The sequence below is a fragment of the Corynebacterium parakroppenstedtii genome (assembly GCF_019754935.1).
GTDB lineage: Bacteria > Actinomycetota > Actinomycetes > Mycobacteriales > Mycobacteriaceae > Corynebacterium > Corynebacterium parakroppenstedtii.
Genome location: NZ_JAGSOA010000002.1, coordinates 1 through 115343, shown reverse-complemented (window position 1 = coordinate 115343; position 115343 = coordinate 1). Strand labels below are relative to the sequence as shown.

101 protein-coding genes, 2 tRNA genes and 1 pseudogene (1 of these 104 running past the window's edge) are annotated in these 115343 nt (G+C 57.4%); 47 read left to right on the top strand and 57 right to left on the bottom strand.

Going from position 1 to position 115343, the window contains the following annotated elements:
- The 8 genes from KCQ76_RS07035 to KCQ76_RS07000 form a co-directional block, all read right to left on the bottom strand.
- Positions 1-738, bottom strand: partial view of an L-serine ammonia-lyase gene (locus KCQ76_RS07035; RefSeq protein WP_060941936.1) — the 5' portion only. Its footprint begins 726 nt before the window's first position; only the first 738 of its 1464 coding nucleotides appear in the window; it begins with the start codon at positions 736-738; the stop codon falls past the left edge of the window.
- 63 nt (positions 739-801) lie between these two features.
- Complete coding sequence (locus tag KCQ76_RS07030) at positions 802-1137, bottom strand: putative quinol monooxygenase (protein ID WP_046203348.1); 336 nt, start codon at positions 1135-1137, stop codon at positions 802-804.
- 69 nt (positions 1138-1206) lie between these two features.
- Positions 1207-3252, bottom strand: coding sequence for an alpha/beta hydrolase (locus tag KCQ76_RS07025; protein ID WP_052722358.1), 2046 nt, complete (start codon positions 3250-3252; stop codon positions 1207-1209).
- 71 nt (positions 3253-3323) lie between these two features.
- Entirely contained in the window at positions 3324-5144 is a 1821-nt protein-coding gene (locus KCQ76_RS07020) for an ABC-F family ATP-binding cassette domain-containing protein (RefSeq protein ID WP_221914832.1), read from the bottom strand.
- A gap of 84 nt (positions 5145-5228) precedes the next feature.
- Positions 5229-6554, bottom strand: a complete 1326-nt coding sequence (locus tag KCQ76_RS07015) for a GHMP family kinase ATP-binding protein (protein ID WP_046203346.1) — start codon at positions 6552-6554, stop codon at positions 5229-5231.
- Between the two features lie 23 nt (positions 6555-6577).
- Positions 6578-7513, bottom strand: coding sequence for a 16S rRNA (adenine(1518)-N(6)/adenine(1519)-N(6))-dimethyltransferase RsmA (gene rsmA, locus KCQ76_RS07010; RefSeq protein WP_046203345.1), 936 nt, complete (start codon positions 7511-7513; stop codon positions 6578-6580).
- A 9-nt stretch (positions 7514-7522) separates the two neighbouring features.
- Positions 7523-8689: a resuscitation-promoting factor gene (locus tag KCQ76_RS11010; RefSeq protein WP_046203344.1), complete on the bottom strand. Its 1167-nt coding sequence runs from the start codon at positions 8687-8689 to the stop codon at positions 7523-7525.
- A gap of 249 nt (positions 8690-8938) precedes the next feature.
- Entirely contained in the window at positions 8939-9790 is an 852-nt protein-coding gene (locus KCQ76_RS07000; protein ID WP_060941935.1) for a TatD family hydrolase, read from the bottom strand.
- Between the two features lie 189 nt (positions 9791-9979).
- Here KCQ76_RS07000 and KCQ76_RS06995 point away from each other — a divergent pair, with 189 nt between their 5' ends.
- The 3 genes from KCQ76_RS06995 to KCQ76_RS06985 are packed head-to-tail and all read left to right on the top strand — an operon-like array spanning position 9980 to position 13565.
- Positions 9980-11410 (top strand): C1 family peptidase, encoded by a 1431-nt coding sequence (locus tag KCQ76_RS06995; protein WP_046203343.1) that lies wholly within the window; start codon positions 9980-9982, stop codon positions 11408-11410.
- A 57-nt stretch (positions 11411-11467) separates the two neighbouring features.
- Positions 11468-12922, top strand: a complete 1455-nt coding sequence (locus KCQ76_RS06990) for a C1 family peptidase (RefSeq protein ID WP_231725374.1) — start codon at positions 11468-11470, stop codon at positions 12920-12922.
- 43 nt (positions 12923-12965) lie between these two features.
- Positions 12966-13565 (top strand): class I SAM-dependent DNA methyltransferase, encoded by a 600-nt coding sequence (locus KCQ76_RS06985; protein ID WP_046203342.1) that lies wholly within the window; start codon positions 12966-12968, stop codon positions 13563-13565.
- Here the strand turns inward: KCQ76_RS06985 and KCQ76_RS06980 are convergent.
- Positions 13562-14584 carry a quinone oxidoreductase family protein gene (locus KCQ76_RS06980; RefSeq protein ID WP_236881217.1) on the bottom strand — a complete coding sequence of 341 codons (1023 nt, stop codon included), beginning with the start codon at positions 14582-14584 and terminating at the stop codon, positions 13562-13564. The two genes, KCQ76_RS06985 and KCQ76_RS06980, sit on opposite strands and share 4 nt — an antisense overlap.
- Positions 14585-14655: 71 nt before the next feature.
- Positions 14656-16494 carry a methionine--tRNA ligase gene (gene metG / locus KCQ76_RS06975; RefSeq protein ID WP_046203340.1) on the bottom strand — a complete coding sequence of 613 codons (1839 nt, stop codon included), beginning with the start codon at positions 16492-16494 and terminating at the stop codon, positions 14656-14658.
- 127 nt (positions 16495-16621) lie between these two features.
- On the opposite strand from metG, the gene KCQ76_RS06970 reads away from it, so the two are divergent.
- Positions 16622-17887 (top strand): aminodeoxychorismate synthase component I, encoded by a 1266-nt coding sequence (locus KCQ76_RS06970; RefSeq protein WP_082089933.1) that lies wholly within the window; start codon positions 16622-16624, stop codon positions 17885-17887.
- 132 nt (positions 17888-18019) lie between these two features.
- On the top strand, positions 18020-18439 hold the full coding sequence (locus KCQ76_RS06965) for an RrF2 family transcriptional regulator (protein ID WP_046203339.1): 420 nt from the start codon (positions 18020-18022) through the stop codon (positions 18437-18439).
- A 68-nt stretch (positions 18440-18507) separates the two neighbouring features.
- On the opposite strand, the gene KCQ76_RS06960 is transcribed toward KCQ76_RS06965, so the two are convergent.
- Both KCQ76_RS06960 and rsmI read right to left on the bottom strand, forming a co-directional pair.
- Positions 18508-20289, bottom strand: coding sequence for a BCCT family transporter (locus tag KCQ76_RS06960; RefSeq protein ID WP_046203338.1), 1782 nt, complete (start codon positions 20287-20289; stop codon positions 18508-18510).
- Positions 20290-20359: 70 nt separating this feature from the next.
- Positions 20360-21229 carry a 16S rRNA (cytidine(1402)-2'-O)-methyltransferase gene (gene rsmI / locus KCQ76_RS06955; RefSeq protein ID WP_046203337.1) on the bottom strand — a complete coding sequence of 290 codons (870 nt, stop codon included), beginning with the start codon at positions 21227-21229 and terminating at the stop codon, positions 20360-20362.
- Between the two features lie 37 nt (positions 21230-21266).
- On the opposite strand from rsmI, the gene KCQ76_RS06950 reads away from it, so the two are divergent.
- Positions 21267-22967 carry a dolichyl-phosphate-mannose--protein mannosyltransferase gene (locus KCQ76_RS06950; RefSeq protein WP_046205247.1) on the top strand — a complete coding sequence of 567 codons (1701 nt, stop codon included), beginning with the start codon at positions 21267-21269 and terminating at the stop codon, positions 22965-22967.
- Positions 22968-23043: 76 nt separating this feature from the next.
- Here the strand turns inward: KCQ76_RS06950 and KCQ76_RS06945 are convergent, their stop codons facing one another.
- The 3 genes from KCQ76_RS06945 to KCQ76_RS06935 all read right to left on the bottom strand — a co-directional run bounded on the left by KCQ76_RS06945 (position 23044) and on the right by KCQ76_RS06935 (position 24957).
- Entirely contained in the window at positions 23044-23838 is a 795-nt protein-coding gene (locus KCQ76_RS06945; RefSeq protein ID WP_160296137.1) for a zf-HC2 domain-containing protein, read from the bottom strand.
- Between the two features lie 100 nt (positions 23839-23938).
- Positions 23939-24349, bottom strand: a complete 411-nt coding sequence (locus KCQ76_RS06940; protein ID WP_046203464.1) for a DoxX family protein — start codon at positions 24347-24349, stop codon at positions 23939-23941.
- Positions 24350-24456: 107 nt separating this feature from the next.
- Positions 24457-24957: a DoxX family protein gene (locus KCQ76_RS06935; RefSeq protein WP_046203419.1), complete on the bottom strand. Its 501-nt coding sequence runs from the start codon at positions 24955-24957 to the stop codon at positions 24457-24459.
- Positions 24958-25070: 113 nt separating this feature from the next.
- Here KCQ76_RS06935 and KCQ76_RS06930 point away from each other — a divergent pair, with 113 nt between their 5' ends.
- On the top strand, positions 25071-26177 hold the full coding sequence (locus tag KCQ76_RS06930) for a lipoate-protein ligase small subunit (protein ID WP_046203420.1): 1107 nt from the start codon (positions 25071-25073) through the stop codon (positions 26175-26177).
- Positions 26178-26233: 56 nt separating this feature from the next.
- On the opposite strand, the gene KCQ76_RS06925 is transcribed toward KCQ76_RS06930, so the two are convergent.
- Positions 26234-27625, bottom strand: coding sequence for an FtsX-like permease family protein (locus KCQ76_RS06925; protein ID WP_046203421.1), 1392 nt, complete (start codon positions 27623-27625; stop codon positions 26234-26236).
- Positions 27626-28354, bottom strand: a complete 729-nt coding sequence (locus KCQ76_RS06920) for an ABC transporter ATP-binding protein (RefSeq protein WP_046203422.1) — start codon at positions 28352-28354, stop codon at positions 27626-27628.
- Between the two features lie 140 nt (positions 28355-28494).
- Between KCQ76_RS06920 and KCQ76_RS06915 the strand changes: the two genes are divergently transcribed.
- The 5 genes from KCQ76_RS06915 (at position 28495) to KCQ76_RS06895 (ending at position 34282) form a co-directional block, all read left to right on the top strand.
- Positions 28495-29349: a sensor histidine kinase gene (locus KCQ76_RS06915; protein ID WP_373369111.1), complete on the top strand. Its 855-nt coding sequence runs from the start codon at positions 28495-28497 to the stop codon at positions 29347-29349.
- Complete coding sequence (locus tag KCQ76_RS06910; RefSeq protein WP_046203424.1) at positions 29349-30023, top strand: response regulator transcription factor; 675 nt, start codon at positions 29349-29351, stop codon at positions 30021-30023. The genes KCQ76_RS06915 and KCQ76_RS06910 overlap by 1 nt, the downstream gene beginning before the upstream one ends.
- A gap of 147 nt (positions 30024-30170) precedes the next feature.
- Complete coding sequence (fepB, locus tag KCQ76_RS06905) at positions 30171-31235, top strand: Fe2+-enterobactin ABC transporter substrate-binding protein (protein ID WP_052723092.1); 1065 nt, start codon at positions 30171-30173, stop codon at positions 31233-31235.
- Positions 31236-31305: 70 nt separating this feature from the next.
- Positions 31306-32559 carry an alpha/beta hydrolase-fold protein gene (locus tag KCQ76_RS06900; protein WP_046203425.1) on the top strand — a complete coding sequence of 418 codons (1254 nt, stop codon included), beginning with the start codon at positions 31306-31308 and terminating at the stop codon, positions 32557-32559.
- A gap of 301 nt (positions 32560-32860) precedes the next feature.
- A complete protein-coding gene (locus KCQ76_RS06895) occupies positions 32861-34282 on the top strand; it encodes an MFS transporter (protein WP_046203426.1) in 1422 nt (473 codons plus the stop codon).
- A gap of 119 nt (positions 34283-34401) precedes the next feature.
- Here KCQ76_RS06895 and KCQ76_RS06890 read toward each other — a convergent pair whose 3' ends face one another.
- Positions 34402-34929 (bottom strand): DUF805 domain-containing protein, encoded by a 528-nt coding sequence (locus tag KCQ76_RS06890; protein ID WP_052722362.1) that lies wholly within the window; start codon positions 34927-34929, stop codon positions 34402-34404.
- Positions 34930-35209: 280 nt separating this feature from the next.
- Between KCQ76_RS06890 and KCQ76_RS06885 the strand changes: the two genes are divergently transcribed.
- Positions 35210-35749: a type 1 glutamine amidotransferase domain-containing protein gene (locus tag KCQ76_RS06885; protein WP_046203427.1), complete on the top strand. Its 540-nt coding sequence runs from the start codon at positions 35210-35212 to the stop codon at positions 35747-35749.
- Between the two features lie 95 nt (positions 35750-35844).
- Positions 35845-35917, top strand: a tRNA-Ala gene (locus KCQ76_RS06880).
- 275 nt (positions 35918-36192) lie between these two features.
- On the opposite strand, the gene KCQ76_RS06875 is transcribed toward KCQ76_RS06880, so the two are convergent.
- The 7 genes from KCQ76_RS06875 to KCQ76_RS06845 all read right to left on the bottom strand — a co-directional run bounded on the left by KCQ76_RS06875 (position 36193) and on the right by KCQ76_RS06845 (position 43429).
- Positions 36193-37344 carry an MFS transporter gene (locus tag KCQ76_RS06875; RefSeq protein WP_046203428.1) on the bottom strand — a complete coding sequence of 384 codons (1152 nt, stop codon included), beginning with the start codon at positions 37342-37344 and terminating at the stop codon, positions 36193-36195.
- Between the two features lie 167 nt (positions 37345-37511).
- The gene (locus KCQ76_RS06870) at positions 37512-37697 is read right to left on the bottom strand and encodes a hypothetical protein (RefSeq protein ID WP_046203429.1); all 186 of its coding nucleotides are present in this window, start codon (positions 37695-37697) and stop codon (positions 37512-37514) included.
- Positions 37698-37789: 92 nt separating this feature from the next.
- Positions 37790-38428: a Rossmann-fold NAD(P)-binding domain-containing protein gene (locus tag KCQ76_RS06865; RefSeq protein WP_221914831.1), complete on the bottom strand. Its 639-nt coding sequence runs from the start codon at positions 38426-38428 to the stop codon at positions 37790-37792.
- Between the two features lie 83 nt (positions 38429-38511).
- Entirely contained in the window at positions 38512-40161 is a 1650-nt protein-coding gene (locus KCQ76_RS06860) for a SepX/GlpR family protein (protein ID WP_046203430.1), read from the bottom strand.
- 182 nt (positions 40162-40343) lie between these two features.
- Positions 40344-41069, bottom strand: a complete 726-nt coding sequence (locus KCQ76_RS06855; protein ID WP_082089911.1) for a GNAT family N-acetyltransferase — start codon at positions 41067-41069, stop codon at positions 40344-40346.
- A gap of 15 nt (positions 41070-41084) precedes the next feature.
- Positions 41085-42419, bottom strand: coding sequence for a molybdotransferase-like divisome protein Glp (gene glp, locus KCQ76_RS06850; protein WP_046203431.1), 1335 nt, complete (start codon positions 42417-42419; stop codon positions 41085-41087).
- An 86-nt stretch (positions 42420-42505) separates the two neighbouring features.
- The gene (locus KCQ76_RS06845; protein ID WP_082089912.1) at positions 42506-43429 is read right to left on the bottom strand and encodes a UTP--glucose-1-phosphate uridylyltransferase; all 924 of its coding nucleotides are present in this window, start codon (positions 43427-43429) and stop codon (positions 42506-42508) included.
- Positions 43430-43685: 256 nt separating this feature from the next.
- Here KCQ76_RS06845 and KCQ76_RS06840 point away from each other — a divergent pair, with 256 nt between their 5' ends.
- The gene (locus KCQ76_RS06840; protein WP_052722364.1) at positions 43686-44405 is read left to right on the top strand and encodes a 5-formyltetrahydrofolate cyclo-ligase; all 720 of its coding nucleotides are present in this window, start codon (positions 43686-43688) and stop codon (positions 44403-44405) included.
- A 350-nt stretch (positions 44406-44755) separates the two neighbouring features.
- Positions 44756-45148, top strand: a pseudogene (gene mscL, locus KCQ76_RS06835) (large conductance mechanosensitive channel protein MscL); the annotation flags it as partial.
- Between the two features lie 206 nt (positions 45149-45354).
- Here mscL and KCQ76_RS06830 read toward each other — a convergent pair.
- The 5 genes from KCQ76_RS06830 to KCQ76_RS06810 all read right to left on the bottom strand — a co-directional run bounded on the left by KCQ76_RS06830 (position 45355) and on the right by KCQ76_RS06810 (position 48716).
- On the bottom strand, positions 45355-45699 hold the full coding sequence (locus KCQ76_RS06830; protein ID WP_102215030.1) for a hypothetical protein: 345 nt from the start codon (positions 45697-45699) through the stop codon (positions 45355-45357).
- Between the two features lie 9 nt (positions 45700-45708).
- The gene (locus tag KCQ76_RS06825; RefSeq protein WP_046205265.1) at positions 45709-46335 is read right to left on the bottom strand and encodes a MogA/MoaB family molybdenum cofactor biosynthesis protein; all 627 of its coding nucleotides are present in this window, start codon (positions 46333-46335) and stop codon (positions 45709-45711) included.
- 312 nt (positions 46336-46647) lie between these two features.
- Complete coding sequence (locus KCQ76_RS06820) at positions 46648-48060, bottom strand: S1C family serine protease (protein ID WP_046203433.1); 1413 nt, start codon at positions 48058-48060, stop codon at positions 46648-46650.
- Positions 48061-48195: 135 nt separating this feature from the next.
- A complete protein-coding gene (gene rpmF, locus KCQ76_RS06815; RefSeq protein ID WP_012731147.1) occupies positions 48196-48363 on the bottom strand; it encodes a 50S ribosomal protein L32 in 168 nt (55 codons plus the stop codon).
- A gap of 89 nt (positions 48364-48452) precedes the next feature.
- Positions 48453-48716: a type B 50S ribosomal protein L31 gene (locus KCQ76_RS06810; protein WP_012731146.1), complete on the bottom strand. Its 264-nt coding sequence runs from the start codon at positions 48714-48716 to the stop codon at positions 48453-48455.
- Between the two features lie 576 nt (positions 48717-49292).
- On the opposite strand from KCQ76_RS06810, the gene rpmB reads away from it, so the two are divergent.
- From rpmB to KCQ76_RS11095, 5 genes are all read left to right on the top strand, one after another.
- Entirely contained in the window at positions 49293-49529 is a 237-nt protein-coding gene (gene rpmB / locus KCQ76_RS06805) for a 50S ribosomal protein L28 (protein WP_012731145.1), read from the top strand.
- Entirely contained in the window at positions 49529-49693 is a 165-nt protein-coding gene (gene rpmG / locus KCQ76_RS06800; RefSeq protein WP_005279910.1) for a 50S ribosomal protein L33, read from the top strand. Before rpmB ends, rpmG begins: the two co-directional genes overlap by 1 nt.
- A 2-nt stretch (positions 49694-49695) precedes the next feature.
- Positions 49696-50001, top strand: a complete 306-nt coding sequence (gene rpsN / locus KCQ76_RS06795; protein ID WP_012731144.1) for a 30S ribosomal protein S14 — start codon at positions 49696-49698, stop codon at positions 49999-50001.
- 11 nt (positions 50002-50012) lie between these two features.
- The gene (gene rpsR, locus KCQ76_RS06790; RefSeq protein ID WP_012731143.1) at positions 50013-50261 is read left to right on the top strand and encodes a 30S ribosomal protein S18; all 249 of its coding nucleotides are present in this window, start codon (positions 50013-50015) and stop codon (positions 50259-50261) included.
- A gap of 207 nt (positions 50262-50468) precedes the next feature.
- Positions 50469-51431: an AEC family transporter gene (locus tag KCQ76_RS11095; protein ID WP_046203434.1), complete on the top strand. Its 963-nt coding sequence runs from the start codon at positions 50469-50471 to the stop codon at positions 51429-51431.
- 59 nt (positions 51432-51490) lie between these two features.
- Here the strand turns inward: KCQ76_RS11095 and KCQ76_RS06780 are convergent, their stop codons facing one another.
- Positions 51491-52411 (bottom strand): HpcH/HpaI aldolase/citrate lyase family protein, encoded by a 921-nt coding sequence (locus KCQ76_RS06780; protein ID WP_231725372.1) that lies wholly within the window; start codon positions 52409-52411, stop codon positions 51491-51493.
- 161 nt (positions 52412-52572) lie between these two features.
- Here KCQ76_RS06780 and KCQ76_RS06775 point away from each other — a divergent pair, with 161 nt between their 5' ends.
- Positions 52573-53112: an RDD family protein gene (locus tag KCQ76_RS06775; protein WP_046203435.1), complete on the top strand. Its 540-nt coding sequence runs from the start codon at positions 52573-52575 to the stop codon at positions 53110-53112.
- Positions 53113-53125: 13 nt separating this feature from the next.
- On the opposite strand, the gene KCQ76_RS06770 is transcribed toward KCQ76_RS06775, so the two are convergent.
- From KCQ76_RS06770 to KCQ76_RS11000, 4 genes are all read right to left on the bottom strand, one after another.
- Positions 53126-54340, bottom strand: a complete 1215-nt coding sequence (locus tag KCQ76_RS06770; protein ID WP_046203436.1) for an acetyl-CoA C-acetyltransferase — start codon at positions 54338-54340, stop codon at positions 53126-53128.
- Between the two features lie 135 nt (positions 54341-54475).
- Positions 54476-56149, bottom strand: coding sequence for a bifunctional phosphoribosylaminoimidazolecarboxamide formyltransferase/IMP cyclohydrolase (gene purH, locus KCQ76_RS06765; protein WP_046203437.1), 1674 nt, complete (start codon positions 56147-56149; stop codon positions 54476-54478).
- Positions 56146-56835 (bottom strand): phosphoribosylglycinamide formyltransferase, encoded by a 690-nt coding sequence (gene purN / locus KCQ76_RS06760; protein WP_052722365.1) that lies wholly within the window; start codon positions 56833-56835, stop codon positions 56146-56148. The genes purH and purN overlap by 4 nt, the downstream gene beginning before the upstream one ends.
- On the bottom strand, positions 56822-59083 hold the full coding sequence (locus KCQ76_RS11000; protein ID WP_221914830.1) for a cell division protein PerM: 2262 nt from the start codon (positions 59081-59083) through the stop codon (positions 56822-56824). Before KCQ76_RS11000 ends, purN begins: the two co-directional genes overlap by 14 nt.
- A gap of 376 nt (positions 59084-59459) precedes the next feature.
- Here KCQ76_RS11000 and KCQ76_RS06750 point away from each other — a divergent pair, with 376 nt between their 5' ends.
- On the top strand, positions 59460-60254 hold the full coding sequence (locus KCQ76_RS06750; RefSeq protein ID WP_046203439.1) for a M23 family metallopeptidase: 795 nt from the start codon (positions 59460-59462) through the stop codon (positions 60252-60254).
- A gap of 461 nt (positions 60255-60715) precedes the next feature.
- Here the strand turns inward: KCQ76_RS06750 and KCQ76_RS06745 are convergent, their stop codons facing one another.
- Positions 60716-63328, bottom strand: a complete 2613-nt coding sequence (locus KCQ76_RS06745; protein WP_046203440.1) for a UvrD-helicase domain-containing protein — start codon at positions 63326-63328, stop codon at positions 60716-60718.
- Between the two features lie 126 nt (positions 63329-63454).
- Between KCQ76_RS06745 and KCQ76_RS06740 the strand changes: the two genes are divergently transcribed.
- From KCQ76_RS06740 to KCQ76_RS06720, 5 genes are all read left to right on the top strand, one after another.
- On the top strand, positions 63455-63766 hold the full coding sequence (locus KCQ76_RS06740; RefSeq protein ID WP_046203441.1) for a chorismate mutase: 312 nt from the start codon (positions 63455-63457) through the stop codon (positions 63764-63766).
- 171 nt (positions 63767-63937) lie between these two features.
- Positions 63938-65608 carry a glucose-6-phosphate isomerase gene (pgi, locus tag KCQ76_RS06735; RefSeq protein WP_046203442.1) on the top strand — a complete coding sequence of 557 codons (1671 nt, stop codon included), beginning with the start codon at positions 63938-63940 and terminating at the stop codon, positions 65606-65608.
- 144 nt (positions 65609-65752) lie between these two features.
- Entirely contained in the window at positions 65753-66862 is a 1110-nt protein-coding gene (locus KCQ76_RS06730) for a FecCD family ABC transporter permease (protein WP_231725371.1), read from the top strand.
- On the top strand, positions 66859-67950 hold the full coding sequence (locus tag KCQ76_RS06725) for a FecCD family ABC transporter permease (RefSeq protein WP_046203443.1): 1092 nt from the start codon (positions 66859-66861) through the stop codon (positions 67948-67950). Before KCQ76_RS06730 ends, KCQ76_RS06725 begins: the two co-directional genes overlap by 4 nt.
- The gene (locus tag KCQ76_RS06720; protein WP_231725370.1) at positions 67947-68858 is read left to right on the top strand and encodes an ABC transporter ATP-binding protein; all 912 of its coding nucleotides are present in this window, start codon (positions 67947-67949) and stop codon (positions 68856-68858) included. Before KCQ76_RS06725 ends, KCQ76_RS06720 begins: the two co-directional genes overlap by 4 nt.
- Positions 68859-68914: 56 nt before the next feature.
- Here the strand turns inward: KCQ76_RS06720 and KCQ76_RS06715 are convergent, their stop codons facing one another.
- Both KCQ76_RS06715 and KCQ76_RS06710 read right to left on the bottom strand, forming a co-directional pair.
- Positions 68915-70048 (bottom strand): ABC transporter substrate-binding protein, encoded by a 1134-nt coding sequence (locus KCQ76_RS06715; protein WP_235428823.1) that lies wholly within the window; start codon positions 70046-70048, stop codon positions 68915-68917.
- A gap of 14 nt (positions 70049-70062) precedes the next feature.
- Positions 70063-71676 carry a PepSY-associated TM helix domain-containing protein gene (locus KCQ76_RS06710; RefSeq protein WP_060941929.1) on the bottom strand — a complete coding sequence of 538 codons (1614 nt, stop codon included), beginning with the start codon at positions 71674-71676 and terminating at the stop codon, positions 70063-70065.
- A 276-nt stretch (positions 71677-71952) separates the two neighbouring features.
- Between KCQ76_RS06710 and KCQ76_RS06705 the strand changes: the two genes are divergently transcribed.
- The 4 genes from KCQ76_RS06705 to KCQ76_RS06690 all read left to right on the top strand — a co-directional run bounded on the left by KCQ76_RS06705 (position 71953) and on the right by KCQ76_RS06690 (position 74659).
- The gene (locus tag KCQ76_RS06705; RefSeq protein WP_046203478.1) at positions 71953-72711 is read left to right on the top strand and encodes a 3'(2'),5'-bisphosphate nucleotidase CysQ; all 759 of its coding nucleotides are present in this window, start codon (positions 71953-71955) and stop codon (positions 72709-72711) included.
- A gap of 94 nt (positions 72712-72805) precedes the next feature.
- Entirely contained in the window at positions 72806-73633 is an 828-nt protein-coding gene (locus tag KCQ76_RS06700; protein WP_373369110.1) for a thymidylate synthase, read from the top strand.
- Positions 73634-73663: 30 nt separating this feature from the next.
- Complete coding sequence (locus KCQ76_RS06695) at positions 73664-74329, top strand: dihydrofolate reductase (RefSeq protein WP_052722370.1); 666 nt, start codon at positions 73664-73666, stop codon at positions 74327-74329.
- 42 nt (positions 74330-74371) lie between these two features.
- Positions 74372-74659 carry a mycoredoxin gene (locus KCQ76_RS06690; protein ID WP_046203445.1) on the top strand — a complete coding sequence of 96 codons (288 nt, stop codon included), beginning with the start codon at positions 74372-74374 and terminating at the stop codon, positions 74657-74659.
- A gap of 80 nt (positions 74660-74739) precedes the next feature.
- Here KCQ76_RS06690 and cobF read toward each other — a convergent pair whose 3' ends face one another.
- Both cobF and KCQ76_RS06680 read right to left on the bottom strand, forming a co-directional pair.
- Complete coding sequence (cobF, locus tag KCQ76_RS06685; protein WP_221914829.1) at positions 74740-75564, bottom strand: precorrin-6A synthase (deacetylating); 825 nt, start codon at positions 75562-75564, stop codon at positions 74740-74742.
- A 52-nt stretch (positions 75565-75616) separates the two neighbouring features.
- Positions 75617-75937, bottom strand: a complete 321-nt coding sequence (locus KCQ76_RS06680) for a cg0963 family protein (RefSeq protein ID WP_046203447.1) — start codon at positions 75935-75937, stop codon at positions 75617-75619.
- Between the two features lie 269 nt (positions 75938-76206).
- Between KCQ76_RS06680 and KCQ76_RS06675 the strand changes: the two genes are divergently transcribed.
- Together KCQ76_RS06675 and KCQ76_RS06670 are read left to right on the top strand one after the other, a co-directional pair.
- Entirely contained in the window at positions 76207-76773 is a 567-nt protein-coding gene (locus KCQ76_RS06675) for an SRPBCC family protein (protein ID WP_082089915.1), read from the top strand.
- Between the two features lie 67 nt (positions 76774-76840).
- A complete protein-coding gene (locus tag KCQ76_RS06670) occupies positions 76841-77593 on the top strand; it encodes a hypothetical protein (protein ID WP_052722371.1) in 753 nt (250 codons plus the stop codon).
- A 60-nt stretch (positions 77594-77653) separates the two neighbouring features.
- Here KCQ76_RS06670 and KCQ76_RS06665 read toward each other — a convergent pair whose 3' ends face one another.
- The 10 genes from KCQ76_RS06665 to KCQ76_RS06620 all read right to left on the bottom strand — a co-directional run bounded on the left by KCQ76_RS06665 (position 77654) and on the right by KCQ76_RS06620 (position 91142).
- Positions 77654-78937: a heparan-alpha-glucosaminide N-acetyltransferase domain-containing protein gene (locus KCQ76_RS06665; protein ID WP_046203448.1), complete on the bottom strand. Its 1284-nt coding sequence runs from the start codon at positions 78935-78937 to the stop codon at positions 77654-77656.
- 120 nt (positions 78938-79057) lie between these two features.
- Complete coding sequence (cydC, locus tag KCQ76_RS06660) at positions 79058-80638, bottom strand: thiol reductant ABC exporter subunit CydC (protein WP_046205252.1); 1581 nt, start codon at positions 80636-80638, stop codon at positions 79058-79060.
- Positions 80628-82166, bottom strand: coding sequence for an ABC transporter ATP-binding protein/permease (locus KCQ76_RS06655; RefSeq protein ID WP_046203450.1), 1539 nt, complete (start codon positions 82164-82166; stop codon positions 80628-80630). The genes cydC and KCQ76_RS06655 overlap by 11 nt, the downstream gene beginning before the upstream one ends.
- Positions 82167-82226: 60 nt before the next feature.
- On the bottom strand, positions 82227-83198 hold the full coding sequence (cydB, locus tag KCQ76_RS06650) for a cytochrome d ubiquinol oxidase subunit II (RefSeq protein ID WP_046203451.1): 972 nt from the start codon (positions 83196-83198) through the stop codon (positions 82227-82229).
- A gap of 7 nt (positions 83199-83205) precedes the next feature.
- Positions 83206-84786, bottom strand: coding sequence for a cytochrome ubiquinol oxidase subunit I (locus KCQ76_RS06645; protein WP_046203452.1), 1581 nt, complete (start codon positions 84784-84786; stop codon positions 83206-83208).
- Between the two features lie 291 nt (positions 84787-85077).
- Positions 85078-85150: transfer RNA gene (locus KCQ76_RS06640), tRNA-Arg, on the bottom strand.
- Between the two features lie 123 nt (positions 85151-85273).
- Positions 85274-86497 carry a cation:proton antiporter gene (locus KCQ76_RS06635; protein ID WP_046205253.1) on the bottom strand — a complete coding sequence of 408 codons (1224 nt, stop codon included), beginning with the start codon at positions 86495-86497 and terminating at the stop codon, positions 85274-85276.
- A gap of 118 nt (positions 86498-86615) precedes the next feature.
- Entirely contained in the window at positions 86616-89183 is a 2568-nt protein-coding gene (locus KCQ76_RS06630) for an HAD-IC family P-type ATPase (protein WP_082089916.1), read from the bottom strand.
- A 123-nt stretch (positions 89184-89306) separates the two neighbouring features.
- Positions 89307-90167 carry an enoyl-CoA hydratase gene (locus tag KCQ76_RS06625; RefSeq protein WP_082089917.1) on the bottom strand — a complete coding sequence of 287 codons (861 nt, stop codon included), beginning with the start codon at positions 90165-90167 and terminating at the stop codon, positions 89307-89309.
- A gap of 90 nt (positions 90168-90257) precedes the next feature.
- Positions 90258-91142 (bottom strand): aldo/keto reductase, encoded by an 885-nt coding sequence (locus KCQ76_RS06620; protein ID WP_046203485.1) that lies wholly within the window; start codon positions 91140-91142, stop codon positions 90258-90260.
- A 158-nt stretch (positions 91143-91300) separates the two neighbouring features.
- Between KCQ76_RS06620 and KCQ76_RS06615 the strand changes: the two genes are divergently transcribed.
- Entirely contained in the window at positions 91301-92857 is a 1557-nt protein-coding gene (locus KCQ76_RS06615) for a carboxyl transferase domain-containing protein (RefSeq protein ID WP_231725368.1), read from the top strand.
- A 51-nt stretch (positions 92858-92908) separates the two neighbouring features.
- On the opposite strand, the gene KCQ76_RS06610 is transcribed toward KCQ76_RS06615, so the two are convergent.
- Complete coding sequence (locus KCQ76_RS06610; RefSeq protein WP_012731110.1) at positions 92909-93268, bottom strand: FKBP-type peptidyl-prolyl cis-trans isomerase; 360 nt, start codon at positions 93266-93268, stop codon at positions 92909-92911.
- Positions 93269-93406: 138 nt separating this feature from the next.
- Positions 93407-94717, bottom strand: coding sequence for a citrate synthase (locus KCQ76_RS06605; RefSeq protein WP_046203454.1), 1311 nt, complete (start codon positions 94715-94717; stop codon positions 93407-93409).
- A 439-nt stretch (positions 94718-95156) separates the two neighbouring features.
- Between KCQ76_RS06605 and serC the strand changes: the two genes are divergently transcribed.
- From serC to KCQ76_RS06590, 3 genes are all read left to right on the top strand, one after another.
- Positions 95157-96317 carry a phosphoserine transaminase gene (gene serC, locus KCQ76_RS06600; protein ID WP_046203455.1) on the top strand — a complete coding sequence of 387 codons (1161 nt, stop codon included), beginning with the start codon at positions 95157-95159 and terminating at the stop codon, positions 96315-96317.
- 271 nt (positions 96318-96588) lie between these two features.
- Positions 96589-98115 (top strand): septation protein SepH, encoded by a 1527-nt coding sequence (gene sepH, locus KCQ76_RS06595; protein WP_052723093.1) that lies wholly within the window; start codon positions 96589-96591, stop codon positions 98113-98115.
- 75 nt (positions 98116-98190) lie between these two features.
- Positions 98191-99285, top strand: a complete 1095-nt coding sequence (locus tag KCQ76_RS06590) for a DUF6928 family protein (protein ID WP_052722374.1) — start codon at positions 98191-98193, stop codon at positions 99283-99285.
- Positions 99286-99305: 20 nt separating this feature from the next.
- Here KCQ76_RS06590 and KCQ76_RS06585 read toward each other — a convergent pair whose 3' ends face one another.
- Complete coding sequence (locus KCQ76_RS06585; RefSeq protein WP_046203456.1) at positions 99306-100202, bottom strand: TrmH family RNA methyltransferase; 897 nt, start codon at positions 100200-100202, stop codon at positions 99306-99308.
- Positions 100203-100248: 46 nt separating this feature from the next.
- On the bottom strand, positions 100249-101742 hold the full coding sequence (locus tag KCQ76_RS06580; protein ID WP_046203457.1) for an NCS2 family permease: 1494 nt from the start codon (positions 101740-101742) through the stop codon (positions 100249-100251).
- 102 nt (positions 101743-101844) lie between these two features.
- Between KCQ76_RS06580 and KCQ76_RS06575 the strand changes: the two genes are divergently transcribed.
- From KCQ76_RS06575 to KCQ76_RS06560, 4 genes are all read left to right on the top strand, one after another.
- Positions 101845-102123, top strand: a complete 279-nt coding sequence (locus KCQ76_RS06575) for a DUF2530 domain-containing protein (RefSeq protein ID WP_046203489.1) — start codon at positions 101845-101847, stop codon at positions 102121-102123.
- Positions 102099-102962: a glutaminyl-peptide cyclotransferase gene (locus KCQ76_RS06570; RefSeq protein ID WP_082089921.1), complete on the top strand. Its 864-nt coding sequence runs from the start codon at positions 102099-102101 to the stop codon at positions 102960-102962. Before KCQ76_RS06575 ends, KCQ76_RS06570 begins: the two co-directional genes overlap by 25 nt.
- 127 nt (positions 102963-103089) lie before the next feature.
- On the top strand, positions 103090-104568 hold the full coding sequence (locus tag KCQ76_RS06565) for an MFS transporter (protein ID WP_231725367.1): 1479 nt from the start codon (positions 103090-103092) through the stop codon (positions 104566-104568).
- Positions 104569-104589: 21 nt separating this feature from the next.
- Entirely contained in the window at positions 104590-105189 is a 600-nt protein-coding gene (locus tag KCQ76_RS06560) for a DUF2771 family protein (RefSeq protein ID WP_082090338.1), read from the top strand.
- 83 nt (positions 105190-105272) lie between these two features.
- Here KCQ76_RS06560 and KCQ76_RS06555 read toward each other — a convergent pair whose 3' ends face one another.
- Positions 105273-105665: a cold-shock protein gene (locus KCQ76_RS06555; protein ID WP_012731099.1), complete on the bottom strand. Its 393-nt coding sequence runs from the start codon at positions 105663-105665 to the stop codon at positions 105273-105275.
- 471 nt (positions 105666-106136) lie between these two features.
- On the opposite strand from KCQ76_RS06555, the gene KCQ76_RS06550 reads away from it, so the two are divergent.
- Complete coding sequence (locus tag KCQ76_RS06550; RefSeq protein WP_046203458.1) at positions 106137-106919, top strand: resuscitation-promoting factor Rpf1 domain-containing protein; 783 nt, start codon at positions 106137-106139, stop codon at positions 106917-106919.
- A gap of 195 nt (positions 106920-107114) precedes the next feature.
- On the opposite strand, the gene KCQ76_RS06545 is transcribed toward KCQ76_RS06550, so the two are convergent.
- Positions 107115-107315: a hypothetical protein gene (locus KCQ76_RS06545; RefSeq protein ID WP_041628746.1), complete on the bottom strand. Its 201-nt coding sequence runs from the start codon at positions 107313-107315 to the stop codon at positions 107115-107117.
- 75 nt (positions 107316-107390) lie between these two features.
- On the opposite strand from KCQ76_RS06545, the gene KCQ76_RS06540 reads away from it, so the two are divergent.
- From KCQ76_RS06540 to KCQ76_RS06530, 3 genes are all read left to right on the top strand, one after another.
- A complete protein-coding gene (locus tag KCQ76_RS06540) occupies positions 107391-110099 on the top strand; it encodes a helicase-associated domain-containing protein (RefSeq protein ID WP_046203459.1) in 2709 nt (902 codons plus the stop codon).
- Between the two features lie 82 nt (positions 110100-110181).
- Entirely contained in the window at positions 110182-111858 is a 1677-nt protein-coding gene (locus tag KCQ76_RS06535; RefSeq protein WP_046203460.1) for a DNA repair helicase XPB, read from the top strand.
- A 4-nt stretch (positions 111859-111862) separates the two neighbouring features.
- A complete protein-coding gene (locus KCQ76_RS06530; protein ID WP_046203461.1) occupies positions 111863-112504 on the top strand; it encodes a DUF3239 domain-containing protein in 642 nt (213 codons plus the stop codon).
- A gap of 52 nt (positions 112505-112556) precedes the next feature.
- Here the strand turns inward: KCQ76_RS06530 and KCQ76_RS06525 are convergent, their stop codons facing one another.
- Entirely contained in the window at positions 112557-113714 is a 1158-nt protein-coding gene (locus KCQ76_RS06525; protein ID WP_046203462.1) for a hypothetical protein, read from the bottom strand.
- Positions 113715-113846: 132 nt separating this feature from the next.
- Here KCQ76_RS06525 and KCQ76_RS06520 point away from each other — a divergent pair, with 132 nt between their 5' ends.
- Positions 113847-115067: an aminotransferase class I/II-fold pyridoxal phosphate-dependent enzyme gene (locus KCQ76_RS06520; RefSeq protein ID WP_046203493.1), complete on the top strand. Its 1221-nt coding sequence runs from the start codon at positions 113847-113849 to the stop codon at positions 115065-115067.
- The last annotated feature ends 276 nt before the right edge of the window (positions 115068-115343 follow it).

Sequence of the window (115343 nt, the reverse complement as noted above, 5' to 3'; positions counted from 1 at the left end):
GCAATCAGACATGGCCTCCGCGATGGCGTCGAGATCAGCGTTGATCTGCGGATCGCTTCGTCTCGACTGCTCACACTTGCGCTGAACTTCCGCGACGGAGCCTCCCAGCTGCTCGGCTTTTGCCACGAGCTCCTTACTCGAGGTGAACAACCACGGACCGGTCAAGGCGTCTTGATCAGGGACTTCTTCCTTTGTTCGGATAAAGCCCCCACCAATCGAATAAAACGTTTGTTTATAGCGCTGACCACGCACGATGGCGGAAAATGTGACGGCATTCGTGTGAATGGTCCGCACGACCGTCGGACGGAGAACAATATCTTCAAAACCACACTGGACCTGCAGGGATTCATCCCCCGCAAGATTGATTGTTCGTGTGCGCCGAATCTCCTCCAAACGTGGCCCCATGAAATCAGGGTCAACGGTCGCCGGATCCGCCCCATCGAGCCCCAACAGGCACGCGCCTAGGGTTCCGTGCCCAGCCCCCGTCGCGGCGAGCGAGCCATAGAGAATAACGGTGATGCTCTCTGGATCCTGGGTGACAGCACCACCGACCAGCTCGACGTATTCATCGTCGGCAAGACCAGAATCGGCCGTGGCGGGGACGTCGTCGGCCGATGTCGTGGTTAAGCGCTCACGTAAGCTGCGTGCAAATTCGAGCCCAGCACGCATTGGTCCCACAGTGTGCGAACTCGATGGCCCCACACCAATGCGAAATAGTTCAAATGTGCTCACAGTCATATGGACGAGGATAACGCGCTACCTACGCTCCTGTAATGTCACACGTGCTGTTGAGTGAAAATATCACTCATCACCATCAATGGTGACCTCGGACATATCGTCCCAGCCGGAGCGATCTTCCATGGTCGTGTTGATAATCTTCGGCCTGGACTGCAGAACCTTGTTCATCTCCTCAATGCCCTTGGCGAAGTGATCGGACTCGGCGTGAACCTTGCCGGCCTCCGCATCCTTGTAGGCCTCGATCAGGATGTATTCGTTGGGGTCATCGGTGTTCCGGTACCACTCGAAGAACAGGCATCCGGGCTCCTGGCGGCATGCCTGGGTGAACTCATCCATTTTCTCGCGGAATGACTCGACGAATTCTGGCTTCGGACGGTACCTCACGTTAATAAGAATCATGGCATCCAGGGTAGCGATTCGGCTCCGCCTTCGTGGGGGGGGCCGTCGGGCCGGCGGAGCACCCGTGCCCTAGTTACCATTCATCTTCTTTTGGTCGACGCCGACTTCCTTTTCGGGACCTTGCCCCTCCATCGCCGTCGCCAATTGCTTTTTCAGACGAGGCATATCGTCTTTGGTGAATTTTCCGTTGCCTGCCACTGCCGCTAATCCGTCAAGAAGCTGGAGCCCATAGTTGTGGCCATGCCCATTCGGAACATTGGCAGCGACGGGAAGATCCAGCGTGACCTGCCAAAACGTGAGAATCGGCACCCATGTCATTGCTGGCGAGCGATCCCCCTTGGGCGGTTCTTTCAACCAATCAGGCCGTTGGAAAAGGAGTTTCGGCGACCACCACACCACCGGATCCGACGGGTGCTGTAGGTACAGCACACGCGGACCCGGCCACAGCGGACTATCTTCACGGGTCGCTGGTTCATGAGACTCCTCCCAGGACCATATTTTCTTCGGACCGTTGGCGAAGCGGACGGTCAGCCCATCGGAATAGGTGGGCTCCACTTCCGGAGTCCCCAGATCACGTCGGGCCACAAATTGGCTCCACAAATTATTACTATTTTGCGGCCCCACCCACAGAACACCATTGACCGAGTTCACGATATCGCGCAGGCCCGAAAAAGCGCCCTCGCCCGCGGATGTCCCCAAGGACTCGCCGTATACGTAAATTCGCGGGCGGTGATCTTTCGGCAGCGTATTCCACCAATCGACCACAGTGTTAATTAACACTTGACCGGCTTCTTTTACTCGCTGTCTGTCCGCGACGAACTGCAAACCACTGGGGAGGAACGAATACTGATCCGCCGCAATGGCGGTATCGCCGTTAAACATCAACTCGATAGCTTGCGCAGCAGTCGGGTTCACCCACCCGGTCCCCGTCGTCGGAATAACAAAGAGAACTTCGCGGTTGGCGGCATGTGTTCGTTCCAATTCACGGACGACGAGATTCGCGCGCGCTTGATCATCAGGCTCATTTTTCAGACCACCGTAGACGCGAATCGGTTCCTTCGCGGGCTGACCAGTGAGTTTCTCCAGCTCATCCTTGTGCAAACCTAAGCCCGTGAATCGAGTACCAAACGCACCAAGCCCATCCCATGATGCCTCAGATTCTGGGCTGCCCGACCGTTCCGGCACCGTTGGCTGAACAAGATCAGACCGGATCTTGTTATTCCGTACCGAAAACACCCGTTCTGCCACGGACATCGTCGTTCCTGGCACAATCTTGTCCCCGACAAAAACCAACACTACGACGACAACGAGCCAGGCGGCGATGGACCTGGTTGCGTCTCCCCATCGCTGTGGACCATGATCTGCCAACCACTCGACCACGTTAATGAGCACACGGACTACTCCAACAACGGCTGCCCACAGGCCAAGCCCTACCGGTATGACTAGCAAGAACTTTGCCGGCGTGTAAGCTTCCGCCCCCATCGTCCGGGCGATCTGGTTCTGCCACCGGACCGCGAACAAAGACATGATGATCGTCGCAATGGGGACAGCAATAAAAAGCGCCGCGTCAAGAGCGAAACGCCACCGAAAACGTAGCGATCCGCCCACGAACGCAGGTCTTCGTGCTTCGGCCTCTAGCCGACGCATCGCCGTTTCGAGCCGACGGTCGGCCCCCCACCGCCATCGGGGCAACCGCAATGACAAATCCTCCACCCGGGGTGCAATAAGATCGTCGAGCCACAGATCCCAGATCCAGTGGATGACCACGCCGAACGCATAGGCTGTCACGGCCGACACGCCACAGACCACTCCTTGGAAGAGCCAGGTGCGGGGCAGGAGGGACGGAGTCATGGCCATCAAGAATGCGACCGTTCCCAGAACGACACCGACTGGGTCAGGGCGGAGCCACAGCCAAGCCACCATGAGCCGACGCCGAATCGGAGCGTCACGGCCCGAATAGGAGTCTACCGCAGTGCTAAGGAAAACAGGAGCGTCATCGGCGCGACGATAGAACTCCACGTCACGGTCAAAGTCTTTTCCAAAGTCAAAGGTTAGCTGCTGCCCTGGCTTCGACACGTCCCGTGACGGGCGTTGTCCCTGGTTCGCCGTCGCCATCCACTACCCTCCTGATCTGTCCTGACCGCCGCCGGTGTCGTCCATTCCCTCAGTAACCATCCGGGGCGAGCTTACTGTTGCTCAAGCTTTTCGCCGTATTCCATCCAGACCATTTCTAGTTCTTCCCTTTCTTCGCGGGCCTGGGACAGATCTCTATCCAATTCAGTCAATTTTTCTGTGTCCGTGCCATTCGAATTGCTCGCGACATCAGCCATATCCTGCTGGATTTTCTCTTCTCTCTTCTGAACTTTGGCGATCTTTCGTTCAAGAGAGTTCATTTCCTTCGAGATTTTATGTTTTTCGGCCGCAGAAAGGGAACCCTCCTTCTGCTGATTCCCCGAAGCAATCGCCTCTGTTCCTGCGGCAAACCCAGTACCCGACGCCGCATGGTCGGCCATGGAACGTCGGCAATCAAGATATTCGTCGATACCGCCTGGTAGATGCGTTACATCACCATCGCCGAATAAGGCGAAAACACTATCGCAAATACGCTCAATCAGGTAGCGATCGTGCGAAATCACGATCAGCGTTCCCGGCCACCCGTCCAGCATTGACTCCAATTCCTGAAGGGTGTCAATATCCAAATCGTTGGTGGGCTCGTCGAGAAGCAAAAGATTGGGTTCCGACATCAAGATCCGGGTCAGTTGTAGCCGACGGCGCTCGCCACCCGACAAATCGCGAACCGGCTGACGCTGCCGCTTCACCGGGAAACCTAAGCGCTCGGCGACTTGCGAGGCCGACATTTCCTTCTTGCCCAACACTACATACTCAGCCACCGCCTTAATCGCGTCAATGACGGTGAGGTCCTCGGGGATATCCTCGAGTTCCTGCCGCAACCAGCCCAAACGGAGCGTCTTACCCTCGCGGCGTTTGCCCGCAACCATCGGATAATCGCCGGCGATCGTCCGCATCACCGTCGTTTTGCCCGAACCATTGACCCCGACGAGGCCAATGCGCTCCCCTGGGCCGATGCGCCACGTCAAGTCATCGACCAAGACGCGTCCATCGGGGGTGGCAATCGTCGCATCCACAAGGTCCACAACGATTTTCCCCTGGCGCTGCTTGGAAAACGCCATCAGCTCCACCGTGTTACGCGGCGCCGGGACGTCGGCAATGAGCGCCTCGGCGGCTTCCACCCGGTATCGGGGTTTCGACGTGCGGGCGGGCGCTCCGCGACGCAACCACGCCAACTCTTTCCGCGCCAGGTTTTGGCGACGCTGCTCGGCCGCGTCGGCCTGGCGCTGGCGCTCGGCGCGGGCGAACATCCAGTCGTTATATCCACCTTCATAGGTGTCCACCGAACCGTCGTGGACCTCCCACGTACGCGTCGCCACGGTGTCCAAGAACCAGCGATCGTGGGTGACGATCACTTGAGCGCAATTCCGGAGTCGCAAATGATCGGCCAACCACTGAACACCCTCGATATCGAGGTGGTTGGTGGGCTCGTCGAGAACTAGGACATCGACTTTTCGCACCAAAGCGGCGGCGAGCATGACCCGACGGAATTGGCCACCGGAGATGGAATCGGTCGGCTCGTCCAACAGTTCCGACAGGTCAAGGCCGGCAATGATGGACCGTACCTCGGGGTCGGCGGCCCACTCGTAGGCGGCTTTCTCCCCGACGATCGTCTGGATGACTGAGGCTGACGAGCTCTGCGCACGCTGGGCCACGGTCGCGATCTGGACAGAGCGCCCGTGGGTGACTCGGCCCGAATCGGGCTCAATGCTCCGGGTCAGAACACCGAGCAAGGTGGACTTTCCGCCGCCGTTGAGCCCCACGACACCGATCCTATCGCCCTCATTCACCGCCACCGTCACGTCGTCGAGCACCGTCGTGATGCCGCGGGTCATGGTGACGGAATCCGTCGTGATGAGCGGGCGTACTGCTGCCATTAGTTCTGTGAGCTCCTTACTCGTGTGGGCGTGGGACAGGCGACGCTGGTGGCATGTGCGATTCGGGCAGCCACAGGGTGACGGTTACGGCGATTTTTTATCCTCATCAGAGACGAGGTGTGCACCACTCTGGCTTCCCGGCCTGTGGCTGGGTGCAATTCTAGCTGTGCGGACAACGCCACTCCCCGCCAATTCGGCCTGCACGTCGCGGGCATGGTCCTCGTCGGCGCACAGCATTGCGCAGGCTGGACCTTGCTGAGCCACGATGGTGCCGAGGGCACCCGCCCGCGTGCCCGCCTGAATAACCCGACGAAGGGACGGGACGACGCTGGTTGCTGCCGGGTACAGATCGTTGCCCATCGTCTTCGCAACGTCCGTGGGGTCGCCCGATACGAGCGCGCGCTCAATGTCTTCTATCTTGCCGACGCCGTACTGCGACCTTTTTCCCGACGCCATCTCCGCACGTTGTACGGCCAAGCGCTCGACGACGCGGTGGCACAACCCTGCCCCGCTCTCGTCGGCGTCCTCGTGTTCGTCGTCACTGTGCTGGACGGACGGATTGTGGTGGGACTGAGCGGCCTGTTCCTCGTGGGCTGGCGATGGCGCGGCCCATGGCATCGCCATCTCTGGCAACGTCACCACCGGCATCGTTATCACCCACCAATAGGGACCTCGCGCCAGAAGTGGCGTCCGTCGAGATGTGACGTCGGATTCTGGTTGGGCATCGTGGTCCAGGTTGATCAGGCTCGTCCCACCCTCGAGCGCAAGTTCGATCGCGGCGTATTCGTCGGGGCATTCTTCCCACGCAATGCGACGCAGTACATCACTCGACAAAGAGCCGACGCTGCTGGTCTCGGTTCCCCCTGGTGCGGAGAATCCCATCACGCGCACGATGAAGTGATAGCCAAAGAATCGGTCAGCGGCCACGATGGCCGCGGCGACGTCGGCCGCTTTACTACCTAAGCCCGCCGACAACGGGATGCGCTTGGTCACACTCACGTCGACTTGTGGCAGGGCCAGCGATGGCGACATCACGGAGCGGTAGGCCTCAGCGATCCGCTCAACGATCCTCCACACAACATTGTCGGGCCCGGTTGGGAGCTGACCCATCGGCACATTGCCGCCGACGGAAAGATCGTGGACGACGCAGCCCGTCGTCAGTGGTGATCTATCGACAGTTGATGCTTCTCTTAGACCGCGGCGAAACCCACTTTCCGCGTCCGTGACTGGATGGATGGTGACGGAATTCTCTAGGGAAACCGACTGCGCGACGGATGTGAAACCTGACGAGTGAGCCTGGAGGTAGACCGACAGGACGGCTGGTGCTTGTCCGGTGACACCGTCCCAGGCGTCGATGTACTGGTCCCAGTCTGAATTGAACACAGGTCTATCGCCGTTGCTGGACGTCATGGTTTCACCTCCTCAACCACCCGTTATCGACTAGTGGGTGTTTCTGTGCCCGCCGACAACTGTGCCAGCGAGATAAATTCGTCGATTGACAGTGTCTCCCCGCGGCGTTGCGGATCAATTCCGGCTTCCCGGAGAGCGTTCTCTGCTGCGGCCGCGTTTCCATAGTGCCCTTTCAGGGCAGCTCGCAGGGTTTTTCGACGTTGGGCGAACGCGGCGTCAATGATCGGCCATAGTTGGGCTCGCGCGGCGGAATCAGTTGGCCACGGCCGGGTGCCGCGAGTGAGTTTGACCAACCCGGAATCCACATTGGGGGCGGGCCAGAACACATTTTTCCCGATGGCACCTGTACGCTGAACCTGGCCATAAAAGCGAGCCTTCACGCTGGGAACACCGTAGACGCGGTTCCCCGGTTCGGCGGCAAGGCGGTCGGCAACCTCAGCCTGGACCATGACCAGGACGCGCGTGATCGTCGGGAAGATCTCCAGAACATGCAGAAGAATCGGGACCGCGACGTTGTAGGGCAGGTTGGCGACGAACGCCGTCGGAGGATTCTCACCCGTGTCCGCTGCAGCTGAGCCGGCAATCGCTAACGCATCGGAGCAGATCACGCTGAGGCTTTCTGCGCGTGTCGGGGCGTACTCCGCTACGGTGTGCGGGAGTTGTTCAGCCAGCGTGGTATCGATCTCCACCGCCGTCACTTTTGAGACGACATCAAGAAGGCCAAGCGTTAACGAGCCCAATCCCGGGCCAACTTCAAGAACGTGATCGTCGGGCGACAAGTCAGCAGTGGCGACGATTCGCCGGACCGTGTTGGGATCGACGACGAAGTTTTGTCCACGCTTTTTAGTTGGAACAACCCCCACGGTCCTCGCGAGGTCTCTTATTTCTTTCGGCCCCAAAAGCTGGACGGCTGGAGAAACATGATCTGCGGTACGCGGAGGAGTGGGGGGTTGATTCACACCGTTAGGTTAGCGGATTCCGAGCTTCGACGTGCAGGCCGGCCATGCTCCCCAACCCTGGGCAGCCTGAACCTTGTTAGCGACGGCGATCTGCTGCTCGCGGGTAGCGCCGGCAGCGGTAGGAGCGTATGCCCCACCACCGAATGCTTGCCAGGTCTGATCGGTAAACTGCAGGCCACCGGAGAAGCCGTTTCCGGTGCTGGTGTTCCACTTTCCACCGGACTCACACTGGGCGATGGAGTCCCATACCGATCCACCGGCAACAGCAGGAGCCGATGCCGAAGAGGACTTGGTCGGGGCGACGGCTGCCTTCGTACCGCGCGAGATGACCTTTTCGGTGGCCTCAGAGAGGATCTTGGAGGCTTTCTCCCAGCGCTGAACTTCCTGGCCGTTACGGGACTTGACGGTGTAGGTCACTTCGCGCTCGCCAGCTTTACCTGGCTTAACGACGGTCTCCGAACCCTTCGGGCTGTTGGGGTCGTCAACGTAACGGACGGTCGGCTCCACAGCCTCTTTCACCGTCTGGTCTTCGGTCTTGTTGCGCTCAATGGTGATCTTGTCGCCACTGACCAGCTTCTTGCCGAGCTCTGGCGTGACTTTGTCGTCGGCACCCAGCTTGATTCCACGACGGTCAAGGAAGTCCTTCACCGTGACAGCGGGAACTTTCATGTCGCCGAGCTGGCCACCGTCGTCAAGGGTGATGTCCTTGAGCGGCACGACCTCGAGCTTCATGCCACTTTCCGGGATCTTGGTGCTGCCCTGGGCAGACACGTAATCGTCCGGGTTGATGGTGCCGACCTGGTTAAGGAAGTCCTTAACGGTGAGGGCGGTGGACTGGATGGTCTTTTGGACGCCATCGACAGTCAGGGTGACGGGGCGAGCGGTGCGAACCGTGATCTCTTGTTTGTCCTTAACGGAGCTGTTCGCAGCAGGGGAAACGAAGTCGCCATCTTTAAGGTCGACATCGTGTGAGGCGAGAATACTCTTAACATCCCCGGACATCGCGCTGACGTGGGAGGTTTCGCCGTTAACGTTCAGGATGAGGTTCTTCTGAGCGTTAACTGCAACAGCGCCACCGACAACCAAGGTGGCCAGCATACCGCCGGTAGCGACACGCACTGGCGTGGAGGAGGTGTGGTTAATGCGGTGGATGCGAGATTTCTTCTGAGTGCTCACGTCTTTCTCTCCGGCTCAGAATGGTGGAGCCTGCCCAAAGTCACGATCTGATAACAACTTCGACAGAGTAGCAATTAGATGGGGGTGAAGCAACGGATCCGTAACCAAAAGTTACCATCACTTGTGACACTTTCGTAACATTTGGCGGATTTCGTGGCTATGAGCTGGCCATATGCTGAACTCAGCCTTGGAACCAACACCCTCGATTTGTGATGGAGGACACAGAAAATCAGGCTCGATCACCCGAAATTAGTCCTCCGAGCTAGAGCGTTCCATCCCGAAAATCCTTGCGGTGGTCTGGCCTGTGTGGAGGGCAAACTCCTCAGGGCTCTCCCCTCTCACCTCAGCCAACCGACGGGCGGTGTAGCCGACATATGCCGATTCGTTCTTCGCGCCACGGAATGGTTCCGGAGTCATATAGGGCGCGTCGGTCTCAACTGTGATCTGACCTACGGGGGCGCGGCGGGCCGCTTCGCGGAGTTCGTCGTTACGTTTAAATGTCGAATTCCCCGCGAAGGACAAAATGTATCCCCTGGACAATGCTTCTTCCGCAACCTCCAGTGGGGACGAGAAGCAGTGCAGCATCACCGTGAGGTCGTCGCCATAATCGGCGAGAATGGCCAGCAAATCCTCGTCGCCCTCACGATTGTGGATCATGAGCGGTTTATTAACCCGGCGCGCCAGGTCCGCGTGCCAGCGCAGGGCCTCACGCTGAGTGTCCTTGTCCGCACACTCGTCGAGCTTGCCCAACCAGTAATAGTCGAGCCCGGTCTCCCCGACCGCGACACAGCGAGGATCCTCGGCCATCTCTTCAATGCGGGCACGCACACTGTCGGTCAGCTCGCCGGCTCGCGTCGGGTGGATGGCGCACGCTGCGACAACATCGGGATGGAGATGGGCGGCCTCGAGGGCTTTCTCGGCTTCGTCCAATCCGTCGCCTACAGTGCACACCCATTCCACGCCACTGCCGGCGGCTCGGGTCATCAGCTCCGAAATTCCGGCTGCATCGTGGGCTCCGGTGGCCCATAAATGGGTATGAGCGTCCACAAGGTGCGGCAGGAATTCGGGCGGTTTCGGTTCAGGGCGACGCTTCTTGCTCATACCTTTAGGCTAACTAATCCAGTGGCCTGGACGTGAACAGTCATGTCCCCGTCCCCTACTATGTTCACACATCACACACAATGCCCGAGCACACCCTGTTCGTGGCCCATCTATAACCCATGTGTGAAACGCTGTGTCGAGCCACATTGCTGAACTGTATTGCTGAACCGCATTGCTAAGGAGACAAGCATGACCGAATCTTCGTCTACCTCACCATTGACTGCGCTGTCAGATACACGCCTATCTGAGCTTCGTGCCAATATTGCCGACGACCCCACCCACCGCGTCGCGATGAACGCCGTGACCACTACCGACGTCGATCATGTTGCCCTGAACCGGGACGCCGTCGTCGCATTAGATGAATCGTCAGAAATAAAGCTCGATTCCTTAAAGGTGACCGATCAGAAACAGTCTGGCCGGTGCTGGATGTTTGCGGCGTTAAATGTTTTCCGCCACGATATCGCGCGTTCCCTTAATCTTGAAGATTTTGAATTCTCGGAGTCTTATCTTCAATTTTTCGATAAGTTCGAAAAAGCGAATTACTTCTTGCGTTCCGTCGCGGGACTGTATGACGGCTCCATAACATCAGCGGATAGCCCTTCACATACCGGGTCAGCACAAGAATTACGCGATCGCGCTATTGATACATTATTTACTTTCACCGTGAGCGATGGCGGCCAGTGGAGTTACGTCGTTAATTTGGTGAAGAAATATGGTGTTGTTCCCAAATATGTCATGCCGGAAACACAGTCGAGTTCCTCGACCTCTCACATGGATCGGGCGTTAAACACCATTGTGCGCAAGGCCGCTCTTCAGCTGAGGGACGCGCTCGACTCTAAGCGTGACACCCACGCTGAGGGCTTTGACCCGAATGGCATCATTGCCTCCGCACTTCGCGACGTTCACCGTGTCCTATCCATTCACCTCGGTGTTCCGCCCACCGAATTCGTCTGGCAATACCGCGACAAAGACAACACCTTCCACCGCGGCGGCACCTACACACCGCAGCAGTTCGCGCAGGAATTCTTGCCCGATGACCTGGACAATTACGTCAACATTGCGCACGATCCGCGCGCGGACGTGCCAGTCGGACACCGGTACACAACCCAGTTCCAAAATGACATGTGGGGCACGGAGGACTTCACCTATCTCAACGTGGATCTGGACACCGTGAAGTCGTTGGCCATTGAGCGCCTCCGCAACGATAAGCCGGTGTTTTTCTCCTGTGATGTCAACCGGCAGTTCCGGGCGGACCTCGGCGTGTGGGATGCCGATCTGATTCAGCTGGACCAGCTCTACGGCATCACCACCGAGACGACAAAGGCCGACCGCATGCTGACCGCCGAGTCCCGGTTGACTCACGCGATGGTCTTCACCGGCGTTGATTTCGACACCGATTCCGACACTCCCCGTCGGTGGCGTGTAGAGAACTCGTGGGGAACCAAGCACCACAAGGAGCATAAAGAAATCGCTGGTAAGGGCTACGGAACGATGGCCGACTCCTGGTTTAATGACAGCGTATTCCACATTGTGGTTCATCGCGACGAGCTGCCCGACGAACTTCGCGCACACCTCGACGACGAGCCCACTGTCCTTCCTCCGTGGGATTCCATGGTATAACCCGCTGCACATCACGCAGGACTCCCGCACCAACCACCAACTATGACAAGGACACCTATGACTTCCTCTGACAACCACAGCACCCCGGCACCGCAGTATTCTTCGCGCAACACCGGCGTTCTGGCTCCTCAAGCCGTCGCGAGCCTCTCTGAGGCAGTGACCGCCGACTCGTCCGCTCGCATCGCGATGAACGCGGTCACCACGACCGACGTCGATAAGGTCGCTCTGAACCGCCAGCGCGTCATTTCCCTCGACCATTCCGTGTCGCATAAAACCGATACGTGGGCCGTCGCTAATCAAAAGAAATCTGGCCGGTGCTGGATTTTCTCAGGTCTTAATTCCATGCGCGGCAATGTCATGTCAGAAACTGGAATTAAAGACTTCGAGCTTTCTCAAAACTATGTTTCTTTTTATGACAAGCTAGAGAAAGCCAATTATTTTCTCACCGCCATGCGCGAATTAGCTGATCGCCCTATCGAGGATCGGACTATTCAGCACCTTTTGCAGGCACCCATTGACGACGGCGGCCAATGGAATATGTTTGTCGCTTTGATCAACAAATATGGCGTTGTTCCGCAATACGCAATGCCGGAAACGCAATCGAGTTCTAATACGCGGCATATGAACCGCGACTTGGCGTCGGTTCTGCGCGCCGGCGCGACGCACATCCGCAATGCCGTCGCAGAGGACAACGAGCACAATGCGGATAGCGACGCGGTCAAGGCCATTCATGACGAGACCATGACCAGCATTTACCGCATTCTCACCATCCACCTCGGTGTGCCGCCGGAGAAATTTGTGTGGCAATACCGCACGAAGGACAACGAGTTCGTGCGGAAGGGCACGATGACGCCGCAGGAGTTCGCCACGACCTACCTCCCCAACGATCTCGACGACTATGTCTGCGTCGTCAACGATCCGCGCTCGACCAGCCCCTACGGTGACACATTTACCGTCGAATACCTGGGCAATGTTGTCGGCGCGAAGCCAGTCACGTACCTCAACGCGCCTATCGAGGTGCTGAAGAAAGCTGCTGTGGGTGCGCTGGTTGATGGCAATCCTGTGTGGTTTGGGTGTGACACGTTGACGCAATCGAACGCTGACCAGGGGTATTGGTCACTCGATCTGTACGATTACGACGACCTCTACGGCGTGGACCTCTCCATGTCCAAAGAAGACCGGCTGCTGTCTGGCGATTCCATGATGACTCACGCCATGGTCTTCACCGGGGTTGACCTTGTCGACGATTCCAACGACGGCTTCGACCCGACCACTGTCACTTCGTCCGACGATCTCCCGGAGACCGTCCACCCCCGCCGGTGGCGCGTCGAAAATTCGTGGGGTCCGGATAAGGCCGACAAAGGCTTCTGGACGATGGACGATTCCTGGTTCTCCGAGAACGTGTACGAAATCGCTGTTCCGAAGGCCCGGCTGCCCAAGGAATATCAGGACGCATTGAGCAAGGAACCCCATGTCCTGCCCGCGTGGGATCCTATGGGCGCACTGGCTTAGGCGCACTAGCTCGCGGATAACAGCTGGGGCTATCCTGAATGTCATGCCTACGTGGAATGACATTGTTGCTGCCAACCCTGACCACTCCCATCGCTATGCGAAGCGGTGGGATGTTTTTGTCGCCCAAGGGAGGGATATCGACGGCGAGGCACGCCTCATTGACGCGTTGGCCCAGCGCGGCTCACGGATGCTCGACGCCGGGGCCGGCACCGGAAGGGTTGGAGCGTACCTGCTCAAGAAAGGGCACTCGGTCACGGGCGTCGATGTTGACCCCTACTTAGTGTCGGTGGCGCAGAACCGCCTGCCCGACGGCGACTGGCATGTTGCCGATTTAGGCGACGAATCCCCCGACCCCAAGGACTTCCCCGAGGGTCCGTTCGACATTATTTACTCGGCCGGGAACGTGTTCCCCTTCATCGCCCCCGATCACCGCGCAACAGCCGTCGCAAACCTCTCGAGCCGGCTTGCCGACGGCGGCCGCATGGTCCTTGGATTCGCCCTCGACCGGGGCTACACGGCCCAACAATTTCTTGCCGACGCTGACGCCGCCGGCCTCACACCACAACACCTGTTTTCATCGTGGAATGCGGATCCGTACGACGAGACCAGCACGTTCCTCGTTGCCGTGCTCACGCGGAACTAAGGGATAAGTACCAACGATCCCGTCGTCTTCCGCGCCTGCAGCTGCTCATGAGCTGTGCGTGCCTCAGAGAGCGGGAACGTCCCTCCAATGCGGAACTTCACTGAGCCATTGGCAACCATGCCAACAACCGCCTGAACGCGCGATTGCAGCTCCCCCGGTCGCGAAGTCCAATCCTTAATGCTCGGCCGGGTCAGGAAGACCGAACCCGCCTCATTCAACAGTTGCGGGTCAATCGGCGGCACCGGGCCAGACGTCGCACCAAACAACACCATCGTTCCCGTCGGCCGCAGCGAATGAATGGACGTATCAAACGTGGTCTTCCCCACGCCGTCGTACACGACGTCCGCACCACGCCCATCCGTCAACTCACGGATTTTCTCCGGCGAGTAGTCGTCGTAATTAATGGTGTAATCAGCACCATTATCCCGCGAGAGCTGCGCCTTTTCCTCCGTAGAGGTGATGCTGATGACAGTGGCTCCCCGCGCTTTCGCCATCTGCGTCAGAAGCAAACCGACGCCACCGGAACCCGCGGTAATGACGCACGTGTCGCCCTCGCCCAGCGAGTAGCACCCGTCGGAAAGGTAATGGGCCGTAATCCCCTGCGTCATTAACGACGCGGCCGTCGGATCGTCGATAGTGTCCTCAATAGCCACGGCTGCCGACGCGGGCACCGCCGCGTACTCCGCATACGAGCAGTTCGTGTTATAGAAAGCGACGCGATCTCCCACGGATAATTCGCCCGAAGAGGAAGCGTCGCCATTATCCTCCCCCTTGGCGACGATGCGCCCGACGCCCTCAACGCCTGGTGTGTAGGGCATGTCCGTGGGGTAAATTCCCTCGCGAAAATAGGTGTCGATGTAGTTGACGCCGGCAGCGTCGATCTTCACCAGAACCTCACCGGGGGCGGGCTGGGGAACGGGGACGTCATCCTTGTATTCCAGGACGTCCGCGCCTCCCGTGTGGGATACTCGGATCGCGTGCATGGTGTTAGGGATAGTTACTGTTTGAGAAGAGCTCATGACCCCACCATAGGTGAAGACGGCGCGCCCAGCAGGGAGAGAATCCCCGGTGACGGGGACAGCACCCCGCCTTAGTGAACGACGGGCGCCCACTCCGGGCCGGTTTCCGCCAACTCGGGGTCCAGCTTCGCGAAGATCGGCTTCGGCTTCTTCAGCGCCGTGCCAGCTTCGATGGGGATACGCTTCCATGCTGCTTGCTGGTGGGAATACTCACCGGTGATCACGTGGTAGGTTCGCCCTTCCTCGGGAAGGCCAACCCCCATAAGCTCAACCGGGGTATCATCCGCCACTTCGTCGATTCGCGGCATGGCCGCCCACTCGCCGGTGCGTCCCAAGGTTTCATGAACCTTCTGCGCAGCGTGCGGCAGGTAGGGGGTAAGCAGCACATTGCAGTCGGACACGACCTGCAACGCCGTGTGCAAAACGACGGCCAGACGGTCACGCTGGTCCTCATCCTTCGCCAGTTTCCACGGCTCCTGAGCAGCAATGTAGGCATTGGCCTCGCCGACCACATGCATGGCCTCGTTAATCCCGGCGCGGAAACGCGAATGCTCAATGTTATCCGCAACGATGTCGAAAGTTTTCTCCGCGAGATCGAGGAGAGCGTTATCGGCGTCAGTGAGCTCAAGTCCGGAAATATCGGGGACTTCGCCGAAGTTCTTCGCCGCCATGGACACCGTGCGGTTGATCAAGTTGCCCCACGAGTTGGCTAGCTCATTGTTGTTGCGTCGGACGAATTCGTCCCAGGTGAAGTCCGTGTCGTTATTTTCCGGCCCGGCAACGGCGATGAAGTAGCGCAAGGGGTCGGGGCCAAATTCGCGGAGGAAATCTTGCACGTAGATCACCACGCCCTTGGACGACGAGAACTTCGATCCCGACATGGTGAGGTATTCGGACGACACGACTTCCGTCGGCAATTGAAGGTCACCCAGCTTGCCTTCGGTGCCTCCGTGTGATCCCAGGCCACGGTATCCGAGCATTTCAGCGGGCCAAATCTGCGAGTGGAAGGTGATGTTGTCCTTGCCCATGAAGTAGTAGGACTTGGCCCCAGGGTTGGTCCACCACTTTTTCCACGCGTCCGGGTCCCCGATGCGATGAGCCCACTCGATGGACGCAGACAGGTATCCGACGACGGCGTCGAACCACACATACAGTTTCTTGAACTTGTTATCGGCCCATCCTTCGAGGGGGACGGGAACACCCCAGTCGATGTCGCGTGTCATCGCGCGGGGTTTAATGTCCTTCAAGATGTTCAGGGAGAACTTGAGGACGTTGGGCCGCCAGTCTTGGCGGGATTCGAGCCACTCCCCTAGCGCATCCGCGAGTGCCGGCAGATCGAGCAAAAAGTGCTCGGTTTCCACGAACTTCGGTGTTTCGCCATTGATCTTCGAGACGGGGTCGATCAGGTCGGCGGGGTCCAGCTGGTTGCCGCATGTATCGCACTGATCGCCGCGCGCGCCAGGTGCGCCGCAAATCGGGCAGGTGCCTTCAATGTAGCGGTCAGGAAGGGTGCGCCCCGTCGACGGGCTAATAGCCCCCAGGGTTGTTTGCTTCACCATGTAGCCGTTGGAGTACAGCGTCGTGAAAAGCTCCTGGACGATGGCGTAGTGGTTACGCGTCGTCGTCCGGGTAAAGAGGTCATAGGAAAGACCAAGTCCGGCCAGGTCTTCAACGATTTGCTTGTTGTACGTATCGGCAAGTTGCTGCACACTGACGCCTTCTTTTTCCGCCTGAACCAAGAGCGGAGTTCCGTGCTCGTCAGTGCCGGAGACCATGAGTACGTCGCGCCCACGCATTCGCTGGTAACGGGCAAAAACGTCGGAGGGAACACCGAAACCGGCGACGTGTCCGATGTGGCGGGGCCCATTGGCATAGGGCCAGGCGACAGACGTAAGTATGGGTGCAGACATACCGTCTAGGCTACAACGCGCTGCAAATTTTACCGACATGAAGGGCAGTCTTAGTGCTCGTCGTAGGCCTTCGATGCCACCACCGGCAGTTCCGGCCCACGTCCACTCCGGCAGTTACAGTATCTTTATGCTCCCCGGCATCTTCGACGCGCCTCACGACGACTCCGCTTCCGTCACACGCCTTGGTTACAGCTCACTGGACCCCGTCGATGTGGGTGTATCACTTCTTATCGACGACGACCTCCCCGCGATGGCTATCGGCGCCTGGGGTGGGCTCGACGCCGTTATCGCACCGGATGCGTTATGCATGTACTGCGATCCAGATGACGCATTAACTCCCCCACCTGGAGTTTTCGCTGCTTCCGGCGGCCCTTCTGGCAACGACGATGAATCGACGGTGAACGCTTCTGATCCCAACAATGGCGTTCGGTTTGGTTTCATTTCGTACCCCGATCCCACGGTGTATGCCGCGGGCGTTACCGCTCACCAGGTGATCTGGCGACGCGACGGGGAATGGTTCACCAACGGCGACCCCGATTGGGCTGGGGGAATCCTCGCTACGGCGGATCACCGAAGCCACTGTCACTCCGCTGAAAAGCTCTCCGTACCCACGCACTGGGGCACTGGCGACCGTGAGTCCCATCGCCAGGGTGTCCTCAGCTGCCTGGACGCTATTCGCGCCGGGGAGGTCTACCAAGCGTGCATCTCCGCTCAGTTTCGGACACCAATGACGTCGCGAGCCGAGGCCGCCCGGTGGTGGCTCTCGACCGTCCACCGCACCCACCCCAGGTACGCCATGTTCCTCGCAACGCATGACCGCGCTATCACCTCGCTGAGCCCCGAACTGTTTCTGGAACGCAGGGGCTCCACGGTGTGGTCGTCGCCAATTAAAGGAACTATTCCCATTGACCGCGATCCTGGGGAACTCGCGCGGAGCAGGAAGGATGTTGCGGAGAACATCATGATTGTGGACCTCGTCCGCAATGACCTCAGCCAGGTGTGCCGGGACGTGACCGTGCCCTCGTTGCTGGAGGTTCTGCCGGCACCGGGAGTGTGGCATCTCGTATCGACGGTCTCTGGGCAGGTGACGGATCTGTCAGCAACGCAGGATTCCCGCATTATCGATGCCTGTTTCCCGCCCGCGTCGGTGACGGGCACACCGAAGTTACGGGCGCGGGAATATCTGGCCGAGTGGGAGCCGGTACCGCGCGGTATTCATTGTGGAACAGTGGGGATGAACTGGGGAGATCTCGTGGCGAATGTGGCCATTCGCACCGCGGAATGGGTGAATGGCGAGCTGGTTTTGGGCACCGGCGGCGGGATCACCATCGACTCCACTCCCGACGCTGAATGGGCTGAGATCATGGCCAAAACGTCGACTTTACGCTGGTAGCGGCGTCGTCAATGCCGCGTTGATCACAGAAACCACGCGGTCATTCACACAACAAATCACACGAACCACACGTGAATCCTCGGGCCGGTTCTCGTATTTTTTGGCCCTGGCCCGTGGCGCTACGCTAAAACTGTGAATCTTACGAAGTTCTCTGATCTCGGTTTACGTGCCCTCATGCATATGGTGGGGTCAGGGAATGCGCGGACAACAGCCCGCGAGGTAGCCGAAGCGATTAACGCTCCGCGAACCCATGTTTCGAAGGTCATATCGCGGCTGACGGAATTCGGCATTGTCGACGCCACTCGTGGCCGCGGAGGGGGAATCACTTTGGTCAACGGCGCCGAGGACTATTCCGTCGGGGCCATCGTCCGTTTCCTCGAGGGGCCGAGCCCGGTGATCGACTGCGAACACCCCCACCCCTGCCCTTTTAACGTCAACTGCCGGCTGCAGCACGAATTAGCCCAGGCACAGGAGGCGTTTTTCGCGTCCTTGGATGCAGTGACGATAAAAGACATCACGCCCGTAAGGCTTCAGGCTCCTCATCAGGCGTGATGTCTTTCGTGTTGCTTGATTGACGACGGCTAGTCGTCGGCCGTCACCACGGTTCAGCTAGTCAGCTGCTAATCAGCTCTCGTCATCGCCGTCGACGGCCCGTCCGACGAATCGCCAGTAGCCTGCTTAGAGGTCTGTTCAGACCGCCGGTCCTTTCCGCGAATCTTGTCAGCGCGACGACGCTGGCGCGCCGCATGAGCCGCCTCCACTCGTCGCTCACGAGCAAGCTTCAAAGCGAAGCGTCGATGCTCACGGTGATCCAAGTACACAGGGTCTTCCCTAAACCCTTTCACCAGCGCAAACATCAGCGCAATGATGATCAGAAGGAAGGGCGACGCCGCAATAATCGTGACCGACTGCAGGTTGTTCAACGCGTCCGATCCGCCGGAGACCAACAGCACAACACCGATTGCGGCGGTGAGCACACCCCACAGGCACGTGACGCGGACGTCGGCAACAATACGGCCATTCTGGGACATCGAGCCCATCACCGTCGACGCCGAGTCGGCGGACGTGATGAAGAACGTAGCAAGCAGAATCATCGCCAAGATGGAGAAGATCTGCGCCCCAGGCATGGTCTTGAGCAGGGAGAACAGCTGGTGGGTGGAGTCACCGTCGCCCCAAATGGAGCGGCCAGTTTCCTCTAGGTGCACACCCGTTCCACCGAAGATGGAGAACCACACGACCGTAATTGCCGATGGAACCAACAACACCACGCACACGAACTCGCGGATGGTGCGTCCGCGGGAAATCCGAGCAATGAACATTCCTACGAAGGGCGACCAGGAGACCCACCAGGCCCAGTAGAAGATCGTCCAGGTACCCAGCCATTTACCTGCCGTACCGTTGTCAGTGTCTGCAGTACGGGCGGCCATCTCGAAGAACTGCTGGACGTAGCTTCCGAATGCCGTCGGGATCATGTTCAGAATGACGACGGTGGGGCCCGCAATCAGCACAAAAATGCCCAGAACAGCGGCCATCACCATGTTCGCGTTCGAAATGTACTGAATCCCCTTGCCGACGCCCGACGCTGCGGACGCCAAGAAGAACAGGGACAGGATGACCACGACACCGACCAAAACTGGCGTCCCCGGGTTGTGGATGATGCCGGTTTCGTCCATACCCGAGCCGATCTGCAGCGCGCCCAGACCCAACGATGCGGCGGTGCCGAACACGGTGGCAAAAATGGCCAGGACGTCGATGGTTTTCCCCATCCAGCCTTCGGCCCTGTTCGCACCAATAAGCGGGATGAACGCAGAAGACAATAGCTGTTTCCGGCCCATGCGGAAGGTTCCATAGGCGATAGCTAGTCCCACGATGGCGTAGATTGCCCAGGGGTGCAGAGTCCAGTGGAACAGCGTCGACGCAAATGCCGAGTTCAGGTCCTCAGGCTCTGAGCCGGGCACACCTTCGCGGAAGAACGTGAGCGGCTCTGTCGTGCCGTAGAACATCAGGCCGATTCCCATGCCGGCGGCGAACATCATCGCAATCCAGGATGGCGTCGAGAATTCGGGTTCTTCATCGTCGCGGCCTAACCGGATGGAGCCGAACCGCGAGAATGCGATGGACAAAATGTAGAACACGAAGACCGTCCCGAACAGGACGAACATCCAACCAAGGTTGTTGACGATCCAGCTCAGAGCGTCGGAGGCGAACTCCGCAAACCCGTTGGGTGCGATGAGTCCCCATAGGATGACGGCGAGCACGAGTGCTGCCGCGGGTCCTACGACTCTCCAGTCCGTGGGAGCGTCGTCGGTAGCGTCGGACATGCCGAGCTGCCCCTCCCCCGTCAGCACTTCGGGATCATAGTCACCAAGGATGACTTCAGGATCGATATTCTTATGGTCCATTCGTCCACTATGTAACAGGACTCTTTTTTATTCAATTGCTACTCAGTTTTCAGCAACTCTTAAGCTCCGCCTATTCGCTCGCCTTTCTGGCGTCGACGACGGCCTCGTAAAGATCCTTTTTCCGCATCCCCCACTGGTCAGCGACAACTTTGCACGCGTCCTTGAGACGAAGACCGTCAGCCTGCACCCGTGCTTCAACATCGTCAATGAGCTCCTCCACCGGCGGATGAGTGTTCGCTTCACGAGCGCCTTCCAGGACGCCGGTGATCTCACCGCGGATCCCCTCCGCAGCCCACGCTGCAAGGTCCTCCAGCGTGCCGCGACGAACCTCCTCATAAAGCTTGGTGAGTTCACGGCACACAGCCGCACGGCGATGACCACCGAGGATGTCCACCGCCGCGTTCAAGGTCTCTTCAATTCGGTGAGGTGATTCGAAGAACACGCACGCGCGTCGTTCTGTGACTAACGACGATAACCACTCACGACGGGCCCCGGTCTTCCGCGGCACAAAACCGTCAAAACAGAAAGTGCCAACGTGCAGGCCCGACATCGCCAGCGCGGTGGTCACGGCTGATGGGCCCGGGATACAGCCCACATGGATTCCTTCGTCATGAGCTCGTTCCACAACGGGAAACCCTGGGTCGGAGATAACGGGCATACCGGCGTCGGAAATGATGAGGACAGTTCTACCACGCTGGGCTTCTGAGATGAGGGCATCGACGCGGCTGGATTCATTGTGATCAAAATTCGACACCAGGCGCCCAGCAATGTCGATACCCAACGCATTGGCAAGATTTCGTGCTCGACGGGTGTCTTCTGCTGCGACAACGTCTGCGGTGGCGAGGGCATGACGCAGCCGTGGCGACGCGTCATCGATATTGCCCAATGGCGTTCCCGCGACGACGATACCGCCACGATAGGACGAATTATCCTGACTCATATGTCTAGCTTCCCATACGGCTGGCATACTAATTGCCGTGACTGCCCGGAATTCTTCGCCGACACCTCTCATTTCGCCCTACCGGTGGGCCCAAATCGTGATAGGCATTATGGCCTTTTTGACGCGATTCATCGGTTTGGGTTCGCCGACGGATAAAGGTGCCCCGGTCTTCGACGAAAAGCATTACGCACCGCAAGCGTGGCAAATGGTGAGATCGTGGAGTAACCCCTTCGTTGGTGGAATTGAAGAAAATCCCGCGTACGGCTTGGTGGTGCACCCGCCAGTGGGCAAACAGATCGAAATGATGTCCGAGTGGCTCTTTGGCTACAACGCGTTTGGGTGGCGGGCGGCCTCCGCGACCTGTGGCGTCATCATCATCCTACTGATTATGGGCACCGTGAAACGCTTGGCGGACTCCACCATGATCGCCTGCATGGCGGGCATTATCGCCGTCTGCGATGGCGTTCTACTAGTCACACAACGTACGGCAATGCTGGACGTTTTCCAATGCTTATTTGTGGTGGCGGCGGCATATCTGTTGGTATGCGATGCACAACAGATGCAGGACCGGATGAAAAAAGTCCGTCATGAGGACCGAATGTCGGATTCGCCCTGGGGACCACGCATGGGATATCGGTGGTGGAGATTCGCCGCCGGAATCAGCATTGGTTTGGCTACCGGAGTAAAATGGTCAGGTCTCTTCTACATTTTCTTCTTCGGATTGCTGTCGGTCATGGCCGATGTGGCTCGCCGGCGTCGCTTCGGCGTGCAACGCCCCGTGGTGGGAACGCTGCGTAGAGACACATTCCCCACGATCGCATCGCTGGCTATTCTCCCCCTGGCGGTCTACATGTTCACGTGGCGCGCCTGGTTTGCTGACGAAAACAGTGTGTACAGGCATGCTAAAGAATCGGGGCTCATTGAGGATGGAAGCATTCTGAAACACGTTCCCTCTCCTTTGAGTAACTGGCTGTACTACCAGCAGCAAGTGCTTCAGTTCCATGCGACCTTAACGAATTCCAATGGGCATTATCATCCGTGGGAATCCAAACCGTGGTCCTGGTTGGCCTCTACACGGCCCATGGTTTACTACGACTCCGTTCACGACGACGGTACCCACTACGCGCAGATGCTCTTCGGCACACCCATTATTTGGTGGATATCTGTTCCTGTCATCGCGTGGGCCACGTGGTGTTGGATTGTCGGTAAAGATCGGCGCTGGGCCGTGCCCGTGGTCGGGTATGCCGCCGGATTCCTGCCGTGGCTCACGGATGTAGACCGCCAGACGTACTTCTTCTACGCAACGAACATGATCCCATTCCTCATCATGGCCATTGCGCTGTGCCTGGGGCAGCTATATTCGTGGTCCATCGCGGATTCTCGTTTAAAGAACCGCGCTTTGGGCAGGCATCTTGGAGGCTACCTGTCACGGCGTCGGCAAGGGGTTTCTAGCCGACGTCGGGCTGGTGCACAGTCTGGTCCCGCGGGAAACCCGGGCTCGTCGCGCGTTCGACCGCGCGCGGTAGGAGCGTCGGGAAGTGTGGCGATGCGCGCTGCCTCGTCCTCGCGCTGGGCCCGTGTGAAATCGCTGTGGATCAATGACACCGGATCCATCCTGGCGTGCCTCTACCTGGGCGCGGTGGTCGCGATGTTTATTTACTTCCTGCCGCTCATGGTGGCCATGCCCTTGTCCGGTTCTGAATGGGATGCCCATATGTGGCTTCCGAGCTGGAAATAAACCACGCTCCCCGGCGCCGGGAAGGCCCCCGACGCGGTCGAACCCCCCGGCATAAACGAAGTCACTGCTAGGCAGCCTACCGATCACCCACGTGACGGTGGACGTCGTCATTGGCCTCATCAATGAGGCGGGCCGTTTCCCTGGCGTCGGAAAACGTGGACTTCACCGGCCGGGCGCTAAATGATTTCAGGGAGCCAGTCACGTCGCCGGCGCTGACCCCGAAGTGGCTGAACCAACACCACACCATGACGAGGACAGTAACGATGAAGAGAACGAGGCCCATCAGCTGCTGAGGTGTGGCAAGCCCGAGGACAATGTCCCTGGAGGCGAAACCCGCGGTAAAGGCCCATAGGGCACCGAAGAGGGGGATCATTCCGGCGGTCATTCGTGGACGCCACGCACACCAGAAGAGCGAGAACCCGAGGGATAAACGCATGGCGGCGGCATCGATAAATAATCGTGCGACGTCGGGGTCGTGGGAATCCCCTACTGCGCCATCGGAGTCACCACCCGACGGGACCGGGCTGCCGGTGAGCGTCGTCGAATGACTTAATAAATAGATGGCCCAGCCGACATAAATGAGCCCTAAAACAATGAGGGCGATCCGGGATAAAGATAGAGAAATCACTCGCCATGACCGGCGATGTGGCAGTTGATCTTCTGGCACGGATTGGACGAGGGACTCGGAAAAATCGGGAATGGATTCGGAGTCGTCAGCGGGAGCCACGCGCAAGGTGCGCCCGAGGGTCAGTGCTTGGGTGTACCAGTTTTGACAGTCTTCGCATTCCGCCAAGTGGGCGTCGATCACGTCGTCGTCCCAGGTTGCGCGGGACCGTTCACCGTCTATGCGCGCTGATAGTGCTTGACGCACTTCACTGCACTCCATAATTCCCCTTCATCATGCCGACCACACCGTCACCTCAGGGCAACTACCCCAGAACAGCCTTTCCAAAGTAGCAGCTCCAGAATCGTCAGGATCGTCGCTGGAAGAAGTAATCGAGGCTAGCCCGGCCGGCACCAAAGATGGCGATCACTATGAGAGTAACCACGAGGAGTGCGACGAATTCCACTCCACCATTTGCGACAAAGAAGCCTCGATGAAGATGGACAAACCAGAGTGCACCGACCATGTCCATGAAGAGGACAACAGAGGCAGCAGGTGCCAGGATCCCCACAAAGATCATGGCGCCGCCGATCATTTCGACGAATGAGACCAGAGCAGCGATCAGCTCTGGCTGAGGGATCCCCAGCTGATCAAATTGTCCCCCGGTTGCGGATAAGCCCGTCATCATCGCTTTATCCCAGCCGTGAGCAATGAAGATCAAACCGACGACAATGCGCAGCAAGAGAAGTGCCGCGTCACGAACCTCCGGTTTATTCATAAACATGACCGTACCCGAGCTGGACCCCTAGCCGGAAAACATAGGTTTCCGCGCATCGCGAGGATGAACATCAGGGTGATGAACATCGCGGGGATAGTGACCCCGTTTTATGCGACGGTGGGTTCTACGCCATCACGGGGCTGAGCGATCTCGCTGGACACAGGTGCCGCGGGTGCGTCGGAAGATTTCTTCTTCCGCCCAAACAAGAGCTTGTCGACGCTGACCGCGCCGGGACCGGTCAAGAGGAGAAGGAGTGCGCACGCGCCCAAGACGAGGACGTATTCGTAGCCGCCGTCGCTGCTCCACAAGCCGGCGTCCTTGTGCACGAACCAGAATGCACCGGCCATATCGATGACGAGGACAAGGCTGCTGAGGCGGGTAAGAAGCCCCAGGATGAGGAGAACGCCAGTGATCAGTTCACCCCAGCTTGCCAGGGTTGCTGCAATATCGGTGGCGGGAATGTTCATGGCTGCGAAGGAATCACGAGTACTCCCCCAACCCTTTGTGACGGCGTTTTGCCAGCCGTGCATGACAAAAAGAAAACCAAGGACGAGGCGGAAGATAAACAGGCCTGCGTCGCGGAAGAAAGGATCCAGTTTCGTTGACATATCAACTACATTAGCAAAAATAGTCAAACCCGCATAGAACGAGAAACATTATTATGGGTAGCCAAACCCTTGCCCTCTAAAGAACTTACGTGAGACCACCTATAATCGGGCGCATGTCAACAGATACTCAGCCCTCGTCAGATACTCAGGCCTCGTCGGCACGCCCTATTCACTTTGAGCTCAAAGTGCCTGGCGGGAAACTCATTGTTATTGACACCACCGTCGAGAATGACAGCATCACATCATTACGCCTCTCCGGGGACTTCTTCCTCGAGCCCGATGAAGCCTATGACGAAATTGCCCCGGCATTGGTAGGAACAAAAACGTCCGCGTCCACTGAAGCACTTGAATCGCGATTAAATTCCGCATTAGCTCATTTCGACAATCTCGACCTCGAGGGATTAACCATTCATGACATTGCCGTCACCGTGAAACGAGCGGTCTCCGGCGGCAAAGATTTCACCGATTACGAATGGGACATTCTTCGCCCCGGCGTCCTCCCCACCCCAGTCAACGTCGCTCTTGACGAGCTGCTCTTGAACCAGGTCGCCGATGGGCGTCGCGGCCCCACCCTCCGTTTCTGGGAATGGGACGATAAAGCCGTCGTCTTTGGTTCTTACCAATCGTATTCAAATGAATTAAACCAAGAAGGAATCGACAAATACGGAATTACTCCCGTGCGTCGAATCTCGGGTGGCGGCGCCATGTTTATGGAGGGCGGAAACTGCATTACCTATTCGCTCTACGCGCCCATCGACCTCGTCCAGGGCTATTCGTACGTAGCATCCTACGAATACCTCGACCAGTGGGTACTAGCAGCGCTAGCCAAGCACGGCGTCAACGCCTGGTATGTCCCCATTAACGACATCACCTCCGACGGCGGAAAAATCGGCGGAGCTGCGCAAAAGCGCCGTGGCGGAGCGATCCTGCATCACACCACGATGAGCTACAACATCGACGCCGACAAGATGATGGATGTCCTCCGTATCGGGAAGGTCAAGGTGTCATCAAAAGGATTAGCGTCGGCTAATAAGCGCGTTGATCCTTTGCGGCGGCAAACTGGTGTTCCCCGTGAGACGATCATCGACACCATGGCTCAAGAGTTCATGACGCGGTACGGTGCGACGCCCGCGTCGCTGACGGACGCGGATATCAAGGAAGCGGAGGAACTGGTCAGCACCAAATTCGGTAATGACGCATGGACGAAGAGGATTCCGTGACGACTAGGCGCGATGCCTGGGCCGTGATACCTAGGCCGTGATACCTGGGACATCGGCTAGTCATTCCGGCGAACATGCTGGGTGATCTGCTTCTGACGCAAGGGGTCAACACAAACTGTTGCGACCACCGACAACACCAGGCTCATGACAAAGACGCCGATAATCCATGTTAATTGCGGACCGGCCGAAAGATCCTTGTCAAACCGGCTGTAGGAAAACCAACCCAAGTACAGGCCGAGGAGAAAGGTCAAACCACTAGTCATCAGAAGCGGATAAAACGTCTGTTTCATCGCAACTCTCCTATGCAATGACGACGGGACACCCATAAAACCAAGCGCACGAGTAAGTTCTGCTTCTTCAAAGACTGAGGATGCCTGGTTCAACAGGGTTCCACTAATCGACACGAGTAAGCCAACACCGTAGGTGACGACAGCTCCAGTCACCGTGTCCCGATTGATTGTGGGGTCACCCAACTCATCCCCCGGATTCTTCGGCATGACAGCCACGTACCCCAACAGGAGTGCGAGGAACGTCAGCGCATTCGTCCGCTTCCATGCGGTACGCCCGTCTGTCATCACTCGACGCGTAGCTAAGAAATTGAGCTTCCCCGGAAGAAAGCTTGATATACGGGCTGCGAACTGGATGAGCCAGGGCACCACAAGGTTGATACCGAACACAACGACATACAGAATTCCCGCGATGATAACCAGAGACCACCCGACATTGACAGAATCAGCGTTGATGTGAGATAAGACGACGCGGGCAGTCACAACGATCACAACAAAAATGATGAGGCGCCAGAATTTAAGTGCCCTGGGAACGTCCCGTTTTGAGACTCCCAGTGGCGACACCATGACGCGCTTGAGACCAACCACTGCAGCTACCGCTGCAAGGACAAGGATGATTACCCATAACGCCGGATAACCCCACCACGGTAAAAGAATTTCCCACAGACCGATGCGGGTGTTTTGGAAACTAACTAGCGACCACGCTGGTGCCGCGACGACGTACAGCACAGTTCCAAGCGCCAAACCGGCGAATGCCAGCGCACTGGTTTCTACCAAGGTGAGCCGCGTGATGTCTCTGTTGGATAATCCCAGCAGCCTGAGCGTTGCTAAGCGCCTCTCGCGGCCGGAAGCCCCTAACACCGCTGATTGTGCTACAAGGGACATCATCGCGGGAACAACGAAAGCACAGGCAACGGCCGCAAGACCAACATATACTTGCCGTAACTCACCACTCATGTCGTGGAGTGAGGCCACCGTCGGGTGACGATAACGTTCGTAGAACATCCACGTCCCGCCGGCAACGGTCATAGCCATCCACGTACTCACGGTAAAGGCAAACACCGCTAACGCAGAGAGCCACTTATTCCCCGTCCCCGCCCTATGGGACGCTTTTTGCAATTGAACACCCAGGTGGGAAAGCGTCGACAAGGAAACAGCCATTTAGCTCACCGCCCCGGAGAGCATGCGATCGTCATGAATGATGCCATCACGAATCTCAATCCGACGCTGGCACCAATTCGCGACACTTTGATCATGAGTCACCATCACCAAGGTCGAGCCAGCTTGCTCGGTAATCGCAATCAGCTGCTGCATGACTTCGTGGCCGGTCGATTGGTCGAGAGCGCCTGTCGGCTCATCGGCAAAAATAATTGCCGGTTTGGCTGCGATGGCTCGCGCGATGGCCACGCGTTGCGCCTGACCACCAGACATCTTTCCAGGCCTACGACGGATCAACTTCCCGAGCCCCAAGCGCTTCAGCATGTCGGCGGCGTCGGCATAAGCGTGCCTTCGAGAAGTCCCCTGCAAAATCGCCGGGAGAGCCACGTTTTCCTGAGCCGTGAGCTCCGGAAGGAGCTGCCCATCTTGGAACACAAACCCGAACTCGCGCAGCCGGAGCGCTGACCTTTTCGCATCATTCAGCCGTGAGACGACGGTATCGCCGTACCGGATTTCACCGTCGTCAGGGACGAGCACGCCGGACATGCAATGCAAAAGAGTGGACTTGCCCGAACCCGACGGCCCCATGACCGCGACGGATTCACCCTGACCGATCTCCAAGGAAATACCCGTCAACACTGGGTTTGAGGCGAACGATTTCGTGATGTCGTGGACAACCAGCGAAGACCGAGAGTAGCGTCGCTGGCTCTGTTGCGCGTTGTGATCTTTCATGGCACCTATTTCACAGTTTGTCCAACGAGTTCACCACAGCTCTAGCGCCCGAATCGTGGTAGATCTAGCACTACCCCCATCGCTGGTGGTGAGGGTGCGGCCGCTACTCACGCGGGGTTTAAGTTTTTATCATGGCACACATGGCATTATCAGCCTGGCAACGATTATCGCACCACTTACGGCCTCGGGACCGGTCCGCTGGTTCACGGTCGCATGAAAGTGTGGCTGCCGAGCGCATTAACGAATTGACGGCGTCGCGCCGGGCAATTGCCGATGCTTATGAAGTCGAGCGGCGTCGCATAGAAAATGACCTTCACGATGGGGCTCAGCAGTATTTTGTGGCTGCGTCTCTTAAGCTCGGGGAAGCCGAACTTGAGGCAGAGAATGGGAGCCCAGAGTTACAGCAGCTCCTTGAGGAGACGCGCTCGCACCTTGACGATGGGCTTCATGCTCTCCGCCGGACTGTCCACGGTATTCATCCGCAAGTGCTGCGCGACCAGGGCTTATATGCCGCCGTTCAGGAGATAGCCGAATCATATGGCTCGAATATCGCCGTGCATTGTCCGCATCCACTCCCTGAGCTTCAGCCCAGTGTGCTGGCGTCGGCCTATTTCTTCTGTGCCGAGTGCCTGACCAATGCTGCAAAGTATGCTCCCGGCGCGCCCGTGACCGTGCTTTTGGTCTCTGACCAGGATTTACGGATTTCTATTGTCGACGAGGGGGGCGGCGGAGCTCGCCTGGGCCCGGGATTATCGGGAATGCGTGAGCGCTTGGCCGCCTTCGGAGGCTCGATGCAGCTGAACTCGCCGGTGGGTGGGCCAACGACGGTGATTGCGTCGATTCCCGTCATGCTCAACCGCGGGCAGAGCGGATATCCCACGGCCGACTCCCCTAGTGCCGCGACCGCTTCTACGACTACTTCCACGGCTGCTTCCGCGGGGTCTACTTCCGCGACGTCCGGTCGGAATGTGAACCAGGTTGGTGGGGATTCATAATGAAAATTGTCATCGCCGACGATTCCGCCTTGTTGCGCGAAGGCGTCGCAGGGTTAGTTGAAAAACGCGGATATGAGGTTATTGCAAAGCCGACGTCTGCCACGGAATTACTCGACGCCGTAACCACCCTCGGTGACGATTACGCTTTACCTGATCTCCTCATTACCGACGTACGTATGCCTCCTGACATGCGCGAAGATGGCCTACGGGCTGCCCTTCAGTTGCGCGAGCGCTTTCCGTCGTTAAGCATCATGGTGCTCTCCCAATACGTGGCTCCTGCTTATGCGCGTGAACTCTTCACTCCTGGAACCTTCCACGGTGCGGGCACGGGCTACTTGCTGAAAGATCGGATCGGAAAAGTCAAAGACTTCCTGGAGTCCATCACGATCGTCGCGCAGGGCGGAGTGGTCATCGATCCGGATGTTGCGACAGCATTGATGAAGTCCGGCAGATCAGGTTTGCGGCTGCTCACTGCGCGCGAACGTGAAGTGATGGAACTCATGGCGCGTGGTAAATCCAATGCCGAAATAGCGCAGGACCTGTTCCTTTCTGGTGCCGCGGTGGCAAAACATGTGTCCAATATTTTCCTAAAGCTCAATCTCGAACCGGGTGAAGATAACCGCCGAGTACGCGCGATTTTGGAGTATTTAACGGAGACGACGGGGCTGATCTGACCGAGTTAATCCGAGGGGTTAATCCGACGCGGTTAAAAGATAAACCTGCAGCACATTACGGCTCTAAATTTGAGGCTATCTTTACTTTTGCACGTCCAGTAGTATGGGGACCCTCATTTGTTTGTTTCTCTAGAAGGAGTCGCCTTCGTGTCCCGTTTCAGGTCTCCCCATCGCTTGCGCTCAGTGCGGGCGGTTTTGGCGTCAACACTCGCCGTATCACTCATCATGGGTACTGCCGCATGCTCACGCAATGAGGATTCAACCCAATCATCATCGGATACGGCCTCTTCTTCCGCTTCTGAATCAGGTCAGAGCTCATCCGCACAGGCCAACGAAACGTGGCCACGCACTGTGGCCACCGATCACGGGGAAGTCAAGATCCCGGCCAAGCCGAAAAAGGTCGTCTCGGCTGCAGTGACGCTGACTGGTTCCTTGCTTGCCATTGGTGCACCGGTCGTAGCGTCAGCAGGCGGACAAAAGGGCACACCTCTCACAGATGACAACGGTTTCTTCACTCAGTGGTCCCAGGTTGCGGACAAAGAGCATGTGAAGGTCCTGGATCTCAACCCCTCGGCGGAGTCCATCCTTGCTGAAAAACCTGACCTGGTTGTGATGTCCTCGACTGGCCAGGACGCCACCCCTGACCTCTATGAACAGATTTCAGAGGCTGTCCCCACGGTGATGATCGACTACTCCGATAAGGACTGGCAGGATGTCGCCACGATGCTCGGGAAAGCGACAGGCCTCGAGAAGAAAACCTCTAACGTCATCAAGAAGTTTGATGACACCGTGGCTAAGGCTCGTGATGAGATCAAGAAGCCTGCGCAACCGGTCACGCCGTTGGTATACACCCCGCAAAACAAGTCGGCACGTGTGTGGACAAAAGAGTCTGCACAGGGCAAGCTGCTCACCAAGCTCGGTTTCACCCTTGCCGACGTTCCGGAAAGCGCACGCGGGGCGAATTCGATGGGCCAGCGATCTGACGTTTATGTGGTCTCCGCTGAAAATCTACCGACGGCGGCCACCGGCAAGACCGCGTTCCTCTTCGCCGCAGATGATAAAGCCGTGGATGCATATAAGAGCAATCCGGTGCTGGCCGATACCCCCGCTGTGAAGAACAAGTCCGTGTATTCCATGGGCACTGACACGTTCCGGATGGATTACTACAGCTCACTGGCCATGATTGACCGTTTAGAGGACCTGTTCGATTAAGACTCCGCCTCCCGCTTCGTTGAGATCAAATCCCGTTGTTTGCCCCGGGCCGACTGCCACTACTCGAACCTTGGTTTTCTGGTGGCAGGAACCGCAAGCCCCTGACGCGCAAACATCACTGTCGCGTGGCGACGGCCATCGTCGTCGCTATGACACAGTGTTTTTCCACCTCTCTGGAGTTCATGATCACCACGATGCTGCCCTCCACCGGATGACGGATCACCACGATGGGTGGTGGTCATTCACGGTGACCGTCCCGTCGGACCTCTGCGGCTCCTACTACATCATGCCTGCAGAAACGGTTCCCGACGAGGTCGTGGAGACTCCCCGTCACGACGATCCTGATCAACAGATCGATTTTCGGGCACGCTGGAAAGCCCTCATGAAACTCATGGTGGTCGATCCGCGCGCCCAGATACCTCCTCTACGATCACGACGATCGTCACAGCCCCCACCCGATGCTGACCATTCCTACCGCGCGAAGTCATCCGGGATTGTTCGGCTCGATGATGCCTTGCCCGAGCCTGGTTGGGACACCGCGAACACATCCGACGCACCTGCTGGCACCACGACTGCCGGGTTTACCCCCTACACATGGCACTCGCCGTCGGGATTTTTCCAGGGCAGACATGTGTGGGTGAGGACTCCCGTCGGCAATCGAAGCGATAATTCCCGACGGCGACCGTGGCTGCTCATTCTTCTCGACGGGCAAGACTGGTACGAGGCGCACACTGGTTTTGATTATGCGCTCCGCGCGCTCGAGACCAGCGGCAGCATTCCCGAGGTCACTGCGGTAGCCGTCGAAACGACAGATTCCCCAGCGCGCGGACAGAACCGCCTCCGCGACCTTGGCTGTAACGTCGCCTGGAGGCGTGCGCTCCAGGACGACCTCATCCCCGCCATCACGCGCGACTATGACATTGCCGACCCCTACGTCATTGTTGCTGGCCAGAGCCTTGGCGGGCTATGCGCTACCGACTGCGTCATTGAAAACCCCGAAACGTTCCATGCCGCTATCGGGTGTTCGGCATCCTTCTGGTTTCCGACGCGACAGGGGCCGCGGCTACCCGGCCCACTTGGCGGGCTCATCGCGGAGAAGCTCCAGCACCAAGCCACTTTGGCGGCACTCGCGCAGGATAATTCACGGTTCTTCTTCGACGTGGGAACCGGCGAAGGGTTTATGGAGTCTCATGCGCGCGCGGTCGTCGAGGGGCTGGAACGAGCCCATATTCGCTGCCACTTCGATGTATCGACGCATGGGCACGATCCTGCAGCGTGGCGGGGAGCACTAACGCGGGGACTCTGCTTCATTGCGACGCGGTAGCGCTCCCAAAAAGCGCGTTATGAGAAGCAGCGCCAATTCCCACACTTTGCTCGGAATCAATACCTCATTCCCACACCTTAAATAGGGTGGTTTTGTTTTTTATCTTTCAGAAAAACTTGGGTGCGCAGCCCAAAAACTAGGCTGGAGACAGTGGGTCAGCAACAACGCCTCTCACTGGTTGACGCCGATTTTCAACCCCAGCATCCGCTGTTAGCTGACCATTTCTATACGCACCATGCCCTGTCCACAAGACACGGTGCAGATATTTCATTCATCTGCCTACTTTTGGAGGCGACTTATCATGGCCGATGAACTAACTGGCACCACATTCGAACAATCCACTACCGAACGCGGTCGTGAGCTCTTGGCCCGCATGGATCGCTTCCCTGCTTGGCCACTGCGCAAGCGTGATTTTTTCGTTATCGGTATCGCATATTTCTTCGTTTTTTATGACATCAGCGATATCGGTTTCGCCATGCCAGCTATCGACGAGCAAATGAATCTGGGCCAGGACATGTCTTTGTTCGTGGCCCTGGCCGTTGGTCTCGTGGGCTACATTATTGGCTCACTCCTCGCTGGCTGGCTCTCTGACGCGAAGGGAAGGAAAGTCTCTTTCATCGGTTCCCTCGTTTTTTCCGGAGCGGGATCTCTCCTCTGCGGATTCTCTTTCACGGTGTGGGACTTGTCGCTCTGGCGCTTTTTAACCGGCATGGGTGTGGGAGCAGCCCTCAACTTAGCTTCCACCTACGTCGGCGAAATTGCACCAGCTAACCAACGCGGCAAGCTTTCCGTCGCCACCTTTATGGTCGGCATTATTGGTCAAGCGATCACACCGTTCGTCGCCCTAGCATTGGTTCCGAACTTCCACACCGGGTGGCGCTGGCTATTCTTCATCGGCGCACTTGTCGGCGTCTTCGGCGTTCTCTTTGCCCTTGCGCTTCCTGAGTCGCCCAGGTGGTTAATCTCCCAATGGCGATGCGATGATGCCGAAAAGATCATCGAGAAGATGGAAGAGAACTTCACGCCTGAACAGTTGCGCAAAGGGCAGAAAATTCGCGAAGAATTCCGGAAAGAGGTTGAAAAAGAAGAAGAGAGGCAGGATCGCTCCCTTGGGCTCACCGGAACAGACAGCACCCCGTCACTCACTGAAGGAAAGTACCTGCGCACGGCCATTGTCATGGCCCTGATGTGGTTCCTGTGGTACATCGGCAATTATGGCTTCCTAGGTGATGCCCCTGACCTCATTTCATCACACGGTGAAGATATTGCTGGATCAATTCTGTACATCGCGATCGGCGCAATCGGCTACCCAACCGGCGCGCTCATCATGATCTTTATCTCAGATAAATTCGAGCGTAAGTACCTCATTTTCGTCTCCACCCTCGTATGGGCGGCAGGCATGCTGTGTATTGCGACGCTCGCTAGCGCGTTTATGGTTACGCTTGGTTCATTCTTGGCTTCTATGGCGCTGGGGTCCTACCTCCAGATGGGCTACACCTTCACAGCAGAGTCCTTCCCCACCACCTTGCGAGCCCGCGGGTTCTCCATCGCAGATGGTTGTGGTCACCTCGGTGGCGCTGTTGGCTCACTCCTCCTGCCCTTCGTTGTTAATCAGGCGTCATTTTTCGCTGGCTTTGCGATGATTGCACTGACCGGTGTCGCCGCCGGATTGCTGGCATTGACAGGGCCAAAGTCGTCGTCAAGGTCGTTGGAAGACATTTAACGGCGATCTCATACAAATCATGGCGGGGTTGTGCTTCCCCGCCATGTCAAGGCCCAATTCTCGGGTCCTTCAACACGTGACTTTCTTCTCAGTCACGTGTTTTCTTAGTTACGTGATTATCAGACGGCAGGTGAGAGATTTTCTTTGTCGTCCCACTTTTCTTTCATCTTCTCGGGCCTCGACGGGAAAACCGTCATGATGAAATACGCTATAACACCAATACCCGTGAAGATAATGAAGTACCACGGTCCGGCAAAGCCAGCATCATGCAAGCGTCGCCACGTGAGCGAAAGGCTCGGCACCAAAATAATCAGACTAAAGACAGCGCTGGCGAGTCCCACTGGATTGGTCACATCATCCGGATCCACACCAGCACTAAGTGCCGCTATGAAAAACGCACCGTTGATAATGAACAAGACCAGCTGAACCCACCAGAATTCGGACCTTGAGGAGCGTCCTTTAAACCGAAAGGCTCTGGTGACGAATCTCCTGACGGCTGCAGGCAAACTTGCGCCGTAGAAGGGCTGCGACAATGGTGGCTCACCATCGTACTCAGGGGCATCATCGGGGCCGTGGTATCTACCTGGAGTAGTGGCTCCGTATTGTTGGGTGTCGTTCTGCGACGGGAATGGCTGCATATCAGTCATGTTCCCTACCCTAACAATTTTTCTCACCGTTTTTTAGGCCAAAATCAACGTTTTTAACTTTTTTAACTAAATCGGAACACTGGGCTAACGCCACACATCGCCACACGTGATGGAATACATCTCACTCTTACGTGTTGGATCTAACCGGGAGGGCGGAACAGAACCGCCAATGATCGTGCATCAACTCGGCGGTGCGCTCTCTTCTCCGGAAAGAGGGGGTTTCTGCTCTCCACAACAAAATCGCGCAAAAACCTAGTCGAGTTTCTGAGGAGATAACGTCATGGCAAAGAAAGCAGTCATCATCGCAACTGATTTCGGCGTCGAAGAGCCAGAAATTATTTCACCGCGCGACGCCTTAACGTCGGCAGGCATTGATGTCACCATCGCTTCCAACTCGGGCAACGACATTCAAACGGTGACCGGCGACAAAGACTGGGCATCCACAGTCAAGGCCGACACAACCCTCGACAAAATCAGTGCCGACGATTACGACCTGGTCGTTCTCCCCGGAGGAACCGTCAACGCTGACACCCTTCGCATCGACACAGAGGCTCAGCGCATCCTTAACGAGTTCGCGTCGGCCCACAAGCCGATCGGCGCCATTTGCCACGCACCGTGGGCGCTGATCGACGCCGGACTGACCGAGGGCAAGACCATGACGTCGTACCAGTCCATTCGTACGGACCTCGAGAACGCGGGTGCCCACTGGGTGGACGAAGAAGTCTTCCGTTGCCCCGGGAATGACTGGGTATTGATTACCTCACGCAACCCACATGACCTGCCGGCCTTCACCAAGGCACTCACCGACGAGCTGTCTTAACGAGCTACAGCGGGAATCGGCCCTAGCACTTGGCACGCAACGACCTGTTTGTTTTGGGGATCACGGATCCTCGGAGTAAAGTGCTGGGGGTCCGCGGGGCATTGGCGCAGTTGGTAGCGCGACTCGTTCGCATCGAGTAGGTCAGGGGTTCGATTCCCCTATGCTCCACAAACACTGTTTTCCCTGGTCACCATTAGCCAGGGATTTTTGTGTATCTGCAGGTAGGGACATACTTTTTGTCGTATTAGCCATTAACTACATCCGGAAACATCGAATCGCTACCAGTATTATCTTTCGAATGAACGTGTAGCTCAGATACTCCTTCGGTAACTACTACGCATGACTCTTTAGCCAGGAAAGTGTTGCTATCGACTTCCGGCCTCGGTAAGGGGTTCCGTTTGTACACGGCTAAAGATGATGATTTACCACCTCTTTCGTACCTTTCACTCAGATGGTGCCTGCTTTCCTTGAAGACAAACAGCCCATCCAAGGATGGCGAGGCATGCCCCAGCAGTTACTGCCGATCCCCAGCGGGCTGAGAGCATATCGGCAGTCCAAGGGGTCACGGCCGCCGCGAGTGAGTAGCCGATGCCGCCGGCAGCGTACAACAGAGAAAAGGCGGATGCCCTACGTTTGTGCGAGACTAGATCAGATACGATCACTTGCCTTAAGACCATGGATGGCGCCTGAACAACCCCTATGAGCACTGCAATGCCTAGCAGGATTGAGTAAGACTGGACGCTTCCTACCGTCGCTAAAAGGGCAATCATGAACACCGTTGAGATCATCGCAAGTGCTTCGGGCCTCGGCCACGACTTCTTGATGCCGAAAACCGACGAAGCAACAACGCTCCCCAGAGCCAATAGAGCCAAGACAAAACTTGCTTTCTCATCTGACCCAAACCAGTGGGTCAAAAGTCCAGGAACCAGTGTGTCGAAGGACGCAGTGACAGCCATGATCACACCTGACGCGACAACTGGAACTGCGATGGGACGAAATGATGCTTTTCCACCCTCCCCAGACTCATGGCGATAATTGCTGGGAATTGCAAGAGGGGCCACTACTGCTGCTCCAAGTAACAATAGCGCTAAGAAAACGTATGCAATTACCGTATTCGTTTGGTGAACCAGCACGACACCCAGGATTGGCCCCAGAACCCAACATATTTGATTCACGACATTGTCAATCGCGAGTATCCGCTGGGAACTGCTTGTCATTTGAGTGGCAGAGGATCTGAGAACACCTGGTATTGGTGATGAAATCGCCCCAAGGACAAGGATGGCTAAAGTGGCACCCAGCCACAAAGAGGGAATAAACCACAGTATTGCCCCAGATACGAGCAGCAGCATGGCCCCGACAAGGCAAATTGTTCTTAATTCGCGACCAATCGCAACTTGTTTCATCTTATGGGTGAGCCATATTGCCCCCGCTGCTTCTCCCGCGGCGTAACTACCAGAAATCAGACCTCCGGCAGCATAGCTTTTTCCTACCGCTGCCGTTCCAACCACGGCCACCATTGGGATGGTGGTTACGACTAGCCGCGTAACCGGCGTTGCTATCGCCCATGCGAGTTGATTTCTCGGAAAATATCCCATCTAGGTTTTCTCCTCGGAAGTCATTTCTCTGGTATGCCTAGACGTCATCAAAATGCGGTCGTTACAGTAGACGATACTTTGGCTTAAGTAGGCCAGTCCGGAGGCGTCCAGCAGCATCATCAGCGGTAGATGTGTGTAAGGCGGCGATGAACTGCGTTTTATGCCGATTACTCAGCTCGCCAGACACGACGCTGGCGCTTTTTTACCAGTTCAAGCTCCTCGTCAACCAGAGCTTTCTCAACGATCAGCTTCGCTAGTTGCCGCTTGAGCTCGTCAACATCATCGGGGAATGACGCTTCCAAGCTCGCCCGCGTGGGAAAACCGGCTCGGCTCTCTCGTTCACGTTTACCCATTAAGCCCCACTCTCGCTTGTCGCAGTACGTGCGAGCCCAACTATAAACAATCACTTTCGAGCGCAGGTCGAACTTGTGCGCTATGAATTCTTCTAGTCTTCCGCCCTATTCTCTAGCGTGTATGTGGCGGCATCAATAACGGTGTCTTCAATGGGCCGAGGATCCCAGCCAAGTAGCCGTTGTGCTTTGCTTGTGTGATAGTGGTGCTCCATGCCGATCAGCGTATTCATTACAACCATTGCGGAATTGAAACGAGCGCCAATCTTAATAACGAAATCGGGGATGGTCATCGTACTAATCTTGCGACCTCGTTCCCCGAGATGATCTTTAAGTAGCCGTGCCATCTGAGCCATTGTGATTTCGCTCGGCTTAGCGAGAAAGCGCTCCCCGTCAGCTCGATCGTCGGCGATGGCAAGAATATGCAGATCGGCCAGATCACGGACGTCAACTGCCTGGTAGGTAGCCTTCGGACTCGGTGCACCGCGCAAAATCGACGTGAACAATAGCTCGGTGCTGGAACTTCGCCCATTCATGAAGGGCCCGAAAATTGCTCCCGGAAGTATCGTGACGAGTTTTGTTTTCGTCTGCTTGCCAATGAAGCCCCATGCGACCCTCTCCGCCACAACGTTGGACCGCATGTAGTTGGTGACGAGCTTGTCATCGATGTCAGTCCAGAAGGTTTCGTCGATGGTGCGGTGCGTGTCCGCGCGGCCAGGGAAAACCGCTGCCACCGGTGACGAGTACGGTACTCAAGAATGCTCCTTCGGCAGGTGATAGTGAGTCACGATGCGGGAAGCCGAGAGCGAGCTATTCCCTACCCCACACGACGGATGTGCGTCACGCTTGCTCGCCCATCACCGTCTGTCTCATAGCGATCGTACTGACGGTCGATGTACTCGCCGTCGTCCTGCATGTCATCCGGTTCCTCGACGCCGAAGTAATCGGCAGCGTCCACGTACTCCAGCTCAGCCAACTCCGGATCAGTGTCATTCGTCTCAATAACGGTGCCGGCCGGCCGACGTAACCGCGACGACACAGCCCGGCGGTCATCGTGATCATCTTCGGCGTTCCGGACGCCCATTCGAGCACGCCTCATCCGGCGCAGACGACGAGCCGCCAGGCGCTGCTCCTCAATGGCCTGCTTCCGCAAGAACGCGAGGTACACACCGGTAGCGACAGCGCCGACAACGGCGCCGGCCCACATAGCGCCACCGACCACAAAGCCGAGGACCAACAGCACAACCGTCACCGCAGCCAAGCCGAAAAGCACACGCTTACGCTGGGTAAACCGCCGCCGGGCATTCCGCTGGGCGAGCTCCGGGTCGTACACACCTCGGCCACGCCGGCGGTCCACATACGCCCTATCCTCATCCGTTACCGCAATGTCGTCATATTCAGAACGTGCGAGTTCCTCGAGCTCTTCGTCCGACAAAGCATCCAGGCCGTCGTCGAAAAGCATGGTGCTGGAGCGTTTTTGAGCTTCACGGCGCTCCTCGCGCTCATCGTCTGATTCGTCGGCAAAGTCATACGCGTGCTCAAATGCGGGATCACCATCGCGATAATCCACAACATCCTCCGGGCGATCATAGGCATCGGGGAACTTCTCCCTGTCCTTCGCCACAGCGTCGTCGGACACGAAATCACGGCCATACACCACCGAGGTACGGTCTTCGCCGGCAGAGAGCACCTCATCAGCCGATTCTTCGTCCACGGAAACTGGTCGACTGCCCCGTCGAGAATCGCGATCCTGAGACGAAGCCGCCTCAGCAGATTCCAGCTCGGGCACGCCCTGGACCGCTCCCGATGAATCCATAATGACGTCACCATCGACAACGCCCACCGGGACACTCGACTTCTCGCCCGGTGCCGTTTGATCATCCTTCGCCTCACCGGGTGCTCTGTCAGGCTCGTCCTCAACGTCGTCGACGAACTCTTCAAACTCGGCATCGTCGACCGGTTCTGTCACAGCATCATCGATGTCATCAGCCACAACAGAGGAGGCAGCGAACGATTGATCGGAATCCTCAGGCTCCAGCTCCCCTACCACGACATCTTCGTCGTCACGTGTGTTATCCCCCTCGACATGCTCCCCGGCGTGAGCCTCCGAATGAACTTCCCGCGCCGACGCATCGTCAGCGTCGGACTCACCAGGATGCACAGCGTCACCGGAGTACACAGCGCCGCGGTCATCGTACGCGCGGAAGTGGACGTCGTCCTCGTCTAACAAGCGGTACTCGTCCTCGGCCGGCTCGGTTTCCACATCAGGTGACACAGACCGACGTCGCACATGCTTCGTCAACCGACCAGAGGACGCGACCGACCCAGACCCGCCACGGTACAGAACGCGCGTTTCCTTTAACGCCTTCGACGTACGACGCACTGGCCCCTGGTTTCGCAAAAGTAGTGGCGCCAAAACAGCAAGCCACAGCACCACAATAAGAACGATCAAGAGGGAACTCGACACGTCGGAATCTCCTTAACTGACGTCAGCCGCGGGGAATCGAACACGGACAACGATACTTCTCACTAAAGAGTAGCCCGTCACACCCGTAACATGCGTGTGCCACGCCCACAGATACGAATACCGAACGAATGCCGGAACATTCGCAATCCAACCAGAGGTCTGCCTCAACCAGGGATCTGTCATTAGCTTTCACGCCTCCCCCGCCCGCTGCTCTCTAATCGTGACACCACTCCACAGGGGCACTCCTCCGACGTCAACGCATACAAGAAATGATCGCGCCACTGCCCATCAATATTGATACTGCGGACCAACTCCCCCTCATAATGAAAACCGACGTTCTCCAAAACGCTTATCGACGCGGCGTTCTCGGGCAACACTGTCGCCTCAACCCGATGCACCCCCACCGACATCATCGCGGCATCGACGCCTAAAGCCACGGCGGCGGTTCCCACACCGCGCCCCCAGAATGGGCTCGCAATCCAATAGCCGATCCAGCACGTCGAAAGCGAACCATGCTGAATCCCGCCGACAGTCACCTGACCTGCGAATTTCCCGTCACACTCCACGGCGAACGGAACCGACGCACCCCGCGCCGCGGACTCATACAGCGAATCCACCACCGACAACCACGAGGGCACCGTGTGCACCTCATCCCACGAATCGTTCGCCGTCGGTTCAACCGCCCGTAACGTAGCCTCATCATTGCGGCGGAGACGCGCCCATTCCGGCCCGTCATCCTTCACAACCGGGCGGAGCCTCACCGAACCACCGGGCACATGAAGCACCTGTGTTTCCTCCGGCCAGCCAGGATGCGTATTGCTCGGCTTCACGCCATACCGTCGATACAGATCGCGATCTTTCACGGACCCCACGCCGACGCGATCCAACAGACGAGTCAAAACCCCCATGAAAGCCCCTGCTACTTACGCGCGATTCGACAAGAACAAGACATCAACAACATCACCCGGCGCGATCCCCACCACGTCTTCAGGCACGTGGATCAAGCAGTTCGCCTCAGCGAAGCTCCCCAACAGGTGCTGCGGGGCGCCTGCGGAGGCGCCAAGAGGGTCCACTAAGTACTCGTCGGTGCCACGATCGCGCATCAACTGGCCGCGGATGAAACCACGCCGTCCCGGCATCGAGCTCACACCGTGTAATGCCCTGGCCTGAATAATCCGACGCCGGCCACCGCGTCGTCCAGCTTCATATTGAATGAGCGGGCGGATCATCGTTTCGAAGATAATCAATGAGCCGACGGGGTTCGACGGCAAGAGGAACGTCGGCACTTTGTTGGGCCCTAACAGGCCAAAGCCTTGAGTCGAACCTGGGTGCATTGCGACGCGGGTGTACTCGATGTCGCCTAAATTGCTGACGATGTCGCGCATCCGCCGGGCCGCGGATCCCCCTACGGCACCTGCGATAACGATAATTTCGCTGCGAAGAATCTGCCCCTCCATGATCTCCTGGAGGCGGCGCGGTTCACCCGCGATCACGCCGACCCTGTGGGCATCTGCCCCCGCCTCTTCCGCAGCAGCCGCCAGCGAATACGAATTCACGTCGAAAACCTGACCACGGCCAGGAGTGCGATCTGAATCAATCAGCTCTTGGCCAATCGACATCACAGCGACGCGCGGCCGCGGGTACACAAGGACCTTGGACCGCCCGACAGCAGCTAAAAGGCCAATATGCGCAGGGCCAATAACGGTCCCCTCGCTGACAATAACGTCGCCCTCAAGGACGTCCGTGCCAGCGCGGTGAATAAAATCGCCCGACTTCACAGGAAACAGAGGCCGGATACGTCGGCCATGACGATCCACCCATGCTTCCGGAATAATCGCGTCGGAGAGCGTCGGTACGGGCGCACCGGTTTCTACCCAGACTGCCTGATTGGGCTGCAGCCGCAGCGGTCTGTGCGAACCCGCGCCCACATCACCGACGACGGGCAGTTCGGCGAGTTTCCGATGCTCGCGGTCACCGCGACGATCGGGTTCATAATCCTCATCGGGCAACGGCTCAGGTGGGCGTTGATCGTCTGGACGATCATCCGCCGGGGCACCTTTTGCGTCCCGCGGTACAAGGTCGACAGCGCGAACAGCGTAGCCATCGATGGCAGCTTGATTGAAACCTGGAACCTGCCGGTCACCACGGACTTCTTCAGCGCTACGCAACCCCAACGAATCCGAAATAGCCACACGAACGGGCTCCGGAGTTACGGCAGCGTCCGCGATAATCGCAAGCTGCTCTTCCACTGAGCGCACGTTACGTCCTTTCGCCCGGGTAACACAGCAGCATATGCTGCCTACTGACTCTACCCCGGGTGAGACCGGGGCATATCACATTAAGGCTAGCTGTCCTGGGCCAACCTTTCCGTCATATATGCCCTCAGCGAGTCGCCATACTCGGGATCCTTCAGGCCGAAGTCAACACAGGCCTTGATAAACCCACCCGGGTTGCCCAAATCATGGCGAGGGCCACGGTGAACCACCACATGCACGGGGTGATCCGACTTGATGAGCAGCTCGATGGCATCTGTGAGCTGCAGCTCGCCACCCTTACCGGGCTCGATCTTACCCAGCGCCTTGAAAATATCTCGATCCAACAGATAACGGCCGGTTGCCGCCAGCGTCGAGGGCGCATCCTCCGGGTCCGGCTTTTCCACCATGCCCGAAACGGCGTAGACATCGTCATCGGGTTGGCCGCTGACCTCGAAAACCCCGTAGTCAGAGGTTGCTTCCTTATCGACGTCCACCGCGCAGAGCACAGATCCGCCGTATTTTGCGCGGACCTCAAGCATCTTGTTCATAACCCCATAGGGCATGACGAGGTCATCGGGAAGCATGACGGCCACGACGTCTTCGTCCGGATCAAGAACTTCTTCAGCCTGAGCGACGGCATGACCAAGCCCTAAGGGGCGCTCCTGAGTGACCGAAACGGCGTCGATAAGTTCGGTCGAGTGCTGCACTTTCTGCAGCCGGTCCTCTTTGCCGCGCTTCTTGAGTGTCTCTTCCAGGAGATCATCATGGTCGAAGTGCTTCATTAGCCCTGACTTGCGCGGGGAGGTAACGATAGCCAAGCGTGACGCGCCGGCCTCGCGGGCTTCTTCCGCAATGAGCTCGATACCGGGTCGGTCAACAACCGGGAGAAGCTCTTTGGGTACGGTCTTCGTCGCCGGAAGGAAACGGGTACCCAAACCAGCGGCTGGCACGATGACTGTACGCAACGCAGCCTGACCATTTCCGCCATTATCATCTTTGTTCATAGGAGCCATGCTAACCGACAACCGACGCAGAATCCGCTTTCCGAGCTAGGAATTTTCCTACGGGTTACTGATAAAACCGTAAAATAGTCGGTCTTGGTGCCCAACTCCTTATGAAAATCCCTTGCGACATTGTGGTTGATGGGGTGCTTGATGGGATGCTTGGCGACGTGGCGTTGGATCCCTCGCGGCATCGAGCTTTATGACGTCATGATGGTGAACTACTGCGCGTGATTGAGCGACGTCACCGTTTTGTTACGCTGAATTCATGCAGCAAAGCGACGGCCCATCCGGGGGTTACGACGGTGCATCCGGAGGATACTCGGCGGGTAATTCGATCGCTGACCATAAAAAGGCCTCCCGACGCCGAATCCGACGTATGCGTCGAGAATTGTCCGACGCGACGCTCAGGGCCTGGGATGAACAGCTCGTTGCTCAGCTCATAACGGCCATTGATGACATCGCCGCGACGTTGCAGCTAACAGACGACGAGCCGTTGCTTATTGCGACATACCTACCGGTCGCCCATGAACCAGGCGCGCATACGCCCGGCGGTTTTATCCCGTCGCTACTTTCTGCGCTGGACGAGCGAATTCCCTGCCGAATCGTCATTCCGCGTGTCGAAGACAAGCGGCAACTCTCGTGGCACCCATGGTCACCGGATAACCTCGTCACCACCTCGTTCGGTATTCGCGAGCCAGATGAGCGATCGACCCCGATCCCCTTCGACACCGTCGACATCGCTATCGTTCCGGCGCTTGCATATGACGTCGCTGGGTACCGGCTTGGACAGGGCGGCGGATACTACGACTGCGCACTCGCTGCCCGACGGTCGTCTCGGCAATCATCCGGACAATCGTCGACGTTCCACCCCATCGGTCTGGTTCACCCCCACGAAATCCTGCCGGCTGTTCCCCACGATGGCTGGGACGTTCAGCTCACAACAGTGATCACGACTCTGGGACGACGCCACTTCCCTGGCGGCTAAACACCGGGCGCCCAAACATCAGACGCAAACATCAGTGGGAACCCTACCGATAGTCTCACGTCGGTATGAGAATGCGATCCTTGTTCTCCGGTCATGATGCAGACTCCACCCGTTATTCGCTAAAGTCGTGGCACACTCGCCGTCACCCCGAGCCGAACCCGCGGCCGTTAAAGGGTATTCGACTACGGTTGGTGTACTTCATCTCTGATATCTCTCGCCCCAACTGGCGCCGCACGCGACGCTTACAGCAAATTTGTAGAACGCTTTTTATTGTTCTCACAGTGGCCATAATTATTCAGGTAATAATATGAACCTTTGCCGTGTGGGTAACCCATTTCTGAGGAGGAATAATGCTTAAAGGTTTTCGCGATTTTATTATGCGAGGCAATGTTATTGAGCTTGCCATCGCGGTCGTCATTGGTTCTGCCTTCACCGCAATTGTGACGGCTTTTACCAAATACATCATTAACCCGCTCATTGCGTGCTTTGGTGGCGCAAATACAGATGGCTGGGGATTCCGCCTCATCCGTGGAAATGAAAAAACTTTTCTTGACTTTGGATCGGTCCTCACGGCCGTCATTAATTTCCTTATTATTGCGGCCGTCGTGTACTTCATTCTTGTGGCGCCCATGAATAAGCTCGAAGAGATCAGGAAAAAGCATATGGGTGTCAAAGAGGAAGAAGTACCGGTTACCGAGAAAGATCTTCTTCTGGAAATCCGCGATCTCCTCGCGGCGCAGAACCAAGTGAGCACCCCCAGCCAAACGCTCGCGAGCACCGAACTTGCGGAAAGCACCGCCGATTCAGCACACAGCCAGGCATCCTCGCAAGGAATTCAAACAAGCACGGCTCAGGTAGGCACACCCTCGTCGACGACGAGCTCGACCACATCCGGGAAGCACGCCAAAGAGTAATTACTGCGCGGGATAGCCCCAGCCCGGGGCGTCACTTAGCCCCAATGTGGCGGCCGATTTTCCTGCCACTCCTGACGGGACATCGCCCCCACATCACGGTCCTCGGATCCATACGCAGTATCGGAGCCGCCATTGAACTCACTATCACGACTGGATCGCCCGTCACCAGCACCGACGTCCCCATCGCCAGGGGCGGCTCCGTCGTTCTCATCGTCAGGCGTCAAGTCAGCCATGCGATCATCGTTAAGCCCCCGGCGCGGTTGATCCTCCATCACGCGAACGGCGTCGACAACACTGGCCAATGCGGATTCGCCCGAGCGGTCATAATCAGTATCCGACACACGTCGCGCGTGCCGACGTTGACGCCGAGAATGATTCATCGGAAGCCCCTACTGATTCCAGCGGTCCATATCGTTAATGACGTATCGCACCAGGGGCGTCAGCGTGGCCATGCCATCCCGGATCGCAGCACGTGACGAGGCCAAATTCACCACAACGGTCGAGCCTGAAATGCCAGCAATCCCGCGAGACAATCCAGCGTCGGTAGCCCCGCAGGCCAACCCCGATGAACGCAAAGCCTGAGCAATACCTGGAATACGCCGGTCCAACACCGCCTTGGTGGCCTCCGGGGTTTTATCTCTCGGCCCGACGCCCACGCCACCGATAGTTACGGCGAGATCAACGCCGCCGACTACGGCAGTTTCCAGCGCACCGCGGACCTTCGATTTCCGGCTAGCAACACGCACGACCGCGTCCACGCCGAAGTGGTCCTCCGCTAGCAACTCGGCAACCAAGGAGCCGATGCGATCGGACTTCTCGCCTGCGTTATCGTCGACAATAATGACTAAGGCTCGGGGAACCTGTTCGCCCTGGTCATGGGCTCTTTCTGCAAATGACGCATGGGCAGCTTCCTCGGCACGCTCAAGATCCATCAGCATTGCGTCATCGGGTTCGACGATAACCTCGCCAAGCCGATCAACTTTCGCGTGGTCAATACCACGCAGTGATTCCGGCATTTCCCGGGCATCCGATGAGCTCCGAGCCAACTCCGCTGGATCGATGGAATCAAAGGGCTCATTGTCACTCATTGGATTGTCTCCTTTTCTACGGGATAAAGACTTCTACGGGGAAAACGTCACCGGTTACCGGGTTAGAGGATTGAACTGATCACCTTGCTATTAACTTTAAGTTCCGACGGTGAAGCGCGGGGCAATAAAACTATTTTCCTTACACTTCACCAGCTACCTGGCACCTAGTCAATAGAAGCCCCATATGGGGAGTGCCCAGCCATCATCAAGACCAGACGCGATAGTGACTGAGCAGCGCTTTTATTCCCCTGAAGTCTCTTGCGAACTCAGGGTCATGGTGATTTCTCGGGCGTCTTTCCCGTCCTGATTAGTCACTTCCATCTTGACCGTATCGCCCACTTTATGCGAGCGAATCGCCGCAATCAGAGATAACCCTGAATCAATCGTTCGGCCGTCAACTTTAGTAACGACGTCACCCCGTTTCAGACCTGCTTTGGCGGCGTCGCTATCACTGGGCACATCAACGATGACAGCCCCATGCGCTGTGGATTCCTTAGCAACTTGAACGCCAATAACAGGGTGCTGAACTTTACCGTTCTTAATAAGTTGCTCAGCAATGTCACGCGCCTGGTTAATGGGGATAGCGAAGCCCAAACCAATTGAACCGGACCCCTGAGACATAGAGCTCGAGCCGAGCGACGCGATCACCGACGGGATGCCGATAAGGTTTCCATCCATATCGACGAGGGCACCACCGGAGTTACCGGGGTTAATCGCAGCGTCCGTCTGAATGGCGTCGATAAGAGTGGACTGGTCAGAAGACTCTGAGGACGCCTGCACCGGGCGATTTTGAGCGGAAATAATGCCGCTGGTCACCGTGGCATCCAGCCCCAAGGGAGAACCAACAGCAACGACTTCCTGCCCAACCTCAAGCTTGGACGAATCCCCCAAAGAAATCGGGGTCAAGCCCGACGCCCCCTGAGCTTTAATGACCGCGATATCGGTTTCGGGGTCACGCGCAACAATATCCGCGGGGTACGTCGTTCCGTCATTTAATGTCACGGAAATCTTTCCACCATTAGCTGCACCAGCAATAACGTGGTTATTCGTTATGATCGTTCCATCTTCGCTAATGATTGAGCCCGAGCCCGTATCCCCCGAATTGCCGGCTTCGACAGTAATAGAAACCACAGAAGGCAAGACTTTCTGAGCAACTGATTGCACAGAACCATTAGTGTCGACGTTCTTCGTCTTGGCCGGCGACGCTTTCAACGCGGATACTGCCGACGAATTGTCAGACGATGAGCCCGAATCCCGATTGCTCACCACCGCACCCGTCACCGCTCCCGACGCGACCGCAGCAGCGAGAATTAAAGCCGCCACCGCTGGCGTACTAAAGCGCTTAGTCTTTTGCGGCGATTGTCGTGGAGCTTGCATCACTCCGGTGGGCTGCCCAAAACCTGCAGACTGGTTGGGATCTACGAATTGATTCGAGCCTGAAGGCTGACCAGGCATCCCGAACTGGTCAGAGCCTGTGGCATGAGCTGAGGGGGTTGACGAGAACCCGGTTTGGGTGCTCTCAAAAGAAGATTCTCGATCGCTTCGTGGAGCGTGAATCTCGTGTTCACGATCATGATGAACGGAGTTGTTGCTAGATGAATCGTCGGAGGATGGATCGATCTCCCATGCGGATCGCTGATTTTCGTCGCTCATGGTTTATCACTCTTGCTCACTATGCACGTCGCGCGCTTTGAGTCACCTGAAATTTGGCTGTGAACCCTCAGCGCCCCTAATAAAAATCCCGTGATGGAACCGAAGCTCCAATCACGGGACATGAGGTTGTTACTACTAGTCAGTCTCAACCAGGCCGAGCTGAGCGGCCTTGACCAACCGGCGCGGCAACCGCGTGGTGTTGCCGTTAACCCGAACCTCCTGCAGAGGCGCGTTGTTGGCCTTCCACTGGGACCGACGGGTGTGAGTGTTGGCGCGAGACATACGTCGCTTCGGTACTGCCATGGTTTCCTCCTAAGCCTTGCTCAAACACATCGCGAGCTAGGCATGATCACTGTGAAAATAGTGAAAATGAATGGTGACGGATTGACGTCTTACTTCTTCGCGCGACGCAGGCGGTTGCCGTAACGACGCTGGAACTTCTCGACACGACCAGCGGTGTCCATCACACGCTGTGCACCCGTCCAGAAGGGGTGAGACTCGCTGGTGACGTCGACGACGATCAGCGGGTATTCGTTGCCATCTTCCCATTCCACAGTCCGATCTGACGTCGCAGTGGACCGAGTCAAGAACTGGTGGCCGGTGCTGGCATCCTTGAAGACAACCGGGTGATAATCCGGGTGAATATTCTTCTTCATCGTTATCCTTTAACAGAACATGGACAATGCTAGTCTGGCGTGCTGCTTGTGCTGACTTGCTTCATAACGGCATCGTCCGACCGCCTTGACGGTGGAGCGGCGGCCTATCGCGACACGCGTAGCGAATGAAGCTGGCTCAGCACCTTGCACCGGTCGCGCACTGAGTCCTCGTACCTAACCATAAAAATGATGGATAACCGCGCCTGGATATCAGCCGACCCACGGGACTGTCCTACCATCAACGACGACCATTGACAGGCATAAACGACCCGTGAAGGGGAAGAGGGTAACAGTGCGACACGCCTCCGGCGCACATGCATCGGCCCATCATACAGAATCAGCCCTTAACTATGAAATTGGCGCTAACCAGCGCGTAAAGGCCCAAAGATTTGGGAATCCTTGCCGAGGACGGTAAGGTGTCAAGACGCTGTTGTCGAAAAGCAAACGTCATCGCCCACTAGCTAGGCATCTTAGCGCTTTAACCTGCATTTTTAGTGTCGAAGAAAATGTATTTCCCCCGTCGAAGGAAAACGGTTGGTGCTTTGCAGATCCCATGGTGGGCGGAAGGAGAAGCCCATGTCGGCATATTGCCAAGTCACGGGACGGAAACCGAGCTTCGGTAAGTCCGTCTCGCACTCGCACCGCCGCACGAACCGTCGCTGGAACCCGAATATCCAGCGTCGTTCATTCTACTTGCCCTCTGAAGGACGCACGATCACGTTGAACGTGTCCACCAAGGGCCTGAAAACCATCGACCGCTACGGAATCGAATCCGTCGTGGCGAAGCTCCGCGCACGTGGGGAGAAGATTTAATGGCACGAAATGACATTCGCCCAATCATCAAGCTGAAGTCCACTGCGGGCACCGGCTACACGTACGTCACCCGCAAGAACAAGCGCAATAACCCGGATCGCATCACCTTGAAGAAGTTCGATCCGATCGCGCGCAAGCATGTTGAATTCCGCGAGGAGCGCTAAGAATGGCTAAGAAATCTAAGATTGCGAAGAACGAGCAGCGCAAAGAAATCGTTGCACGCTACGCTCAGCGTCGTCAGGAACTCAAGGCCATCATCAAGAACCCGGCCACCCCTGACGAAGACCGCATGGAGGCTCAGTACGAGCTGAACCGCCAGCCCCGCGACGCTTCCCCGGTGAGGGTTCGTAACCGTGACTCTGCTGATGGTCGCCCCCGTGGCTACCTGCGCAAGTTCGGCCTGTCCCGTGTTCGCGTTCGTGAAATGGCACACCGCGGTGAGCTCCCAGGTGTCCGCAAGTCCAGCTGGTGAGGAGTAGCAGTATGAAGCGCAACAACTCTAAAAAGGTCCGGGTTGAACCAACCCGCCGTCCCAAGAAGAACCCCTTGAAAGCTCGCGGCATCGAGGCCGTCGACTACAAGGACATCGAAACCCTGCGTACGTTCATTTCTGAGCGTGGCAAGATCCGGTCGCGTCGCGTTACCGGCCTGACCCCGCAGCAGCAGCGTCAGGTGGCAACTGCCGTCAAGAACGCACGCGAAATGGCTCTCCTCCCGTTCACCAGCCGCTAAGTCGCCCCTGAGCACCTGGTCTTGGGTACTTTCCCGGGATCAGCGCTGCAGGTAAGAACCTAGTGGTGCCTCGAGGGTCCATCGGTCCGTCGAAGGCCAACGGCGTGAACATTTGGAAGCGATAACAGCAGGTTTCGACATTCACCGCTCCCGGTCAACTACCGAGGAGCGGTTTTCGCTTATCCACCAGGGAGTGAGGCTCCGCACGTGCCCCAAGTACTATCCGGCTTCGCAACCATCGCCATCGTCATCGCAATAGGATTCTTCGTTGGCAAAGCCAATCTCCTGGGCAAGCACGCGCAATTCACGCTCCAGATGTACGTGTACTTCCTGGCGACACCGGCACTCCTCCTGGACAAGCTCTACGTCACCGACCCACTCGACGTCCTCGGCCCACAACTAGCGGTCGCCAGCGGCTCCGCACTAACGATCGGGCTGATCTACTTCCTATGGGCGCGAACCGCCCTCCACCGCCCCATTCACGAGTCCGCGGTCGGCGGCTTGGCCAGCTCCTACTGCAACGCCTCTAACTTGGGGATACCCGTCGCCGCCCACGTCGTCGGCGATAGCACAGTGGTCGTGCCGACGCTTTTGTTCCAAATAGCGTTCTACGGGCCCATCGTCCTCGCCATTCTCGACGTTGTCACCGCCAAGGAAGCACACGCGGATGGCCGAGCTGGGCGAGTCAACACGCGGAGTTTGTTCATCACCCCGTTTAAGAATCCGATGCTGCTCGGAGCGCTGACGGGGCTCGTGATATCGATCCTTCACGCCCATGCTGGGGTGTCAGTACCCCACCCCCTTGTCGAACCGGTTCATCTCATCGGGCAGTCAGCTGTCCCGGTGGCGCTCATCGCGTTCGGGATGTCGCTCGCGGGGCAGAAAGTACTTGATCCCTCGACGTCCCCACGACTCGAGGTTGGCGTCGCGTCCGCCACAAAAATTCTCGGTCAGCCTTTGGCGGCTTTCCTTATCGCACACTTTGTTTTCGGGATGACGGGACACGCGTTGTTCGCTGCCTGCGTCGTCGCAACTCTACCGACGGCACAGAATGTGTACACCTACGCCACCCGATACGGGCGGGGTTTGACCCTTGCACGGGACGCAGGGGTGATCACCACAGCCGCATCGTTTGTCATGATTATGCTGCTCGCCCTGGTGTTTACGTAACCCGTTAGGAGCGCACTGGCTGGCCACTGATCGGTCACAGCCCGGCGCGGAACAAAACCTCACATACCTAGCGCATCTGCCCGAGCTGCCAGCACTTCTGCCTGCCGAAACAGCGGCGCGTCGACCATTTTCCCGTCGATGTTTAATGCACCCGGATGGTCGGCAGACTCGCGGACAATCCGTCGAGCCATTTTCACCTGCTCCTCGCTCGGCCGATACGCGTCACGAATCACGGGAACCTGGGCCGGGTGGATACACGCCGTCGCGGCGAACCCGATCCGAGCAGCGTCGAGCGCTTCATCACGTAACCCGTCGGCGTCGTGAATGTCAGCAAACACAGCATCAAGAGCAACAATTCCCGCCTCCGCGGCGTGCAACAACGTCTGGGTGCGCAGGTAATTCACCGTCGTTCGGTACGGGCCCTCGGCTGAACCACGGTCAGAGTCCCACCCTCGTTCGTCCCGCTGCAGCCGGCTGTACACACCGCCGAGCGACGCCGTGAAATCCTCCGCCCCCCACAGCAACCCGACGACGAACTCTTGATGGGCAATGTCGCGTGCATTCATAATTCCCGACGGGGACTCCAGCATCGCGATCACGTCGTAATCTGCCAGCGTATCCGGCAACGGCTGGTCAACCTTAGGAACCATCACGGTGGTGTACGGCGTCTTCGTCACCATGTCGATGTCACCGTCGAAAAGTTCCGAATCGGCAGAGTGGACGCGGACGATCGTCGTCGCTGGATCAAGATCACTGTTCACGATGTTGGTGCGGGCTTCGTCGAATGAATCACGCCCGGCACCATCCTCGAGATCGAGGATGACGACGTCAGAGCGCGCCGCTGCCTTGGCGAACCGCTCAGGACGGTCGGCGGGTGCGAAAAGAATGGCCGGCCCTGCCGGGGTCCACCGTCGATGGGGTGAAGCGTGACCTACGCTGGTGGTTCCTCCTGCGGAAGCGCTCTGATTAGTCTGCGTCATAGCTCATTATGCTAGTGACAACCCTGGTCCCGTACCTACTATTTAGCTAGACTTATCGCCAAGTTTTATAGCCCGCACCTGTGATTGAGAGTCCCCTCCGCGTACAGAACTGCCCATGTTCCCGATTCAGAATCGCCATACACGACGAGATGAGTACGACGATGCCTTCCCACGAGTCGACAGATTCCAAACCACCTGAGACCGCTGGGCTCCGTCCAGCCCTGGCAGGTGTAATCAACCGTGGCTTCGGCTACTTCTTCGACGCATTCTTCTTTTCAATCGCGATGCTCCTTGTGCAGTGGGGTATCAACCAGATAGTGGCGGATAAAACTGCGCAATTCTGGATAGGATCATCAATAGCGGGCATTTTATTCTTCCTATACAGATTCCTCATGGATGCTCATGCCGAAGGAACCTTTGGAAAGGCTGTCGTCGGCCTCAAAGTCACCACCGAAGCGGGCGACCGACTAAGCTACGCCGGGGCAATAAAACGAAACTTCTACTGGCTAGCATTCGGGCCGGCTATCGTCGGCGTGGATAATTATCCCCATCTCCATATCGGTAGCTGGAGTGTAGAGCTAGAACCACTTCTATGGATATGGATTACTGCACTAGCAATTTCTATTTACCGAGATAAAAACAGCCGATCATTCCTTGATCGCTGGGCAGGCGCTTATTTTTACCAGAACAAGCGCCTTTAGATGCCCGTGCGCCTTACGCCCACAGCGTCAAGGCATCGCCCTGACCACCGCCGCCGCACAAGCTCACACCGGCGCGCCCGCCACCTCGTCGCTCTAATTCATGAGCCATGTGAACAACAAGGCGCGCTCCCGACGCACCAACCGGATGCCCCAAAGCGATACCGCCACCATTGACATTGACGCGGTCCATGTCCGCCCCAAGGTCCTTAATGGACTGGGCAACAACAGCAGCAAAAGCCTCATTGATCTCAATGACGTCGAGATCGTCAATTGACCATCCCGACCGGTCCAGCGCAGCTGTCAAGGCGCGCGACGGTTGAGAATGCAACTGCGTCGTATCCGGACCCGCCGTTTGGCCATACTGCCCAACAACAGCCAGAACCCGCAGACCCCTCTTTTCAGCTTCCTCACGGGTGGTCAGCACGACGGCTGCAGCACCGTCGGAAATTTGCGATGAACTCGCCGCGGTAATCGTCCCGCCCTCCAGGAAAGCCGGACGCAGCCGCGATAATCCCTCTTCCGTCGTACCGGGCCTAATGCCCTCATCGGCACGAACCACGACGGGATCACCCTTACGCTGCGGGATTTCTATCGGAACGATCTCATCATCAAACAGGCCCTCGTCTCGCGCTTTCTCTGCACGCTGGTGGGACAGGGCCGCAATGTGGTCCTGCTCTTCGCGGGTAATCCCACGATCCTGGTTCCCCCGGTCGGTCTCCTCCCCCATCGTCTTCCCGCTCACAGCGTCGTGGAGGCCATCGCGGTTAATCGCGTCGACAAGCCGTAAATCACCATATGTCTTCCCCTGACGCACTCCCGCAGCAATATGGGGAGCGTTCGTCATGGACTCCATACCTCCGGCGACGACGATCGATGCGTCCCCCACACGGATCATGCGCGTTGCGTGAATAATCGCGTCAAGGCCGGACAAGCACACCTTGTTGACGATCTCGGCCGGAACGTCCAGCGGAATACCCGACTTCACCGCCACCTGGCGGGCCGGATTCTGCCCCGCCCCCGCCAGCAGAACCTGCCCCATCACGACATAATCCACGTCCCCGCTGGCGACACCGGAGTCTTTCAGTGCCGACGACACCGCCGCAGCACCGAGGTCAACCGACGTTTGCGACGCCAAGGATCCCAGTAACTTCCCCTGCGGGGTGCGCTTCGCCCCCACAATGACAACGTCGTCTGGGCTGGGCTGGCATGAGGCGTGGGAATCAGACATTTTTCCTCCAGGATGGCTATGCAATACAGATCACATTCACAGTAGCCATAAATGAGACCAGCGCGTGCAAAGACACCGAGAAAACATGATTTCCCTCGCCTCGTCGGTGTGGGCGGAGCCGCCCCCACCAACCGACTAGTGGAAGAAGTGGCGCTCCTTAGTCAGGTACATGGTGACTCCCGCCTTGCGGGCAGCCTCAATAACTTCCTCATCGCGGATGGAACCACCGGGTTGAACAACCGCGCGCACACCAGCGTCGGCAAGCACCTCGAAACCATCGGCAAAGGGGAAGAAGGCATCCGATGCGGCAACAGCGCCACGAGCACGATCTTCGCCGGCACGCTGAACTGACAGCCGAGCAGAATCGACACGGTTGACCTGCCCCATACCGACGCCCACCGTCGCGCCATCCTTGGCCAGCAAAATGGCGTTGGACTTCACGGCGCGCACGGAGCGCCACGCGAAGGCGAGGTCGTTGAATGTCTCGTCATCGGCTGGATCACCAGCAACGAGTTCCCACGTTGAGGGATCGTCGCCGGGAGCATCCAGCACATCGCGCTCCTGAACAAGCACGCCACCGGATACTTCTTTGAGCTGCAATCCCTGACGCTCGGGCTTCGGCGCGACCAGGATGCGAAGATTCTTCTTCGTCTTCAAAAGCTCGAGGGCATCGTCGTCAAATGATGGTGCAATGATGGCCTCGGTAAAGATCTTCTTCACCGTTTGAGCCATCTCTAACGTCACCGGCTTGTTCGCAGCAATGATTCCGCCGTAGGCCGATACGGGGTCGCAGGCGTGGGCTTTGCGGTGAGCGTCGGCAACCGACTCACGGGAAATCGCGATGCCACACGGGTTGGCATGCTTAATGACGGCAACGCAGATCTCGTCCGGGTGATCCCACACAGCACGCCAGGCAGCGTCGCCGTCTGTGTAGTTGTTGTAGGACATCTCTTTGCCGTGGAGCTGCTCGGCCTGAGCCAAGCCCGGATGACCATGCTGATCGAGGTATAATGCCGCAGATTGATGCGGGTTTTCGCCATAACGGAGAGGGTGCGACAGTGTGTAGGTGCTACCCACGAACTCACCGAACGTGGTCGTGCCCGAACCGTCAGCATTACCACTGCCGCTATCTGAACCGGCATCCTCGTTCGATGACGTCTGGGTTAACGCAGATTGCTTCGAAATCCACGTCGCCACGGCAACGTCATAGGCCGCGGTGTGCTGGAAAGCGCGGGACGCAAGGTCCACACGCTGCGCAAAAGTAAAACCACCGCCGTGCACAGCCTTGGCAGCCGCTGCGTAATCGTCAGGATTCACAACAACCGCGACCGACTGGTGATTCTTCGCAGCAGCACGAACCATCGACGGCCCGCCGATATCGATCTTTTCCACACATTCGTCACGATCCGCCCCCGACGCGACCGTTTCAGAGAAGGGGTACAAATTCACCACAACGAGCTGAAAACCCTCAATCCCCATGTCGTCGAGTTGCTTGACATGATCTGGGTTTCGCGTGTCAGCCAGGATCCCCGCGTGAACTTTGGGATGCAGAGTTTTAACTCGCCCGTCGAGGCACTCAGGGAAACCAGTGAGCTTTTCGACGAGCGTCACGGGGATTCCCGCATCGGCGATATGAGCAGCGGTGGACCCCGTCGACACGATTTCAACGCCATCAGCGTGGAGGGCGCTAGCCAAATCTGTGAGCCCAGTTTTGTCATATACGCTGATTAGTGCGCGTTTTACGGGAATCTGGGAATCGGATGTGGAGGTTGGAGCGGGAGAAGGAGTTGCGGATTGGGAGTCGGTCATGGAAGGAAAGATGCCTTTCGTCCGTCTGAAATGTAACCGCGCCGCGCGATCGCATCCAATGTTGAGACGAGTAACCGTCGTTCAACAGTTTTGATGCGGCGGTGGACAGTATCGGGCGTGTCACCATCGTGAATGGGAACAGCCTCCTGATCCAGGATAGGCCCTGTGTCCACACCAGAATCGACCAGGTGAATAGTGCTACCGGTAATTTTCGCCCCATAAGCGACGGCATCGGCCACGGCGTGCGCCCCGGGGAAGGAGGGAAGAAGTGCGGGATGGGTGTTAGTCATGCGGCCCCCGAACCTGGCTAAAAACTCATCGCCGACGATGCGCATGAAGCCCGCGCTCACGACAATGTCGGGGTCGTATTGCTGGACTGCCTGCGCTAATTCACTGTTCCATTGCCGACGACGTTCTGCGTAGGTGTCCTGGTGGCAGGTGGCAGGGTGGTCTTCGGGTGTTGCCGGGGCATTCTTGCGAGGGGGTGTGATGGTGGCGACCGGGATGTCTGCACGATGAGCACGATCGATCGCTGGGCAAGGTTTATCCGTGACCAAGGCCTGGACGCTTAACGAGGGCGTTTCCCGGCGCGCGTCGAGAAGAGACTGAAACAACGTTCCCTCCCCCGAGGCCAACACGACGAGCCGAAGCGGGCGACCGGGAAAGACGGGATCAACGCGGATCATCGGTCGTACCACCTTGTGACGTGCCATCGTGAGATGTGTTGTCTTGAGACGAGCCGCCGGCAGACGTGCCGGCAGATGGCTCTGAATCGTTCTCTGTTTTCGTAGTCTCGCTGTCAGCTGACTCGGACTGTTCAGCTTCGGTGGCTAACGCGGTTGTGTCAGCCTCTGGCTCAGTCTCTTTAACCTCATCCGCTTCTGTCTCACGGGCACCGCCGTGGCTGGACTCGCCTTTGACCTTTCCATCAGCAGTATTTTTCTCGTCGGAATCCTCGCTGCCGCCCTCGTCACCGTCGACCGACTCACCGTCGACCGACTCATCGTCGGCATCCGCCTTATTGCCGACATTCGACTCGTCGTCCGCGTCCGGCTCGTCGCCAGCCGATTCATCCTCGGCGGATTCAGCTCGCTGCGCGGCGGGCTTGTCGTCGTCACGAGATTCAGAAGCAGAGTCCTGCTCAGCGTCATGACGATCACCCCTAGCGACATCAGCTTCACGCATGCCACCACGATCCGAAGCACTTGCCGCACGAGGCGACGCACTCCTGCCTCGACGTATGCCGATCACCGCCATCGTGATCACCCCCACGGCAAACATCCAGCCAGCAGCGACCGCGCCGGTCAGCCAGGGGTTTGGCCCCGACCATCCGTATGCACCAACCACGCCGCTGTTCAGCCACGCGGCGACCATTCCAACAATCCCGGCCGACAGGGCAGCCACTCCAACAGTCCCATACGGGGAAACGACAACGCGTCGCTGGCTCAGGAATCGTCGATAAACAAGAATGGCGACCGCAGCAGGAATAAAAAGCCCAAGCCATGCGGCGGGGAAAACATCGCCAGGCATCGCGGCAAGCACCGGCACCGGAGGCAGCTCCGCGCGCGTCGCCGTAAACAAGCTGACCTGTGCAGCACCGAAATTAGCCTCGGCACCCGCAAGAACACTCGCCGACGCCAGAGCCATGTTCGGGAAGTAAGCGATCCACAGCAGGGTCAGCCCAATTTTGCCGCCGACGCCCGACGCGATGGAATACGCGTCCGCAAAGGCCGACCAGTGGGCAATAAGGCTAACAATCACGACGAAAGCGCCGATGCCACCCATTGCGGCGAGAAAAACCATACCCAGGCGAAACGCGTCGACAGGCCACTGAGGCATACCGTAAAAGCGCAGCAGCGCTCGCCACAAACGCTTGCCCATGCCAAAAATGATTGCCAGCGCGTTGAGAGCGAAGGTCGACAAGACCGACATCCAGACCGACGGCACGTTCACCGCAAGGACCGGCTGCGCGTCCCACAGCATTGCCAGCGCGGTTAACGTCAGCAAGATAGGAACGGCCAACGAACAGCCGACAAGCATGCGCACGTCGCTGACGCTGATTCGCTCACGCACGACCGACCGGATTCGGAGTGCTATCCACAATGCGTAGCCCACCGCGGGAAGCAGCGGCAGGAGGCCAAGATCGGCGCCAGACATCGAGAGTGGCGCGAGATTGAACGTCAACCACAGGGACGCGATTGTCGCCGGAGCTGCGACGAAGGAAAGGTCCAACGCCAATAAAATAATGAGCGCGACTGCGATGATGACGCCGATCACGGAGACATGGGTGGCCGCAATCCCCGGCAGGAACTTCCTTAACCGTGTAGTAAAGGAGCCACCCGCAGCGCTGCGAGCCGCGCTACCGCCCCTCTGCCACCATTGAGTCCAGCAGTTGAGCCCAAATCGACCTCTACGGGGAGATGCCCCGGCGGCACTGCGGTTATTTCCAGACCCCCGACGGACGTCGTCCGGGCCGGCACTCGTGGCCCGAGTACCCCGAGTGCCTCGTGCACCTGCATTTTTCTTTCCGACGGCTGCTGTGTTATCGAGGTCCCCTGCGCCGCGTACCCGCGATGCCCGGCCCTCATCTGTTCGACGTGAGCCACGCGTTGCCCGAGCTTGCGGACGCTGCTCGCGAACATATTGTTCGGACGCGCGAGGCGCCTGGTTTGCGCGCGAATCGCCAGCGGTTGACCGCGGCCTAGAAGAATCACGGTGCGCAACGTCGTCAAACGAAGGGCGACTGGATTGATGTGACGATCGCTCCGCACCCGTCTCCGACTGACGCGATGAGCGGTCGGGGCGATGCTGTTGTGACGACGATGGGGAGTCCCACGTCAAGCGCTGCGCATCCGTGCCGCGGGATCGGCGGCCATTCTTCCGTGACCGCCCATCCCCCGGACGTCGAGAATTCGATGGGGTGGTATTTCTCACTTGTCTATCCTGACACCTTCCGCGCGTGGGGCACATGAGGCACTCCGGCTTTCGGGGCGACAAACCCAAAAAGTCCAGGCCAGCTGAGACAACTGTAGTCGCCTGTGATTAATGTTCCCACCCACACCAAATCTGTGACGCATCACATAATTCGCGCGCGGTACGAATCCGTGTTTCCGTGCTCACACCTTAGTGAGAAAAAGATGGAAAACAGCTTGCCGCGACGCTAGCCGTTCGTTACTATTTCGTTCGGAGATTACAAAACGATTACGCTTACCTGTTAAAACAGTTAAGCAGAACGGTCGATGTGAAACACACAGTAGCCAGCCGTGTGCGTGGTGCGGCTGGCCACCATTTTTGCTTGAGAGGTGTACACGTGCGGACGAATCGAGGCAGCCAGTATGTCGGGACGCATCGCCGCCAGACAACTCCTAAGGCCAGCCGGGTAGCCTCGGTCGCCGTTGCAGCCGGTGCGTTGGGCACCGCGGGAGCTGTCGGCGCAGGAGCCGCCACCATTGGCCATAGCGATAGTGTCCGGTTGGTCGCCAAGGACGCCGACGCTACACCTTCCGAGGCAACTGCTTCAGAGTCCTCGCCTCAGATTCTTCAGCTTCCTCAAGCTAAGCCGGTCGCGAACCTGCACGACCAGATCGCAAAGACCGTTGAGTTTAATAAGCAGCGCCTTGCTGCCGATGCTGCTGCGCGGACACCTGAGCCCGCCGCACAGCCTGCTTCAGCGGGGCCGGTTGGCAACGCCATCATGAACGCTCTCGGGATTGTTAAACCTGCTCAAGGCATTCTGACCACCGGTTTCGAGATGCGGTGGGGAGCTTTCCACAAGGGCATCGACATCGCCAACGTACTGGGCACCCCCGAGTACGCCGTCATGGATTCCACCGTTATTTCCGCAGGCCCTGCCTCTGGGTTCGGCCAGTGGGTTCGTCTTCGTGCCGACGACGGCACCGTGTTCGTGTACGGACACATGGAGACAATCAACGTCACTGTCGGACAGCGCGTTAAGGCTGGCGACGTTATCGCCGGGATGGGGTCGCGCGGATTCTCCACCGGGTCGCACTGTCACTTCGAGGTCCACCCCAATGGTGGCGAGGCTATCGATCCGCTGCCGTGGTTGGCCGCGCACGGCATTAACCTCGGCCCGATTCAGCGCTAACGCTAACTCTCTTTATCCATCGCTGGTCCCCTTGTGGGCCAGCGATTTTTTCGTCGCGGACCGAGGCATTCGCAGGGTAATACGACACAGAGAAGGCGGTGCGGACAGAATCCTGGGGCGCGAAGCACCGACACGCGGAAGAAGGAGCCAGCACACGGAAAACTGCAGGGAAATTACACCTAGAGCCCGAAAAGTGCGGGGGAATATGCGCCCAAAAGTAAAAGTGCGGAGGTATATGGCCAATTTTCGGCCATTTTTCGCCCATATGCCCCCACAGTTTTCACAAGAGACCGCGATATCCTCCCGCAGTTTTCCAGCATGCGGACACAGATTTGTCGTATAGCCCTATTCACATATTCCTGTATCCCGATATCCCCGGCTTCGCCGGCCGACGTTGTCCGTCCCTCGCCGGCCGGCCACAGCGCACGCCCCTCCCCCGCAAGTGCATCCAGTAGACACTCTTACAGCTTCTCCATAGGAACGTTGCCGATCAGCATGAGGCGGACGGTGCCTTCCTTCCCGAAATTGATCACCACGCTGGTGTGCTTGCCAAGGCCTGAGACTGATTCCACAGTTCCCAACCCATATTTATCGTGATTGACTTGGTCGCCGACCTCGAGATGAAGCGCCGACGCAGGTGTGCCCGAACGACGATCCGAGGACGAACCGACTCCACGCCCAGCACCTCGCCGGCCACCGGAACCATGAGCCGACGAACCGGCGCCACCATATTGAGAGCCACGATACCGAGAGTTCCCCCGTCGATACCCGGAAGTCGGCTTGTCTGGCCATCCCAAAGACCAGTCGCCGCTATCCCAGCTTTGCTGAGGTTCTTTGCGTTCCCAATGGATGAGATCCTCGGGAATCTCCGCAATAAACCTCGATGCAGGGTTATTCACCGGCTGACCCCAGGATCCCCTGGTCACGGCTCGGGAAATATACAACCGACGCTGCGCACGCGTAATGCCCACATAAGCCAAGCGTCGTTCTTCCGATAGCTCTGACGGATCACCCAGCGCCCTCATGTGCGGGAACTGCCCGTCCTCCCAACCAGTGAGGAAGACGACCGGGAATTCAAGCCCCTTCGCCGTGTGGAGCGTCATGAGAGTGATCACGCCGTTTTCTTCATCAGGAATCTGATCCGCATCAGACACTAAGGAAACACGCTCCAAGAACGCCTGCAAACTCCCCGGCTGAGGTTCGCCCTCCTCGAGAAAACCTTCGTCACCTGCGGTATCTATTCCTCCGCCGCTATCGGTGCCGCCGCTCCCGACGCCGTCGCTATCGACGCTGGAAGCATCCTCCGCGCCAGCACCCGGGGCACTCTCCGATGCGGTAGAGCTAGGCATGCGTTCATAAGCCAACTGATGCGCAGCTTCGGAGGCGAACTCCCGCGCCACAGAGACAAGCTCACGGAGGTTATCCAGTCGGGCCCCATCCTGCGGGTCATTCGATCCCTCCAGGCTTTCCAGATAACCGCTTCGTTCAATCACGTCGTTAACAATCGCGCCCAGATCCGGAATGCCCAAGTCATCCCCGTCATGGGATACCAGCTGGTTATCGGTAATATCGTCGCGCAATCCGCCCATCATCTCGACAAAACGGCCCACCGCTTTATTACCGCGCGATCCTAATGCTGGAATGTCCCCGTCGGCAGCGGCGCGTAATGCGGCGCCCATACTGACGCCGTGATCTTCCGCGTACAGAGAGAGCAAAGACAGAGCACGGTTACCGATTCCTCGCCGTGGAGTGTTTATTATCCGTCGCAAGCTGACCGAATCATCCGGATTATCCAGAACTTTAAGATAAGCAATGATGTCTCGGATTTCTTTGCGCTCATAAAATCGCGTCCCACCGACCACCTTGTACGGAAGACCATTGCGAATAAAGATATCTTCCAACGCCCGGGACGCATTATTGGTTCGGTAGAAAACCGCGATATCGCCATAATTAATGGTGGAGTTGTCAACTAACTGATCAATTTCACGCGCCACAAATCGGGCTTCATCGTGCTCATTGTCGGCCACATATCCGACAATTCGTTCACCCTCCCCCAACGCCGTCCATAAATTCTTCTCACGGCGTCCAGAGTTTTGGGAAATCACAGCGTTAGCAGCAGAAAGAATCGTTTGGGTGGAACGGTAATTCTGCTCTAACAAAATTGTTTCTGCGTGGGGATAATCGCGCTCGAACTCTTCAATGTTGCGAATCGTAGCCCCACGGAAAGCATAAATTGACTGGTCAGCGTCGCCCACGACACATAACTCACTCGGCGGAATAGCGTCCCCCTCAGAGCGCTCGTCTCCCACTAACGTCGAGACCAATACATACTGAGCATGGTTCGTATCCTGGTACTCGTCCACCAACACGTGACGGAAACGTCGTCGGTAATAAAGTGCCACTTCCGGGTATTCTCGGAAAATACGAACAACTTCGCCGATTAAATCATCGAAATCAACAGCATTCGATGCACGCAGACGCTTCTGATACTCGGCGAAGATCTGCGCGACTGTCTCATTAAACGGGTTCTTATCTTCTTCGGCGTCGGCAAGCGCTTCTTCGGGAGTGCGTAATTCATTCTTAAGATTTGAAATCGCCGACGCTACCGTCCGCGCAGCAAAACGCTTTAAATCTAAGTTCATATCGCGGGCGATCATCGTGAGCAGACGTCGGGAATCATCACTGTCATAAATAGTGAAGTTAGTATTTAAACCCGGAATAAGATTGGCTTGGGCACGAAGAATACGAACGCACATGGAGTGGAACGTAGAGACCCACATACGTTCCGCAATCGGCCCAATGAGATCGGCGACGCGGTCCTTCATTTCCGTTGCTGCTTTATTAGTAAAGGTGATAGCGACGATATTCCACGGCGCTACCCCACGAACACCAATGAGGTAAGCGATCCGGCGAGTGAGAACTGCCGTCTTTCCCGAACCGGCCCCCGCGACGACGAGCAATGGAGAGCCCTCATGTTCAACCGCCTGCCGCTGCTGTGGGTTAAGTCCTTCCAATAGCTGCTGTGGAGTCAAAGGCCCACCATCCGGCAAGCGAGTGGAAAGGCTATCGTTCATAGTGCGTATCTCTTCCTAATAAAATCTGTCTAGCTCAAGGCGAGTTGTTATCCCGTGAAGTACGGAAAAGTCAGCTTCACGCGCTCGCACTCCAACCTACAACCCAGGTGTGACACAATAAGACCCATGACTGAGCCTCGCGATTCTCTGTCTACGTCCAGCGAGGTCACTAGCGGAACTAGTGATCCGTTATCGAACGAACGTATCCAGGATCTAAGAAAAGAAATAAATCAGCTGGATAACACGATTATTTCTGCTATCAAACGCCGCACGGAGATCTCGCATCTCATCGGGCAATCGCGAATGGGGTCGGGCGGAACTCGCCTCGTACACACACGAGAAGTCGCGATCATCAACGAGTTCCGGGAGGAATTGGGGACAGAAGGTCCCGCCATCGCATCAGCGCTCCTCCGCATGGGGCGGGGACGGCTGGGCTAAATCCCCACATTCCCGCATCCCCCGACATGCGGGCCGGCCCTCATGGCCACCCATCAAAGCCGCAGCATGTGAACCGCTTGCCCGTGGACTTGCCGATTCGCGACTAGCATGGCTCAGGGGGCGCACACGACCTCAATGCGCCACAGTTATCGTCGATAAGAAGGATTTTTAATGAATTCACCATTGCCAGATATCACCGCGACCGACGAATGGTCCGCGCTGAAGGACAACGCGAAATCAATCGAGTCAACAACGTTGCGCGACTTGTTCGCCGACGACCAGGATCGCGCGAAGAACCTCAGCTTTTCCGTGGCTGACCTGCACGTTGACTTGTCCAAAAATCTTATTAACGACGACACCCTCAAGGCATTGATCGCCCTCGCGAAGAAGGCGAACCTCGAGGACCATCGCGACGCGATGTTCAGCGGCCGGCATATCAACTCGACGGAAGACCGAGCAGTGCTGCACACGGCGCTACGTCTTCCCGCCGAAGAGTCCTTGCACGTCGATGAGCAGAACGTCGCCGCCGACGTACACGACGTCCTGGCACGGATGCGCGACTTTGCGCATGCCTTGCGGTCCGGCGAATGGCTGGGCGTCACCGGCCACACGATTAAAACTGTGGTGAATATCGGCATCGGCGGGTCCGACCTCGGCCCTGCTATGGCAACGCAGGCTCTCCGCAGCTTCGCCACCGCAGGAATTTCGGGACGCTTCGTCTCCAATGTCGATCCGGCTGACTTCACCTCAAAGGTCGCTGACCTCGATCCCGCAGAGACGCTCTTCGTCGTCGCGTCGAAAACCTTTACGACGCAAGAGACGCTGGCCAATGCGCATGCGGCGCGTCGATGGTTCCTCGACAGCCTCCACCTGGAAGACGGGACCGATGAAGCAAATGATGCCATCGCCAAGCACTTCGTCGCGGTCTCGACGAACGCTGAAAAGGTCTCCGAATTCGGCATCGACACCAACAACATGTTCGGATTCTGGGACTGGGTTGGTGGCCGCTACTCGGTGGACTCCGCCATCGGGCTCTCGCTCATGGCCGTGGTCGGACCGCAGAACTTCATGAGCTTCTTAGAGGGCTTCCACGCCGTCGATGAGCACTTCCGGAACACCCCATTGGAGAAGAACGTCCCCGTTCTTATGGGGCTCCTCGGTGTCTGGTATGACGACTTCTTGGGCGCACAATCCCACGCGGTGCTGCCATATTCCCAGGACCTAGCACGTTTCCCTGCCTACCTCCAGCAGCTGACGATGGAATCGAACGGCAAGTCCGTTCGTATCGACGGCACCCCGGTCACCGCACCAACAGGTGAGATCTACTGGGGCGAGCCCGGAACAAACGGCCAGCACGCCTTCTTCCAATTGCTCCACCAGGGGACCCAGCTGGTACCAGCTGACTTCATCGGGTTTGCTACCCCCAACGATGACCTCCCCACGGCGGACGGCACGGGCAGCATGCATGACCTGCTCATGTCGAACTTCTTCGCGCAAACGAAGGTTCTGGCTTTCGGTAAAACTGCCGACGAAATTGCCGCGGAAGGCGTGGATCCCAGCATCGTTCCTCACAAGGTCATGCCGAGCAACCGACCCACGACGACGATCTTGGCGCCGGCTCTCACGCCGTCGGTGCTTGGGCAGCTGATCGCTTTGTACGAGCACATTGTCTTCACCGAGGGCACAATCTGGTCTATTAACTCCTTCGACCAGTGGGGCGTCGAGTTGGGTAAGAAGCAGGCCGGCGAGCTTCTGCCCGCCGTCACCGGAGAGAAAGGCGTCGATACCGGGGATGCCAGCACAGACTCTCTGATCTCGTGGTACCGGGAAAATCGAAAGTAGATTCCGCCATGTCATAAGCTAGGGCTAAGCTATGTGGGCACTCAGGTTAGGCTATGGCCTGATACTGTGCATACAGATATCGCGGCATAGACATAGTGCCACTGACCATTGATGTTCACACTTGACTGATTTGCGCTCTCACTTATGACTGTTACTCATTCACCGGCGGCTTCGCCGACACCGACGTCCGCCGATGGCTCACCCCAGCCACCTGGTAGCAGCAAGGCCGGCCGACGCCTCTATGTGCGTCGGATTACCGGCCTGGTTGTTTTACTCGTGCTGCTTGCAGTGTGTTTATGCGCTGCGATGGCACTGGGGTCACGGAGCATCCCTTTGCCTAAGGTATGGGACGTTCTCAGCCATTTCTCATCATCATCCGATTTTTCAAATAGCGATACCGATACGCGGGTGATCATCGACCTCCGCATTCCCCGCGCCCTGCTCGGTGTGATTGTTGGGATGGCACTTGGATGCGCGGGGGCGCTGATTCAGGGGCATACCCGCAATCCGCTTGCGGATCCCGGCATTTTGGGGGTTTCGGCCGGAGCGGCCTTCGCGGTGGTCACGAGTTTCGCATTCTTCGGAGTAACCGGGAACGTCGCGACGACGCTCTGGGCGTTCGGTGGAGCAATCTCTGCCACAGCCTTAGTGTTCGGCTTGGCCTCTGTGGGGAAAGCGACGGCTAGCCCCTTGAACTTGGTTCTCGGCGGTGCCGCGCTGGCCGCTGTGTTGTCGTCATTAACCAGCGGTTTGGTTCTCACCAACAACGACAACCTGAATCGCATGCGTTTTTGGACGGTGGGCTCGATTGCCGGCCGCGATATGAACGTCGTGATGGTCTCAGCCCCGGTGATCGCGGTGGCACTTATTGCTGCCTTCGCCACCGGGCCCACTCTCAATCTTCTTAACCTGGGTGACGACGCTGCGACGTCATTGGGAGTTCATGTCGGGCGGTCCAGAATCGTCGGCGTCCTACTTATCGCGTTGCTGGCGGGAGCGGCGACGGCTGCGGCGGGACCTATCGGGTTCGTTGGATTGGTTGTGCCGCATGTTGTCCGTTCCATCACAGGTCCGGATTATCGCTGGATATTGCCCTATTCGGCGTTGACGGGGGCTGTTCTGGTGCTTGTAGCCGATATTGTGGGCCGCCTCATCGCGCGCCCGGGCGAAGTGGAGGTTGGTATCGTCCTCGCATTCGTGGGCGCACCGTTCTTCATTTACCTCATCAGCCGTAACAAGGTGGTGGAAGTATGACGACACCACAACAGAGTAAGGTTCGTTTACCGCACCACCGGAGGGCGTTTCAGTGGGGTCCCGTGTCGGGTGTGCTGTCGCCTCGCCCATTGTTGGTGTGTCTAGCCCTTGCCATAGTTGGGATTTTCCTCTTCGCTGTGGCGATTGGTATCGGTGATTTCCCTATCGCCCCTATGGACGTTTTGTCCGTCGTTTTTACGGGCGGCGGCTCGCGTATTGAGCAATTGGTTGTGTTCGAGTGGCGAATGCCTCGCGCACTATCCGCTGTGATTGTTGGGGCAGCCCTGGCACTCTCTGGTGCGCTCACGCAGTCGGTGACCCGCAATGCCCTAGCCAGCCCTGACATTTTAGGCGTGACATCCGGTGCTTCTGCAGCTGCCGTGACAGTCATCGTGCTGGGTTCAGGGAGTGGCTTCGCCGGGTGGCTTGCCGGAGCAGGCATCCCGGCCGCTGCATTAATGGGGGCCCTGGGCACGACTGTTCTCATGTGGCTCATCGGTTTCCGTGGCCGCCAGATGGATATTTATCGATTGGTCTTGTTAGGCATCGTGGTCACCGCGCTGCTCAACTCATATATCCACTTCCTCATGATTCGTGCCGAAACGAGCGACGCAGCTGCTGCCAAATTCTGGCTGACGGGCTCGCTTTCTTCGGTCACATGGAACCGTTTGCGGCCTGTCATGATCGTTCTGGGAATCTGCATCATCATCTGCGTCTGGATTTCTTTTGAACTTCGCGCATCGCAACTAGGCCCCGACCTGGCATCTTCCTTGGGCCAGCCCCGAAGGCTGGTTGATGCCGCGATCCTCGTTGTGTCGGTGGTGTTGGCTGCCTTTGCGGTCTCGGCCGGTGGTCCGATCGGTTTCATCGCTTTCGTTGCGCCCCAAGTGGCGATGCGTTTAGCCGGCACTTCTGCCCCACCGTTGTTTACCTCAGTCCTCACCGGCTCGGTGCTTTTGCTCCTGGCCGATATTGCTACCCAGACGATTCTTCCCACGGAGCTTCCCGTCGGTTTGCTCACCTCAGCGATCGGTGGCGTATTCCTTATCTACCTCCTTGTCCGCACGTCACGAAAGGCCACGGTATGAGCCACACCATGAACTCGTCATCCAGTGCGTCAGGCTCCACACCCGCGCAGCCTGCAGGACACTCGACGCCGCGACACGAGGCTCTTCTACACGACGCAGCCCCGGCAGGTTCACTGACATTGTCTGGCCTGAGGGTCTCGTACGGGGATCGCAACGTTATTCCCAACTTGGATGCGTCCATTCCGGGCGGAGCTGTCACAACCATTATTGGGCCCAATGGTTGTGGTAAATCCACTCTGTTGAGGGCTGCAGCTCAGCTGATTTCCTCCTCGGGGTCAATCATGCTTGACGACGTCGACGTCCGGTCGCTGCGTCGAAAAGAACTAGCACAGCGGATTGGTGTGCTACCACAGTCACCCATCGCTCCCCCCGGCGTCGTGGTGAGCGACCTGGTCGCCCGAGGACGACACCCCCACCAGTCGTGGTTCCGGCAATGGTCGTCGGACGATGAAGAGGAAGTAGCGCGGGCGCTTGAACTCACCCACGTTGCCGATTTGGCGGACCGACCAGTGTCGTCGCTGTCAGGTGGACAGCGTCAGCGTGTGTGGATCTCTATGGTGTTGGCCCAGGACACCGAGGTGTTGTTCCTGGACGAGCCGACGACCTACCTTGACCTCTCCCACTCGATTGAAGTGCTGAATCTGGTCACCGAGCTGAAGCACCGCTTGGGACGGACCGTGGTGATGGTGCTGCACGATTTGAATTTGGCCGCGCGCTATTCCGACAACGTGATCGTGATGGCCGACGGGCAGGTAACAGCGGCCGGAAAGCCATCCGAGGTTCTCACCGAGGAGCTGTTGGAATCATCATTTGGGCTGGACGCCAGAGTCATTGAGGATCCGGAATGCGCTGACGCACCTTTGGTGGTGCCACGGAAGCCCGAGGTGCTGAACTCTGCATCGAAATAAACCGCCGTAGTTTTTACTCCACGGCGGTTTTAAGTGGCGGTTTTATTCCACGAGCTTTACTTCACAGTCTTTTTGAGCTCATCCAAAATGTAATTGGCCGCCACCACCGATGCATTGAGGAACCACGGATCCGGGTCCACCCCGACAGCGTGACCATTCTTCACAACGTCCAAGTTCCCCCACAAAGCATCTTTCGTGAGCTTTTCGCCTTTGGCATTAAAACCGTAGAACAGATAATCCGCGTCAAGCTGGTCAAGGTTTTCCGACGAAATCGGGTGCGACACTTTATCCTCGAAACGCTGAGACGTCGGCCGGTTACATCCCCCATCTTTCAATACCTGCCCGGCCAACGATAGAGGTCCCAGCATCAGATAGTCGGTTCCCTTGTTCCTAATCAGGGACACGGTGGGCGATGTCCCGCGGTCCTTCTTCCATTCAGCAACGGCATCCTCATGGTCGTCAATCAGCCGCTGCGCGTCATCGCGCTTCCCCACGGCGTCCGCAATGGTCCGGAAATCGTCCTTCCAGTTCTCGGCCCCACCCTTGCCCATCACCACGGGAGCAATCGATTTCAGCTGGTCAAGGACATCCTTGCTCGTCCTGTCATTCGCCAAAATGAGGGTGGGGTGAAGCGCAGCTATTTTCTCCATGTCAGGCTGCGTCCGCTGCCCGACGATGGTGATGGAGTCAAGGTCGTACTTGTCGCCGAACTTGTCCTTGATGTATTGAGGAATGCTCTCGGACGACGATGCCTGAGCGTTGGCAACTCCCATCCCCACCGGGGTTATGCCTAACGCCAGGAGCCCGTCGATCTGCCCAGTGTTCAGGGCAATAATTTTCGACGTATCGTGCGTGCCGGCACTTTTGTCCGACGATTTCTGGGACGACTCTGCCTCGGCGTTTTCACCGTCGCCGCTGGACGATGAACATGCCGCCAACCCTAAGGCCACGCCTGCTCCCATTCCGGCGACGAGGAATGAACGCCGCGAGAGCCTCCGCTCGTGGGCTCGGGGCGCTCGCGATGACGAGCGATGGGCCCGTCGTAACGAATAATGGTGTGAGAAGGGCTCCTCTCGTGAGGTGTGCTGCTGACCTGCGTTAGCCGACGATTCCCGCTGGTCCTGCGGCATTTTGTCGCCGTGGCGGTCGTCGGGGGAGCTACTGGATACCTCTCGAGGATTCTCAACCATGAATTTAGGTTAGCCTAGGCGTTGGCCTCAGCGAAAGAGGTATCTTTCGACGAGCTGTCGCGGGCGCCTCGGCCCTTCCACCGCATCACGAACCCGATCACGATATCCAGGGCAAGGAAAGCAAGAGCACTGATCGCGAAGAGCGGGGCTAACAGGCCGTACCCGATGAGCAGAATCGCCGCTACCGCGAACCCGATGATCGAGGACCTTCTCCATGCACCTCGGCGGGGTGCCCGTCCGAAGTTCGACCGGAAACCGTTCCGGTTCCGCGTTGGGCGTCGCTGCCACCACATCATGTAGCCACGGACGACAATAATGCAGATCATGATGGCTAGAGCTCCCAGCGCGACCTGGCTCACGATCCCGAAGAGGATGCCCATGTGGAGCTGAATCCCCCACTCGGCCAGTTTCGCCGCGAAGGGCCAGTCTTTAAACCACACGGTATCGACAACACGCCCTGTTTCCCCGTCGACAGAGACAGAATCGTGGCTGAAGTACCACGGTACTCGCAGGTCAGTGACGGTCCAGGCTTCGCCCGGTGCGACAGGAGCCGTCGCCTCGAAGCTGGCTTTGATCCCAGCCTGTTTCGCTGACGACATGACCGTATCTACGTCGTTTTGTGCTTCAACTACCGAGTCATGTGGCGTTAGCGCGGGTGAGTCAGAACTCATGCCGCCGTGGCCACTGTGGTCGCCATGTCCCCCGTGGTGGCTGTGATCCATGGAAGCCTCAGGGGAATCGACGCTCTGCGAGACGGTGGTGTCGGGGGTGGGTTTGGCCCAGTTGAGCTGGACTCGCCAGTCCGCAATTTGTGCGCCTGCGTACTTTGACCAGGTCAAACCGGTGGCGGTGAGGAACAGCATTCCCAGGCACGCCCATGTTCCGATGATCGCGTGCCGACGCATACTCTTCGGACGCCCGGTTAACGGTTTCGACGCTGAGTGGGATTCTGATCCCGTGGCGCGCTTTTTCTTGTTCTTGTCATAGACTTTTCGCCACCACATGACGAGCCCAGAGACAGTCAGCACGCCCAACCATGCGGCGGCGGTTTCGGCGTAGATACGCCCTGGCTCCCCGAGGAAAAGGTTGCGGTGCGCGCGGTCAGTCCATTCGCGGAATCGGAGGGAGGAGGAACTGCCGAACTGGACGGTGTCGCCAACGACCTCCCCGGTATAGGGATTGACCATGACCACTCGGCGGTAGCTCTTCGAGGGCAAAGAGGGGTCATTGAAAAGGACGCGGGTGGTGGCACGGTCGTCATTGCGAATCTGTACCCCGCTGAAGGTGAGGTCAGGGTGCCGCTCCGCTGCGGTGCGTATTTGGTCTTTAACCTCTACGCGCTGATGACTATGCACATCAGAGGCCGGGACGTACATTTTGTCGTGGTCGACGATGGACTCAATGCTTGGTGCGGCTGCATACAGCAAGCCGGTGACGGCTGCAATGAGAATGAAAGGGCCCACAAAAACGCCGGCGTAGAAGTGGATCCGATGAATCATGGCCCGCACGCTGCCGCCTCGATGCGGGAAGCGCGGTCCGCGACGGCGACGACGCTGGCCGCTATTCACGTCGTCGTGGTTTTCGCTCTGCTGTTCGGGATGAAAATCGCTTTGTGTAGTCAGGGTCACGTATTAATTAGTCGAGGGTTATGGTCTAATAGTTCCTTGCGAAGAAAAATAGAGTTCCCGTCGCCGTCACTGCTACCCCCGTCGGCTGCTATAATCTGTTATTTTTTCATCATTAACGGGGGTAATCGCTATGGCCACGCGCGGCGACGGATTGCCTTCTTGCACGCATTGCCCACCGCATCATCCCAGGGTGATGAATTCAGCGCGTCGCTTAGTAAGGACAGGTCCCGCCCCCGTGGTGGAGACAAACGGCTGACAACGGCTAAAGTCGTCTACGTGAGTGCTTACGTTGACGATGCCACCCTTGCCCTGCGCCTTGCGACGGGAACTAGTGAGATCTTGAAGGGCGTCCGTTCCGTCGGTTTGCTTGAAGGACCTGGCCTCGGCGCGGCGGGTGATGACTTAGCCCAGACATGGATTGAGCGCGTTTTATCCCGACACCGCCCCGATGATGGGTTTTTGTCAGAGGAAGCCGCCGATAACTTAGAGCGGCTGAAGAAAAACCGCGTGTGGATCGTCGACCCTCTCGACGGCACCAAGGAGTTTGCCGGCGGGCGTCAGGACTGGGCAATCCATGTTGCACTCGTAGAAAACGGGATCCCGACCCATGCCGCGGTGGGACTTCCCGACGCTGGCCAGGTCTTCCACACTGGTTCAGCCAAGGCTGTGATGGGCCCACGCGCTAACAAGATCGTTGTATCGCACAACCGTCAGCCTGAGGTTGCACAGGTCATTGCCGACAAACTCGACAGTGAGGTTGTTCGCATGGGTTCTGCGGGTGCAAAAGCCATGCATGTGTTGCTCGGTGACTATGACGCCTATGTCCATGCTGGGGGCCAGTATGAGTGGGACTCTGCAGCCCCGATCGGTGTGTGCACGGCCGCAGGCTTGCACTGTTCTCGTCTCGATGGTTCGCCTTTGCGCTACAACAACGAGGATGTCTACCTCCCCGATGTCGTTATTTGCCGCCCGGAACTGAAGGACACAATCTTGGAGGCTGCCGCCGAGTTCAAGAAAGAGCACGGACACTACTAAGCCTCCGCATCTGCGACGCCGGCCACATCTGTTGACCTGCGGTTTGTGGTCAGACGGTCGCCGATGCCAAGGCGGATGTCAAAAAAGCGCTACCATGACTGGCATGTCCGCGAGCGAGAGTACTGATATTCCGACGCCATATGAAGATCTCCTCCGTGAGATTCTGTACAACGGCAACCACCGGGATGACCGCACAGGCACGGGGACGAGGAGTCTCTTCGGGAAACAGATGCGGTTCGATCTGTCAGAGTGCTTCCCTCTTATTACTACGAAGAAAGTGTTCATGCGTGGACTCTCGGAGGAGCTGTTTTGGTTCCTCCGGGGTGAATCCAACATTCGCTCGTTACGCGAAAAAAATGTCCACATTTGGGACGAGTGGGCCGATGAGGACGGGAACCTCGGGCCGATTTATGGGGTGCAGTGGCGGTCATGGCCAACGCCCGACGGCGACACCATTGACCAAATTTCTCAAGCTCTGGACATGATTAAGAACAACCCGACGTCCCGACGGATTATCGTATCCGCCTGGAATGTTGCAGATGTTCCATCCATGGCGCTGCCACCCTGCCATCTTCTTTTCCAGTTTTATGTCGCTGACGGGAAGTTGTCTTGTCAGCTGTATCAACGCAGCGCCGATATGTTTTTGGGTGTTCCATTCAATATCGCGTCCTATTCACTCCTGACCCATATGATGGCCCAACAAGCAGGGCTTGATGTCGGGGAGTTCATTTGGACCGGCGGCGATTGCCACATTTACGATAATCACCGCGACCAGGTTGATCTTCAGTTATCCCGGGATCCGCGCCCCTATCCGACGCTATCGTTAACCAAGGCTGCGGATTTATTCTCGTACACGTGGGACGATGTCGATATCCTGAACTACAACCCGCACCCAGCTATCAAAGCGCCGGTAGCGGTGTAGCCCAATTCCACTCCACAGGCGGTGAGCTCAATGTCTACTTCATCATCCACGGGTGTTCACTCGCTGACGCCTGGCCACGCTTCCCCGTCCCCGCGTCGAACTGTAGAACCGGAACAGCCGCTCATCGGGGTTATTTGGGCCTCCGACCGAGACGGCGTCATTGGCGACGGCACCCGGATGCCATGGCACGTGCCCGAGGACATGGCGCACTTTAAGCAGTTGACGTGGGGAGTATCCGTCATCATGGGCAGTGCAACGTGGACGAGCATTCCCTCGCGCTTTACACCGCTGCCTGGGCGTACCAACATCGTGCTGTCCCGCCGCTGGAGTGACGAGGACACACCCGAGGGCGTCATCCTTCACCATTCCTTGGAAGCCGCGATTAAGGATATTCCCCACCCGGTTTTCACCCGACGCGTCGCACCGGAAAATGTGGATGCTTGGGTCATTGGCGGGGGCGAAGTCTACCGGGAGGCCCTCACGCGCCCAGAGGTTCGGCTAGCCGTCCTCACGGAAATCGACGCAGCTGTCGGGCACTATTTTGACCATCCCGTTACTGCCCGATTGTCGTCAGAATGGGTTCCGGCGTCGCGAAGTGAGTGGAAAACATCCCACAATGGGACGATCATCGGTGACGGTGGCGAGATGAGTGGCTCGTTGTCGCTTCGCTATCGGTTCTGCTATTTCAGCAAGTAAACAATGCCAATCAATCGACCATGACGCTATAGTGGGGACATTATGAGTGAAGTTATCCAGAAAAACAACCCATCCGGAAACGAAACCGCAGCCACGATCTATTACGCAACGTGGTGCCCGTTTTGCAAGAAACTCATAGAGAATCTGGATCGTACCGAAACGCCTTATTCTCTTATCGACATTGACCAGTCAGAAGAGGCCGGTCAGTGGGTAGAAAGCGTCAATGACGGTAACCGTGTTGTTCCGACTGTGAAGTTTTCCGACGATACTACCGCGACGAATCCGCCGGCGGGTGACGTGCGTCGCAAAGTTGAAGAACTTTCTTCCTAAGAATTTTGGCCGCGACGTTTTTGACCGCGAGAGTTTGCCGCGGGTGATACCGACGCGGCGATGCCTCGGTGAACCAGCCACTACGTCATGAGCGTTTCTGGCTGGTCTTCGCCGTCCGGGTCGAAGTACCGCAAAAGGTACGTATCCATTATCCAGCCGTGTTGTGCACGCAGTTGAGCTTTAGTCTGGGCAACATCCTCGGCGATGTCACCAACCCATCCTTTACGCAGTACCTGCTTATCCGTACTGACATACGCACCCCACCACATGTAGGTGTGGTCGCGGTCAATGCCGGGATGGGTCCACGTGGCCTTGCCGTCGAGCATGACCACAGTGTTCGCCACCGCCTTGATTCTCGGCGGTGTATCGGGAGCATCCAGGGTTTTCTGTAGCTGTCGACCTGTTGTGACAGTGATCGGCTCGCCAATCCGGTTAATGAGAATACGGTGTGCCGACGTGAGGGCCTGAACAGCAGTAATGCCGGGGTATACCTCGGTACGGCACTTCAACCCTAGGTTCTGCATCCGCTCGATAATGCGCAGGGTGGAGTCGTACAGCGATGGGTCGCCCCACACTAAAAATGCCGCCGTTTGTCCGTCGCTCAGCGAGGACGTGATTGTATCGGCCAGCAGGCGGGCACGCTCCTGATGCCAGCGCTGAACCTCCCGGTGATACTCCGGAGTACCTGCCGGGTGGCGGTCACGCGGCGGGTCGTCGACAGTGAGTAACGGAAGATCTGGCGCGTGAACAGCCAATATACGACGTCGCAGCTCGAGGAGATCCGCCTTCGTGTCCCCTTTATCCAAGGCGACGACGGCATCTGAGGAAGCCAAGGCCGCAACAGCGTCGTGGCTAATATGCCCCGGGCTTCCTGCTCCCATACCAATGACACGAAGTAAACGCATATACCCTGTTTACTCCATGGCTCTATCTCTGAGTTCGTCTACTCGCGCAGAACTAGTTTTTGTGCAGGTCGTCGTCGGGATTTGTTTCGGGATCCTCGATAGCGTCGATCTCGTTTTGGTAAATGTTCATCCTATCTTCTGCGGTGAGCATGCTGTCTACTGTGGCGAAGGAGACGGAGAACTGTTGCCGCAGGTAAACCTCGCAGACGGCGGCCATTTGCTTGGCGTCATATTTATTCAGCACGAGGGAACGCTTCACCGTTCCATCTGGCTGAGAGGTTCCGATAATCAGCTGCGGGCCCTTCTCGCCCTCCTCAATCTTGGCATACACTTCCCGTCCATTGACGTCAGTGAAGCTCGGTTTCTCTGTCATGTTTGTGTCATCCTCCAGTGTTTATGGTGCACGCACGGAGTTCGGGGTGAGCCGCTCGGTGCACCCATCAGACTGAGCCTGTCACCGTGCGCGATGTACTAGTTGAACGGTCTCAGCCAACCGCGCAACCACTTCCTTTCAGGCTATGCCGTTTGACCCCCCGATGCTCGTGTTATCAACCGGGAACGTGTCCGGCCTCACCCCCATACGGAGGTCGACTTCCCTTCCCCCGCCGTTAACCACGCGCAGAAGCACCTACCCTGGCCCATATGACTCCTACAAACAATCCTGACGACAACACATCCTCCGCCGTCGATACGAGCATGTTTAATCCCGACGATTTTCGCCGACGAGTATCTGTCACCATTAATGCCACTCCCGACGACGTGTACAACGTCGTGTCGGATATTTCACGTACGGGCGATTGGTCTCCGGTGTGCAAAGCTACGTGGTGGAAAGAGCGTGACGACGGCACGACACCATCAGAACCCGAGGTAGGCGCATGGTTCGTCGGCCATAATGAAACACCACAGCGTACCTGGGAAACGGAGTCCGTCGTGACTGCAGCCGAACGGCCCAAGATTTTTGCGTGGGCCGTGAACGGAGGCGTCGTGGAATGGGGTTATGAAATCGAACCTGCCGCAGATGGCGGGTCCACCTTGACGGAGACCTGGGAAGTTACTCAAGAAGGCTTTCGGTTCTTCATCAACAAGTACGGCGACGATGCCGTCGCAGAGCTCAACGAGCGACGTGATGCTGCATTAGAAGGCATTCCTACAACCGTGAGGACGATCAAATCCATAGTGGAAAACGAGGTGGAACACGACGCGAGCTAGGCGTCTGCGTCGTAGCCGGTAGAATACCTACGCACGATTTCCACAGAGCGATAAGGACTAATTGCTAATGCCGAACCGCGACAGTGACCCCCGTTACAGCAACGCGAACGATGAAACTGAAATATTCCCCAGTAGCTATTCCGAGCGTTACTCGGGTTCAGAAAGCCAGTATTCATCCGGTGGCAACTCGGGTTACCGCGATGACGAGTATTCGGCGGGTAGCTACAATCGCGAATATAGCTCTGGCGGGTATGGGGCTCCCAGCAATCGTGGATACAACGAAGCCAATCGTAGGTATAGCGATAGCGCCAGCTACTATCCTGACCAGCAGTATCAGGGCTATCAGCAGGCCCCCGCACAATCACCGGCACCTCAACAGTTGCGTCCGCAGAAGAGTGGCCCATCACTCAGCGACCAGTTCGATATCCCGAAATTTATCGGCTCGGTCGTGGCTGTTGCCATCGTCGCCTCCATCACCGCTTACGTGGTGGCATGGATTCTTGAACTCGTCATGGAGCGCATCGCCACATACGTGAACTGGACGTATCCGCCTATTGACCGGACGTATTACGCGATCTTTGCCGCTGTCGTGGCAATCTTCGCCGCATTGTTATGGTGGGTGCTCAACATTGGAACAACGCTGCCGTCGCTGTTTTACAGTTGGATCGTCGGAGTCGTACTGGTCGCGGCAGTCGTTCTTCCACTCTTATTAACGACGCCGTTCTATAACGGCATTATTGAATCTGTTATGAATCTCGTCGTTGGGTTGCCAGTGGTGTACCTCATTGCACCCATTGGTAATTCGGCTCGGAAAAACTAGCCGTCTTTATTGTGCTACGACCCCAATTCTCCGGCTGAGCTATTCCCCAGCTGAACTCCCCTACTGTGTGGCCGCCTTATTTCCCAGCCACCGTGGGAATCGCTCCAGGGGACCACGTCCGAAAAACGCCATCCAAGCATTCGCGAAGGCAATTGAGCCGATAACGAGAGACCAATAAAGCGGGTTGGAGACAACTGTTCCCGCCGGCCCACCCACAGCGAACACGATGATAACGTGAGCGGTGTAAATGGTCAGTGGCATGGCCCCGGTGACGGCGATGGGGATAAACCACCGTCGGGCTCGTGACACAATCAGCTGGCACAATGCCACGACGATGAGGGCGAACCCACCGGAGCCCACGAATTCTGCGGTGCCCCCACTATGCGGTGCTGAATCCACAAGAGAGCGCTTGAGGGAATCTTTCAGCTCTTTCGTGCTATCAAGTGCGTCCCAATATTGACCCCATCGGCTTTCAATTCCTTCGTCTGCTGCCGAACCTCCCGATGATTGTGCTGTCTGGTCTTTTGGCTGCACACCATCAGATTGTTGGGCTTTCTGCTTTTTTAACTTGGAGATTACTGCCGACCAATCAGGCTGAGACGTGCCATTTCTGTCATCCTGGTTAATCCAACCATTTTTCGGCTCTTCGTCACTACCCCACATTGAGCCCACACCATAACCAATTGCACTGGCACAAACCCCGACAGCAACGAGGCCGGCCAACGCTCGTGTGCTCTGCAGGTGAAGCCGCCCCAACGCCATCCCCAACAGAAGAATGCCCCAGAACACAGGCAGCGGATACACTCCGCCCAATACCAATCCGATTGTTGGGCTGGCGTTTCCTTTAGGCAAGAGATACTGGATAATTGCCAGCAAAGAGGGTCCGACAACCCCCAGGCAGGTGCCCACAATGATCAGTGTTCGTGTCTTTGCCCACACAAACGGTAAGGCCACGGCATACAGAACCCCATAAAAAGTCAATATGATCGAAATTCCAGTACCGAGCTGCTCTAGAACAAGGCCGATCAGGAAGATAGCTAAAGCTCGTCCAATGAGTTTTAGCCGTATTCCCTGCACGCCGTTCACCGACGTTGGACGCTCACCTCGCCCCGTCATCAAGCTGATAGACACACCAGCTAACAACGCGAATAACACGGCTGGCCGCCCGTGGACAAGGGCCGGATACGTCGATGGGTCCATAATGCTCACCGACGATGGACCTGCGGCAACATGAGCTGCGATCATCCCAAAAATCGCCAACGCCCGAGCAACATCTATACCCGGCAGCCGTGGCGATTGAACGCTCCCCCTCAATTGTTCAATGGGGTGAATAGATTGTTTCATGCGGGGAGCCTAACCCACCGCCGTCCTCAACTGAAAATAAATTTAATGAAGCTTAATCTTTCGCCAGATAGGGGGTAAGCGATGCGTGGCACCAGGGGGGCACGGGCACCGGAATAATGGCTATGACGACCGTGGGTGACGGACCATCACGATCGTTCGTTGATCGTCCGTCGAATCCGGCACAGCATCCCCGAACCCTAAAACATCGAGTAACTGTTTCTCAGACTTCTTATCCACGTGTTCAGTAGGTTCGTCGATAAGCAGAATGGGGGCATCACTGAGTAAAGCACGAGCTACTATAAGACGACGCCTCTGACCACCTGATAACGATTCCTCGCCATCGCGCAACACAGTGTCAAGGCCGCGCGGTAAGTTCTCTACCCACTGAGTCAACCCCACTCGGTCGATCATCTCGCGCATTGCACTCTCGCTCGCATCGGCGGAACCCACCGCCAAGTTGTCCCGAACTGTTGTTGCGAAAATATGTTCATCCTCGGCGATAAAACGAGCACCAACAGCAGAATAGCTTCCATTCCACGCCGGGATCAGCCCCGCTAAGGTCATCAACAATGTGGTCTTGCCAGTGCCTGAGGGAGCAACGATCTCGTACCGGCCACCGGGTGGAACGTCAAAGTTCGCCTCCCACACTGGGTGGCCCCACCCGACAACTAAATGGTTCGCAATTACGCGACCAGTACTCATTCTCGTACCGAGGGCCGGGGAAGTTTCTTGAGCGGTAGCGACAGGAAATTCATCAGAGACGTAATCACTAGTGGTTTGCTCGGTAGCGTTATCAATCCTCAAGACGTTACGCAGCCGTGCTTCTGCGTCGCGAGAACGAACAACAGCACGGGAGGCCTCAGCAAGTGGAGCGACAGCTTCGAAGGCAGCCAAGGGCATAAGCGCTACAGCAGCTAACCACTGGGGACTATGGTCCGGACTAGCGAGAACTGCAACGAGAACAACGACAATAAGTGTGAATCCCGATGACGCGGCTGACATTGCGGTCGACACAGATGACCATGGGTGAGCCTTCCCTCGGATCGACGAAATTCTCTGCTCTGCATCACCCGCATGGTGGAGAGCTTCATCTAGTTCACCACGTACGCTCAATGCAGCAGCATGATGCAATACATGGTCAACAGCTGTGACATAGTCTTCCGTGGCCTGAGCAGTTGAGGCTTTCTTTTCACCCTGAACCGCGATCCATGGCACAACAATTCCTGAGAAGGCCAAACCTACAGCTAAAATACCCGCAGCTAGTAGCGATAACGTGGCGGTCAGAGCAACCGCAAGGGCACCAGTATAAATCGCAACCCGTCGCGGAATAGTGGCTCGTACGATTCTATCGGTGAGTGCATCGATGTCTGGGCCAATGAAGCTAAGTAAGCGACCTCTCGACATCCCCAATACGGTGGATGGAGGCACAGCTACCAAATTATGGTAAATCTGACTACGCGCATTCGCTGCAGCTGTAAGCGCAACGTCGTGGGTTGCAAGCCTATCAATGTATCGAAAAACCGCGCGGGAAATTCCTAAAGCACGTACCGACGTAATAGCGACAGTCAAGTTCATCACTGGTGGCATTTGCCACGCACGAGTAATCAGCCACGCAGACACCAATGTCAGTGCGATTGAGGACATCAGCGTCACTACACCGGCTAGTACTGCTCGTTCACGAGCCCATACATCAACCGTCATGATCGATCGCTTCCACATCGTAAACACGATCCGCTGCTTCGCACATCAGCGGATCGTGACTAGCTACCAGCACTGTCGCGCCACGAGCGGACAGGTCGGCCAAGTCCTTAATCATTTCCTGTGCAGACTGCTCGTCGAGATGAGCAGTCGGTTCGTCGAGAACAAGAAGTTTCTTTCCCGGAACTGATCGACGGAAGGATTCCTTTTGGCGCTGCCCCAAGGAAAGGTGGCTCGTGTCGCCCATAGTTCCTTCTGTCAATACCGGGCGTTGAGGAAGGAACGCAGTGTTCTTCCACACTTCTTCACGAGGGAGTGCGCCGTCGGGCCCACATACACCGGCTGTTCCACTACCGCTGCCAAGACCTAAAACTGCCATGAGGGCCGTCGATTTACCGGAACCATTGGGACCGGCTAACACTGTAAGGTTTCCTGGTCGTGCCCTAGCGGAAAGAGCGTGGGGCCGAATACCGTCACGCCCTTCACAGGAATAATTGTCAAGCACAACTTCGAGGCCTCCACCGGATACGTGGTCGCAATCAGGCAGTAGGGGCCGTGGCGGCGATGGAGAGTTTAGTTCCGTACGAACTGCATTTAGTGCTGTTATACCACCCTGAGCTGCGTGAAAGCGCGTTCCTACGTCCCGCAACGGAGAATATACTTCGGGAACAATGATCAGAATGGCTAGGCCAGTAGCCAAGGAAATATGGCCTCCTAAAAGCCTAAAACCAATGTTGACGGCGACCAAAGCAACCGAAAGCGTAGCTATAAATTCAAGAACAAACGTAGAGAGAAACGCTAATTTCAAGACGTCCATCGTTGACCGCTTGTGGGTACTCGCTAGGCGACGAACTTCGTGCTCAGGATCATGTTGCCTCCCGTGAGCAACTAAAGTAGGCAAACCTGCTACAAGATCCACGAGCTGATCGTTCAGGCGGGACAAGTCCTTGAGCTTACGTTCGGTTCGTGATTGTGTTAGCGTCCCCACCAACCACATGAAAAAGGGAATAAGGGGAATTGTTCCGGCAGCCCACAAAGCAGAGGGAAAATCTAACCAGGCTATAGCTACCAAAACCAGAGGTGTCGATAGAGCAGAAGCCATGGCTGCGGGAAGGAATCCAGTTATGTAGGGCCGAAAAGAATCTAGCCCATGAGTCAATATCGTGTGCCAGTATGACCGGTTAACTCGGTGCGGATCTTCGTGAGCAAGGTGATCTATGAGACGACGGCGGAGAGTTGAGACCACCGAATCTGCGGCTGCATCACCTAATCGTGTCCTCGCCCAACTAACCAGAACGCGCAATACGACGACAAGCGCTAGCCAGCCGAAAAGAGCATACGGATACTCTGACGGTAAATGGTGAGACATCGTCTCGTGACGATTCACCGGCTCCACTGCACGCGCTATCAAAGTCCCCACCGCTATGCCGCTCACTACGGTCAGGACTGTATCAACAACGCTTAGAAACGCCGACACATACACCCACCAGCGTGCCCGAGAGCTTAAGTGAGCCAATTGGAATATGTGCATCACACTACCGTTTTTCTCTCTAGCTAATACATCGCTTTGCCGAAGCCACCGACTATCGAGTTATTCGGAAGGAACAGGATCAGCGGTAATACGTTTCCTAAATATCCAGTACGTCCACGCCTGGTACATCACCACAAAGGGTGTTCCAAAGGCCGCACACCAGGTCAAAACGGTCAACGTATACCGACTTGATGATGCATCCCAGACATCCAACCCGGTCCACAACGTCGGGAACATCGCTCCAAAAGCAAGGCCTGTAACTGAAACAATCGTCACGCACGTGAAGAAAAAGGCCCAACCATCCCGGTCACGGTGAGCGCTGACTAGAGCAAGAATCAAGCCAGCCGCTGCCAGCACGGTCCATCCCCACGTGGTTTTCTCTCCAAAAGAGAGCTGAGTCCATAACACAAATATTCCATCAAAAAGAATAGATAAGCCAGCAAAAATCGAGGCTAGTTTTCGTGCGTTAACGCGTAAACTACCCGAGGTCTTCAGACGAATAAAAAGCGCACCATGAAAGATGAAGACGAAAATAAATGCCAAAGCTCCCACTAAACCATAAACATTGAAGAGCGGATATACCCGGGAAGCGTTATCCGGCACACCTCGCACCAGATTAGCTATCGCCACCCCCCATATCGCAGGCGGTAACCATGAGCCCAACACTATTCCGCTGTCACACCACTGACGCCACTTTCGGGTATCGACTTTTCCCCTCCATTCAATGCTCACAGCCCGTATAATAAGTGCCAAAAGAATTAAGAAAAGCGGCACATAATATCCCGAAAACATATCCGCATACCACATAGGGAAAGCAGCGAATATAGAACCACCAGCTGTGATGAGCCATACTTCATTGCCATCCCACACCGGACCAATGGTCGAGATCATCGCTGATCTTTTATGCTCATCGCTACCCAAAAAAGGCAGGAGCATTCCTACGCCAAAGTCAAATCCCTCGAGTAAAAAATACCCCGAAAACAGAAAACCGATGAGTATAAACCACAAGGTAGGTAAATCGAGTTCAAACATCGTCTTATTACTCCTTAGTGCTTTTCACCGCTAGATGGGAGAAGCTCACTGTTCCTACCTCATCAGCACTACCCGAGTCAGACCCTACACCCACATCATGGCGGGATTCTTCCTGGTCATCGGTTGGGTGGTCGTCCTCAGTCGGTCCGCTAAGGACTGCCCGCTTAGTCAACCATAACCAAACAAAGAACAGAGCGAGATAAGTTACCGTAAAGCCAACCAAAGTAAGAATGACATTCCACGACGCATGATCCGTTACCCCCATGTCAACAATCATTCGAATGTTGTCGGTGCGAGGATCACCAACTGAATCAGGGTTCGGGTGAACAATCCACGGCTGACGCCCCATCTCAGTAAAAATCCATCCCGATGAGTTAGCTAAGAATGGGAAGGCAATAGCCGCGATGCTCCCGATACTGAAAACTTTCTGCCACCTACCTTGTGGAAGACGCCCGTGCCGCGTGAAAAACCAAGCGAAGAATGCCAAGGCGATAGACCCAAGCATCAAACCAATCATGGCCCGGAACGACCAATATGTTACAAAGAGATTTGGTGAGTAGTTACCCGGTCCATATAAATTCTCCGCTTCTTTCTGTAACTCAAAAACACCTTTCAAAGTGACGCCAGTGAATTGTCCTTTAGCGAGGAACGGAAGAACCCAGGGAACTTCAATCAAGTGGATAACTGACTCACAGTTGTTATGAGTTCCAATCGTTAAAACGGAGAACATCGGATCGGTATGCGTGTGGCACAATGATTCAGCCGACGCCATTTTCATGGGCTGTTGCCGGAACATCATCTTCGCTTGTGTGTCCCCAGTCAGCACGAGAGCAACCGATGATAGGGCGACAACCCAAATTCCAAAGCGGATGAGCGGACGATACATTGAATGAGGATTGTCGGGATCCGCAGCACCGCTATTTTCACTGCTGGATTCCGCCTGCAATTTTCCGATGCGGTGGGCATGGACGAGCCACCAGCATGAGATACCCAAAACAAAGGTGCCCGCGGTGAGGAACCCTCCTAAAACGGTATGGGGGAAAGCAGCCAAAGCCGTAGGGTTCATGAGGAGCTTACCGAAATCAGTCAATTCCGCCCGATGAGTATGTGGATTGTATTCGGCGCCTACCGGATGCTGCATGAAGGAATTCGCAACAATAATGAAATAAGCCGAGATGTTGACGCCAAACGCGACCATCCAGATCGCACCTGTATGGAGCCACACTGGCAATCGGCCCCAACCGAAAATCCACATTCCAAGGAACACGGATTCCATGAAAAAGGCAATGAGCCCTTCTAGCGCCAGTGGGCCACCGAAGACATCCCCCACCATCCGCGAGTATTCCGACCAGTTCATTCCGAACTGGAATTCCTGAACGATGCCAGTAGCCACCCCCATAGCAAAGTTAATGAGTAAGACATTGCCAAAAAAACGAGTGGCCCTATACCAGTGGGGCTTTGAGGTTAACGCCCACATCGTTTGCATGATAGCTACCAGTGGAGCCATACCAATGGTCAATGGCACGAAAATGAAATGGTAGACGGTGGTAATCCCGAACTGCCAGCGCGAAATGTCCACGACATCCATCGCTGCCTCCAATGTTGAGCTCTAGACAAAGTGACGAGGATTTCACCGCTCCCCAAAGGCGGTGGCTAACTTAAAATCCGCCCAGATTGCACCGTTGCGTACAAAGCACCTGAGCTAAAAAAGGAGCACTCCGTACCTACGGTTCCGTAGGTACAAGCGTCTAGTCATATAGTCGTGCAGAACTCGATAAAAGTTCCCCGCCCACAAAATAAGCTGAAACCCTAACCGTTTTCAAGGATTCAGCGCCCCTCCGAATCGGGTAAGCATTTTATACTCACGATCGACGAACTGTGCCCCAGAGAGGAATCGAACCTCCGACACCGGCTTTAGGAGAGCCGTGCTCTATCCACTGAGCTACTAGGGCAAATAACACATCAGTTACCGCTCCTGCTGGCAACGACTCATGTAGAAGAATCCTCAACCACCAGGAGCCAGAACTAAAAGCAGAACCAGGATAGCCGACAGACGCCGAGAGCAGAAAACCGCACTATAGTTTCCTCTTATCCTTAGGTTGAAGTGCAGCTGCAATCAGCGGGAAGAGCAGAACCGTCACCGCACCGCCGGCGACCAGAAGAGAAGCCGCCGATTCTTCTAACAAGTGCGCATTCGTCGCCACTTCAGTTACCGCAACAATGATCGGCAGGCCAGTCGCCGCATAACAGGCGAGCTGAAGTTTTTGATTCGTTGTCGTCAACTTTGAACCAGTCTTGGTAAACATTTCCCGCAAGAACACCGGGAGACCGCGGGCTACCAGAATGACGCCGACAACAGCGAACAATTGCCCGATATTGGCCCCCACGGTCTTCACGTCGATATTGATACCTGAACACACGAAGAAGACGGGGATGAAAAAGCCATAGCCCACGACATCCAGGCGCTCCTCAATGAGACCGTGAGCGCGCTCTGGAACCAGACCGCGCAAAACAATACCAGCAGCAAAAGCCCCCAAAACGACGTCAAGATCGAATACCGCCGCGACCGTCATCAGTATCGCCAACATCAGCACCACCATACGGACGATCGACTGGTTCGTCGCCGAGGCACCGTCGATAATCGCGCGACCCACCCACGGAACCAGAGCGGCTACGGTGCGAGGTACCACCGCCACCATGGCTGCGATGGCAAAGAACGCGAGCAGGATCAGGAACGTCACACCCATGGACCTCGCGGATAACAAAAGAGCGATGGCCATAATGGGCATCAACTCACCAACAGCGCCATGAAGCATGACAGATTTACCGACGTTGGTTCGTAATAGATCCGACTGCTTCAAGATAGGTAGCAACGTACCCAGAGCGGTGGATGTCACAGCGATGGCTAGTGTGACTGCAGTCAGCGCTCCGTTTCCTTTCAGGAAAACTAGCGCACCAATGAATGCCAACACGAGGCACATGAGCCAGGTCAACGCGGCATTACCGCCCTCTTTGCTGCGCAACGAGTCCGTGTCTAACTCGTAACCGGCCAGCAGGAACAACATGCCCAAACCCAACTGACGCAAGATCGAAATACCGGAATCGATCTCCGCGAGACCCCACACACTGGGGCCGATAATGACGCCCAAAACAATGAGGAACACCACGGCCGGAATGCGTTTGCCCGTCATGAAGGACAAGATGGGAGCCAACAGTGCCACCGCCAGAATTGCGGTGAGCGAAATCATTGTGTCGGTATTTGCCTGGCCCGACGCCAGCACCGTCTGAGAGACCGCCATTGTGTCGGCTACTGGGACTGAAGTCATGGATGACAACCCTACTGATTGGTTAATCGTGAATCGAATGAGCCTGACCACAATGTACAGCTAATTAATCGTGACCGCTCGCTACACGAAATTAGTATTTGAACACGCCCTCGGCCTCCGAGTGATCCCACAACTCCGCATCGCCTCGCTTCGTGTGGCTGATCCACCACGCGATTTCGATGGCAACACACCCGACCGCGCCGACAATGAGCGCTTGCGTCATCAGCCCAAGGTTCGTCGGATCCAGCAACAAAATGTGCGCAATCCACGGGACCGAGAAAATCACGACATAGGCCAGGGCTGATACCACCAGCAGGACAATCTTCCACAGCTTGTACGGGCGGGCAACCACGATCAGCACCCACAGCGCCATCGTGATCATTACAGTCAGCGTCGCCGTCGAGGCTTGTGATCGGTCAAAGTTGTCGCCTCGTGTGACCCACAACCAGAACCCGACTGTCACGGCACCGATCAAAACTCCCGACGGGACCGCCAGCCACAGGACACGACTGACGAACCCGGACTTTGCGCGTTCATGGTTCGGGGCCAGCGACAAAATGAACGCCGGGATTCCGATGGTGAACCAGCCGGTCATGGTCACGTGAATGGGTTGGAAGGGGTAGCTCATCCCAAAGATCCCGACGATGAGGGCCAGCAACACCGAGTACACGGTTTTCGTCAAGAAAAGGTTAGCGACACGCTCGATGTTGCCAATGACCCTGCGGCCTTCGGCAACAACATGGGGCAGCGTCGCAAAGGAATTATTGAGCAACACCAGCTGGGCGACCGATCGCGTCGCCGGGGACCCTGCGCCCATCGCCACACCGATATTGGCGTCCTTCAAGGCCAACACATCGTTCACCCCATCACCCGTCATCGCGACGGTGTGGTTGTTGCGCTGCAGCGCGCCAACCATCGCACGCTTCTGCTCGGGTGTTACGCGCCCAAATACCGTGGACTCTTCCACGACCTCGTCGAATTTCTCCTGGTCGGACTCGAAATCGGGAAGTTCGCGAGCGTCGATAGTCTTCGAATTATCAATACCCCCCGACGACGCCACAGCCCCCACCGACTCGGCGTTGTCACCGGAAATGACCTTGACGTGCATTTTCTCGCGGTCGAAGTACTCGATCGTCTCCGGCGCATCGTCGCGCACTTTCTGCTCAAGGACGATCAGTCCCCGCGGGGTGAGGTCATCATCGCCGGGCTCTTTGGGCGTCGCGGTAATGTCGTCGAGCTTCTTCGATGTCTGGGCCAACAGCAGAACACGCAAGCCCCGTCGGCCCACCTCATCGGCCACTTGAGCCGCATCCGACCCCGGTTGCGCAATAACATCTGGCGCACCCATCACCCACGTGGTCTCGCCAAAGCTAGCTCCCGACCATTTTCGTGCCGACGAAAATGCCTTGGTATCCGTGGGGTCCATGACTTCGGTGTCCGAGTCGAGATCGTGGATTCCTTCGGCGATGGCCTCCGAGGTGTCGTTCTTGTCGTCGTCCGCCGCGATTAACGACGCCAACGCGGCGAGGACGTCGTGGTCGACGCGGACCCATCCCTCGTCCGATTCCGACAATGGTTCGTCAACCGACGAATCGCTGTCGGAGTCCGATTTCTGCTCCGAGTTCACCTCCACGACGTCGTTGAGCACCATTCTGTTTTCCGTCAGTGTGCCGGTTTTATCGGTGCAGACGACGTCGACGCGGGCCAGGCCCTCGATCGCCGGCAGCTCATTGACCAGCGCTTTAAACTTTCCTAGGCGCACAACTCCGACGGCGAAGGCGATCGACGTCATCAAGACCAGGCCTTCGGGGACCATCGGGACGAGGGCTGCGACCATGGCCAAAATAGCGTCGCGGAGTGAATCCCCTGACCGGAACAGCTGAGTCCAAATGGTCAGAATGCCCGTCGGAATCAACAGCCACGTAATGATGCGAAGGATCTTGTTGATGCCGGACATCAACTCGGAATCGGTGAGCTCAAACTTATTCGCAGCCGCGGTCAATTTCCCGGCGTACGAATCCGCCCCAACCTTCGTCGCCTGGTAAAGCCCGTGGCCGGACTGCACAAATGATCCGGATAGGACCTCGTCCCCCGGCGATTTCTCCACGGGGTCGGATTCCCCGGTGAGCATGGATTCGTCGATATCGACGTGCTCAGACTCGACGACGACGCCGTCGACGACGACCTGGACCCCCGACTTCAAAATGATGAGGTCATCGAGCACAACCTCGTCGCGGGAAATCTCCTGGTCCTCCCCGTCTCTTCGGACGGTGGGCCGCGCTTCGCCGACGATGGTGAGCTTGTCTAGCGTCCGCTTGGCGCGAAGCTCCTGGATAATCCCGATGCCCGAGTTTGCGATGATCAACAGCCCGAACATCGCGTTAATGAGCGATCCCGTTGCCAGCACAATGACAAAGAGGACGCCCAGCATCGCGTTTATGCGGGTAAAAACATTCGCCTTAATAATCGACCAGGTTGAGCGGCCGGACCGTTCAGGCAGCGTATTGCCTTTACCGTCACGACGACGTTCCTCGACCTCCTGCGAGGTCAACCCCATCGACGGATCCGTGTGGAAAGAACGGTCATCATCAGCAGCAGAAGAATCGGACGCCGCCGCAGGATCGTGAGACGACGAAGCGTCGGACTGTTGTTGAGCCATGTGCTCATTGTAGAGAACGCCTTATTAACACGGCTGGGCTATCGACGTTCGACTCCCCACGCCCACTCCCGGGGCCGGGTTGGCGAGGCTCGAGTCCCGACGCTCGGCTGCCTATGCCGGAGCCTATTTGCCCTTGAAGACCGCCGAACGTTTTTCGGACCGCGCCGCCCTTGCCTCGGCGGCGTCCTCGGAATCCCAACACTCTGTGCGCAAGCGTTCATGAAGAGCGGTGAGGTCAGCGCCGTTATCCTCAGTTCCCTCGGAGGAACCACCCTGGGCCACCCCCGTCGGAACTACCTGATTAAAGACGGCTTTGAGATACCTCAAGGTCAGCGGAGCATTCGTGGCTTGATCGACGGCGACCTGCCAGGCGTCGTCGTGGTTTCCTCGTGACGACGCCAACCCTGCTGATATCGCAGCGTCGGGCCCGATTCGCTCAGCCGTGTAGAGGAAGGACCGCGCCCGGGCACCGCCGAGTAATTCGACGGCGCGATGGATCGTCCACGGATCGACGGCGATACCTAGGCGGACGACGGGAACGCTGAACCAGCCACTCTCCCCCACGACGCGGAGGTCGCACGCCATGGCCAGCTGGGTGCCCGCACCGACCGCCGGGCCATGGACATCGGCAATAACGGGGAGAGGCGAATGAGTAATAGAGGTCAGCATCGCATCGAGATTGTGATGGAAAGCGGAGGTATACACGCCGCCGGCGAGGTCTGCTCCGGCGCAAAAAGCCTTCCCCTCCCCGCGGAGAAGGATGGCGCGAACGGACTCCGTATTTTCCGCCTCGTGAACATATGTCGCGATCTGGCCGCAGACGTCGGCGTTCAGCGCGTTTCTCTTGTGATCGCGACGGATTGTGATTACTGCTACCTGTGGCTGCGGCTCGCCATCGGTTGGAGTGTCGTTATCCACGGGCAGGATGTCTAAAGTGACCTCGCCGTCGGGTGATGCGGATGTGACATTGTTCTCATTCGTCATAAATACAGGCTATGCGCCGCGCGAGCCCCCCGCGGCGTTTTCGCCAACGTGCCCGCACGACGCCCGCGTGTCACACGGGCTGCGTGGGGATCACTCAAAGTTAGCGGTGCTAGGATCAGCACCAATGCGCCCATCTTCACGGTCCAACGCAGTGATCTGCTCAACCTCATCGGTCGTTAAGGAGAAGTCGAGAATATCGAAGTTGGATTCCACGTGTTCTTTGGACTTGGAACGGGTCAAGACGGAGAGCCCCATATCAAGATGCCAGCGAAGAACAATTTGCGCTGGTGTCTTTCCATACTTAGCAGCCAAATCCTTAATAACTGGTTCATCGAAGTACTTACCCTGGGCCAACGGCGACCATGATTCCGTCAGAATGGAGTGCTGGTCGTCAAAGGAACGCATCGCTGCCTGCGAGAACCCTGGGTGGAGTTCGATCTGGTTAATAGTCGGCGTCTTGTTATTTTCCGCAACAAGTTCATCCATTGCTTCTGGATAAAAATTGCACACAGCCAAGGAGCGAATACGACCTTGGTTCTGTAGCTCAATCATCGCCCTGAAGGATTCCTTATATTGATTCTTTTCAGGGTACGGCCAGTGGATGAAATAGATGTCAACGTAATCAAGCCCCAACTTTTCCATGCTGGTGTTGAATGCCTCAAAGGTGGATTCATATCCCTGGTCGGAATTCCACAGTTTGGTTGAGACCGTGAGTTCCTCACGAGTGACATCACCATTCTCGATAGCATCGCGAATAGCTTTGCCCGTTGATTCCTCATTCTTGTAAATCATTGCGGTATCGATGCGCCGGAATCCAGCCGCAATTGCCGTGCGAACCGAGGAATACGCCTCCTCCTGAGACAATTCCCATGTTCCAAATCCCAAGCGTGGGATCACAGTCCCGTCACTCAGTGTGGCCGTCGGGCCAGCATTGTTCTGCTGTGTCGTCTCTGCTTTCGAAGTGTTGTTAGCCATACGAGCCATTGAACACGCTATGCCCCAGTCCTGCAGAACCCCAGCTCAGAAGGCTAAATCGGCGCTCCATCGCCCACAACACTATCCCCCACACCCGGCCTGCACATCATTTCACTAAAGCCCCCTCGCGGGGGACATATGAGAGTTACGCTAGAAAAATGGTGTCACATTCCGGTTCATCTACTCCGCCCTCTTCTCACTCCTCCCCGTCCGCTCCCCAACCCGAGCGCCTATCCGCCCATGACCTCATTCATGACATTCTCGATACCGATTCATGGGATAGCTGGGACACTAAGCCTGATTATGGAGAAATTTCTGACGATTACGCAGCATCATTAGCTCGCGCGCGGGAAAAGTCAGGGGTTGATGAGGCCGTGATCACCGGGGCCGGAACGATTGACGGTCACCGCGTTGCCGTGGTTGCCTCGGAATTCTCTTTTCTGGGTGGGTCCATCGGGGCTGCGACATCACGACGAATTATCGACGCCATCCACCGCGCAACAGCGGAAAGCTTGCCCCTTCTGATTTCGCCCGCGTCCGGCGGCACGCGAATGCAAGAGGGAACACCGGCCTTTGCGCTGATGATTTCGATCACCGCCGCGATTCACCGGCATAAAGATCAGCACCTGCCCTACCTGGTGTATCTCCGCCACCCCACGACGGGCGGGGCTATGGCGTCCTGGGGCTCTGCGGGGCACCTCACCTTCGCCCAGCCCGGCGCCACGCTGGGGTTCCTTGGCCCCCGCGTCGTCGAACTCACGACGGGCAAGCCTCTCTCACCCGGCGTTCAGACGGGCGAGTATCTCTCCCGCCACGGGGTCATCGATGGGGTCATCGATCCCGCGGGCCTTCGTCGGCAATTTACAAAACTTTTCGACGTTCTTATCCGCCCTGATCATGCGACGGAACCGGCCGAGCCGACGCCGCCGTCGGGTGAGGTGAGGTCAGCGTGGGACGCCATCACCCAAACCCGAAATCCACAGCGGACCGGCGCCGGGGATCTCGTGAATGCTCTGTCTGACCACTGGGTTCAGCTCTCGGGAACCGGGGACGGGCGAATGTCTGAGGCTGTGATCGTGGGGCTAACCAGGATCAATGACCAATCCCTCGTGTTCGTCGGAATGGACCGGACCGCGCAGGAACCGTTGGGCGACTGGCCCTTGAGCACAGAGGCGATGCGCTTCGCCCGGCGCGGCATTACGTTGGCCCATGAGTTGGGGATCCCACTGGTCAGCGTTATCGATACTCCTGGTGGTGAGCTGTCAGATCGCGCGGAGCGGACTGGAATGGCTCGTTCCATCGCGCGCACGCTGGCTGAGATTCTCGATATCGACGTGCCTACAGTGTCGGTCATTATCGGCCAGGGGTGTGGAGGTGCCGCGCTCTCGATGATTCCTGCTGATCAGGTTCTGGCCTGTGAAGATGCGTGGTTGGCGCCTCTTCCCCCGGAGGGAGCCAGCGCTATTATTTATCGGGATGTCGATCATGCGCCGACGATGATGGAAAACCAGTCCGTTGCGGCGGATAAGCTTCACGAACGCGGCATCGTCGACCGTCTTATTCCCGCATTGGACAGCACCGATGCCGAGGCCGACAGCAAGGTGATAATTGACTCGATTGCTCACGCCTTGTGGGAGATCAAGTTGAATTCGACTTTGCGACGTGGACGTGAGCAGCGTCTGGCGCATTATGAACGGCTCGCCACCATCGTGTGAGAGCCGTCTGCGCGGAAGAACCACGGTCGCGTAGGCGCCGCGTAGGTTCTCTTACTTCACGTCCACCAGATCGATAACGAACACGAGGGTTCGGCCACCGAGCGGGTGGCCGGTGCCGGCGGGCCCATACGCCATGTCCGGCGGAATGGTCAGCTTGCGACGTCCCCCAACGCGCATGCCCGGAATGCCTTCCTGCCAGCCGGCAATCAGGCCGGTGAGCGGGAACGTGATGGTTTGCCCACGATCCCATGAGGAATCGAATTCTTCGCCGGTTTCGAAGTCCACACCCACGTAGTGAACCTCAACATTCGATCCCGCTTGCGCTTCAGGACCGTCCCCTACCGTGATGTCTTCAATGAGGAGGTCTTGCGGGGCAGGACCCGATTGGACTTCGATAGTTGGCTTACTCATGAGATTTTCTCCTTTTGTTTCAGACTCGCTGGTACAGGGGGACTGACAAAGCAATGAGCCAAGCTCGGCTCACCAGAGTAGCTGGTAATGACGAACTTGGCTCACGGCGGGGTGCCTCGTGGCACCGGATCTTCGTGTTTAGCGTTCTTTGCGCGGGACGACGTGGCGCTCAGAGTACCCCGTGTACACCTGACGCGGGCGGTTGATGCGCGACGACTTGTCGTTCACGAGCTCGAGGTGTTGGGCAATCCAACCCGGCAGGCGGCCCATGCCGAACAGAACGGTGAAGAAGTTGGTCGGGAAGCCCATGGCCCGGTAAATGAGGCCAGTGTAGAAGTCGACATTCGGGTACAGCTTGCGGTCGATGAAGTAGTCGTCCTTGAGCGCGATTTCTTCCAGGTTCACGGCGATTTCGAGGAGATCGTCGTTGACGCCAAGGTGGTTGAGCACGCGGTCTGCGGTCTTCTTCACAATTGCAGCGCGCGGATCGTAGCTCTTGTAGACGCGGTGGCCGAAGCCCATCAGCTTCACGCCGTCTTCCTTGTTCTTCACCTTGTTCATGAACTCGGTCGCGTCGCCGCCGTTGTCCTTGATCTCCTGGAGCATTTCCAGAACTGCCTGGTTAGCACCACCGTGAAGCGGGCCGGACAGAGCATTGAAGCCCGCGGCGATGGACACGAACATGTTGGCCTGCGCGGAGGACACCATGCGAACCGTCGATGTGGAGCAGTTCTGCTCGTGGTCCGCGTGGAGAATAAGGAGCTGGTCAAGAGCCTTCGTCAGGACGGGGTCAACTTCGTAGTCCTCCGTCGGGTAGCCGAACATCATGCGCATGAAGTTCTGGCGAGCGTTCAGGCCGTTATCCGGGTACATGAACGGCTGACCACGACGTGCGCGGTGGGAGTAGGCAGCCAGCACGGGAACCTTCGCCATAAGGCGATAGGTGTTGAGCTTCTGCATATTCGGGTCGAGCGGGTCGAGCGAATCCTGGTAGTAGGTGGACAACACGTTCAACGCAGAAGCAATAACGGCCATGGGGTGTGATGACCGCGGGAAAATAGAGAAGTGATCCTTGAAGTCTTCATCAACCAAGGTATGCCGGCGAATATTGCGGTTGAATTCGTCGAGCTGTTCTTGGTTGGGAAGCTCACCGTTAATCAGTAGGTAAGAGACTTCGTTGAAGGTTGCCTTCTCGGCCAATTCTTCGATGGGGTATCCGCGGTAGCGAAGAATCCCATTTGCACCATCAATATAGGTGATATTGGACAGCGTGGAACCTGTATTTACATACCCCGGATCGAGGGTAACGTAGCCAGTTTCCTGGAGCAGCTTTCCTAGGGCAATGCCATCGTTCCCATCGGTTGCTTTAACGATCGGCATTTCATAGCTGCCTCCCGGGTAGGTAAGTACAGCCTTGTCCTTGGCCTCTGCAGCATTGTTGTCAGCCATGTTTTCCCTTTCTCCGAAAGCAGTGGTTATGCCGTATGGAGCTGATGCTCGCTTAAGTTTTCCCTGCACTCATACACTTTCGAGGGCGGCCTTCTCTTTCTTGGTCGATGTTCACCGATTCACGGCATCCATCATGTGGACGACAAGACAAATACTGAAGACCTGCCCTCTTCACGATCTAGTGTAGAACCTCACTCACGTGGGGGCGACAGCAGACATACCCGAGTAATGGTATGCCGCACAGTTTAACAAAGGTTGTGACGTGGACGACAGTTACCAATCAATGGCCAGAATTCCACCCTCTTTCAGGGTTACTCACCGGCTGATTTGAGGTCAGTGTACGCATTTTAAACAGTTTTGTGGGTTTTATTCGCTTATTCACGGCCGCGTCACTATGATCCCCACCAACGCACAGTCTCTAGAGATATACGAGCCATCCATGACACCCACCACATCATCAACTCCCTCCGACGCACCTCAACTGCCTCAGGAACTCCTCCCCCACGACGGCCGCTTCGGTTGTGGCCCCTCCAAAATCCGCCCGGAGCAAATAAAGGCCATTGATCAGGGCGCGACCACCATTATGGGAACCTCCCACCGCAAGCCCGGGGTCAAAAATATCGTCGCCTCTATTCAGGAAGGCCTGACGTCGCTCTTCCAGCTTCCCGACGGGTACGAAATCGTCGCTTCACTGGGCGGGGCCACCGCGTTCTGGGACGCAGCGACCTTCGGCTTGATTGAACGTCGTTCCGCTCATCTGAAGTACGGGGAGTTTTCCGGCAAGTTCGCTGCCGCATCCGAGCGAGCCCCCTGGTTGGACGCCCCGATCGTCCTCGAAAGTGATCCTGGCACCGCCCCTTCCCCGTCGGAACTTAACAATGTCGACGCGGACGTTGTTGCGTGGGCACATAACGAGACGTCGACGGGGGCGATGGTTCCCGTGGAGCGGCCGTCTGGTGACGCGCTCGTCCTTATCGACGCGACCTCGGGAGCTGGTGGTTTACCCGTCGATATTCGGAATGCGGATGCTTACTATTTTTCGCCGCAGAAATGCTTCGCGTCCGATGGTGGCCTGTGGTTCGCTGCGATGAGCCCGGCCGCGCTGGAAAGGATTGAGCGGATTTCGCAGTCGGATCGATTTATTCCTGCGTTCCTGGATTTGCAGACTGCGGTGAATAATTCTCGGAAGAACCAAACGTATAACACGCCAGCAGTAGCGACGCTGCTCATGATGGATCAACAAGTGCAGTGGATGAATAGCAACGGCGGGCTCGACGGAATGGTCCAGCGGACGTCTGCGTCGTCACGCGTTATTTACGATTGGGCTGAAAAGCGCCCCGAGACGCAACCATTCGTCGCCGATCCACAGGGGCGGTCCCTCGTCGTCACGACTGTTGATTTCGACGACGCCATCGACGCAGCGCGAATCGCCGCCATCTTGCGCGCTAATGGTGTGTTGGATACTGAGCCTTACCGCAAGCTTGGACGAAACCAGCTGCGTATTGGCACATTCCCGGCTATCGATACCGCGGATGTAGAGAAATTAGTATCTGCCATTGATTACATTCTGGACAATGAACTAGCCAACAAGAGCGCGTAGTAGCAGTTACTCCGGGGCGTAGCGGACCAGATCTCGCGCACTATCCAGCGCGTATATCACCGCTATTTGCTTAATCCAGCTAAGGTAAAGGGGTATCTGAGAAAAAGTCGGGATATGTATGGCTTGCCATTCGCGGCCATTCATTGCCATTCGTTCTCTGGCGCCTTCGCATAAGCGTAAAACGGTGAACGAGAATAAAAGGCAGCGAACGCGAGTGAACGCTGGCATAAGGAATGGGAGTTCCCCCGGCTTATGTGACCAGGAGGTAGTAATGCAGACAATTTCCCTCGTCCCCGAGGAATGCACCGACGACTACCTGGTTTTTGCTGCCTCGGAACCACACAGTCCCGACGCATCCTCCGCGGGGGATTCAGCTGAGGTTTCCTCGAACGGCTCCCCCGAGGTTTCTGCGACGGATTCCTCGCAGGAGGACAACACCGGCCCAACGCACTTCAGGCTGCGGCTCACTGCGGACACGAGATCTACCCTCCGATGGTTGCTGGGTGACAACGTCTCCGACGCTTCCGACGCCCCCGGCTCGACCGGCTCCACCAGCACCGATGCCCCAGCAGAAGCGGCACCTCAATCCGGCGATTCCGGTTCGTCACACACAGACAACGTTTCCGGCGTCGATAATGACAAAGACTCCGGTGACGAGGGTTCCAGCGCAGGATCTGACACGGCCACAACAGAACACAGCGAATCGCTGACGGCTCCGTCGACCCCGACCGTCGTCCTGACCCCGCGAGAAATCCAGGCGCGCATCCGCGGCGGCGAATCCATCGAAGACCTCGCCCGCGCCTCCGGGATGTCGCAAGGCAAAATCGAGCCCTTCGCGCACCCCATCCTCGCCGAGCGCGAGCGCATGACCACCGTCGCCCGCCAATCGCACCCCGTTCGACAAGACGGCCCGTCCACACTGACTCTCGACGACGTCCTCGCCACGGCATTCACAGCGCGCGGAATGGACCTCTCGGAAGCCACGTGGGACGCCTACCGCAACGACGCCCGACTGTGGATCATCACCCTGACCTGGACATCCGGTATGTCCGACGTCACCGCGGAATGGAGCTACCACTCCGACAGGCTCTCCGCCACGACAGTGGCACGCAATGAAGCCGCCACGGAACTTGTCGACCCCGACTTCGGCCGCCCCTCCCCCGGACGCCCCCGGTCTCGTACCAGGGGCCAGGAAGGATCCGCGCGTTTCTCGTCGGCAATGAATTCCGACGATGGCAGTCAGGAATCAGGGCAGATCCACGGGCTGCACACCGACGGCGACCCCGACTTCGATTATGACGAAACCGCGGAGGGCTTCGACGACGCTACCTCCGCGACCCCCTCGTCACCCGAGGATGAAGCACCCCGGGGCGGAGGACAGCCCGGCGCGGACACCGACGTGCAGCCCCGCCACCCCTCTCGAGCAGGTGGGGGACGCGGTCGACGGACGCAACGCCGTCGGACCGGTCGCATGGAAATCGTCGGGCTCGATGACCACCGATCAAGGCGGGCGAATAAATCCTCGGATAAAGGATCATCGGCCGGGGACGATCCGAACGATGACGGAACCAGCAGAAACGATGACAACAACCGCTTCGGCCACGATCAGGCATCCGATGGCCGCGGTGGATCGTCCGAGAATGAAGACGCATTCTTACAACACCCGGACACTGAATCCCGTCCTCGTCGCCGTCGGAAAGCGGTGACTCCCCATTGGGAGGATGTCTTGTTGGGAGTGCGAACGAACCGGTCGGATCCGCCGCGCAACCGGGGCAACCACACCCGCGACCACGACTAAGCTGGACACTGTCCACACAGAAACTCCCCGCACACCTGTGTGAGACGGCATATCTGTGAGTAACGGAGGGACGACATGGCTCACGCGTCGGATTCATCTGGATCACGTTCCAGTGACGGCTTCACTCCCCACGGGTCTGTGCCGATCGTGAAATATCCGTTCCCCTCGGCCACGGTTACCATTTGGTGCGTCAACACTGCTCACCCGCGGGATGTCTTCGCCAATGATCCCGCCCCCGATCGCGGTTTTGGGCGGAAACTGCTTGCTCAGCTCAATCCGCAATGGCCCGTCACGCACATGGGTGACTTCCCGCTTAATCGGTCGACGTCGGCCGGCCATGGTGAGATCTATATCGGCGGGTTCGACGGTGTGGCCATTATTCAGTATGTGCCGGCATCGTTCCCCGGCTACGAGTTTGATGTGTCGCACCTGTCCGCGTTGCCCATGAAATTGATTGAGTCGATCCCCGCCTCCGATATCTACGCTTTCGCGGCCGACGACCACAGTCAGCTGGGCGGGTTTGCCCATTGGCACGAAGGCAAACTCGAGCGGTCGTTCTGTTCTAATCGGGTCTCGATTTTCGAGGACACGGGGCTGCCGGAGCCTTTTGAAACGCCGTTTTGGGCCGGAGAACGGTCACATGGTGCTCACCGCGGAATCGAGCTGCCTTTCCTCCCTGCGGAGTTGGCCATGGAGGCGCTCCATTCCTGGCTGGGTCTTTCCCTGACGTCAACGTCGATGGACGTTCCTGTCGCGGCTTTTGCCATCGACGGTCGCCCCGCGTCCCGACTACCTCTCGATCGTGCTTCGGGGTCTTCTTCCCGACGGGGGCACTCTGCTTTCCGACGACACGCTAACGCGGGCGACGGCACAACGTCCCCTGACAATCCGCACGCGCGACCTGCGGATGATGGGGAATGGATTGATGACGACTTCCCCGCTGATCACGATTCTGATTACGACGACTACGCCCACGTTCCGCCGTTTTCCGTACGTGAATGGGCCGACATTGACCGCTCTGATGTCTCCGCGTTTATGAAACGCGGTGCTGCTCGTGCTGGTCGTGCGGCTCTCCGGGGAGGGCGAGCGCTGGCGTCACTTCCTCACGCTGTGGGTGATCGCGTTCGTGCGCGGGCGCGGAAAACCGGGCGTCGGGAACCGCGCGACTAAGTCCGTCGTCGCTGGTGTGGTCACCCAAGCTCCACTATCGATGTCCGGGCGCGCTCATAAAATCCCATCGCTGCTGCCGTCGCCACATTCAACGAGTCCGTCCCCGGTGCCATCGGGATGCGAGCCCTCACATCGCTCGCCCGCATAGCGTGTTCGGTTAACCCCGGCCCTTCGGCCCCCACCATTAACGCCGCCCGCTGCGCACCATCCAGGGCCTCAGGCAACATGACCGCATCATCAGACGGCGTCAACGCCACACATCGATACCCCCGCTGCTGCAATTCCGACAATCCACGCTGCCATGTCGAGCGGTTGCCGTCGAAATACGCAAAGGGAACACGCAGCACATGGCCCATCGATACGCGCACAACACGCCGGTACAGCGGATCCGCGCAGCCAGCCCCAAAGAACACGGCATCCACGCCCAATCCCGCCGCGTTGCGGAACAAGGCGCCGATATTCTCATGGTCGCCCACGCCTTCCAGCACGGCGATCGTCCCGCTCACGGGAGGCTGGTCCGCGCGGTCCCGTCGGGCATCTAGTTCATCAAGAACATCACTGATCGACGGCACGTCCACGCGGTTCGCCGATGCCAACAAACCACGGTGCATATCAAAGCCCACAACCTCGGCCATGACCTCGCGGGATACACACCACACGGGGATACTAGCCTTCGCGATGGTCTCCGCGAGGTTAGCGTCGGCAAGAAGTGAATGAAGCTTAGCTTCGGTCCCCATGATGGCTCGCACGGGAAAACGCGAGCGGATCAAGCGGGGAACGACCAGGAGGCCCTCCGCGATCACTAAACCCTTCCCGCCAGGCATATCGGGGCGCTTATCTGAGTGATTGAGGTTTCGGAAATCGTCGAGCCTGGGATCCGACGGGTCGTGGATATAGACGGCATCACACTCGTTCATTGCCACCTCCGCTGAGTCACAGCCACTCATTTACCGCATCCCTCATCTAGCTCACGGCGTCCCGGATGGGATCGATGCCGAAGTACACAACGAACAAGATCGCCACAATCCACATCAACGGGTGAACTTTCCTTGCCCGCCCGGCTGCCGTTTCCATCACGGCGTAAGTAATGAAACCTATCCCAATACCGTTAGCAATGGAATACGTGAAAGGCATGACCACGATCGTTAAAAACGCCGGCAAGGCCGTCGTGAATTGTGAAAAATCAATTTCGCGAATTTGTCCCACCATCAAGGCACCCACGATAACCAGCACCGGAGCAGCTGCCTCTGTGGGAACAACCTCGTAGAGCGGGGTCAGGAACATGGCAACGAGGAATAAAACACCGGTCACGACATTTGCCATGCCTGTGCGGGCACCATCGGCAATACCTGCGGCAGAATCCACGAATACTGTGTTCGACGACGAGGAGACCGCGCCACCGACGATCGCGCCGGTGCCCTCCACAACCAGCGCCTGCTTCATATCCGGCAAAACGCCGGTCTCATCAACCAAACCGGCTTGCTTACCTAAACCAGTCATCGTCCCCATGGCGTCGAAGAAGTTGGCCAGGACAAGGGTGAACACCAACAGCGTGGCCGTCAGCACTCCCACCTCGGTGAACGCACCAACCAGGTCTACCTTGCCCACCAACGACAAATCCGGGGCACCCGCCCACGAATCGGGAATACCGGGGACCGCCAAGTTCCAGCCCTTGGGGTTGGGCTGGCCATTCTTCACCGACGCCCCGGAATGAGTGAGCGCCTCGACGATCATCGCGATAATCGTGTTCGCCACGATGCCGATAAACAGCCCGCCACGGACGTTGCGAGCCACGAGCACACCGCAAATCAACAAGCCCACCAGGAAAACGGCCGTCGGCCACGAAGCAATAGACCCGCCGATGCCGAGTTCAACAGGAACGGTGGTATGAGCGGAATCGGGAATGCGGCGGACGAAACCACCGTCGACAAAACCGATGATGGCAATAAAAAGACCGATGCCGACAGTCATTGCTGTCTTCATCGGTGCAGGGATAGCGTTGAAAACCGCGACACGGAACCCAGTGACGGCCAGTATCACGATGATGATGCCGTCGATAACAATGAGCCCCATCGCTTGCGGCCATGTGAGCCCTTCGGTCGACACCAAAGTGACCGCCACCAGCGTGTTAATGCCGAGGCCCGTCGCGATGCCAAAGGGATACCGGGCGATCAGGCCGAAGACGATGGTCATCACACCAGCGGCAAGAGCGGTGACGGCCGCAACTCGCGGAATGCCCAGCTCCGTCCCGGTGTGATCAGGGACGCTCCCCAGAATGAGCGGGTTCAGAAGCACGATGTACGCCATCGCGAAAAAGGTCACAACACCGGCACGAATTTCCGTGCTCAGGGTGGATCCTCGGTCAGAAATGTGGAAATAGTTGTCCAGCGCGGATCGTCTTTTCTTCTTTGACGACGGTGCCGTCGCCGTGTCCGTGGAGGAAGCATTATTGGACATCGGAACTCCTGCACAAGTGTGAAGCCGCACCGAGGAGCGCTTGGTACGGGTGAGATTTGGGACGGGTGGGGAGGAAAACCCCACAAGGGTAAGTTGGCACGTGTGAGCCCTAAATTCCAATTCCACTCGAAACCGCTGCAGGACGTCACCCTTCCCCGGCTGCCCCGTGCCCTCGAAGATCCGCGGCCCGCTCTCATCGTGGGAATCATCGTATGGGTGCTGGGTGCAGTGTTTTTTGGGCTCACTCGCGGGTGGACTGATCAGTTGGTGTGGACCAGCATTATCGGCGCCGTCACGGGTGTTTTAGGTTACGGGGTTTACATGTGGCAGCGGGAGGCTGTCCGCCGTGGAGCACAATGGGTTCAAGACGGTATCGATTAACCCTCATCACGATGCTCGTGGGCATCGTTCTCATTGCGGTGTGCGGACTGATCATTGTCGCGTCGTGGTCACAGCGCTCCCGTACCGACGGGGCTTCGCACGCACCATCCACTTCTTCTTTGGCCACTCGTGGGTCGGTTCCGACCCGGTCGATCACAGTTCTTGACACTCTCCCCTGGCCCAAGGACGCGTTTACCGAGGGATTAGATCGCCTTCCGCAGGGGCAGACACTGGTGAGTACTGGCCGCTACGGCATGTCGGAGGTTTATTTTCTCAACGACGACGGCCACACCGCTCATACTCACCACCTACCCCGGAAGTATTTCGGCGAAGGAATCGCGGCAACGCCGACCTCTGTGTGGCAGTTAACGTGGAAATCGGGCCACGCTATCCGACGCGACCGTCAGTCATTGGCAGAGGCAGGCTCGGCCCACTACGAGGGCGAGGGGTGGGGGCTGTGTTACGACGGCCATAGCCTTCTCATGAGCGACGGGAGCAATAAACTCACCCGGCGCGACCCTGACACGTTCGAGAAGCGTTCCTCGCTATCGGTGACATTGGATGGTCGGCCCGTCGGCAATATTAACGAATTAGACTGCGCTCACAACCGAATTGTGGCCAATGTGTGGCATAGCGAGGAACTCATCGTCATTGACCCCTCGAGCGGTCGTGTGACCAGCGTAATCGATGCGTCGGGATTGCCCCCGTCACGGGGCGCTACGGGTGAGAACGTGTTGAATGGCGTGGCCAGCGACCCGGCGGATCCTGCTGTTCTCTATGTGACTGGCAAGTTGTGGCCTCATTTGTATCGGGTTCGCGTCGACGGCTTGGACGGCTAGCGCTGGAGTAGACGTAGCTGCCCGTGGGCGCGGGCACCAACGTTTCGTGGATCCTGACTTACTGATTTGGCGGTTCCTGTGCATGTGCACATGCATGCCCATTCGACGATGGTGCAAGAATGGGTTCGTGAACAACCACGGAGAGCCGCCTACCCCTGGCGAGCTACACGAGCCACCGGCCAATGACACAACACCACGGCCGTCTCGTGTTCGACGCGTGTTATCAGCTCCCAGGCGCCTAGTCGCTAGTTGGATCGAGGCCGACGGCGCGAAGGCGTCGGGACTGTCGTCGCTGACGTATACGACCATCTGCAACTCTGGTGTCGACGCAGCACTCGCGGTTGCTCTGGCGGGCACGCTATTTTTCTCTGCGACGACGGGTGAGTCGCGTGAAGGCGTCGCACTATATTTGCTTGTTACCATCGCTCCCTTCGCAGTCATTGCTCCGCTGATTGGTCCTGCATTAGATCGCGTTTATACGGGACGTCGCTTTGCGTTATCACTGACGTTCGCTGTGCGCATCATATTGACGGTGTGGCTGCTCACGAATTTCCACTCGTGGGTCCTTTATCCCGCTGCGCTGGGCATGATGGTCATGAGCAAGTCGTTCGGTGTACTGAAGTCGTCGGTGACACCGCGTCTCATGCCACCGGATATTGATCTGGTTCGCACGAACGCACGGCTCACGATCTTGGGGCACATTGTGGGCTCGGGTGGAGTCGGAGCCATTGCGGCTGGGGTGTCTTTCTTGTTCGCGCCTCGTGAAGCGTTGTGGGTCATTATTGTCATTGCCCTCATGGGGTTGTATTCCTGCGTACTGATTCCGCGAAAAGCAGAATCGTCGCCCGACGAGTGGACCACCACGTCTCCCCTGACGATGACGGGTGCCGCTCCTGCCAAGACCACCACTGACGCTGCTGACGGGACAGCAACCGATACTGCACCACCAGACCAGTCAGCGTCACAGTCTTCACCGCATCGTTGGGCCGTCCGTCGACGCGTCACCCGTGCGGCCCAACAGCTTCATATCGTTCCTTTCCCCCACGACGCCAAGGCGTGTTTGTGGTCGGTCATGACCAGCCGGTCTGGCACTGGATTCCTCACGATTTTCGTCGCTTTTGCTGCCAAATCGACCCACGGGCTGAGTGCTTGGGAGCAGCTAGCAATGCTGGCCGTCGCGGGTGCTGCAGGAAGCGTCGGCACGTTCTCGGGGAATTTATTGGGCGCGAGGATCCCCCTCGGTGCACCACGAGTTACTGTGCTCACGATTGCAGCTATTGCGTGGGCGACGGTCATTTCCGCAGCCATCTGGCCTGGGTTGGTGTGGACGGCAGTCGCGACCTTCGCGTTATCGCTGTCTAGTTCACTGTGCAAAGTAAGCCTTGACGCAACCATCCAAGAAGGCCTCCCCGAAGAAGCGCGATCCAGTGCATTCGGTCGCAGCGAAACGTTCGGTCAACTCGCGTGGGTGTTCGGCGGAACGATGGGAATTGTTCTTCCACCGCAACTTGGTACAGGGTTTATCGCTCTGTCGATCATCATCGGCGTCGGCTATTTACGGACTCTTTTCCTCGCTGTCAAGGTCCCACATTTACGACGTCAGTAACGTCTCGCTATTGTGGACGCCATGACCGATCCGGGTTCGTCCTCCAGCTCAGAACCAGCACCTCAGGCCCCAGCCCGTCGTGGCCGTCGAAAGACAAAGGCAGAGCGACGTCGGGAACGACGCACCATGATCATCGTGGGATCTGTGATGGCTGTCATCGTGCTCGTCGCAATTGTCGGTGGAATTGCGTTCACGTATTGGGAACAACGACGCAATTCTGTGGATCCCACCACGGTCACGTTGTCTGTCACTGATTCCAAGGGGAAGAACGTCACTGCGGACCCCTATCAGGCCTGCGCCTTAGGTTCGACGGACTGCACGGAGAAATCGATGACAAAGATTTCTCTTCCCAAAGATGGGAAGGCCACTATCGACGTCCCCTCGACGGTTTCCGATACTCAATGGTCGTTGCTAACGATTTATGAGGACAATGCCAAGAATGACGAATCCGTTTACAAGGCGAAAGACAAAAAGTCGGTCACCATCGATGGAAGTAAAGATGGTTCCCGACTGAAAGTCGCAGAGGTTCATGCCGTTCTGTTGGGCGATAAATCTCACGGTTCTGATTCGTCTGATGACGAGGATGCCTACACCATGGTGTGGGCCATTTCCCCGGAGTAGCGCCTGGATAAGTGGCCGCTTGGAGAAATAGCCCGGCGCACGACCTGCGCTATGGCCGCGCTACGCCCCGGGCATAGCGATTGTTAAGCATCAAGTTCCCGGGCCACAGCGCGGAGGACCTCGGCCACCTGACGGCTTTCTTTCCGCCCTGGGTAGCGGCCCGCTTGAAGGCTCGGCTGAACATGTCCTTCTAAGAGCGTCATCAAGTCCTGGATCATGCTTTGCAGCTGATCTGGCTTGTACTTATGGGAAGGGCGACGCCGAGGCCGACCGGTCTCCTGAATATCCGTAATCCTGAGCACCTGCGGACCTTTCCGGCCTGCAGCAAACTCATACTCTATTTTCTGCCCCTGGTGTAGTTCTTCCACACCATCGGGCAATACTTGGGTGCCGACGAAGACGTCGTCATCGCCCGGGTTGGTGACGAACCCAAATCCCTTATCGGGATCAAACCATTTGACTCTTCCGATTGGCATGAGGGTTTTCCTTTCTCTGTATTTCATAAGCTGGGTATGTCGACATCTGACTCTGCAACCGTGTATCGGGTTAACCGTGTATCGGGTTAACCGTGTATCGAGTGGTGAGCTTGCGACTATCCCAGCGTGATGGGCGAAACTCCTTATTCTAAACGATCCACAACTTTTAGCCTATCCCGATGTTTCGTATGTAGGTTTTACGTTTTTACTCATCAATAAACGCGCAGCACTACCTGCCGCACACACGAATAATAGTGTTCTTAATCACATTTTAACGGCACTTTTCGTCAATAATTAGGTCAAAATATAGCTTTACGCTGCACTGTTACCCATGTTACTCGCTCCCGACCGACCCCAAGTCGCTACCGGAATGTGACCTTTTCGTAACCTTCATGTAGCGTAGCCGTCCAGTACGTCAAGAAGCGGTCCGCCAAGGACGCCGATTATCGCACAGAGAGGTTATACCCCTTTATGGGACAGCACTCCAAGAACACCAACCGTATTTCTACCGGCGCCAAGGTTGCCCTGTCGGGCTTGGCTATCACAGCTAGCGGCATTGCTGTCGCTCCGTCAGCGTCGGCAGCACCAGATTCCGATTGGGATCGTTTAGCTCAGTGCGAGTCTGGTGGCAACTGGGGCATCAACACTGGCAACGGCTTCCAGGGTGGTCTGCAGTTCGCGCCGTCCACCTGGTCTGCATACGGCGGAACCGAATACGCTGCTACCGCTAACCAGGCAACCCGTGAGCAGCAGATCACGGTCGGCGAGCGTGTCCTCGCTGAGCAGGGCTGGAACGCGTGGCCGGCTTGCTCCGCGCAGCTCGGCTTGAGCAGTGCCCCTTCTCAGCGCGATAACGCCTACGCCAACGGCGCTCAGGCTGCCGTTCAGCCAGCAGCCGCTCCTGTTGAAGAGACTGCACCTGCCGATAACGCTGCCCCCGCAGCTCAGACTCCTGCCGACGTAGCCGACGAGGCTCCGACCCCGCAGAAGGCTGTGACGGACCTGGCCGCGACGCAGAGCATCGCTAGCTTGGACCAAATCTTCGACACCATCCAGGCTGCCTTCAACAAAGCTGGCATTCCGATGCCTGCCGTGATCACGGATTACTACCACGCTCATCACGACGAGCTCGTTGGTGCCTACAACCAGGCCATTGGTGCAGCTGTGAACGGTTACGCCGAGGCCACTGCCCAGGCTACGAAGATTTACGACGCGGTGGAGAAGAACTTCCACTCGTCACGCAGCGCTGCATAAGTAACGCGCTTTATATCGAGCACCCCTCGGGATACACCATCATTGGCGGGTATCTCCCGAGGGGTTCGTTTTATGTAGCGGTCTATAGGGCCCGGCATAAGGCACGCTGGAACTAAGGACGTTGGCACGCAATAGCGCACAGCTCAGGCACGCTCGAGCAACGCTAGAGCACTCAGCCGCGCAGTTAGCCAGCAATTAGCGCTTAAAAGGCCTGTTCACAGGGGTGTACGGGTGAACGTAGTTAAGCTCGCTGGAATCGACAGGGAACTTCGTGTCCTCACCGTAGGGGCTCGTCGCGCCCGGCACGTGGGAGACCACCTCTGTCACGGGGTGCTCGCCCTCCTCTAAATGCTGAGGCCAACCTGGATCAACATATTGTTCTTTATCTTTCGCCATGGCTCCATCTTTTCAGATCAGTACGTATTAGTCACCCTACTAAGAACGATTGCCCCCCGGTTAGAATGGGGGTTTATGTCTTCTCCCGGTTCCGTTCCCGATCGCTTGTCTGAGTGGCTCGCACAGATTAGCGACGATCAACTCTCGCTGATTCTTCGCGAGCGCCTGGAGAATCTCTTCCCTATGCCCGTCGGCAGTGGCCAACTAGCTGCGCGACTGACCAGCCCATTTACGGTCACACAGACTGTCGAAGCCCTCGATATGCTGTCGTCGGCCTGCCTTGAGGTCATGGCCGATCTGACAGATCACGGCCGGAACTGCGGGCCACTCACCGTGTCGGATCTCTACGATCGTCTCACGTCGTCATTAGCCGAGGTCGGTGTCGATGAATCATCCATGCCGACGGAACAGCATGTTCTCTCCGCGTTGGAATACTTGTCGGAACACGGGCTTGTCTGGGGCCTCCCCTTTCCCGATACCGCGGATCACGCCACAGTGGAGTCACAATTCCGGGTGGTACCCGAGGCGGTACGGTCGCTGACCTCGCAAATTTCGTTCATCGAACCCCCCTTGCCAACTGGTGAGGACTGGACCACACTGCTAGACACGGTGACTCCCCAAGAACGCCGTGTGCTGCAGCGGCTCCACGACGCAGGAGGCCGAGGAGTCCATTCCCCCGCGAAGAACTCAGATCCGTCTGCCCCCGTCCCCCACCTCATTTCACTCGGTTTGCTGGAGGTGTACGACACCGCTCAATCGGCCGGGCGTCCCTCGTCGGCACGCAAAGGCCGCACACCAAGCGGCGCGAACTCATCCACCCAGCAACCACCGGCCGACGTTTACGTCCGTCTTCCTCTCCGCGTCCATAACTACCTCGCGGGACGCCACGACAATTTCGTGCCGACATCCCTCCGCCCGCCGGAAGGTTTTCATTTCCCGCCGACGCCCGTTCCGATGAAGCAGACGCCCGAGGACATTATCGGTACCGTCTCCCCCGCCCGCGCGCAGTTGTCGTCGGCAGCCGCGGCGGAAGTGTCCCTGACCTTGTTCCATATGCGGGAGCTTTTGCGGTTCGCCGCGCAAACACCGTTTAAGGCGCTGCGTAATTCGGAGATCGGTGTCCGGGAATTGCGGCGTGCGGAAAAAGAATTGTCGGATATCGGGCTCACCCGCACGAGGCTCATTACCCTCCTTGAGCTGGCCCGTGGCCTCGGCTTTCTCGACTGGGGCGATCCGGAATCTCTCTATGATGAGGCGGATTATGGGTGGTGGGGCCCGACGCGCCTGGCCGAAGAGTGGATCCATGCCGATGCCGGCACGCAGTGGGCGCTGCTGGCGATGGGATGGTTTGGTTCCCTAGCACAGACGTGGGTCGTCGGCAAGGATGAGGACGGCAAGAACACCAATGTCTTCGATGAGGAGACGGTGTCACCGGGTGCTCTTGTTCTGCGTCGGCACCTCTTGTCCGCGGCGCAAGGTTTTGATCCTTCCGCAACCGGGAAAACGGAGGATGTGTACTCGGCGTACGGGTACATGTATCCGCAGCATGTGGTTTATATGGATCCGCGGGCTGTTCCCAATATGGTGACCAATGCGGAGGCATTCGGGCTTATCTCTGGGCGAGCAACCACCGGAGTCACAGACATTCTTCTCCCCCTGTTCCGCGACATTCCCCCAGATCGCGAGACACATTCCACGCCGATGGCCGATTACGTGTTACGCCTGTCGCGCACCTACGCTCCTCAGCCGACGGCCCAGCCAGCGTCGGTGGGGAGCGATTCGGCGGAGAGCAATAACGACACCGGTAGCTCTCAGCCGGACTCAGCAAATTCGTCGACAGCAGATTTGTCGCTCTACGACGCGTATGTCGTCGCTCTTATCCGGCACTGCCAGACTTCGTTTCCTGCGCCGTCGTCGACGCTCATTGCTCAAGGCGATATGACCGTTCTGGCCCCTAGCCCTCTTGATGACACGACAACGAGCATGATGGATCGTATTGCCGACGTGGAAAGCCCCGGGCTGGCAACGCTGTACAGAGTGTCGGAGGACAGTCTCCGCCGCGGGATGGCGTCGGGTCTCACGCCTGAGGATATTTCGTCGTTCCTGTCACTTCGGGTGCTCAATGGTGTTCCCCAGGGCCTCACTTTCCTCATTAACGACGTGGGCCGCTTCTATGGATCGGTGCGCGGTGGCGAGGCTTCATGTTATCTGCGCATCGATGATCCGCAGGTCGTCGACGATGTACTGGCTTCTCCCGCGGCGTCGTCGGCAGGTTTACGAAAGATCGCGCCGACGGTGTTGGTGGGGTCTGTGCCGCTGGCAACGGCGCTGAGGGATGTGGCTGCCGAGGGGTTCCAGGTTGTCCAGGAAGATGCCGGCGGCATGGCGGTACAGTCGGATTCGGTTGCCCGTTTTGATAGCCACTTCGATCTCTCACTAGCGGATGAGTCCGAGATGCTGACTCGGTATTCGGTGAACGTGACGCCTACTCCGGAGGGCGGCATTGCTGGTGCGATTGCCGCGGTTCGGCGGGAGGATGCCGATGACGTCGAGGGCCGGGTTCTCACTCACCCGCAGGATTGGGTTCCGCAGCTTTCTCATTATGCGCGGTCGGGAATGCAGGTCATTGTGACGTACGTTGAGAAGAATGGCGCAACTAAGCGATACCGCATGGAGCCGTTAACTGTGACATCGGGCTATTTTGATGGGTTCGACGTTCATTCGTCGGAAGTTCGACGTATTGTGTTCCACCATGTCACAAGCATTACGCTCCTGGACCACTGAGCGCAGGCATGGAGCGCTAATCACAGTGATGAGCCGGTGAACACGGCTCCTGGACCGGTGAGAACGAAAGGAAAGGGTTTGTATGGCGCAGGGCACTAACGCCTTCGATGGGCCTCTTATTGTTCAATCAGATAAGACAGTTCTGCTTGAAATTGATCATCCGAAGGCCGAGGAGGCCCGTGCTGCTTTGGCCCCGTTTGCTGAGCTTGAGCGAGCACCTGAGCACATCCACACGTACCGGATTACGCCGCTGGCGTTGTGGAATGCGCGCGCTGCCGGGCATGATGCTGAGCAGGTCGTCGACGTGCTGGAGAATTATTCTCGCTTCCCTGTTCCGCAGCCGCTGCTGGTGGATATCGCCGACACGATGGGCCGCTATGGCCGCCTGACGTTACACAAGGATCCGATCCACGGGCTGGTTCTGCACGCCACGGATAAGGCCGTGCTGGCGGAGGTCATTCGCCACAAGAAGATCAAGCCCATGTTGGGGTCTGCCATTGCGGATGATGCGTGGACTGTCCACCCCTCCGAGCGCGGGCGCCTCAAGCAGGAATTGCTGAAGGTCGGGTGGCCTGCCGATGACCAGGCAGGTTACGTCGACGGTGAGGCTCATGCTATTTCCTTGTCGACGGAGAACGTGGACTGGCGGCTTCGCGATTATCAAAAACTCGCGGCGGATTCGTTTTGGGATGGCGGGTCCGGTGTCGTCGTTTTGCCCTGTGGGGCTGGTAAAACGATGGTCGGTGCTGCTGCCATGGCGAAGTCCAAGACGACGACGCTGATCCTGGTGACGAATACCGTATCGGGGCGCCAGTGGCGGGACGAGCTGATTCGGCGCACCACCCTCACCGAGGATGAGATCGGCGAATACTCCGGCGAAAAGAAGGAAATCCGCCCGGTGACGATTGCCACGTACCAGGTCGTGACCCGCAAGACTCGCGGTGAGTATCGCGCGTTAGAGCTTTTTGATTCGCGCGATTGGGGCCTCATTATTTACGACGAGGTTCACCTGCTGCCTGCCCCGGTGTTTCGTTTGACCTCTGATCTGCAGTCTCGTCGTCGTTTAGGTTTGACGGCGACGCTGGTGCGTGAGGATGGCCGTGAGGGCGATGTGTTCAGCTTGATTGGGCCCAAGCGCTATGACGCGCCATGGAAGGATATCGAGGCCCAGGGCTGGATTGCGCCGGCGGAGTGTATTGAGGTGCGGTCCATGATGACCGAGTCCGAGCGCATGGTGTACGCCACCGCGGAAAAGTCGGACAAGTATCGGTTGTCGGCGTGCTCGGGGACGAAGATCCGCGTGGTTCGAAAGATCATGGCCCAGCACCCCAACGAACCGACGTTGATCATTGGCGCATACATAGACCAGTTGGAGGAGCTGAGCGAGAAGCTGAACGCTCCCCTCATCGACGGCAAAACGCGGAATAAGAAGCGCGAAGAGCTCTTCGAACAGTTCCGATCTGGAGAGATTTCGACGCTCGTCGTCAGTAAAGTCGCGAACTTCTCTATTGATTTACCTGAGGCGTCATTGGCGATTCAGGTGTCCGGGACGTTCGGTTCGCGGCAGGAGGAAGCGCAGCGTTTGGGTCGTTTGATGCGCCCCAAACGCGACGGCGGGAGTGCGCATTTCTACACAGTGGTGTCGCGCGATACGATCGACGCCGAGTATGCGGCCCATCGTCAGCGTTTCCTGGCTGAGCAGGGGTACGCGTACCGGATTGTGAACTCGGCGGATTTACCGGACCTTGAGGATGACTAACACCATGAGCACTTTTCAGTTCACCGTGGACGAGGCTTTTAACCGCCAACATAACGAGTTCGTGCGAGATTCTCGCCGGCTCCAAGTGAGTGCCGGCGTGCTCGGTGGGATCCTCGTTATCGCAGCTGTCCTCATCTTTATTTTTGCGGGTCACGACGGTGCCTTCGTATTGTTCGCCATAGTTCTGGGGCTCTTCGGGTTGTTCAGCCTGGTGATGGTTCAGGTCATTCCCCGCATGGTGGGATCCGGCCAGTCGCTTTACGACCGGTATGAGCTGGCACCGGCGATGGTTGCCCGGGTGAATCCCCACGACGTTGAGATCATGGCGTTGGTGAATACCTCAGTGAATGCGGATGATGAGCCACGGTGGGCCCTGTCCGCGCGGACGGTGGCACGGATTCCGGGTACGGTGCGCGAGGTCGGCGAGCGTATTCCGTCGGTAGCGGTCACGGCGACGAGGTCAGTCCAGCATAAGGATCGGTGGGATGAGATTAATCCCATGCCGATTGGGTGGGCGACGAAAAACCAGAACGTTGTGCGTGATGCTGAGGCTGCTATTGCACCTCAACAGTGGAAAATGCTGGCCGATAACCTTGATCGCATTGAAGACGTCATGAGTGCGAAGCGGAATCTCTTGCCGCTTTAGCTTGCGCCTTTGGGCAACAAGCCCTTGGTGACAAACCTCAGTGAAGAGATCCTTAGCGAACAGATCCGCCCTGGAGGAAGTTGGCGGCTTCCTGGGCGCGCTCTCTTTGTACCGCCGGAGTAGCCAACACGTGGTAGCCGAGGTGCTCAGTCACTGTTGTGGTTGCTCCCAGCTCCTCAAGGTTATGAGCAATCCCTTCTGCATCGACGGCGATGGCGTCACGCGTGGCTTTCTGAACAAGAACTTTGGCCTGGCTGAAATCGTGGTTCCGCCACGTCTCGTTCTCTGGGCTGGTCTGGAATAGCCGAGGGTACTGCAGAACAATCTGCTCGCTGTTCCACCTGGCTGCGAGCTCCAGCCCAGCCGATGTACCGCTGCCGAAGGCCACAATGTCGTAACCTCGGGCCTCTTCGTGCGTAGCAGTGGTGCTGTCTGATTCGTGTGTATCGCTCGGGATATTGCTGAGCACGTCCTCCGCCGCGTCGACTGCGGCAAGCGCATCACGAATGATTCCTTCTGTTCCCTCGGCGTGATCGCTGTATACAGCATTTCCTTGCGCATCGTCGGAAAGACGCCGTCGTATGAGGGGAAGCTGATAGTCGACGTCGACAATTGTTGTGCCAGAGAGTTCTGCGATCGCGGCTATGGTTGGCCGCCAGAAAATCTCGAGTTCCTGCCCTGATCCGTGCCACCCCGGGCCACCATGTAGTGATACTGCTACCCGCCCTGTGGGGGTTGAGGGGACGAAGACTGCAGTGTTGCCATTGACGGTGTGCATGTCCGGCCCGCTCGACGTGAATGTGACTCCCGGGATCGAGTGGTCGAGGCCCACCCCTAAAACGAGCTGCGAGGTATGTGTCACGATGTCATTTAACCGTCCGACCGCCTGCTCGGCGTCCTCTTGTAGCTGGCGTTGTTGTCCCGGTGCTTCTTGCTCGCGCTCGACGGAGAAATCCCCGGGCGAGGAAATAATGTCCCACACCTCTTTGTAGTGGACCGAGATAAAGCTCGCGATCTGATCAAGCTGTTGTTCAGGAGTGAGGATGGGGTTCCCCGCGAGCACATCCTCGGACCGACCCACCCCGGTGTTACCCGCAGAAGAACCGGCCGAGCTCGACATACCGGCAGAGGTGCCGGCCGATGCGGAAGACGATGCACTAGTTGGGGACGCAGAAGACGATGAAGATCCAGAGGTGGGTTTGTTGGTCATGTGGCTATTTTATATACCGCCTAGTTCATACGGCCGCCGTGTTTACAGAGCCGTCGTGTTTGCCCGGAGCCCCGGCCACTCATGACCAGCCCGGTCTGCGGTGTCATCCGCGATGGTGTTTACAATGGCTCCATGACTGGACAGAGCGGTTCACTTTTATCTTCACCGATCGTGTCGCGCCTCCGCGACATCCCTGAGACGATCTTTTCACGCATCACCCGGTTAGCAGTAGAAAACAACGCCATTAACCTGGGCCAGGGTTTTCCGGACAGCGACGGCCCACGAAGGATGCTGGAGATCGCCTCTGAGCAGATTTTGTCGGGCAATAACCAATACGCTCCAGGGCGTGGTGTGCCGGAGCTACGCAAAGCGATATCTGCGAATCGCGAGCAGAGCTACGGCCAAGTCTTTGATCCGGATACCGAGGTTGTCGTGACCGTCGGAGCTACGGAAGGTATCGCAGCGTCCATTTTGGCGTTGGTCGAGCCCGGCTCTGAAGTGGTCCTTATCGAACCTTATTACGACGCTTATGCAGCTGCAGTGAGGTTGGCGGGTGGCCATCATGTAGCGGTCCCGCTGCTTCCAACGACTGACGAGCAGGGTACTCCGCGCTGGACATTAGACGTTGAAGCGCTCCGCCGCACCGTGTCGGATAAGACGAGGATGATTGTTGTCAACACTCCTCACAATCCGACAGGGCACGTGTTTACGACTGACGAGATCTTGGCGATCAGTGAAGTTGCTGAAGCCCACGATTGTCTTGTTCTTTCCGACGAGGTCTATGAGCACCTGGTGTTTAGTGGAGCGCGCCACGTTCCCGTGGCCTCCGTGGGAAGTTTGCGCGAGCGCACTGTGACCGTTTCGTCGACGGCGAAGTCCTTTAATGCGACGGGCTGGAAGACGGGGTGGGTTATGGGACCTGCTCCGCTCGTTGATGCGGCGATCACAGCGAAGCAATATATGTCTTTTGTGGGGGCGACACCGTTTCAACCGGCAGTGGCGTACGCGTTACGTGAGGAAGCTGATTGGGTCGAAGGACTGAGCCAGCGGTTGGAAAGCAACTATAAGAAGATCGCAAAGGTGTGTAGGGATATCGGCATGACCGTGTACCCCAGTGACGGGTCATATTTCGTAGTTACCGACATCTCAACGTGCGAAGCAACGAAGAACATGACCGCTGATGATTTCTGTCTTGCTCTTCCGAAGGATGCTGGCGTTGCAGCTATTCCGGTTAGTGCGTTCGTTGACGATGAGGAACAGTATCGAACCCTGGTTCGGTGGGCTTTTTGTAAGAAGGCGAATGTCATTGACGATGCCGTCGATAAGTTGACCGCGTGGGCAAAAGGAAAATAGTACCGACGCGGACGCAAGAGCAGTTGACGCTGGTGTGGGGCTTGTTTAGCCCGACCCGAGTACCGGGCTCCCCCCGCGTCGAGCCGAACCGGGTTGACTACTAAATACATAAAATGCTTCACCCGTTTTTCGGGTGTGCGCATACATAAAAATGTGTGTGGTGCGGGCCCAACCCCGCCCGGGGTTTCGGCTCACACCACACACAAACACCACATATTCTATTGTTCCAACGTTACGGTTGGCGGCGACCTACTCTCCCACACCCTCCCAGGTGCA

Bases quoted from the DNA above. Each gene is read 5' to 3' on its own strand.
- KCQ76_RS07030 (WP_046203348.1), bottom strand. From the start codon at position 1,137: ATGATTCTTATTAACGTGAGGTACCGTCCGAAGCCAGAATTCGTCGAG.
- KCQ76_RS07025 (WP_052722358.1), bottom strand. From the start codon at position 3,252: ATGGCGACGGCGAACCAGGGACAACGCCCGTCACGGGACGTGTCGAAG.
- KCQ76_RS07020 (WP_221914832.1), bottom strand. From the start codon at position 5,144: ATGGCAGCAGTACGCCCGCTCATCACGACGGATTCCGTCACCATGACC.
- KCQ76_RS07015 (WP_046203346.1), bottom strand. From the start codon at position 6,554: ATGACGTCCAGCAACGGCGATAGACCTGTGTTCAATTCAGACTGGGAC.
- KCQ76_RS07000 (WP_060941935.1), bottom strand. From the start codon at position 9,790: ATGAGCAAGAAGCGTCGCCCTGAACCGAAACCGCCCGAATTCCTGCCG.
- KCQ76_RS06995 (WP_046203343.1), top strand. From the start codon at position 9,980: ATGACCGAATCTTCGTCTACCTCACCATTGACTGCGCTGTCAGATACA.
- KCQ76_RS06990 (WP_231725374.1), top strand. From the start codon at position 11,468: ATGACTTCCTCTGACAACCACAGCACCCCGGCACCGCAGTATTCTTCG.
- KCQ76_RS06985 (WP_046203342.1), top strand. From the start codon at position 12,966: ATGCCTACGTGGAATGACATTGTTGCTGCCAACCCTGACCACTCCCAT.
- KCQ76_RS06980 (WP_236881217.1), bottom strand. From the start codon at position 14,584: ATGAGCTCTTCTCAAACAGTAACTATCCCTAACACCATGCACGCGATC.
- metG (WP_046203340.1), bottom strand. From the start codon at position 16,494: ATGTCTGCACCCATACTTACGTCTGTCGCCTGGCCCTATGCCAATGGG.
- KCQ76_RS06970 (WP_082089933.1), top strand. From the start codon at position 16,622: ATGCTCCCCGGCATCTTCGACGCGCCTCACGACGACTCCGCTTCCGTC.
- KCQ76_RS06960 (WP_046203338.1), bottom strand. From the start codon at position 20,289: ATGGACCATAAGAATATCGATCCTGAAGTCATCCTTGGTGACTATGAT.
- rsmI (WP_046203337.1), bottom strand. From the start codon at position 21,229: ATGAGTCAGGATAATTCGTCCTATCGTGGCGGTATCGTCGTCGCGGGA.
- KCQ76_RS06940 (WP_046203464.1), bottom strand. From the start codon at position 24,349: ATGAATAAACCGGAGGTTCGTGACGCGGCACTTCTCTTGCTGCGCATT.
- KCQ76_RS06935 (WP_046203419.1), bottom strand. From the start codon at position 24,957: ATGTCAACGAAACTGGATCCTTTCTTCCGCGACGCAGGCCTGTTTATC.
- KCQ76_RS06930 (WP_046203420.1), top strand. From the start codon at position 25,071: ATGTCAACAGATACTCAGCCCTCGTCAGATACTCAGGCCTCGTCGGCA.
- KCQ76_RS06925 (WP_046203421.1), bottom strand. From the start codon at position 27,625: ATGGCTGTTTCCTTGTCGACGCTTTCCCACCTGGGTGTTCAATTGCAA.
- KCQ76_RS06920 (WP_046203422.1), bottom strand. From the start codon at position 28,354: ATGAAAGATCACAACGCGCAACAGAGCCAGCGACGCTACTCTCGGTCT.
- KCQ76_RS06915 (WP_373369111.1), top strand. From the start codon at position 28,495: ATGGCATTATCAGCCTGGCAACGATTATCGCACCACTTACGGCCTCGG.
- KCQ76_RS06910 (WP_046203424.1), top strand. From the start codon at position 29,349: ATGAAAATTGTCATCGCCGACGATTCCGCCTTGTTGCGCGAAGGCGTC.
- KCQ76_RS06895 (WP_046203426.1), top strand. From the start codon at position 32,861: ATGGCCGATGAACTAACTGGCACCACATTCGAACAATCCACTACCGAA.
- KCQ76_RS06890 (WP_052722362.1), bottom strand. From the start codon at position 34,929: ATGACTGATATGCAGCCATTCCCGTCGCAGAACGACACCCAACAATAC.
- KCQ76_RS06885 (WP_046203427.1), top strand. From the start codon at position 35,210: ATGGCAAAGAAAGCAGTCATCATCGCAACTGATTTCGGCGTCGAAGAG.
- KCQ76_RS06875 (WP_046203428.1), bottom strand. From the start codon at position 37,344: ATGGGATATTTTCCGAGAAATCAACTCGCATGGGCGATAGCAACGCCG.
- KCQ76_RS06870 (WP_046203429.1), bottom strand. From the start codon at position 37,697: ATGGGTAAACGTGAACGAGAGAGCCGAGCCGGTTTTCCCACGCGGGCG.
- KCQ76_RS06855 (WP_082089911.1), bottom strand. From the start codon at position 41,069: ATGGGGGTTTTGACTCGTCTGTTGGATCGCGTCGGCGTGGGGTCCGTG.
- KCQ76_RS06845 (WP_082089912.1), bottom strand. From the start codon at position 43,429: ATGGCTCCTATGAACAAAGATGATAATGGCGGAAATGGTCAGGCTGCG.
- KCQ76_RS06840 (WP_052722364.1), top strand. From the start codon at position 43,686: ATGCAGCAAAGCGACGGCCCATCCGGGGGTTACGACGGTGCATCCGGA.
- KCQ76_RS06830 (WP_102215030.1), bottom strand. From the start codon at position 45,699: ATGAATCATTCTCGGCGTCAACGTCGGCACGCGCGACGTGTGTCGGAT.
- KCQ76_RS06825 (WP_046205265.1), bottom strand. From the start codon at position 46,335: ATGCCGGAATCACTGCGTGGTATTGACCACGCGAAAGTTGATCGGCTT.
- KCQ76_RS06820 (WP_046203433.1), bottom strand. From the start codon at position 48,060: ATGAGCGACGAAAATCAGCGATCCGCATGGGAGATCGATCCATCCTCC.
- rpmF (WP_012731147.1), bottom strand. From the start codon at position 48,363: ATGGCAGTACCGAAGCGACGTATGTCTCGCGCCAACACTCACACCCGT.
- KCQ76_RS06810 (WP_012731146.1), bottom strand. From the start codon at position 48,716: ATGAAGAAGAATATTCACCCGGATTATCACCCGGTTGTCTTCAAGGAT.
- rpmB (WP_012731145.1), top strand. From the start codon at position 49,293: ATGTCGGCATATTGCCAAGTCACGGGACGGAAACCGAGCTTCGGTAAG.
- rpmG (WP_005279910.1), top strand. From the start codon at position 49,529: ATGGCACGAAATGACATTCGCCCAATCATCAAGCTGAAGTCCACTGCG.
- rpsN (WP_012731144.1), top strand. From the start codon at position 49,696: ATGGCTAAGAAATCTAAGATTGCGAAGAACGAGCAGCGCAAAGAAATC.
- rpsR (WP_012731143.1), top strand. From the start codon at position 50,013: ATGAAGCGCAACAACTCTAAAAAGGTCCGGGTTGAACCAACCCGCCGT.
- KCQ76_RS06780 (WP_231725372.1), bottom strand. From the start codon at position 52,411: ATGACGCAGACTAATCAGAGCGCTTCCGCAGGAGGAACCACCAGCGTA.
- KCQ76_RS06775 (WP_046203435.1), top strand. From the start codon at position 52,573: ATGCCTTCCCACGAGTCGACAGATTCCAAACCACCTGAGACCGCTGGG.
- KCQ76_RS06770 (WP_046203436.1), bottom strand. From the start codon at position 54,340: ATGTCTGATTCCCACGCCTCATGCCAGCCCAGCCCAGACGACGTTGTC.
- purH (WP_046203437.1), bottom strand. From the start codon at position 56,149: ATGACCGACTCCCAATCCGCAACTCCTTCTCCCGCTCCAACCTCCACA.
- purN (WP_052722365.1), bottom strand. From the start codon at position 56,835: ATGATCCGCGTTGATCCCGTCTTTCCCGGTCGCCCGCTTCGGCTCGTC.
- KCQ76_RS06745 (WP_046203440.1), bottom strand. From the start codon at position 63,328: ATGAACGATAGCCTTTCCACTCGCTTGCCGGATGGTGGGCCTTTGACT.
- KCQ76_RS06740 (WP_046203441.1), top strand. From the start codon at position 63,455: ATGACTGAGCCTCGCGATTCTCTGTCTACGTCCAGCGAGGTCACTAGC.
- pgi (WP_046203442.1), top strand. From the start codon at position 63,938: ATGAATTCACCATTGCCAGATATCACCGCGACCGACGAATGGTCCGCG.
- KCQ76_RS06730 (WP_231725371.1), top strand. From the start codon at position 65,753: ATGACTGTTACTCATTCACCGGCGGCTTCGCCGACACCGACGTCCGCC.
- KCQ76_RS06725 (WP_046203443.1), top strand. From the start codon at position 66,859: ATGACGACACCACAACAGAGTAAGGTTCGTTTACCGCACCACCGGAGG.
- KCQ76_RS06720 (WP_231725370.1), top strand. From the start codon at position 67,947: ATGAGCCACACCATGAACTCGTCATCCAGTGCGTCAGGCTCCACACCC.
- KCQ76_RS06715 (WP_235428823.1), bottom strand. From the start codon at position 70,048: ATGGTTGAGAATCCTCGAGAGGTATCCAGTAGCTCCCCCGACGACCGC.
- KCQ76_RS06700 (WP_373369110.1), top strand. From the start codon at position 72,806: ATGACTGGCATGTCCGCGAGCGAGAGTACTGATATTCCGACGCCATAT.
- KCQ76_RS06695 (WP_052722370.1), top strand. From the start codon at position 73,664: ATGTCTACTTCATCATCCACGGGTGTTCACTCGCTGACGCCTGGCCAC.
- KCQ76_RS06690 (WP_046203445.1), top strand. From the start codon at position 74,372: ATGAGTGAAGTTATCCAGAAAAACAACCCATCCGGAAACGAAACCGCA.
- cobF (WP_221914829.1), bottom strand. From the start codon at position 75,564: ATGCGTTTACTTCGTGTCATTGGTATGGGAGCAGGAAGCCCGGGGCAT.
- KCQ76_RS06680 (WP_046203447.1), bottom strand. From the start codon at position 75,937: ATGACAGAGAAACCGAGCTTCACTGACGTCAATGGACGGGAAGTGTAT.
- KCQ76_RS06675 (WP_082089915.1), top strand. From the start codon at position 76,207: ATGACTCCTACAAACAATCCTGACGACAACACATCCTCCGCCGTCGAT.
- KCQ76_RS06670 (WP_052722371.1), top strand. From the start codon at position 76,841: ATGCCGAACCGCGACAGTGACCCCCGTTACAGCAACGCGAACGATGAA.
- KCQ76_RS06665 (WP_046203448.1), bottom strand. From the start codon at position 78,937: ATGAAACAATCTATTCACCCCATTGAACAATTGAGGGGGAGCGTTCAA.
- cydC (WP_046205252.1), bottom strand. From the start codon at position 80,638: ATGACGGTTGATGTATGGGCTCGTGAACGAGCAGTACTAGCCGGTGTA.
- KCQ76_RS06655 (WP_046203450.1), bottom strand. From the start codon at position 82,166: ATGCACATATTCCAATTGGCTCACTTAAGCTCTCGGGCACGCTGGTGG.
- cydB (WP_046203451.1), bottom strand. From the start codon at position 83,198: ATGTTTGAACTCGATTTACCTACCTTGTGGTTTATACTCATCGGTTTT.
- KCQ76_RS06645 (WP_046203452.1), bottom strand. From the start codon at position 84,786: ATGGATGTCGTGGACATTTCGCGCTGGCAGTTCGGGATTACCACCGTC.
- KCQ76_RS06635 (WP_046205253.1), bottom strand. From the start codon at position 86,497: ATGGCGGTCTCTCAGACGGTGCTGGCGTCGGGCCAGGCAAATACCGAC.
- KCQ76_RS06630 (WP_082089916.1), bottom strand. From the start codon at position 89,183: ATGGCTCAACAACAGTCCGACGCTTCGTCGTCTCACGATCCTGCGGCG.
- KCQ76_RS06625 (WP_082089917.1), bottom strand. From the start codon at position 90,167: ATGACGAATGAGAACAATGTCACATCCGCATCACCCGACGGCGAGGTC.
- KCQ76_RS06620 (WP_046203485.1), bottom strand. From the start codon at position 91,142: ATGGCTAACAACACTTCGAAAGCAGAGACGACACAGCAGAACAATGCT.
- KCQ76_RS06615 (WP_231725368.1), top strand. From the start codon at position 91,301: ATGGTGTCACATTCCGGTTCATCTACTCCGCCCTCTTCTCACTCCTCC.
- KCQ76_RS06610 (WP_012731110.1), bottom strand. From the start codon at position 93,268: ATGAGTAAGCCAACTATCGAAGTCCAATCGGGTCCTGCCCCGCAAGAC.
- KCQ76_RS06605 (WP_046203454.1), bottom strand. From the start codon at position 94,717: ATGGCTGACAACAATGCTGCAGAGGCCAAGGACAAGGCTGTACTTACC.
- serC (WP_046203455.1), top strand. From the start codon at position 95,157: ATGACACCCACCACATCATCAACTCCCTCCGACGCACCTCAACTGCCT.
- sepH (WP_052723093.1), top strand. From the start codon at position 96,589: ATGCAGACAATTTCCCTCGTCCCCGAGGAATGCACCGACGACTACCTG.
- KCQ76_RS06590 (WP_052722374.1), top strand. From the start codon at position 98,191: ATGGCTCACGCGTCGGATTCATCTGGATCACGTTCCAGTGACGGCTTC.
- KCQ76_RS06585 (WP_046203456.1), bottom strand. From the start codon at position 100,202: ATGAACGAGTGTGATGCCGTCTATATCCACGACCCGTCGGATCCCAGG.
- KCQ76_RS06580 (WP_046203457.1), bottom strand. From the start codon at position 101,742: ATGTCCAATAATGCTTCCTCCACGGACACGGCGACGGCACCGTCGTCA.
- KCQ76_RS06570 (WP_082089921.1), top strand. From the start codon at position 102,099: ATGGGTTCAAGACGGTATCGATTAACCCTCATCACGATGCTCGTGGGC.
- KCQ76_RS06560 (WP_082090338.1), top strand. From the start codon at position 104,590: ATGACCGATCCGGGTTCGTCCTCCAGCTCAGAACCAGCACCTCAGGCC.
- KCQ76_RS06555 (WP_012731099.1), bottom strand. From the start codon at position 105,665: ATGCCAATCGGAAGAGTCAAATGGTTTGATCCCGATAAGGGATTTGGG.
- KCQ76_RS06550 (WP_046203458.1), top strand. From the start codon at position 106,137: ATGGGACAGCACTCCAAGAACACCAACCGTATTTCTACCGGCGCCAAG.
- KCQ76_RS06545 (WP_041628746.1), bottom strand. From the start codon at position 107,315: ATGGCGAAAGATAAAGAACAATATGTTGATCCAGGTTGGCCTCAGCAT.
- KCQ76_RS06540 (WP_046203459.1), top strand. From the start codon at position 107,391: ATGTCTTCTCCCGGTTCCGTTCCCGATCGCTTGTCTGAGTGGCTCGCA.
- KCQ76_RS06535 (WP_046203460.1), top strand. From the start codon at position 110,182: ATGGCGCAGGGCACTAACGCCTTCGATGGGCCTCTTATTGTTCAATCA.
- KCQ76_RS06530 (WP_046203461.1), top strand. From the start codon at position 111,863: ATGAGCACTTTTCAGTTCACCGTGGACGAGGCTTTTAACCGCCAACAT.
- KCQ76_RS06525 (WP_046203462.1), bottom strand. From the start codon at position 113,714: ATGACCAACAAACCCACCTCTGGATCTTCATCGTCTTCTGCGTCCCCA.
- KCQ76_RS06520 (WP_046203493.1), top strand. From the start codon at position 113,847: ATGACTGGACAGAGCGGTTCACTTTTATCTTCACCGATCGTGTCGCGC.